The sequence below is a fragment of the uncultured Roseibium sp. genome (assembly GCF_963675095.2).
Lineage (GTDB): Bacteria > Pseudomonadota > Alphaproteobacteria > Rhizobiales > Stappiaceae > Roseibium.
Genome location: NZ_CAXXSJ010000017.1, coordinates 1 through 113,450, shown reverse-complemented (window position 1 = coordinate 113,450; position 113,450 = coordinate 1). Strand labels below are relative to the sequence as shown.

116 protein-coding genes, 1 tRNA gene and 4 pseudogenes (1 of these 121 running past the window's edge) are annotated in these 113,450 nt (G+C 61.3%); 43 read left to right on the top strand and 78 right to left on the bottom strand.

The window, feature by feature from the left end:
* On the bottom strand, positions 1-189 hold the 5' portion of the coding sequence (locus tag ABIN98_RS07130) for a helix-turn-helix transcriptional regulator (RefSeq protein ID WP_346908695.1). It extends 90 nt beyond the left edge of the window; the window shows 189 of its 279 coding nt (coding positions 1-189); the start codon lies at positions 187-189; its stop codon lies off the left edge, out of view.
* Between the two features lie 187 nt (positions 190-376).
* Between ABIN98_RS07130 and ABIN98_RS07125 the strand changes: the two genes are divergently transcribed.
* Positions 377-856, top strand: coding sequence for a HEAT repeat domain-containing protein (locus ABIN98_RS07125; protein WP_346908693.1), 480 nt, complete (start codon positions 377-379; stop codon positions 854-856).
* Positions 857-890: 34 nt separating this feature from the next.
* Here the strand turns inward: ABIN98_RS07125 and ABIN98_RS07120 are convergent, their stop codons facing one another.
* Entirely contained in the window at positions 891-1,550 is a 660-nt protein-coding gene (locus tag ABIN98_RS07120) for a pyridoxamine 5'-phosphate oxidase family protein (protein WP_346908691.1), read from the bottom strand.
* A gap of 76 nt (positions 1,551-1,626) precedes the next feature.
* On the opposite strand from ABIN98_RS07120, the gene ABIN98_RS07115 reads away from it, so the two are divergent.
* Positions 1,627-3,054, top strand: coding sequence for a PLP-dependent aminotransferase family protein (locus tag ABIN98_RS07115; RefSeq protein WP_346908689.1), 1,428 nt, complete (start codon positions 1,627-1,629; stop codon positions 3,052-3,054).
* On the opposite strand, the gene ABIN98_RS07110 is transcribed toward ABIN98_RS07115, so the two are convergent.
* The gene (locus ABIN98_RS07110) at positions 3,051-3,533 is read right to left on the bottom strand and encodes a helix-turn-helix transcriptional regulator (protein ID WP_346908687.1); all 483 of its coding nucleotides are present in this window, start codon (positions 3,531-3,533) and stop codon (positions 3,051-3,053) included. The genes ABIN98_RS07115 and ABIN98_RS07110 overlap by 4 nt on opposite strands.
* 47 nt (positions 3,534-3,580) lie before the next feature.
* A complete protein-coding gene (locus ABIN98_RS07105; RefSeq protein WP_346908685.1) occupies positions 3,581-4,072 on the bottom strand; it encodes an AraC family transcriptional regulator ligand-binding domain-containing protein in 492 nt (163 codons plus the stop codon).
* 239 nt (positions 4,073-4,311) lie between these two features.
* Here ABIN98_RS07105 and ABIN98_RS07100 point away from each other — a divergent pair, with 239 nt between their 5' ends.
* The 8 genes from ABIN98_RS07100 to ABIN98_RS07065 all read left to right on the top strand — a co-directional run bounded on the left by ABIN98_RS07100 (position 4,312) and on the right by ABIN98_RS07065 (position 13,117).
* Positions 4,312-5,640: a lycopene cyclase family protein gene (locus tag ABIN98_RS07100; RefSeq protein ID WP_346908683.1), complete on the top strand. Its 1,329-nt coding sequence runs from the start codon at positions 4,312-4,314 to the stop codon at positions 5,638-5,640.
* Positions 5,637-7,202, top strand: a complete 1,566-nt coding sequence (peaA, locus tag ABIN98_RS07095; protein ID WP_346908681.1) for a quinohemoprotein amine dehydrogenase subunit alpha — start codon at positions 5,637-5,639, stop codon at positions 7,200-7,202. The genes ABIN98_RS07100 and peaA overlap by 4 nt, the downstream gene beginning before the upstream one ends.
* Positions 7,203-7,217: 15 nt before the next feature.
* The gene (gene peaB, locus ABIN98_RS07090) at positions 7,218-8,654 is read left to right on the top strand and encodes a quinohemoprotein amine dehydrogenase maturation protein (RefSeq protein ID WP_346908679.1); all 1,437 of its coding nucleotides are present in this window, start codon (positions 7,218-7,220) and stop codon (positions 8,652-8,654) included.
* Positions 8,651-8,983 (top strand): quinohemoprotein amine dehydrogenase subunit gamma, encoded by a 333-nt coding sequence (gene qhpC / locus ABIN98_RS07085; protein WP_346908678.1) that lies wholly within the window; start codon positions 8,651-8,653, stop codon positions 8,981-8,983. Before peaB ends, qhpC begins: the two co-directional genes overlap by 4 nt.
* Positions 8,984-9,028: 45 nt before the next feature.
* Positions 9,029-10,117, top strand: a complete 1,089-nt coding sequence (gene peaD / locus ABIN98_RS07080) for a quinohemoprotein amine dehydrogenase subunit beta (RefSeq protein WP_346908676.1) — start codon at positions 9,029-9,031, stop codon at positions 10,115-10,117.
* 378 nt (positions 10,118-10,495) lie between these two features.
* Positions 10,496-12,319, top strand: a complete 1,824-nt coding sequence (locus tag ABIN98_RS07075; RefSeq protein ID WP_346908675.1) for an ABC transporter ATP-binding protein — start codon at positions 10,496-10,498, stop codon at positions 12,317-12,319.
* The gene (locus ABIN98_RS07070; protein WP_346908673.1) at positions 12,306-12,488 is read left to right on the top strand and encodes a hypothetical protein; all 183 of its coding nucleotides are present in this window, start codon (positions 12,306-12,308) and stop codon (positions 12,486-12,488) included. The genes ABIN98_RS07075 and ABIN98_RS07070 overlap by 14 nt, the downstream gene beginning before the upstream one ends.
* A complete protein-coding gene (locus ABIN98_RS07065; protein WP_346908671.1) occupies positions 12,485-13,117 on the top strand; it encodes a hypothetical protein in 633 nt (210 codons plus the stop codon). The genes ABIN98_RS07070 and ABIN98_RS07065 overlap by 4 nt, the downstream gene beginning before the upstream one ends.
* An 83-nt stretch (positions 13,118-13,200) precedes the next feature.
* On the opposite strand, the gene ABIN98_RS07060 is transcribed toward ABIN98_RS07065, so the two are convergent.
* Genes ABIN98_RS07060 through ABIN98_RS07030 form a run of 7 tightly spaced genes read right to left on the bottom strand, consistent with a single transcriptional unit; the run spans position 13,201 to position 20,505 of the window.
* Positions 13,201-14,178, bottom strand: coding sequence for an ornithine cyclodeaminase family protein (locus tag ABIN98_RS07060; protein WP_346908669.1), 978 nt, complete (start codon positions 14,176-14,178; stop codon positions 13,201-13,203).
* Positions 14,175-15,029 (bottom strand): alpha/beta hydrolase, encoded by an 855-nt coding sequence (locus ABIN98_RS07055; protein WP_346908667.1) that lies wholly within the window; start codon positions 15,027-15,029, stop codon positions 14,175-14,177. The genes ABIN98_RS07060 and ABIN98_RS07055 overlap by 4 nt, the downstream gene beginning before the upstream one ends.
* Positions 15,026-16,480: a M81 family metallopeptidase gene (locus ABIN98_RS07050; RefSeq protein WP_346908665.1), complete on the bottom strand. Its 1,455-nt coding sequence runs from the start codon at positions 16,478-16,480 to the stop codon at positions 15,026-15,028. The genes ABIN98_RS07055 and ABIN98_RS07050 overlap by 4 nt, the downstream gene beginning before the upstream one ends.
* 12 nt (positions 16,481-16,492) lie before the next feature.
* The gene (locus ABIN98_RS07045) at positions 16,493-17,035 is read right to left on the bottom strand and encodes a TRAP transporter small permease subunit (protein WP_346908664.1); all 543 of its coding nucleotides are present in this window, start codon (positions 17,033-17,035) and stop codon (positions 16,493-16,495) included.
* A 3-nt stretch (positions 17,036-17,038) separates the two neighbouring features.
* On the bottom strand, positions 17,039-18,016 hold the full coding sequence (locus ABIN98_RS07040; protein WP_346908662.1) for a TRAP transporter substrate-binding protein: 978 nt from the start codon (positions 18,014-18,016) through the stop codon (positions 17,039-17,041).
* A 60-nt stretch (positions 18,017-18,076) separates the two neighbouring features.
* Positions 18,077-19,363: a TRAP transporter large permease gene (locus ABIN98_RS07035; RefSeq protein WP_346908660.1), complete on the bottom strand. Its 1,287-nt coding sequence runs from the start codon at positions 19,361-19,363 to the stop codon at positions 18,077-18,079.
* Positions 19,360-20,505, bottom strand: a complete 1,146-nt coding sequence (locus ABIN98_RS07030) for an FAD-dependent oxidoreductase (RefSeq protein ID WP_346908658.1) — start codon at positions 20,503-20,505, stop codon at positions 19,360-19,362. The genes ABIN98_RS07035 and ABIN98_RS07030 overlap by 4 nt, the downstream gene beginning before the upstream one ends.
* Positions 20,506-20,614: 109 nt before the next feature.
* Between ABIN98_RS07030 and ABIN98_RS07025 the strand changes: the two genes are divergently transcribed.
* On the top strand, positions 20,615-21,202 hold the full coding sequence (locus tag ABIN98_RS07025) for an XRE family transcriptional regulator (RefSeq protein ID WP_346908656.1): 588 nt from the start codon (positions 20,615-20,617) through the stop codon (positions 21,200-21,202).
* An 82-nt stretch (positions 21,203-21,284) separates the two neighbouring features.
* Here the strand turns inward: ABIN98_RS07025 and ABIN98_RS07020 are convergent, their stop codons facing one another.
* The 7 genes and pseudogenes from ABIN98_RS07020 to ABIN98_RS06990 all read right to left on the bottom strand — a co-directional run bounded on the left by ABIN98_RS07020 (position 21,285) and on the right by ABIN98_RS06990 (position 31,335).
* Positions 21,285-24,392 carry a peptidoglycan-binding protein gene (locus tag ABIN98_RS07020; protein ID WP_394701461.1) on the bottom strand — a complete coding sequence of 1,036 codons (3,108 nt, stop codon included), beginning with the start codon at positions 24,390-24,392 and terminating at the stop codon, positions 21,285-21,287.
* Positions 24,332-24,829, bottom strand: coding sequence for a hypothetical protein (locus ABIN98_RS07015; RefSeq protein ID WP_394701460.1), 498 nt, complete (start codon positions 24,827-24,829; stop codon positions 24,332-24,334). The genes ABIN98_RS07020 and ABIN98_RS07015 overlap by 61 nt, the downstream gene beginning before the upstream one ends.
* Positions 24,830-26,833: 2,004 nt before the next feature.
* Positions 26,834-27,139, bottom strand: a complete 306-nt coding sequence (locus ABIN98_RS07010) for a hypothetical protein (RefSeq protein ID WP_346908654.1) — start codon at positions 27,137-27,139, stop codon at positions 26,834-26,836.
* 3 nt (positions 27,140-27,142) lie between these two features.
* A pseudogene (locus tag ABIN98_RS07005) lies at positions 27,143-28,482 on the bottom strand (acyclic terpene utilization AtuA family protein).
* Positions 28,482-28,712, bottom strand: coding sequence for a hypothetical protein (locus ABIN98_RS07000; protein ID WP_346908652.1), 231 nt, complete (start codon positions 28,710-28,712; stop codon positions 28,482-28,484). The pseudogene ABIN98_RS07005 and the gene ABIN98_RS07000 overlap by 1 nt, the downstream one beginning before the upstream one ends.
* Positions 28,699-30,345, bottom strand: a complete 1,647-nt coding sequence (locus tag ABIN98_RS06995) for a TRAP transporter fused permease subunit (protein ID WP_346908650.1) — start codon at positions 30,343-30,345, stop codon at positions 28,699-28,701. The genes ABIN98_RS07000 and ABIN98_RS06995 overlap by 14 nt, the downstream gene beginning before the upstream one ends.
* A gap of 24 nt (positions 30,346-30,369) precedes the next feature.
* Positions 30,370-31,335, bottom strand: coding sequence for a TAXI family TRAP transporter solute-binding subunit (locus ABIN98_RS06990; protein ID WP_346908648.1), 966 nt, complete (start codon positions 31,333-31,335; stop codon positions 30,370-30,372).
* A gap of 177 nt (positions 31,336-31,512) precedes the next feature.
* On the opposite strand from ABIN98_RS06990, the gene ABIN98_RS06985 reads away from it, so the two are divergent.
* Both ABIN98_RS06985 and ABIN98_RS06980 read left to right on the top strand, forming a co-directional pair.
* Positions 31,513-32,448: a LysR substrate-binding domain-containing protein gene (locus ABIN98_RS06985; protein ID WP_346908646.1), complete on the top strand. Its 936-nt coding sequence runs from the start codon at positions 31,513-31,515 to the stop codon at positions 32,446-32,448.
* A 258-nt stretch (positions 32,449-32,706) separates the two neighbouring features.
* Positions 32,707-33,732: an MBL fold metallo-hydrolase gene (locus tag ABIN98_RS06980; protein WP_346908644.1), complete on the top strand. Its 1,026-nt coding sequence runs from the start codon at positions 32,707-32,709 to the stop codon at positions 33,730-33,732.
* 9 nt (positions 33,733-33,741) lie between these two features.
* On the opposite strand, the gene ABIN98_RS06975 is transcribed toward ABIN98_RS06980, so the two are convergent.
* Positions 33,742-35,079 carry an MFS transporter gene (locus ABIN98_RS06975; RefSeq protein ID WP_346908753.1) on the bottom strand — a complete coding sequence of 446 codons (1,338 nt, stop codon included), beginning with the start codon at positions 35,077-35,079 and terminating at the stop codon, positions 33,742-33,744.
* A gap of 327 nt (positions 35,080-35,406) precedes the next feature.
* Here ABIN98_RS06975 and cyoA point away from each other — a divergent pair, with 327 nt between their 5' ends.
* The 8 genes from cyoA (at position 35,407) to ABIN98_RS06935 (ending at position 43,525) form a co-directional block, all read left to right on the top strand.
* Entirely contained in the window at positions 35,407-36,555 is a 1,149-nt protein-coding gene (gene cyoA / locus ABIN98_RS06970; RefSeq protein ID WP_346908642.1) for a ubiquinol oxidase subunit II, read from the top strand.
* A gap of 33 nt (positions 36,556-36,588) precedes the next feature.
* Positions 36,589-38,601 carry a cytochrome o ubiquinol oxidase subunit I gene (gene cyoB / locus ABIN98_RS06965; RefSeq protein WP_346908640.1) on the top strand — a complete coding sequence of 671 codons (2,013 nt, stop codon included), beginning with the start codon at positions 36,589-36,591 and terminating at the stop codon, positions 38,599-38,601.
* Entirely contained in the window at positions 38,598-39,218 is a 621-nt protein-coding gene (cyoC, locus tag ABIN98_RS06960) for a cytochrome o ubiquinol oxidase subunit III (protein ID WP_346908638.1), read from the top strand. Before cyoB ends, cyoC begins: the two co-directional genes overlap by 4 nt.
* Entirely contained in the window at positions 39,215-39,613 is a 399-nt protein-coding gene (cyoD, locus tag ABIN98_RS06955) for a cytochrome o ubiquinol oxidase subunit IV (RefSeq protein ID WP_346908636.1), read from the top strand. The genes cyoC and cyoD overlap by 4 nt, the downstream gene beginning before the upstream one ends.
* A gap of 27 nt (positions 39,614-39,640) precedes the next feature.
* The gene (locus ABIN98_RS06950) at positions 39,641-40,375 is read left to right on the top strand and encodes an SURF1 family protein (protein ID WP_394701457.1); all 735 of its coding nucleotides are present in this window, start codon (positions 39,641-39,643) and stop codon (positions 40,373-40,375) included.
* Positions 40,376-40,475: 100 nt separating this feature from the next.
* Positions 40,476-41,306, top strand: a complete 831-nt coding sequence (locus ABIN98_RS06945; protein WP_346908634.1) for a DUF3883 domain-containing protein — start codon at positions 40,476-40,478, stop codon at positions 41,304-41,306.
* A 115-nt stretch (positions 41,307-41,421) separates the two neighbouring features.
* Positions 41,422-41,838: a universal stress protein gene (locus ABIN98_RS06940; protein WP_346908632.1), complete on the top strand. Its 417-nt coding sequence runs from the start codon at positions 41,422-41,424 to the stop codon at positions 41,836-41,838.
* Between the two features lie 46 nt (positions 41,839-41,884).
* Positions 41,885-43,525, top strand: a complete 1,641-nt coding sequence (locus ABIN98_RS06935) for a BCCT family transporter (RefSeq protein WP_346908630.1) — start codon at positions 41,885-41,887, stop codon at positions 43,523-43,525.
* Positions 43,526-43,604: 79 nt separating this feature from the next.
* Here ABIN98_RS06935 and ABIN98_RS06930 read toward each other — a convergent pair whose 3' ends face one another.
* Together ABIN98_RS06930 and ABIN98_RS06925 are read right to left on the bottom strand one after the other, a co-directional pair.
* Positions 43,605-44,915 (bottom strand): NADP-dependent malic enzyme, encoded by a 1,311-nt coding sequence (locus ABIN98_RS06930; RefSeq protein WP_346908628.1) that lies wholly within the window; start codon positions 44,913-44,915, stop codon positions 43,605-43,607.
* Positions 44,916-44,978: 63 nt separating this feature from the next.
* A complete protein-coding gene (locus tag ABIN98_RS06925) occupies positions 44,979-45,842 on the bottom strand; it encodes a helix-hairpin-helix domain-containing protein (protein WP_346908626.1) in 864 nt (287 codons plus the stop codon).
* 238 nt (positions 45,843-46,080) lie between these two features.
* Here ABIN98_RS06925 and ABIN98_RS06920 point away from each other — a divergent pair, with 238 nt between their 5' ends.
* On the top strand, positions 46,081-47,451 hold the full coding sequence (locus tag ABIN98_RS06920) for a hypothetical protein (protein WP_346908624.1): 1,371 nt from the start codon (positions 46,081-46,083) through the stop codon (positions 47,449-47,451).
* A 99-nt stretch (positions 47,452-47,550) separates the two neighbouring features.
* Here the strand turns inward: ABIN98_RS06920 and ABIN98_RS06915 are convergent, their stop codons facing one another.
* From ABIN98_RS06915 to ABIN98_RS06855, 13 genes and pseudogenes are all read right to left on the bottom strand, one after another.
* Entirely contained in the window at positions 47,551-48,303 is a 753-nt protein-coding gene (locus ABIN98_RS06915; RefSeq protein WP_346908622.1) for an FCD domain-containing protein, read from the bottom strand.
* Positions 48,304-48,353: 50 nt separating this feature from the next.
* Positions 48,354-48,989: a phosphotransferase family protein gene (locus ABIN98_RS06910; protein ID WP_346908621.1), complete on the bottom strand. Its 636-nt coding sequence runs from the start codon at positions 48,987-48,989 to the stop codon at positions 48,354-48,356.
* A gap of 118 nt (positions 48,990-49,107) precedes the next feature.
* Positions 49,108-49,260 (bottom strand): annotated as a pseudogene (locus ABIN98_RS06905) (phosphotransferase family protein); the annotation flags it as partial.
* A 115-nt stretch (positions 49,261-49,375) separates the two neighbouring features.
* Complete coding sequence (locus ABIN98_RS06900) at positions 49,376-50,584, bottom strand: acyl-CoA dehydrogenase family protein (RefSeq protein ID WP_346908619.1); 1,209 nt, start codon at positions 50,582-50,584, stop codon at positions 49,376-49,378.
* 58 nt (positions 50,585-50,642) lie between these two features.
* Positions 50,643-51,107 carry an SDR family oxidoreductase gene (locus ABIN98_RS06895; RefSeq protein WP_346908750.1) on the bottom strand — a complete coding sequence of 155 codons (465 nt, stop codon included), beginning with the start codon at positions 51,105-51,107 and terminating at the stop codon, positions 50,643-50,645.
* A 35-nt stretch (positions 51,108-51,142) separates the two neighbouring features.
* Entirely contained in the window at positions 51,143-51,334 is a 192-nt protein-coding gene (locus ABIN98_RS06890; RefSeq protein ID WP_346908617.1) for an SDR family NAD(P)-dependent oxidoreductase, read from the bottom strand.
* Positions 51,335-51,569: 235 nt separating this feature from the next.
* Positions 51,570-52,874, bottom strand: a complete 1,305-nt coding sequence (locus tag ABIN98_RS06885) for a TRAP transporter large permease subunit (protein ID WP_346908615.1) — start codon at positions 52,872-52,874, stop codon at positions 51,570-51,572.
* Between the two features lie 2 nt (positions 52,875-52,876).
* Positions 52,877-53,170, bottom strand: a complete 294-nt coding sequence (locus ABIN98_RS06880) for a TRAP transporter small permease subunit (protein ID WP_346908614.1) — start codon at positions 53,168-53,170, stop codon at positions 52,877-52,879.
* A 306-nt stretch (positions 53,171-53,476) separates the two neighbouring features.
* A complete protein-coding gene (locus ABIN98_RS06875; protein WP_346908612.1) occupies positions 53,477-53,776 on the bottom strand; it encodes a hypothetical protein in 300 nt (99 codons plus the stop codon).
* Positions 53,679-54,596, bottom strand: a complete 918-nt coding sequence (locus ABIN98_RS06870) for a hypothetical protein (protein ID WP_346908610.1) — start codon at positions 54,594-54,596, stop codon at positions 53,679-53,681. Before ABIN98_RS06870 ends, ABIN98_RS06875 begins: the two co-directional genes overlap by 98 nt.
* A 443-nt stretch (positions 54,597-55,039) precedes the next feature.
* A complete protein-coding gene (locus tag ABIN98_RS06865; RefSeq protein ID WP_346908608.1) occupies positions 55,040-55,600 on the bottom strand; it encodes a CoA transferase in 561 nt (186 codons plus the stop codon).
* 71 nt (positions 55,601-55,671) lie between these two features.
* A pseudogene (locus ABIN98_RS06860) lies at positions 55,672-55,830 on the bottom strand (hypothetical protein); the annotation flags it as partial.
* A complete protein-coding gene (locus ABIN98_RS06855) occupies positions 55,766-56,233 on the bottom strand; it encodes a CaiB/BaiF CoA-transferase family protein (protein WP_346908606.1) in 468 nt (155 codons plus the stop codon). The pseudogene ABIN98_RS06860 and the gene ABIN98_RS06855, both read right to left, overlap by 65 nt.
* Positions 56,234-56,414: 181 nt before the next feature.
* Here ABIN98_RS06855 and ABIN98_RS06850 point away from each other — a divergent pair, with 181 nt between their 5' ends.
* The 11 genes from ABIN98_RS06850 (at position 56,415) to ABIN98_RS06800 (ending at position 69,589) form a co-directional block, all read left to right on the top strand.
* Positions 56,415-57,272: a MaoC/PaaZ C-terminal domain-containing protein gene (locus ABIN98_RS06850; protein ID WP_346908604.1), complete on the top strand. Its 858-nt coding sequence runs from the start codon at positions 56,415-56,417 to the stop codon at positions 57,270-57,272.
* A gap of 2 nt (positions 57,273-57,274) precedes the next feature.
* On the top strand, positions 57,275-57,700 hold the full coding sequence (locus ABIN98_RS06845) for a Zn-ribbon domain-containing OB-fold protein (RefSeq protein ID WP_346908602.1): 426 nt from the start codon (positions 57,275-57,277) through the stop codon (positions 57,698-57,700).
* Positions 57,697-58,878, top strand: a complete 1,182-nt coding sequence (locus ABIN98_RS06840; RefSeq protein ID WP_346908600.1) for a thiolase — start codon at positions 57,697-57,699, stop codon at positions 58,876-58,878. Before ABIN98_RS06845 ends, ABIN98_RS06840 begins: the two co-directional genes overlap by 4 nt.
* Positions 58,871-60,328 (top strand): NAD-dependent succinate-semialdehyde dehydrogenase, encoded by a 1,458-nt coding sequence (locus ABIN98_RS06835; RefSeq protein WP_346908598.1) that lies wholly within the window; start codon positions 58,871-58,873, stop codon positions 60,326-60,328. The genes ABIN98_RS06840 and ABIN98_RS06835 overlap by 8 nt, the downstream gene beginning before the upstream one ends.
* Positions 60,329-60,359: 31 nt before the next feature.
* On the top strand, positions 60,360-61,289 hold the full coding sequence (locus ABIN98_RS06830; protein WP_346908596.1) for an SDR family oxidoreductase: 930 nt from the start codon (positions 60,360-60,362) through the stop codon (positions 61,287-61,289).
* A 23-nt stretch (positions 61,290-61,312) separates the two neighbouring features.
* Complete coding sequence (locus ABIN98_RS06825) at positions 61,313-62,452, top strand: acyl-CoA dehydrogenase family protein (protein WP_346908594.1); 1,140 nt, start codon at positions 61,313-61,315, stop codon at positions 62,450-62,452.
* A gap of 27 nt (positions 62,453-62,479) precedes the next feature.
* Positions 62,480-64,957 (top strand): CaiB/BaiF CoA-transferase family protein, encoded by a 2,478-nt coding sequence (locus tag ABIN98_RS06820; protein ID WP_346908592.1) that lies wholly within the window; start codon positions 62,480-62,482, stop codon positions 64,955-64,957.
* Positions 64,958-65,101: 144 nt separating this feature from the next.
* Positions 65,102-65,734, top strand: a complete 633-nt coding sequence (locus tag ABIN98_RS06815) for a TetR/AcrR family transcriptional regulator (RefSeq protein WP_346908590.1) — start codon at positions 65,102-65,104, stop codon at positions 65,732-65,734.
* Positions 65,735-65,736: 2 nt separating this feature from the next.
* Entirely contained in the window at positions 65,737-67,302 is a 1,566-nt protein-coding gene (locus tag ABIN98_RS06810) for a long-chain-fatty-acid--CoA ligase (protein WP_346908588.1), read from the top strand.
* A 74-nt stretch (positions 67,303-67,376) separates the two neighbouring features.
* Positions 67,377-68,375, top strand: a complete 999-nt coding sequence (locus ABIN98_RS06805; protein ID WP_346908586.1) for an SDR family NAD(P)-dependent oxidoreductase — start codon at positions 67,377-67,379, stop codon at positions 68,373-68,375.
* A 191-nt stretch (positions 68,376-68,566) separates the two neighbouring features.
* Positions 68,567-69,589: an MBL fold metallo-hydrolase gene (locus ABIN98_RS06800; RefSeq protein ID WP_346908584.1), complete on the top strand. Its 1,023-nt coding sequence runs from the start codon at positions 68,567-68,569 to the stop codon at positions 69,587-69,589.
* A gap of 46 nt (positions 69,590-69,635) precedes the next feature.
* Here the strand turns inward: ABIN98_RS06800 and ABIN98_RS06795 are convergent, their stop codons facing one another.
* The gene (locus ABIN98_RS06795; protein ID WP_346908582.1) at positions 69,636-70,451 is read right to left on the bottom strand and encodes a cyclase family protein; all 816 of its coding nucleotides are present in this window, start codon (positions 70,449-70,451) and stop codon (positions 69,636-69,638) included.
* A 217-nt stretch (positions 70,452-70,668) separates the two neighbouring features.
* Here ABIN98_RS06795 and ABIN98_RS06790 point away from each other — a divergent pair, with 217 nt between their 5' ends.
* Complete coding sequence (locus tag ABIN98_RS06790) at positions 70,669-71,667, top strand: hypothetical protein (RefSeq protein WP_346908580.1); 999 nt, start codon at positions 70,669-70,671, stop codon at positions 71,665-71,667.
* Between the two features lie 88 nt (positions 71,668-71,755).
* On the opposite strand, the gene ABIN98_RS06785 is transcribed toward ABIN98_RS06790, so the two are convergent.
* Positions 71,756-72,058, bottom strand: a complete 303-nt coding sequence (locus tag ABIN98_RS06785) for a helix-turn-helix transcriptional regulator (protein ID WP_346908578.1) — start codon at positions 72,056-72,058, stop codon at positions 71,756-71,758.
* 147 nt (positions 72,059-72,205) lie between these two features.
* Here ABIN98_RS06785 and ABIN98_RS06780 point away from each other — a divergent pair, with 147 nt between their 5' ends.
* Entirely contained in the window at positions 72,206-73,651 is a 1,446-nt protein-coding gene (locus ABIN98_RS06780; protein ID WP_346908576.1) for a short-chain fatty acyl-CoA regulator family protein, read from the top strand.
* Between the two features lie 142 nt (positions 73,652-73,793).
* Positions 73,794-74,162, top strand: coding sequence for a hypothetical protein (locus ABIN98_RS06775; RefSeq protein ID WP_346908574.1), 369 nt, complete (start codon positions 73,794-73,796; stop codon positions 74,160-74,162).
* 34 nt (positions 74,163-74,196) lie between these two features.
* On the opposite strand, the gene ABIN98_RS06770 is transcribed toward ABIN98_RS06775, so the two are convergent.
* Positions 74,197-74,382, bottom strand: a complete 186-nt coding sequence (locus ABIN98_RS06770; protein WP_346908572.1) for a hypothetical protein — start codon at positions 74,380-74,382, stop codon at positions 74,197-74,199.
* A 117-nt stretch (positions 74,383-74,499) separates the two neighbouring features.
* Positions 74,500-75,267 carry a class I SAM-dependent methyltransferase gene (locus ABIN98_RS06765; protein ID WP_346908570.1) on the bottom strand — a complete coding sequence of 256 codons (768 nt, stop codon included), beginning with the start codon at positions 75,265-75,267 and terminating at the stop codon, positions 74,500-74,502.
* Between the two features lie 133 nt (positions 75,268-75,400).
* Between ABIN98_RS06765 and ABIN98_RS06760 the strand changes: the two are divergent.
* Both ABIN98_RS06760 and ABIN98_RS06755 read left to right on the top strand, forming a co-directional pair.
* Positions 75,401-75,489 (top strand): annotated as a pseudogene (locus ABIN98_RS06760) (transposase); the annotation flags it as partial.
* A 227-nt stretch (positions 75,490-75,716) separates the two neighbouring features.
* The gene (locus tag ABIN98_RS06755) at positions 75,717-75,863 is read left to right on the top strand and encodes a hypothetical protein (RefSeq protein WP_346908568.1); all 147 of its coding nucleotides are present in this window, start codon (positions 75,717-75,719) and stop codon (positions 75,861-75,863) included.
* A gap of 13 nt (positions 75,864-75,876) precedes the next feature.
* On the opposite strand, the gene ABIN98_RS06750 is transcribed toward ABIN98_RS06755, so the two are convergent.
* From ABIN98_RS06750 to ABIN98_RS06725, 6 genes are all read right to left on the bottom strand, one after another.
* Positions 75,877-75,966: transfer RNA gene (locus tag ABIN98_RS06750), tRNA-Ser, on the bottom strand.
* 173 nt (positions 75,967-76,139) lie between these two features.
* Positions 76,140-76,382 (bottom strand): DUF6127 family protein, encoded by a 243-nt coding sequence (locus ABIN98_RS06745; RefSeq protein ID WP_346908566.1) that lies wholly within the window; start codon positions 76,380-76,382, stop codon positions 76,140-76,142.
* On the bottom strand, positions 76,379-76,588 hold the full coding sequence (locus ABIN98_RS06740; protein WP_346908564.1) for a hypothetical protein: 210 nt from the start codon (positions 76,586-76,588) through the stop codon (positions 76,379-76,381). The genes ABIN98_RS06745 and ABIN98_RS06740 overlap by 4 nt, the downstream gene beginning before the upstream one ends.
* 25 nt (positions 76,589-76,613) lie before the next feature.
* Positions 76,614-76,973, bottom strand: a complete 360-nt coding sequence (locus tag ABIN98_RS06735; protein WP_346908562.1) for a hypothetical protein — start codon at positions 76,971-76,973, stop codon at positions 76,614-76,616.
* Positions 76,970-77,437, bottom strand: coding sequence for a lysozyme (locus ABIN98_RS06730; protein ID WP_346908560.1), 468 nt, complete (start codon positions 77,435-77,437; stop codon positions 76,970-76,972). The genes ABIN98_RS06735 and ABIN98_RS06730 overlap by 4 nt, the downstream gene beginning before the upstream one ends.
* Positions 77,424-77,642, bottom strand: a complete 219-nt coding sequence (locus ABIN98_RS06725) for a hypothetical protein (RefSeq protein ID WP_346908558.1) — start codon at positions 77,640-77,642, stop codon at positions 77,424-77,426. Before ABIN98_RS06725 ends, ABIN98_RS06730 begins: the two co-directional genes overlap by 14 nt.
* 92 nt (positions 77,643-77,734) lie before the next feature.
* On the opposite strand from ABIN98_RS06725, the gene ABIN98_RS06720 reads away from it, so the two are divergent.
* A complete protein-coding gene (locus ABIN98_RS06720) occupies positions 77,735-78,502 on the top strand; it encodes an FkbM family methyltransferase (RefSeq protein ID WP_346908556.1) in 768 nt (255 codons plus the stop codon).
* Positions 78,503-78,516: 14 nt separating this feature from the next.
* On the opposite strand, the gene ABIN98_RS06715 is transcribed toward ABIN98_RS06720, so the two are convergent.
* The 25 genes from ABIN98_RS06715 to ABIN98_RS06595 form a co-directional block, all read right to left on the bottom strand.
* Complete coding sequence (locus ABIN98_RS06715) at positions 78,517-79,623, bottom strand: hypothetical protein (RefSeq protein ID WP_346908554.1); 1,107 nt, start codon at positions 79,621-79,623, stop codon at positions 78,517-78,519.
* Positions 79,620-80,363 carry a hypothetical protein gene (locus ABIN98_RS06710; RefSeq protein ID WP_346908552.1) on the bottom strand — a complete coding sequence of 248 codons (744 nt, stop codon included), beginning with the start codon at positions 80,361-80,363 and terminating at the stop codon, positions 79,620-79,622. Before ABIN98_RS06710 ends, ABIN98_RS06715 begins: the two co-directional genes overlap by 4 nt.
* Positions 80,364-80,467: 104 nt before the next feature.
* Entirely contained in the window at positions 80,468-81,040 is a 573-nt protein-coding gene (locus ABIN98_RS06705) for a hypothetical protein (RefSeq protein ID WP_346908550.1), read from the bottom strand.
* The gene (locus ABIN98_RS06700; protein WP_346908548.1) at positions 81,027-81,500 is read right to left on the bottom strand and encodes a hypothetical protein; all 474 of its coding nucleotides are present in this window, start codon (positions 81,498-81,500) and stop codon (positions 81,027-81,029) included. Before ABIN98_RS06700 ends, ABIN98_RS06705 begins: the two co-directional genes overlap by 14 nt.
* Positions 81,497-81,934, bottom strand: a complete 438-nt coding sequence (locus ABIN98_RS06695; protein ID WP_346908546.1) for a hypothetical protein — start codon at positions 81,932-81,934, stop codon at positions 81,497-81,499. Before ABIN98_RS06695 ends, ABIN98_RS06700 begins: the two co-directional genes overlap by 4 nt.
* Positions 81,935-82,139: 205 nt before the next feature.
* Positions 82,140-82,547 (bottom strand): hypothetical protein, encoded by a 408-nt coding sequence (locus ABIN98_RS06690; RefSeq protein ID WP_346908545.1) that lies wholly within the window; start codon positions 82,545-82,547, stop codon positions 82,140-82,142.
* A 110-nt stretch (positions 82,548-82,657) separates the two neighbouring features.
* Entirely contained in the window at positions 82,658-83,014 is a 357-nt protein-coding gene (locus ABIN98_RS06685; RefSeq protein ID WP_346908544.1) for a hypothetical protein, read from the bottom strand.
* 575 nt (positions 83,015-83,589) lie between these two features.
* Entirely contained in the window at positions 83,590-85,209 is a 1,620-nt protein-coding gene (locus ABIN98_RS06680; protein ID WP_346908542.1) for a hypothetical protein, read from the bottom strand.
* Positions 85,210-85,708: 499 nt separating this feature from the next.
* Positions 85,709-88,492, bottom strand: a complete 2,784-nt coding sequence (locus ABIN98_RS06675; RefSeq protein WP_346908540.1) for a hypothetical protein — start codon at positions 88,490-88,492, stop codon at positions 85,709-85,711.
* Entirely contained in the window at positions 88,492-90,741 is a 2,250-nt protein-coding gene (locus tag ABIN98_RS06670) for a hypothetical protein (protein WP_394701453.1), read from the bottom strand. The genes ABIN98_RS06675 and ABIN98_RS06670 overlap by 1 nt, the downstream gene beginning before the upstream one ends.
* A 141-nt stretch (positions 90,742-90,882) precedes the next feature.
* Positions 90,883-91,314: a hypothetical protein gene (locus tag ABIN98_RS06665; protein WP_346908536.1), complete on the bottom strand. Its 432-nt coding sequence runs from the start codon at positions 91,312-91,314 to the stop codon at positions 90,883-90,885.
* A 40-nt stretch (positions 91,315-91,354) separates the two neighbouring features.
* A complete protein-coding gene (locus tag ABIN98_RS06660; RefSeq protein ID WP_346908534.1) occupies positions 91,355-93,790 on the bottom strand; it encodes a hypothetical protein in 2,436 nt (811 codons plus the stop codon).
* Positions 93,787-94,203 carry a hypothetical protein gene (locus ABIN98_RS06655; RefSeq protein WP_346908532.1) on the bottom strand — a complete coding sequence of 139 codons (417 nt, stop codon included), beginning with the start codon at positions 94,201-94,203 and terminating at the stop codon, positions 93,787-93,789. Before ABIN98_RS06655 ends, ABIN98_RS06660 begins: the two co-directional genes overlap by 4 nt.
* 207 nt (positions 94,204-94,410) lie before the next feature.
* Positions 94,411-94,728, bottom strand: a complete 318-nt coding sequence (locus ABIN98_RS06650) for a hypothetical protein (RefSeq protein ID WP_346908530.1) — start codon at positions 94,726-94,728, stop codon at positions 94,411-94,413.
* A gap of 279 nt (positions 94,729-95,007) precedes the next feature.
* Positions 95,008-95,265, bottom strand: coding sequence for a hypothetical protein (locus ABIN98_RS06645; protein WP_394701452.1), 258 nt, complete (start codon positions 95,263-95,265; stop codon positions 95,008-95,010).
* A gap of 1 nt (position 95,266) precedes the next feature.
* Positions 95,267-96,049, bottom strand: coding sequence for a hypothetical protein (locus ABIN98_RS06640; protein WP_346908526.1), 783 nt, complete (start codon positions 96,047-96,049; stop codon positions 95,267-95,269).
* 10 nt (positions 96,050-96,059) lie between these two features.
* The gene (locus ABIN98_RS06635) at positions 96,060-96,659 is read right to left on the bottom strand and encodes a hypothetical protein (protein WP_346908525.1); all 600 of its coding nucleotides are present in this window, start codon (positions 96,657-96,659) and stop codon (positions 96,060-96,062) included.
* Between the two features lie 224 nt (positions 96,660-96,883).
* Complete coding sequence (locus ABIN98_RS06630) at positions 96,884-97,186, bottom strand: hypothetical protein (protein WP_346908523.1); 303 nt, start codon at positions 97,184-97,186, stop codon at positions 96,884-96,886.
* Entirely contained in the window at positions 97,176-98,954 is a 1,779-nt protein-coding gene (locus ABIN98_RS06625) for a portal protein (RefSeq protein WP_346908521.1), read from the bottom strand. The genes ABIN98_RS06630 and ABIN98_RS06625 overlap by 11 nt, the downstream gene beginning before the upstream one ends.
* Positions 98,951-99,175 carry a hypothetical protein gene (locus ABIN98_RS06620; RefSeq protein ID WP_346908519.1) on the bottom strand — a complete coding sequence of 75 codons (225 nt, stop codon included), beginning with the start codon at positions 99,173-99,175 and terminating at the stop codon, positions 98,951-98,953. Before ABIN98_RS06620 ends, ABIN98_RS06625 begins: the two co-directional genes overlap by 4 nt.
* Before the next feature lie 143 nt (positions 99,176-99,318).
* On the bottom strand, positions 99,319-99,864 hold the full coding sequence (locus ABIN98_RS06615) for a hypothetical protein (protein ID WP_346908517.1): 546 nt from the start codon (positions 99,862-99,864) through the stop codon (positions 99,319-99,321).
* Positions 99,861-101,441, bottom strand: coding sequence for a hypothetical protein (locus ABIN98_RS06610; protein ID WP_346908515.1), 1,581 nt, complete (start codon positions 101,439-101,441; stop codon positions 99,861-99,863). Before ABIN98_RS06610 ends, ABIN98_RS06615 begins: the two co-directional genes overlap by 4 nt.
* Complete coding sequence (locus tag ABIN98_RS06605) at positions 101,425-101,907, bottom strand: hypothetical protein (RefSeq protein WP_346908514.1); 483 nt, start codon at positions 101,905-101,907, stop codon at positions 101,425-101,427. The genes ABIN98_RS06610 and ABIN98_RS06605 overlap by 17 nt, the downstream gene beginning before the upstream one ends.
* Before the next feature lie 15 nt (positions 101,908-101,922).
* A complete protein-coding gene (locus ABIN98_RS06600) occupies positions 101,923-102,180 on the bottom strand; it encodes a hypothetical protein (protein ID WP_346908512.1) in 258 nt (85 codons plus the stop codon).
* Positions 102,177-102,428, bottom strand: a complete 252-nt coding sequence (locus tag ABIN98_RS06595; protein WP_346908511.1) for a Gp49 family protein — start codon at positions 102,426-102,428, stop codon at positions 102,177-102,179. The genes ABIN98_RS06600 and ABIN98_RS06595 overlap by 4 nt, the downstream gene beginning before the upstream one ends.
* 544 nt (positions 102,429-102,972) lie before the next feature.
* Here ABIN98_RS06595 and ABIN98_RS06590 point away from each other — a divergent pair.
* Entirely contained in the window at positions 102,973-103,311 is a 339-nt protein-coding gene (locus tag ABIN98_RS06590; protein WP_346908509.1) for a hypothetical protein, read from the top strand.
* 66 nt (positions 103,312-103,377) lie between these two features.
* Here the strand turns inward: ABIN98_RS06590 and ABIN98_RS06585 are convergent, their stop codons facing one another.
* The 3 genes from ABIN98_RS06585 to ABIN98_RS06575 are packed head-to-tail and all read right to left on the bottom strand — an operon-like array spanning position 103,378 to position 104,739.
* Complete coding sequence (locus ABIN98_RS06585; protein ID WP_346908507.1) at positions 103,378-103,980, bottom strand: DUF6362 family protein; 603 nt, start codon at positions 103,978-103,980, stop codon at positions 103,378-103,380.
* A 46-nt stretch (positions 103,981-104,026) separates the two neighbouring features.
* Entirely contained in the window at positions 104,027-104,437 is a 411-nt protein-coding gene (locus ABIN98_RS06580) for a hypothetical protein (RefSeq protein ID WP_346908505.1), read from the bottom strand.
* Complete coding sequence (locus ABIN98_RS06575; protein WP_346908503.1) at positions 104,437-104,739, bottom strand: hypothetical protein; 303 nt, start codon at positions 104,737-104,739, stop codon at positions 104,437-104,439. Before ABIN98_RS06575 ends, ABIN98_RS06580 begins: the two co-directional genes overlap by 1 nt.
* A gap of 320 nt (positions 104,740-105,059) precedes the next feature.
* Between ABIN98_RS06575 and ABIN98_RS06570 the strand changes: the two genes are divergently transcribed.
* On the top strand, positions 105,060-105,788 hold the full coding sequence (locus ABIN98_RS06570; protein WP_346908501.1) for a S24 family peptidase: 729 nt from the start codon (positions 105,060-105,062) through the stop codon (positions 105,786-105,788).
* Between the two features lie 62 nt (positions 105,789-105,850).
* On the opposite strand, the gene ABIN98_RS06565 is transcribed toward ABIN98_RS06570, so the two are convergent.
* Complete coding sequence (locus ABIN98_RS06565) at positions 105,851-106,555, bottom strand: DUF1287 domain-containing protein (RefSeq protein WP_346908499.1); 705 nt, start codon at positions 106,553-106,555, stop codon at positions 105,851-105,853.
* A gap of 160 nt (positions 106,556-106,715) precedes the next feature.
* A complete protein-coding gene (locus ABIN98_RS06560) occupies positions 106,716-108,077 on the bottom strand; it encodes a cytochrome c peroxidase (protein WP_346908497.1) in 1,362 nt (453 codons plus the stop codon).
* 241 nt (positions 108,078-108,318) lie between these two features.
* Here ABIN98_RS06560 and ABIN98_RS06555 point away from each other — a divergent pair, with 241 nt between their 5' ends.
* Positions 108,319-109,005, top strand: a complete 687-nt coding sequence (locus ABIN98_RS06555) for a Crp/Fnr family transcriptional regulator (protein WP_346908495.1) — start codon at positions 108,319-108,321, stop codon at positions 109,003-109,005.
* A gap of 81 nt (positions 109,006-109,086) precedes the next feature.
* Here ABIN98_RS06555 and ABIN98_RS06550 read toward each other — a convergent pair whose 3' ends face one another.
* Entirely contained in the window at positions 109,087-109,803 is a 717-nt protein-coding gene (locus tag ABIN98_RS06550) for a cysteine hydrolase (RefSeq protein WP_346908493.1), read from the bottom strand.
* 238 nt (positions 109,804-110,041) lie between these two features.
* Here ABIN98_RS06550 and ABIN98_RS06545 point away from each other — a divergent pair, with 238 nt between their 5' ends.
* Positions 110,042-110,956, top strand: a complete 915-nt coding sequence (locus ABIN98_RS06545) for a diguanylate cyclase (RefSeq protein WP_346908491.1) — start codon at positions 110,042-110,044, stop codon at positions 110,954-110,956.
* 21 nt (positions 110,957-110,977) lie between these two features.
* Here the strand turns inward: ABIN98_RS06545 and ABIN98_RS06540 are convergent, their stop codons facing one another.
* From ABIN98_RS06540 to ABIN98_RS06530, 3 genes are all read right to left on the bottom strand, one after another.
* The gene (locus tag ABIN98_RS06540) at positions 110,978-111,460 is read right to left on the bottom strand and encodes a GNAT family N-acetyltransferase (RefSeq protein ID WP_346908489.1); all 483 of its coding nucleotides are present in this window, start codon (positions 111,458-111,460) and stop codon (positions 110,978-110,980) included.
* Positions 111,461-111,708: 248 nt separating this feature from the next.
* Entirely contained in the window at positions 111,709-113,301 is a 1,593-nt protein-coding gene (locus ABIN98_RS06535; protein ID WP_346908487.1) for a HAMP domain-containing sensor histidine kinase, read from the bottom strand.
* A partial coding sequence (locus tag ABIN98_RS06530) for a winged helix-turn-helix domain-containing protein (protein ID WP_346908749.1) occupies positions 113,302-113,450 on the bottom strand: 149 nt, incomplete at its 5' end.

Genomic DNA, 113,450 nt, shown 5'->3' with positions numbered 1-113,450 from the left:
CAGCTCAATGCCGGCCTTTTCGAGACCCGCAATCAGCTTCATCAGCGAATCCACGTTGCCGCGGATCACCGACTCGCTTGCTTCCATGCGCTGAATGGTCGGAACCGACAGATTCGACAATTCCGCAAGCCTGCGCTGGTCGATGCCGAGCAGCGCCCGTGCGGCACGCAATTGAGAAGACGTGATCACCTGTTGCCTCTAATCGGTTCTGAAGCCTGATTATTAAGGCAGACACTATATCTTTAAATGGATATTGGTCAATAAGTGATGTTTAAAACATCAATATCGATGCACGGGCATCTGGGTGAAACACTCTCTAACCGCTACCCGGATACACCCGATTGATCAAAACGCCTGCGGTGTGTAACCAGTAAAGATGAGCGAACGATACGAACCGAAATCGGATTTTCTGCGTGCCGTCATCGCCGAAGAGGCGCCGCTTTCCGGTGGGGAGCTGGCCGAAGCCAATCTGCGTCTGCTTGTCAAAATGACTTCAGATCCGGATCTGTCCAACCGCGACTGGGCAACATTCCTGCTTGCCCAGGAAGACACCGATACCGATGCCATTCGCACCGCGTTGATCCGTGCTTCCGAGGATGAGAATGAATTCGTCCGGGCCGAAGCTGTGCTCGGCTTGGCCAAACGCGATCCGTCTCTCGCCCTTCCGCTTGTGCAAAAAGCCTTAAAAGCCGACAGCGTGGTATTTGCGATGTTTCAAGCGGCCGAGTACTGCGCGCACCCCTCACTTATTGAAGACCTTCGTAGGTGGACCGAACCCTCCGGCGAGCCGTTTTTGGACAGCCGGGCAACCGATGCTCTGACAGCCTGCGAGAGCGGCGTTCGCCCCGAATGCTGACAAGGGCGCTGGTTAGACGGCGCCCCGGCCTCGTTCAGGCGAATTTCCGGCGCGCAGCGGCGATCGATGCGGGCTCAGCGACACCTTCCGGCGTGTAGGCGTCCTGAACGCCGGTGCCGAGCGCCGTCGTGACCGGCACGACCCCGGCCCACAGGCCGAGTGCATGGTCTTCCTCGTCGTCGACCGGCGGCCCGGTGCGGACCTTGGCGCTGGCGTGGTCTATGTCAAGCGCCACGACCCCGGTCGCCTTGCGCTCCTGCACATTCATCGGACGAATTTCGGCGGTGCGACCCGGCAGCAGGTGATCGGTGATCGCCTCCAGCGCCGCATCCAGTTCCTCTCCGTCCACATGACGCGCGGTGCCATGGATCACGGCAGACCGGTAGTTGACAGAATGGTGGAACCCGGAGCGTGCCGCTACGATGCCGGTCAGCTGGGTGACGGTCATGCACATCGGTATGCCGTCCAGGCGTGCGATCCTAGTCTTGGACGCACCGTGCAGGTAGAGCGTGCTTCCAACCCTTGCATAGGCCATCGGGATCACCATCGGTCGCCCGTCGGCGACAAAACCCACATGGCCGACAAGACCGGTATCGAGGATGCCGTGGATCGTCTCCTCGTCGTAGCGGGCGCGTTTCGGCTGCCGGGCACGGGCGTAGGCGGGAAGTGTCTTGGTTTCGGTTTCAGGCGGCATGGAGAGCTCCATCGGGTTGACTTTTCCTCCTGATAGCCGCCTTACTGGTCCGCTCCGATATCCAGTTTATTCAAAAATGAACAGACCAGTTACGCTCGCCGCCCTCACCTCTCCCGACCCGACCCGGCCCGATCCCATGCCGGTGCAGATCCACCGCGACCTGCTCGCAGCGATCCGCGACGGACGGCTGCCGGAGGGCGTGCGCCTGCCGTCCAGCCGGGCCGCTGCGGAAGGGCTCGGGGTGTCGCGCGCCACGGTGAACACCGCCTACGATTTGTTACGATCCGAAGGCGTTCTGACGATCCGCCCGGGAGCAGCCCCGGAGGTGATCGCCCCGCGGGTGCTCAGCACCCGCCCGCAGCCGGCCGCCGCTCCCGCCTTGTCGAAACGTGGCAGGAACCTGTCCACCGACCCACGCGCGGCAAGCTACATCGTCGAGCGCGGCGTGATGCATCCCGGTGCGCCGGCGGAAAGCCTGTTTCCCGCCGACGAATGGGCCCAGGCCCTGCGCCGGGCCGCGCGCCAGCGTCATGGCGACCTTGCCAATTACAATGCCCCCTTCGGTCTGCCCGCCCTGCGCGAAGTCCTCGCCGAGCGGCTGGCAACCGACCGGGGGCTTTGGGTCGATCCGGAACAGATCCTGATCACCACCGGCGCGCAAGGATCGCTGGCGCTGGTCGCCCAGGTGATGACTGATCCGGGCGAGACGGTCGCGATGGAAGACCCCGGCTTCATGGGCGCACGCGCCGCCTTTCTCGGCGCCGGGCTTGAGATCGCCCCGGTTCCCGTCGATGAGCATGGCTTAAAGCCTGGCCTTGTTCCCGGCGATGCACGCCTGATCTACGCTACTCCGTCCAACCAGTATCCGCTCGGCCACCGCCTGTCCCTGCCCCGGCGGCTGGAGCTTCTGGACCGCGCGCGGGCTCAGGACGCACTGGTGATCGAGGATGACTATGACAGCGAATTCCTCTGGCGCGGCCGGGAGATCGCAGCCCTTGCCGCCCATGGTGAGAGCGGCGGTGTCGTCTACCTGGGCACGGCCGCAAAGGTGCTGATGCCCGCGCTCAGGATCGGCTGGATGGTGGTGCCCGAAGCCCTGATCGGCCCCATGCTCGCCGCCCACAGGAACCTCGGCCTCATGGCCAATCTCCATGCCCAACTCGCCCTGGCCGAGATGATGCGCTCCGGCCGCTACCGCGCTCACCTGCGCCGTATCGCCCGCGCCTATGAGGCCCGGGGCAACGCGCTTACCGCGGCGCTCAGCGATATCAAAGGCATCGAAGTCCACGCGCCCGATGGCGGTGTGCAACTGACGGTCCGTTTCCGCGACGGCTGCGACGAGGTCCCGGTCCTGACCGCGCTCGCCGAAGCCGGCTTTCGTCCCGCCCGCCTGTCCGCCTATTGCCTTGCCGAGCCGATGTACGGGCTGATTGTCGGCTTCGCCGATGCCACGCCGGACCGGATCGACCGCTTCGCGCAGGTGCTTGGCAAAGCTCTAACCTAACTGTGAACCAATCGAAACGCCTGGCGATACTGCCTTGGCGTCATGCCGGTACGGCGTTTGAAGGCGCGCTCGAAGGCGGTCTGATCGGAATAGCTGAGCTCGAAGGCAATCTGGGCCAGCGGGTGCGAGGTGTCGGCGAGCGCGTGGCGGGCGACGCGAAAGCGGCAATCGTTCAGCAGAGCGGAAAACCGTACCCCCTCCTCGCTCAGGTGCCGGTGCAGGCTGCGCCGGGACAGACCAAGGTCGCGGGCAATGGTTTCCTGATCGACGATCCCGGTTTCCAAGCCGGTGTAAATGGCGGTCCGGGTCCGGTCGGCCAGGGAATTGGAGCGATAGGCCTCCGCCAGCCAGCGGGTCAGCGTGTCCAGAGCCCGCTTGTGGCGCGAGGCGTCATCGCGCGGCATCGGCAGATTCAGGACGGCTTCGGGGAAACTCAGCGCATTGGTTTCGCAATCGAACTGGCAGGCGCTTCCCGTCACCTCGCCCCAGCTCGACAGGCTGCGCGCGGCCTCATGCTCGAAACAGATCAGGTCCGGGCTCCAGTTTTCCCCGCGCCCCTGCGGATCAACTGGGTGAGCACCGACAGGGTGAATTCCGCGTCCTGACGGCGCGGCCAGATATCCGGATTGAGAATACGGTAGGTAAGCGTAACCACGCCGTCCTCGACCGTTAGCCGCAGGTCGGTCTCGCTCTGGATCACGCGTAAAAAGCGCTCGAACGTGCGTAGCGCGCTGCCAACGGTCGGTGCCGACAGGATCGCATTGCCCAGTTCGCCGAGATCCGTCAGATCCAGAAGCGGTCCGGACTGCCAGCCGATGCCGGGTACGCCCAGCGCCGAAGCCCCTTGTTCGTAGATACGGACGAAGGCGGTCAACGGAATTTCAACCTGCGGGCTCATCCAGGCACCGGAAGGAACGCCGTACTGGTGGCCCAAAACGGCCGGTTCCAGCCCTTTTTCCACCAGCATGTTCTGAAGCCCGCGAAGGGCTCCGGATATTATGGTCGCGTCCGTAGACATGGCTTCCGTCCACCCCGAAATCCCGATTTCTCCGGCCTGCCGAAGAAAAGTTCATGCCTAAAGAATAAGTAGATCAAATCTTTCCGAGGCACGCAATCAAGCAGACCCAGTTTTGAAGCCCGACGTGAAATTTGGCCGAAATTGTCGAGAACGGCCCGAAACACCCCTTCTTTAATGACAGAGCAGAGAGATCCGGAATCACACCGTGAAAACATGGGGGTCCGGACGAGGGGAAAATTTTGGCAGCCTGCTTTGATGTGGCAGTTGCCGGCGGAGGACCTGCCGGCGCGTTCGCAGCGCGTGAACTGGCGCGTGCCGGGATCGATGTCGTTCTGATCGACCCCGCCACCACCCGCCCGCGCCTTGAGGGCCTGGGCGAACGGGTTGCTCATATCCTGAAACAAAAGGGACTTGAGGACGCGTTACAGGCCGCAAGCGCGCCCATGCGCCGCTCGGTCCGCTGGGCCGGCCTAAATGAAACGGCCAACGGCGAACGCCTGGTCCGCCGCCACGACTTCGACGCCACCCTGCGCCAGTCAGCCCTTGAAACCGGTGTGACAGTCCGCACGACGCGTCTGCGCCGGATTGAGAAGGCCGATCCTGAAACCGGCGTCACCCTGACCCTTGCCGACGGCGAGACGATCACCGCCAAACTGATGATCGACGCCCGCGGCCGTCAGGCTCCTTCCACGACCCGCCAGAAAGGCCCGCAGACACTGGCCATTGCCGGTCGTCTGTCAGGACCGGCACTCCCTTCTGGAACCCGTGTGGAAGCGACACCGCAAGGGTGGGTCTGGTCGGCAGCCGAGCCGGAGTTCGGTCCCTGGCTGCAGATCTGCATTGATGCGGACGATCTGTCTGGTGCCGGTCAAACCGCCCTCAAAGAGCGCATGCGCACGTTCCTCGCCCAACCACACTTCGCCGGCCGCTTTGACGCCTGTGGCTTCGAAGGAGACCTGCTCGCCCGCTCGGCCGGCCTTGTCCTGTCGGCGCCGGAATTGTCCTTACCAGTCCTGCCGATCGGCGATGCCGCCGTTGCCATTGATCCGCTTTCAGGCCACGGCCTGTTCTGGGCGATTTCATCCGCGCTCGCCGCCGTTCCGAGCGTCCTGACACTTCTTGAGGGCGGAGACCCGGTTCTCGCCGCCCGGTTCTACCGCCACCGGGTGGTCGGCACATTCTGGCGTCAGGCTCGCATCGGCCGGGACTTCTACCGGCTGGAGACGGATCTCGCCGTTCATCCCTTCTGGGCTGCCCGCGCCGCCTGGCCTGACAACAAGCCCGCCCATGCCGTAGCCGACGACATCCGCCTGGAACGGCGCGTGATCGTGGACGGCAACCGCCTCAGGGACCGCGAAGTGCTGATCACACCGCAGGATCCGGAAGGCGTCGCCTTCGTCTGCGGCCTGCCCGTTCGCGACCTTCTCGACCTTTCCCGGACCGGTGCCAAAGAAACGGCTCCAGCCGAGGCCCTTCGCTGGCTTGAAAGCCGCGGTCTTCCGTCCGGCCTGCCGGACCAATCACTAAAAACAAACCAGACACACACCAGAATGAGGGAAACAGCATGATGAAACGACTGCGAAAGGGGCATCTCGCCGGCCTGGCCGGGGTGTTGCTTCTGATGTCGGTCCCGGCACAAGCGCAGGATGGCGCCAAGCTGCTGGAGGAAAATTGCAGCGGCTGCCACGCCGCCGATGATAGCGGTGCGCTCAGCCGCATCAACGGCCAGCGCAAGACGCCGGAAGGCTGGCTGATGACCATCGTCCGCATGCGCCTGTTCCACGGCATGGAAATCGAGCCGCAGGTGCAAAGCGAACTTGTCCATTATCTTTCCGATACCCAAGGGCTCGCTCCGTCCGAAGCGGAGGACTTCCGCTATATCCTCGAGCGTCAGCCGAATGCGGTCGAGACGACCGAAGCGCCGCTTGCCGAGATGTGCGCCCGCTGTCATTCCGCCGCCCGCGTCGGCCTGCAGCGCCGCACGAAGGACGAATGGGACCTCCATATCGACTTCCACGTCGGCCAGTGGCCGACCCTGGAATATCAGGCGCTGGCCCGCGACCGGGAATGGCTGAAAATCGCCCGTGAGGAAGTCGTGCCGTTGCTGGCGGAAAAATATCCGTTTGAAACCGAAGCCTGGACCGCCTGGGAAAAGGCGGAAAAGCAGGCTGCGACCGGATCCTGGGTCTTCACCACCAGCCTGCCGGCCAAGGGCGAGGCCTATGGCACCCTTGAGGTTTCCGGCGATGCCCAGCCCTATACGGTCTCCGGCACGCTCATGACCGCGGGCGGCGAGGAACTGGCCGTTTCCGGCAAGCTCAACGTCTATACCGGCTATGAATGGCGCGCCAACCTGACAATCGGCGACACCGCATACCGCCAGGTGCTGGCAATGTCCGAAGACGGCGCAAGCCTCTCCGGCCGTCAGTTCCTGCATGCCGAAGACAGTCTCGGCGGCACCTTCAAGGCGGTGAAGGCCGGCGGCGAACCGGCCATTGCCGGCGTGGTCCCCTCCACGCTTCCGGCAGGCGGCAGCGGCACGGTCCAGGTGGTCGGCACCGGGCTTGACAGCGTGGCCCTTTCCGGCGCGCTCGACGCCTCCGGCGGCACGGCCAATGCTTTTGGTGCAACGATCGATGTCAGCCCGGCAGCCGGCACCGACGGCGCGGTCAGCATCGCTTCACGCGATGCCAAGGCAGAAGACGCTCTCGCCGTCTACAGCCACATCGACAGCCTCAAGGTCGAGCCGGCCTTCGCCGTTGCCCGTGTCGGCGGTGGCGGCGGTTCCGCCGGCAAGGTGCCGGCCCGTTTCGATGCGGTCGGCTACTGGAACGGCGCGGACGGCGAGCCAGGTACGGACGACGATGTGCGCATCGGCGTGGTTCCCGCCTCCTGGTCGGTCGCTCCCTTCAACGAGGAAGCCGAAACCCTGAAGGACGTGGAATTCGCGGGCGAGATGGACGAAAGCCTCGGCATCTTCATGCCGGCCGTCGCCGGGCCCAACGAGAAACGCCCCTTCTCCACCAACAACGCCGGCAATCTGAAGGTTCTGGCCAAGAGCGGTGACGCGTCCGGCGAAGGACAGCTCATCATCACGGTCCAGCGCTGGAACGATCCGCCGATCCGCTAAGGGAGGGACTGCACAATGGGTTATCTCTTCTACCAGCCGCAGAACGCGCATCGGGTCGAGGTCGACGGACGGCACCTGCTGTTCCACATTCCAACCACCTCGCTGTTCGAGATCGACCGTCTCGACAATGATGTGATCGACCTCTTCGCCGACCGCACCAGGGTGAGCGAACAGGATGTGCGCGAACGTTTCGAGGGCCGGGCCGACCCGGACCTCGTCACCGAGCGCATCCGATCCCTGCTCGACCTCGACATCGTCACCGACGGCCGCCCGCCCCGGGCGGAACGGCCGCCGGTCCACATCGAAAACTTCCCGCTGACGACGATCGTTCTGAACGTCAACACGGGCTGCAACCTGTCCTGCACCTACTGTTACAAGGAGGACCTGGACACGCCGTCCAAGGGCCGGCGCATGGGGTTCGAAACGGCGAAACGCTCCATCGAGCTTCTCTTGGCCGAAAGCCCGGACCGGGACAGCTACAACGTGGTGTTCTTCGGCGGCGAGCCGTTGAGCAACATCGCGTTGATCCGTGATGTGGTCGCCTATGCCGAGGAGCGTTTCGGCGCGCTTGGCAAGCGGGTCGACTTCACGCTGACCACCAACGCGACCCTGCTCACCGAGGAGATCGTCGACTGGCTGAACGCCCACCGCTTCGGCCTGACGGTCTCCATGGACGGGCCGAAGGCGCTGCATGATCTCAACCGCAAGACCGTCGGCGGCAAGGGCACCTACGAAGTGGTCGCGGCCAAAACGAGGATGCTTCTGGAACGCTACACCTCCCGCCCCGTGGGTGGACGGGTAACGCTGACCCGTGGCGTCACGCAGGTCTACGAGATCTGGGATCACCTGAAAAACGAGATCGGCTTCCACGAAGTCGGTTTCTCACCGGTGACTTCGGGTCCGGTCGCCCCGTTCAACCTGACCGGCGACGAACTGGTGACCGTGTTCGACGAGATGAAGCGGCTCGGGCGACATTACCGCGACGAGGCGCTGAAAGGCCGCAACATCGGCTTTTCCAACATGCACCAGCTCATGACCGACCTCTATGAGGGCCGGTCGAAGGCCCTGCCCTGCGGGGCGGGAGTGGGCATGCTGGCCGTCGACCACGAAGGCAGCCTCAATCTCTGCCACCGTTTCACGGGCTCCGACATGGACACCTACGGCACCGTGGATGACGGCATCGAAAAGCAGAAGCTCGCCCGTTTCATCGAGGATCGGGCGGACCGCACCGACAAGGGCTGCTCCACCTGCCGCATCCGCAACATCTGCGCGGGCGGCTGCTATCACGAGAGCTACGCCCACTTTTCCGATCCGCTGAAGCCGACCTACCATTACTGCGATCTGATGCGCGACTGGGTCGACTTCGGCATCGGCGTCTACGGCGACCTGATCGCCGGCGCGCCTGTCTTTTTCACCGATCACATCATGCCGCGGAGGGCATACGGCAAATGAAAAACTTGAAGCCCCTGAACCAGAAAGCCGAACGGGTCGTCAAGGCGGCCGAAACCGACAATATGGACGAGGTCCGCGCCATGCAGACAATCGTGGCCGGCTGCGCCTCGACCCTCGATCCGGGCTGGGAGGTTGACCCGTTCGGCGGCGTCGCCGCCCTGTGCCAGCCGATGGAAGCGGACCTTTACGGCTGCTCCGACCCGTGCTGGTGGCCGGCCCAGGTGCCGGACACGATCAACTCCTATCCGGACTGGAACGCGAAAGCCGACGGCGCGCCCGCGGACTGGCGCAACCTCGGTACGGTCTTTCCGTCCGACAGCGAAACCTGACAGCGAAACCAGATCGGCGTGAGCCTGAATATTCGGAGAACCCTGATGCGAAACCTGATCGCAACCACGGCGGCGCTTTGCCTGGGCCTGACGGCCCTGCCCGCGCTCGCCAAGGACCTCATCGTCACGGTCGCCAAACCCGACCGTCTCTATGTCATCGATGCCAAGGCCCGGTCCGTCGAGACCGACTGCAAGCTCGATTTCAACCTGATCCCCGGCGTCATCGCCATGTCGCCGGACAATACAATTGCCTATGTGCTCGCCGACCGCTGGGAAAACGTCTACGGCATCGAACTTGCCAGCTGTAAGACGGTGTTCGCGGCCCATCAGTCTGAAGGCGACATTCGCCGCAAGACCGTTGCCTCGCTCGCCATCTCCAAGGACGGCAAGGAACTTTACACCGTGCGTAACCCGGTGAAGCTCCTTGCGGACCGATACGAGATCATGGAGCCGGAATTGGCCGTCTACGACACCTCCTCCGGCATGGCAGCCAAGCCGGTGCGCACCTTTCCCGCGCCGCGCCGGATGACGGTAATGGCGACCGATCGCAAGGGCACGCTCTATGCCGCCGGTCACGAGATCTACGCCATCGACCCGAAGACCGGCGAAACCACGGTCAAGATCCCCAACGCCTCGTGGGACCGCCCGACCTATTCTCCGCCGGACGTACTTGCCTTCTGGCCGATCGGCACCCAGGCTGACGAATTCCTGCTGCTCTATTCGGCGGCGAAATTCACCGACGAAACCCAGAACGAACTGGCCGATTTCGTCTGGGGCTACGAAAGCGTCGACCTGACCACGGGCGAGAGCAAGATCGAGGACTTCGCCAGCTTCGAGGTGATCATGTTCTCCGCCGTGCGCGACCCCAACGACAAGAACAATCTCTACGGGGTCTACACCCAGCTTTCCAAGCATGACCTTGCCACGAAGGAACTGGTCAAGCGGGTCGACCTGCCACACACCTATTACTGCATCAACATCTCATCCGACGGGAAGGAGCTCTACGTGGGCGGCACCAACGACGACATCGGCGTTTACGATGCCGAGACGCTGGAACGCATCGGTGAAATCCTGCTGCCGTCCGGCGGCGATATGGCCGCCGGCACGATGCACGTGATCAGCACGGGGAGTTAACATCCCAGTCCCCTACTTATCATCCCGGGCCAACGAATGTTCAGGCCCGGGATGATTGCAAAATTGAGGTAAGGCCTAAAACTCAGTTGTCGTCCCGGACGGAGCGCAGCGAAGATCCGGGACCCAGTACGCCGTGTCCTCCCGGTTCAAGCAAACGGCCTCACGGAGTACTAGATCCCCGCCTTCGCGGGGATGACAACCGAGGAAGAGGCGGCGCCGACAAAATTTGATGGAGACTGAATGAGGCCGGCCTCGCGAAAGGCCGACGTTCTGTGAACGACCGCGTGAGACTTGAGGCCTTGCGCCTTGCTCCCGTCTCCCCCCTTGAGGGGGAGATGTCCGCACCAGCGGACAGAGGGGGGTGCCCGGCCTCACAACATGAAACAACGCCGGAGCATGAAGCAAACGCCGCTACCCCCCTCTGTCACCTTCGGTGACATCTCCCCCTCAAGGGGGGAGACCGATCCGGTCCCGCCCCGGCATCCGCTTCTGCGCGTCGTGCTGGAACGTCTGTTCGGCGTGCGCGAAGCGCGGTGGCTTGCGCCCCTCGTCCAGCCCTATCGAGGACCGTTGGCGGCCCTCTTCGGCTTATCGCTAGTCGCAGCCGGCACCGCTCTGATCCCGCCATGGCTGACCAAGCTCGTCATCGACCGGGGTCTGATGGCCCATGACAAGCAGGCGCTGGTCACCTTTGCGCTTGCTCTTTTCGTGGTCGGGCTTGCCGCCCTGGCGCTCGGCGCCGTCAATTCCCTGCTTCACTTACGTTTTTCCGCAAGGCTTCTGGCCGATCTGCGCCGGGCGGCCGTCGCCCGCATCCTGACGCAATCGCCACGCTGGCAGGCACAACAGAAGATCGGCGAGCTGATGAGCCGGCTCGACGGCGATGCCGGCGAGGTCCAGCAGTTCACCTTTGCAGCCCTGGTCAACGGCGGCGGCAGCCTGCTGAGGTTGATCGGTGGACTGGCAATGCTGTTCGTGCTGGCACCCAAGCTCGCCGTACTGGCGCTGGTTCTGGCACCGATCGAACTGATCTTCTTCGCGAGGGCCCGTCCGGTCACGCACGCGAAGGCCCGCGACGTACGCAAGGCGCGCGGCGAGCTTGCTTCAGGTCTGGCGGAAACCATCACCGGCCTCGGCGCGCTGCGTGCTCTCAATGCGACGCAGGCCGCCTCAGACAAGATCGAGCAGCGCCAGCAGGGCCTGATATCGGCGCTTCTGTCTGCACAGGTCTGGAACGAGGTCACCCGCGCCGTGCCCATGGTCCTGACCGCGGTCCTGCGCGGCACTGTGTTTCTGGTCGGCGGCCTGGCCGTCATCGACGGCACCATGCCGCTCGGCTCGCTGATCGCCTTTACCGCCTATCTCGGCTTCCTGATCGGGCCAATGCAGTCGCTGATCTCGCTCTGGCACGGCCAGGCGCGCATGAAGGCCGCCCTCGACCGGCTCGACGAAATCATGAGCGCCAATCCGGACGTCTGCGATCCGCCCTCGCCCCTGCCTCTCCCGGGTGGCGGTGGAGATCTGGTTTTGACCGGCGTCTCCTATGCGCCCGCAGGCAAGGAAGCGCTATTCGAAGACTTCAGTCTCGCCATCCCCGCTAGCAGCAAGCTCCGCCTGTCCGGCCCCTCCGGGATCGGCAAGTCGTCCCTCCTGAGCCTGCTGCAACGCCACGACGATCCGCGCACCGGTGCGATCCTACTCAACGGCATAGATCTACGCCATCTAAGCCTTGCCGACATCCGTACCGCCGTCGCCCTGGTCCCACAGAAAGGCCATGTCTTTTCCGGCACCCTCGCCGACAATCTCCGCCTTGGCTACCCTGAAGCCACTGAAGATGAGATGCTGGACGTTCTCCGCCTCGTCGAACTGGACGAGCGCTTCGAAATCAACGGCAAAGCAGTTCCGCAAACACCCTTCTCCCCCCTTGAGGGGGAGATGTCACCAAAGGTGACAGAGGGGGGTGAGCCGCACGTTCGGGCGACCGCCGCATACCCCCCTCTGTCGGCTGCGCCGACATCTCCCCCTCAAGGGGGGAGACTGAAACAAGCGGCACCTGTCCCGCATTCGTCTAACCATGAGGAAACCGGTGCTGGCCTCAACACCCGGCTCGGCGAAGGCGGCCTGAATCTTTCGGGTGGCGAGCGTCAGCGGCTTGTGCCTTGCCCGCGCCCTGTTGCAGCCATTCAAGGTGCTGGTTCTTGATGAAAGTCTGTCGGAGGTTGATGCCAGCCGGGTCACCCGGATCATGGCAGCCATCGACACGCGCTTTGCCGACCGCACCCGAATCGTCGTCACCCATGGCGAAGCGGACCGTTATGGCGACTTTGACATGGAAATTGACCTTGCCATCTTTGGAGGGCTGAAATCGTGATCCGCGTAGGCCTGATTGACGGACCTTTGCCGGAAGCGTCCCCGGACCTGGCCGTACAGGCCCGCTTCAGCGAAGCCGACGGGTTCCCGGCCGCCGGAAACCACGCCAGTGCCATGGCAGACACGATCCGGGCGCAGGCCGGCGAGGTTCACTTCGTCAATGCGGTGGTGTTTCCGGGGCGTCTGGCGACCTCGGCCGGGACCGTTTGCGCCGCTCTCGACTGGCTAGCCGAAAACCCGCCGGAAATCGTGCTTTGCTCCTTCGGCATGGCCCGGCCATCGGTCGAACTCACCGGAAAGACGCAAACGCTCCTGCAAGCGGGCTGCCTGATCGTCGCCTCGGCACCAGCCCGCGGCGAGCCGGTCTATCCGGCTGCAATCGAAGGGGTCATCTCGGTTCAGGGCGATGCCCGTTGTCTGCCGGGAGAGCTGTCCCGCCTCGATCTGCCCCAGGCCACTTATGGCGCTTGTCCAGCCGCGACCTGCAATCCCGATATCCGCGGTGCCAGTGTCGCCGCTGCCCAAATGGCGGGACTTCTGGCGAGGCACTGGCGGGGAACGGCGGATGACACGCTGACAGCGCTTGAGACCGCCATCCGTTACCACGGCCGCGAACGGCGTACCGGTTGAGGCTTCAGACGCCTTAAAAGGACAAACAGCGGACCCCAATCAGCCGATGTAGGGCCTGCTTGTAAGTATCGGCAAAGCCGGCCTTACAGTGTCACCACCTGTCCCCGACCGGCGGCCGCCGCCTGACGGTAGACATGCTCGGCCGCCGCCAGGTCCTGGGCGGTAATGCCCAGTGAACGGTATGCGGTGATCTGACTGGAAGCACTACGGCCTTCCACAGTGCCTTCGAGCACTGCGCCGATCTCGCCTTTCAGCTTGTCCTCGCTGAACTTTCCGGCCTTGATCATGTCGACGATTTCGCCGGCCTGGGCGAGTGTGGAAGGTGTGTAATCCACCCAGATATCCGCCCGTTCGACCACCCGGTCGTCCACTTCCCGTTTGGACGGCAGGGACGCGCCGACGATGTTCACATGCGCGCCTTCCGGCAGCCAGTCTCCCATCAGCACCGGCGTCGGCGATGCGGTCACCGTGCAGATGATATCCGCCGCCTCAACCGCGGCCCGGATATCCGTGCCATGAACGATGGACAGCTGCGGGTAGTGCTCCGCAGCCCGTTTCGCGAAAGCTTCGGCGCGGGTCTCAGAACGTCCTACAACGTGAAGCCGGGTGATCGGGCGGACCGCCATCATGGCGTCCAGATGATGTTCTGCCTGCTCGCCGTAGCCGATCAGCGCCAGCGATGTCGCATCCTCCCGCACCAGGGCCCGGGTCGCGACGGCACTTGCCGCAGCTGTGCGGATCGCGGTCAGGAGACCCGCATCCATCATGGCCACCGCTCCGCCGGTCTCCGCCTCGAACAGAACCACGGCGCCACGATGCGACGACAGGCCTTTTTCCGGGTTGCCGGGAAACAGGCTGACCAGCTTGACGCCGTAGCAGTGCGGCGCGTCGAGGGCGCCGGACATGACACCCATCATGTTGCCGCCGCCAACCGGTACCACATGGCGCAGCGGCAACTCCGCCCCGCCCCGCGAAACCGTGCGCATCACCCGGTCGATCACCTCGACCGCTTCTGCCATGGGCAGGAGATCGGCCACGTCTTCGTGTGTCAGAACGATCATCGGCTGCGCTCCGCTGCTTCACCCCAATCGGGGCCGGTCACCTCCAGGCCCATTACCTGTTCCAGAAGGGCCGTATAGTCCGCCGGCCGCGCCACATAGGGGAAATGCCCGCCCGACAGGAAACGATAGGCCACTGCCGGTTTCAGCCGGTCGCGCACGGCGCTCCGCATCTCCGGCGGTATCAGCGGATCGTCGTCCGCCTCGATGGTGACGATCCTTTCCGGAGGCAGCTTCACAGGCGGCAGCTCCGGCGCCGTCTTCAGCGCCTTCAACCGCATCCGGAGTTCCGGTTCCGGAATTCGCCCATTGACCTCGCCCAGAAGCAGCTCGACCAGATCCACCTGGTCCGGATGTGTTTCGGCCCAGGCGCCCAGCCCCTTGGCAAATCCGGCCCTGAGATCCGCCACCGGCACGTTGTCGAGATCGAGCACGTAAGGCGGCCGTTCGGTAATACCGGCAACCGAGTGCAGCGTATTGGCCGCGATCAGCCGCGTGACCCGATCAGGTGCCTCGGCCGCAAGATATTGCGCCAGGTATCCGCCGAGAGACGAGCCGAGCACGGTCGCCTCGCTGATTTCCAGCCTGTCGAACAGCGTCAGGAGATCCCTACTCCAGTCCGCGACGCTACCGGTCTCCGGATAGCTGACGGTAACGATGCGCAGGTGGTCCGAGAGGGCTTCGACCTGGCGCCAGAAAATGTCGCCGCGCCCGAGCGTTCCAGGAATGAGCAACAATACCGGACCAGTGACGCCCGAAACACGGACACCCCATCTCCGGCCATTCAGGTCCACCAGTTCTTCGGGCAGGCGCGCGGCGAAAGCGTCACGCGCGTCAATCAGGGTATTGCTCATGCGAACGGGTCCTCCACGGCGGGCCAGTAATTCCGTTTCCGGTTACGATAGGGAATATTGGCGAAATCCGGAGTAATCGATCCGGGCGTGGCAACACCGATCACCCGCGCTGCGATCGGGTTGAACCCGGCCTGGTAATGGTTTGAAGATTTGACGCAAACATAGCGGCGCTTCGACAGGTCGATGCCCAGCTTCTCGAACGCATCCGGGTGAAATGTCTGGCAACGGAGGTCGTTGAGCACGATGTCGATGCCGTCGCTTTCCACCCAGACCGCCGTTCCGATCGGGGCCGACAGCTTGCCGAAGCGCTGGGTCATTCCCGGCACGATCCGGCGCACCGTCACCTTGAGGTCGAGCGGATCGCCGGACATCGGTCCGCATTTGCCGCCCAGGCGCAGATCAAAGCTCGCCCCCTCGCCTGCCTCGGTACAGAAACGCACCGCGACCGGGTCCCAGAACAGGCCCGTCGCGATGGAGGTCATCCCCCGCTCGATCATGGCACGCAGCAGGAACGTCGCATCAGATGGCGCGCCGCCGCCCGGATTATCGGACATATCCGCCAGCACCACCGGTCCCTTCGGCTCAGCCGCCGCGATATCGAGCGCCTCGTCCATCGGAGGTATCCGGGTATGAAGCTCTTCGCGCAGCGCATAAAGCGATTGCCCCAGTCGTTCCGCCTCTGCGGAAGCGGCGGCGGCATCGCCGTCGCAGATCGCCAGTGCGCGCGTTCCCACACGGGGATGATCGCCCCAGGGAAACCCGTGGGCGATCGACAGAGACAACACGCCGTCCTGGCCCTCCCGCGCGCTCATCGCGTCAACGAACCCGCGCATGGGATCCTTGGTCGTCGGCATGGCGATAATCATGCGGCAATCGTAGTCGCGCATGACCGGCGTAATCTCGTCAGCAACGGTCCGCACCGCCAGTGAAAACAGATCCTCCGCCCGTTCCGGCACGTCCACATGAGGATATTCCTTGTAGGCCACCAGCAGGCTTGCCTTGTCGAGCATCAGCTCCGTCAGGTGAAGATGAGGATCGAGCAGCCCGCCGATCACAGCGTCCGGTGCAATTGCCCGGCAGCCGGCGATCAGATCGCCTTCGCAGTCGTCATAGCCATCGGCGATCATCGCCCCGTGCAGCGTCAGCAGGATCACATCCGCACCGCCGGCCGCCTTCAGATCCGCCAGGATCTCGTCGCGAAAGCCCTCGTAGACGGGTTTCACGGTTAGCCCGGAAGGCTGCGCATGGGCAGACAGGGATTCAACCACCTCCCAGCCCAGTTCCTCCGCGCGCCTGCGCCAGATATGAAGCGGCGCGGTCCAGTATTGCTCGGTATCCTGCGTCGCGTCGCCGTGGTGGATCGAGCCTTCCTCGAAACTCGTCATGCCGGTCGGCATGGGCGAAAAGGAATTGGTTTCGGTGCTTAGCCCGGCAATGAAAAGCCGTGTCATATCGGTTCCCGGTTATGATGTCGTATCTGTTTCACCCGCGACCAGCTGGCCGGTCGCGCGCATCAGGAGCCCTGCCGTCAGATGAAGGACAATCAGGGCAAAGGCGAGAGGAACGGCGGACGTGAACCAGATCATGGACACATCCAGCATGTCCGCCTGACGGGCCAGGCTGCGGCCCAGAAAGCCGCGGGCCATGTCGAGCCGGCCGTTGAAGACGGAAAACCAGATCACCGGCCCGGCAAAGGCCAGTACGCCACAGGCCCGAATGAGTGCCAGTCCCATGCCGCCGGCCCCTGTCATCTTGCGGGCCACGGGAAAGAGAACCGGATCGGCACCGGCCTTGAACGCACAGGACGCTCCGAGCATTCCGGCCCAGACCATGGACCGGCGGGCCAGTTCCTCAGTCCAGATCGGTGGGGCGTCGAGGACATAGCGTGCCAGCACCTGCCAGCCCGCGGCGGCCACCATGACCGCCACGGCCAGCACCGCCCCCCAGAGGGCGATGCTGTTAAGACCGGCGGACAGCCTGTCCAGTGCTTTCGCCAGTGCGCGCACGGCTCAGTTCCCCTTTGCCGCTTCCCATTCCGCGATCTGTTCCGGCGTCAGCAGGCCGCTGTCATAGGCCGGTCCGGACGCTGCGCGGAACTCGTCGCGGGCCGCCTGGTCCAGCGTGACCACTTCGACGCCAGCCTCACGCAGCTTGTCGAGGATCGCGGTGCGGCCTTCCAGCCATTTGCGGTTGGCCGCCGTCGCCTCGGCGACCGCCGCATCCACCGTGGCGCGGTCCTCATCCCTCAGTCCCTGGTACCAGTCTTCCGAAATGATGGTGATCCGCAGCGCCGGAGAGATCCGCGCATCGGTGAAGTACTTGATGAAATCCGTATGACCGAACAGGAGCGGCACGAAGGGCGGGTTAAGATAGCCATCGGCCACCCCCGTCTGCAGCGCATTCGGCACCTCTGCCCAGCTCACGATCGTTCCGGTTGCACCCCAGGCCTTGTAAAGGTCGATCTGGCTTTCATCCAGCGCGCGCATCCGCAGGCCCGCCATGTCGGCGACCGAGTTCACGGTCTTCTTGGTGTTGAAGATGCCCGACGCCTGGCCGACGGTATTCACCGACACCACCCGGACGCCGTCCTTCGTGGTGGCTTCGTTGATCTTGGCCATCATGCCGCCTTCGTTCAAGGCGCGGTCGACCTCGGCCATGTCCTTGAAGAAATACGGCAGGCGCATGCCATAGATCAGCTTGTCGATCGAACCGACGATGTTGAGCGGCGACATGGAGACTTCCAGAACGCCCTGGCTGACCTGGTCGAACAGTTCATCGTCCCCGCCCAGCGCGCCGCGCTGAAACTCTTCGGCTTTCATGCCGTGGCTGTTGAGATATTCAGAGAACGTATGCGCCCAGACATAGCTGCCGGAATTTTCCATATCCTGCGGACTGTCCAGTGCGATCTTGACCTGCGCCTGGGATGCTCCTCCCACCAGAAGGGCTGCTGAAAAGACGGCAATGCCGATTTTCCGTATGTGTTTCATGCTACCTACTCCGTTTTATAGTTCACCCTCTTTGCAAAACAATTTGCCCCGGACCGGCCGCTAATTCGCGCCCAGTCCGAAGGCCCGCGGCAGCATCAGACTGATGTCCGGTACCGCGATCAGAAGCCCCAGCACGGCAATTTCCACCAGAACGAACGGGATGATCGCCCGCGCCAGTTTCCAGTAATTGATGCCGGTCACCGCCGAAATCACCAGAAGACAGCCGCCCATCGGCGGCGAAATCAGCCCGATGCACAGGTTGAAGCAGATCACGATGCCGAGATGGACGGGATCCGCGCCCTGCTGCAACGCCACCGGCGCCAGCAAGGGCACCAGAAGCGCGAGCGCCACGGGAATATCGAGCACCATTCCGGCCAAGATGAAGATCAGGTTCATGACCAGCATATAGCCGACCGGTCCGAGCCCGAGGCCGGTCACCGCCTCCAGGATCGCCTCGGGAATGCGCTCCAGCGCGCCGAGATAGCCAAGCGCGGAAACAGAACAGATGATCAGGAAGATCGATCCCGACAACAAGGCGGTGCGGCGGAGCGCTTCCAGGACGGTTTTGGCAGTGATCCCTGCATAGAACCAGCCTGCGCCCAATGCCACGACGACGGCCACCGCAGCCGCTTCGGTAGGCGTCATCCAGCCGAACACGATGCCGCCGAGGATGATCACCGGCAGCGAGAGCGCGGGAAGCGAATGCGCAATGGTCCGGAAGAAAGGCGGCATCTCCTCCTTTTCCAGGCGGGGGTGACCCTGCCGCCAAGCATAGAAGGCATTGACCGCAATCAGCACCGCCGCCAGCAGCAGTCCCGGCAGGATGCCTGCCAGAAACAGCGCCGTCACCGACGTCCCCATGAGTGCGCCGTAAAAGATCAGGATGATAGACGGCGGGACGATCGGTCCGATGATGGAGGAGGCGCCGGTCACCGCGCTGGCATAGGTCAGCGAATAGCCGCGCCGAGTCATTTCCGGCACGAGCGTATTGGACAAGGCCGCCGCATCGGCGACCGCGGACCCGCTGATACCAGCGAAAAAGACCGAGGTCAGAATGTTTACGTGCCCCAGCCCGCCGCGCAGGCGCCCGACCAGCGCCATCGACAGGTTGATCAGCGTCCCGGTCACCCCGCCCCGGTTCATGAGTTCGCCCGCCAGAATGAACAGCGGCATGGCCATCAGCGCGAAGACGTCGATCTTGGAAAAGATCTGCTGCGGCAGGATCGCCAGGTAGCGGGCGTTATCGGTGGCGAAGAAGGCGAGAACCGCCGCGCCTCCAATCACATAGGCGATCGCCGCACCGGAGACGAGCAGCACCGCTGCGAACAGGAGGACCACGAAAATCATGCGGCCACCTTCCCTAGCCGAGGCGCCAGGACCGAAGCCTCCACGCCCTCATCCGCAATATCCGACGGGATCGGCATTTCAAGAACGAGGGCCGCGGCAGCGCGCGCCAGAGCAGGTGCCGACTGGATGCCGTAGCCTCCCTGCCCCGCCAGCCAGAAGAAACCGGCCGCGCGGGGGTCATAACCGGCCGCCGGACAGCCATCGGGAAGAAAACTCCTCAAGCCCGCCCATTTATGCTCGATCCGGCGCACCGAGAGATCGAAGGCGGTCTCGATCCGGTCGACACAGATCGCCACGTCCATCTCGTCGGGCTGCGCGTCGCAGGGCGGCGACGGGGTGGCATCCGCGGGCGAAATCAGAAGCTTGCCTGCGTCGGGTTTCAGATAGAACTTTTCCTCGACGTCGACGGTCATCGGCCAAGGATCCGGCACGCAGTTTTCCGGTGGCGATACGAGGAGCGCCGTGCGGCGTTTCGGGACGAGGCCCAACGACCCCACACCCGCAAGCTCTGCGACTTCGTCCGCCCAAGCTCCGGCCGCATTGACGACGACAGCCGCCCTGATGACGCCGGAACGGGTCTCCACCTCCCAGCCGCTGCCGGATGCGGTCAGGCCGAGAAGCTCATCGCCCGTCTGCAGCTCTCCGCCCAGGGATTTGAATTTCTTGAGATAATACTGATGAACACCGTGAACCTCGATGTCCGCGGCCGTGGCATCATAAAGCCCCGCGGCCGCGTAGCCGTCCCGCAGGATCGGCATCATCTCCCGCACCTGGCTCCCGCTGAGGGCCTCGACCGTATCGCCAAGTTCCTCCGCCATGCGATCCAGCTTGTCCATCTGGTCGGACCGGGCGGGGAAGAGAACGCCGCGAGGACGCAATTGGCTTTCGGCCGGTCCGGCCAAACCGTCCTTTCCGCGCAGGAAGGATTCCGATGCCCGGGTCAGCGCCCGGATCACCGGCGGTCCGTAGGCGCGGGTGAACACCGCAGCCGAGCGGCCGGTGGTGTGGTAACCCGGCTGGCTTTCACGCTCCAGGAGGATGACGTTGCGGGACTCGGCCAGTTCCGCGGCGACGGACGCCCCGGCGATCCCCGCCCCGACAACGACCACATCGCACTGCTTCACATCTGCCGCCACAGCCATCCCCTTCATCCGAATGGAAAAACGCTAGCATCGATTTTCCGATTGGAAAAGAGAAAATTTCCAATAGGAAAATCTTGGCAGAAAGAGAGCGTAGCCCTAGATTGCGGCCATGAAGATTGAATCCGCGAATGAAGAATCGTCCAGGCAAGCCTTCGGCCGCCGGCTGCGCGAGCTGAGGCAGGACAACGGCTGGACCCTGGCCCAGGTGGCGGAACGCTCCGGCCTTGCGATCTCGACGATTTCCAAGGCCGAACGAGGTCTCATCGCCCTCACCTACGACCGGCTGGAGCAGCTTGCCAAGGGCGTCGGCGTAGACATGGCCGCCTTCTTCAATGCTGAAGGCGAGAATTTCGAAACCGGCAGCTTCACCGTCGCCCGCAAAGGCGAGTTCGAGCGCCAGGACACGGAAAATTACGTCTACGAGATGCTGTTTCCGGAAATCTGGAACAAGGCCATGCAGCCGATGATGGGCTCGCTCAAGGCCCGGGAGTTGAAGGACTTCAAGCAGTTCGTCCGCCATCCCGGCCAGGAGTTCCTGACCGTTCTGGAAGGCTCGATCACCGTTTTCCTGGAGGGTCGCGATCCCGTCCACCTGGAACAGGGCGACAGCATCTATTTCGACAGCTCCCTCGGCCACCTCTACGCCTCGGCGGGCGACGAGGACGCCCGTATCCTGGTGGTCTGCGTGGCCACCTAAGGATAGAAGTCCGTAAAATTCCACTTTACGGCAAATGCCTGCGGGTTCTGACGCCCGCAGGCCTAGTGTGTTTTTCCGCCTATTACTGCACCCGTGGCACGATCAGCTGCAGTTGGGGATTGATGACCTGCGGCTGCCTTTGCGGCCTTTGAACCTGAGGCTGCTGCACCTGGGGCCGCAGCACCTGAGGCTGGAGGCAGCGATTCCTCTTCGGATCCCAGCGGGTGTTTCCGGGACAGACACATGCATTGCGGCGCGGATCCCAGGTTCGACCACCACTGCAGTTTGGCCTTGTGGGCTCGGTCGGCGTGGTCTGCTTGCCCGGGCGGGCGCACATCAGGCTGCCGACCTGCCGGATCTCCCAGCCCTGCCGGACCAGATCCTTTGCCCTCTGGCGGCTCACCTGCTGGAACCCGCGTGGACAGGCCTCAGCCTGCGGCCTCGGCCGGGCACAGTAGAGAACCTGGCCATTGCCGCGCACGGTCCGGACTTCATAACCGCGCGGGATCCGGTTCCGGCTCGGATAGGGCTTGTACCCACCCGGGCACTGCAGCGCGGGACGTTCGACCGGCCGGGCGCACATCAGGTTGCCGACCTGCCGGACTTCCCAGCCCTGCCCAGCCAGGTCCTTGGCCCGCTGACGGCTGACCTGCCGGAAACCTGGCGGGCATGTTTCCGCCTGCGGCAGAGGCCGGGCGCAGTAGAGGACCACGTTGCCGCGTGCACGGCGGAGCACTTCCGAATTGCGCGGGATCTGGTTCCTGTTGCGATAGGCCGCATAGCCCGGCGGACAGGCAAGCGGTGGTTCGACGACCGGTGGAGGCTGCACCGGCTGGTCCAGCCCGATCGTGACGCAACTGTTGTCGTTGGCGGCATTCCCGTCGCCGGCGCCCCACGAAGCAAACAGATGGCGCAGCAATGCCTCGTCGATCCGTCCGGTGGCCGGCAGCCCGGCACTTTCCTGGAACTGGCGAACGGCACCGCGCGTATTCGGACCGACGCGGCCGTCCGGCCGCCCGGCGGGGAAGCCGAGCCGGTTCAGGGCGATCTGGACCGCCCGGACCTGGTCCGCAGTGTTCCAGACCAGGCTCGCGCAATTCCTGAGGCTGCGCGCGCCGCTACCTCGGCCGGCGGCGATGGTCAGGGACAGATCAACCGACTCGCCCGGGGCCAGCGTCGTTGCAGGATGGGTACAGTCATACCCGCCCCCTCCGCCGCGGCACCGCCACGGTCTGGGTCCCGAAGACGTCAGCCGGCCCGGAGGATCGGTCACATCGCTCACCTGCAGTGGCCCGACATAGCTGGCCGAGCCGTTGTTGGTGATCCGCACCCGGAAGTCGCAGGGCCGTCCCGCCTCGCAACGTCCTTGCGCGGCGCTCTTTTCGACCGACAGATCCGGGGCATCTGCTGTTGACACCGGCGGAGGCGTCGGCTCAACCGGTCGCGGTGTTTCCTCCTGCGGCTCGTCAGGTTGTCGCGCCTCTTCCTGAGGTTCTTCAGGCTGAATGATCATGATCGTGCTGGTGTGACGATCGTTTTCCGGCTTCTCGTCCTTCACCTTCTGGTCCGGCCAGATCATTTCCTTGCGGTGAATGATCCGCCTGTGGGGGAAGCCCGCCGGGATTTCCAGCACCATGCGGATCTTGGCCGAGGCTCCAGGTTTCAGCGTAAGGTTGTCGCCCTCGCACTCGTATTGCCCGGTGCCGGTCACCTTGCAGGCAAAGCCTTGTGTCTGGCTCTCGATACTGCTGATGGTCACGCCGGGATCGAGCATCCCGTGCAGGCCTGCGGCCCCCTGGAACTGCCGTCCGCCGCGGTTGTCCACCTGAACTTCGATCGGACAGGAAGACCCGAGCTGACAGGTCGTCGCGCCCCACGGTGCCAGATCGGCGGCCAACACGTGCACCGTGGCACAGGCCGGTCCGTCGTTTGCCGCGTTGTCATCACCGGTATAATGCATGGGGACGATCCAAGCTGGCGGCGGCGCGTTCCAGTCGATAGACGCGCAATTTTCTACCGTATCCCCCGCGACCGGATCCGGCAGACGCGTATGGACCGTCAGGTCGTGGGTACTGCCTGGAGGGATTGCGAGCCCTTGCAGGAAGCAGGAGACCGTGCCCGCAGCCGCGCTGTTGCAGCCGAGAGCTCCGTCAACACCTTCCAGCGTTGCGCCTGCAGGCAACGTGTCGGTCACGGCCATGATCCCTTCGATCACGCCCGGTCCGTGGTTCGTTACGCTGACCGTAAAGTCGCATCCGGCCCCTTCGTAACAGACCGCCGGACCGGTTTTGGTAATCTCCGTGTCAAAACCTGTGTCGACCAAAGTGACAGTGCAATTGTGGTCATTGGCTTCGCCAGCGCCCGGCGGCGGATTGTCGTCCAGTGGCATACCCGGCGCGCCCCAGCGGATATCCACGCAATTGTACACCGGTTGGATCGGGACGGGATTGGGGAAGTGGAGGGTCAGTTGCAGCGTTCGGGTATCGCCCGGATGCAGGGTATGAGGTCCGCCAGCCTGATTACAATTGACCGGAACGGCAGCACCACAGCCCCAGCCAGGCCCGGCTACGCCCACATAGGTGAGACCCGGTGTCGCCGGAGTGTCCTGAATATGCAGTTCGCCCGTGTAATCATCGGGACCGATGTTTGAGATCTCGATCTCATATTCGCAGTCACCGCCCGCATAGCAGTGGGCCGGCCCGCGCTTCGTAATCTGCAGATCGAAGAAACCCGCCTTGTTAATGACATTGACCGTATGACAATCGGAATCGGCATGGAGATCTGCCGCCCCGTCATTGGAAGTCATGGCTGACCAGTTGATTTCGGCACAGTTCGTAACTGTACCACCCGCGATGCCGTCGGGCAGCTGAAGCCGGACCATAAAATGAGTCGTCGCTCCCGATGGCAGCGTAATATCCCCGGTAAGGCAATTCACATCCCCACCTGAAGGCGTGCAGCTCGCCGCACCGATGGCATAGGTCGCGCCTGCGGGCATGATATCGCGCACAGCCAGAGGGCCGTTGAACTCTCCGGGGCCGTGATTCGTAACGACAAGATCGAATCTGCACTCGGCATTTTCTGAACATTGGGCAGGCCCGGTTTTCTCGATGCCGAGGTCAAAGCCCTGGGTTACCGGCGTCGTGACGCAGTCGTCATCGTTGCCGTCGCCGGGACCGTCATCGGTGCCCATCTCGAACCAGTCGATACTCGTGCAGTTTTGCACGCTCGGCCGGGTACCGCGGCAGGAAGCAGAATGTTGACCTCGATCGCCGCGGTCGCGCCCGGCACCAGAATTGCCGGCGCATTTGTGATGCAGCGGAAGGTCGCTCCGCCGGGCACGCAGTGCCAGCCCGGTGATGTCGAGGCAAGGGTCGCCCCGGCCGGCATGGTGTCGGTAATCGCAAGAGGACCTGTATAGGCGACGGACCCCACATTCCGGATCCGGATCACATAGGTGCATTCCACGCCCTCCTGGCATTGTGCCGGGCCGGTCTTGCGGATCGCGAGATCGGTATCGAGCGGGAACGGAGGCGGCAGGAACCAGCCGTCGTCGGGCGGAGGCGCAGGAATCCAGCCCTCCTCGGGCAGACCGTCCGGCCATTCGGCAACGACAGGGCCTTCGTCCATGGGCATCAGCTCGCCCCGCAGCCGGGAGCGGCTGGAACACGGCGACATCGCCCACCCGGGTGGCGTCGTTCCGCGTCCGGCTTTCTTCCGAATAATCCCCGTTGGCATCCGTATTGACGTCCACGTCGATCATGAAGGCACTATCCGGCCCGGTTGACGGGGTGACCGGCCCCGGAGCGGGATAGGGCTGGAAGGCGGTAATCGGCTCGAACGCCTCGAAGGGCCGTGCCGCCCGGCCCTGCAGGCCGGAGACCTCAGAGCCGTCATCGTGCGTGTTGGCGCTGGAATCGAAACATTGTCCCTGCGGAGAGCAGAGCCCGTCGCCTGAAATCCAGACGAACCCATCCGGATGGTCGGGATCGGCGTCGCCGTTCTCCCGATATCCCATGCCGAACGAAACGCCGCCGGCAGCACCCGCCCGGATATAGGGCGGACCGGATTCGCCCCGGTCGTAATAACCGACATCGTAGCGCCCTACTCCCTGCCAGGAGTCGGTTTCGCCCAGTTCGTATCGCAGGACACGAGCTTCGTCGGGATAGGAAAAGGCATTTTCCGCAGCCAGGCCGAGATTGCGAACGCCGCCCCGTTCGGCGACCAGCATCACGTTCTGTTCGCTCACTGCCGGGAACGCGATATCCGCGACCGGATGGCTCCGCCCGGCGCGGGCGATAGCTTCAGGGGACCGGAAGAAATCGGGTAGAAAGAACTCGCGGCGTACGGAGCCCGAATTGAAGTTTCCTTCCCTGTCGATCCCCACCGACCAGACAGAATTCCGCTTCTCATCGTCACCGGCGGCCGCATAATCGGGATTGCCGAACCCCTGACTGCTCCAGACGGCATAGTAGAGGCGCACCTCGCCCGTCGCCGTTTCCTGGCGCACACCGACGCCCCAGACACGGCGGCGGAAATCGGCGAAATTCCAGCAGGACGGCGTCCGGGAAAAATCACCGCTCGGACAATCTCCGATCTGCGCACTGCCGGCCGGATCGAACGCGACCGGTTCCAGTGAATGAAACTGTCCGTCGGACGCATCCATGAACGTGATCCGGCCACCGGTTCCGTGGTCGAAGGTGCCGAGATCCGCGCCATCGTCAAGCGAGAGCCGATGGATCAGGCCGGTTTCAAGATCCGAAACGTAAAGCTGCCTGTTCCAGCGGTCGAAGGCGATATTGCCCAGCGCCGCGCCGCTGTTTTCCCGCCCGTCCGTCGTAATGTCTGCAAAGACTTCCGGCCGGTAGTCGTTGGCCGCATCGAGCTTCCAGACAGTGCCGGGGCTACCGCCCTCGCCCCACATGCCGTCCATCCAGCCGGAATTGTCACCATTGCGGTGCAGCCCGAAGGCCGAGGTCGCCGTCACATAGATGTTCGGCGGCGTCGCATCGTCGAGAGCGACACCGAATACCTGACCGATTTCCGCGGCCGTCACCGCTCCGCTCTGAATTTCATCGAACCAGTGCTCGCCCCGCGGCGGGCCTCCCGCCTGGCGCAGGTCAAGAATGCTGGCAACGGCGCCGTCCGGATCGATGACCCGGCGTCCGTCCTGCTCGACCGTCCCGGAGAAGCGCGTAACGACCGCATCGCCCGGTTGCATGTCCTGGGCTTTTGCCTGGGGCGGCAACGACACGGACGTACCGGCCAAAATGCAGGAAACGACTGCCAGTCCCTTCCATGCGAAACGCCAGCTTACAGGCATGACGGACGAACTGAGCCGGAAACACGCGCGACCCAGAAACGAGGCAGAACAAGTGGAATTATCTTCAGGAACGATCGGACTCGCAGTCATGGACAGGTCCCCTCCCGTGTCGCGGAAACGGCCCCCGCTTCAAGGAGCCTCCGGTTTCACTGGCATGCCAATGTAACGTCACCTTGGCATGACGTTGGGGAATGGTACTCGAGTTGCCGCCTCGTACCTTTGACAAGGGTCAAACAGGGTTAGGAAAGGCTATAAGAAGTCATTCAAACTGTTTCTACAGTATCCCCCGTCAGGTACCGTAAGATGGTCCGCTATCTCGGAACCTCCATCTCGAGAACTGCCGAACTCAGGCACTTGCCGTGAGCGTCAAGGGCCAGCGAGCGGGTCACCCCTCCACTGAGCGCGCCGTAGAGAACGAAGTTCAGCGCACCGAGTTGAGGCAGGACATAACGCTCGATCCTGGTGATCTCCAGCCAGTCCAGATGCGCCTGCAGTCTCTCCCGCGTCACCTCGGCTTCGAGCAGCGGCCAGTGCGCCATGTCATAGGCGATGACCGAAATGTTGGAGATGTTACCCTTGTCTCCAGTCCGGGAATGGGCGATGTCGCGCAGCAGCATGGCTCAGCTCTCCAGAAGTTCGATGTGCGGAGACACCAGGTCCTCCGGAATCAGGGTGGAGACGATCGCAACGATCTCGCGCACCGACTTGGTAGCGCCGCCACCGGCGGCAGGACCATTGAGATAGAGGCTCTCGACTTCGTCGCCGATCAGACGTGCATCGGCTAGGCTGTCCGCGCGCGCGGCAAAACGCAGCCGTACGTCCCGCGCCGTGTTGTCGCCTGGCACCCCTCCGCTCAGGATGGCATTCACGCCGATAAGCTCGCCCCGGGTTTCGGAATAACGCTGACTGGCCTGTACCAGACGCGTCTCAAGGATCTCGAGCGCCAGCCGGCCACGCGCCTCGGCTCCTGGCCCGGCATAGGAAATCTGCCCCTCACCGACATAGGAATCCACATAACCGAGCGATACTTTCAAGGATCCTGTTCTGGGATTCCCCGTCCCTCCCGTTACCCGAACCCGATCCCGCCCGATCTGGGTCAAGCATACGCGGGAGAAATCCGCGATCACGTCCGGCTGCAAATAAGCCGACGGATCGTGGACCTCGTAAAGAAGCTGTTCCTTGCAGGTTGCCTCGGTAACCGCGCCGCCGGTTCCGGCGAGCTTGGTAATGACTGCATCGCCATCCTGCGCCACCTCGGCGATTGGAAAGCCGAGATTGGCGAGGTCGGGGACCTCCTTGTAGCCGGGATCGGCAAAATAGCCTCCGGTTACCTGTCCACCGCATTCCATCAAGTGGCCGACAAGCGTACCGCGGCCGAGCCTCTGCCAATCGTCCATGCTCCAGCCGAATTCATGGATTTGCGGAGCGAGAAACATGGCAGGATCGGCAGCCCGGCCCGTCAGGATCACATCCGCCCCGGCAGCAAGAGCGGACACGATGGGTCCGGCCCCGGTATAGGCGTTAGCGGAGAGAAACGGCCGGCCAAACCCGCTGGCCGGCTGACCCGTCTCCAGAATGGGAAAGTCGGAACCGGACACCGCAGCCAGCACGTCATCGCCGGTCACGGCTGCGATCTTCAGTCCGCTGATCCCGAGCTCCCGGGCGATCTCAAGACACTTGCGGGCGGCGGCAAGCCGGATTGGCCGCCCCCATGTTGGAAATGATCTTGAACCCTTTGCGCGCCTGGACCGGCAGCACCGCGCGCAAGCGCCGTTCCAGCATCGGATCATAACCTGCTTCCGGATCGGCCCGGCGGGCCTGCTGGGCAAGCGCGATGGTCCGTTCGGCCAAACATTCGAACACGAGATAATCGAGCGCGCCGTTTTCGGCGAGATCGACCGCAGGTTCGATCCGGTCTCCGGAAAAAGCCCGCTCCGGTACCAATTCTGAGCAGATCCATCATGCGGTTTCCAGGGCCAGCCGACGCGGCTTGCCGAAGTGCCAGGAAAGAGCGAGCAACAGCCCCGCGATCAACGGTGCGGCTGGCTGCGGCCAGATTGCAAGTGCGATACAGATGCCGAGCACAGCAAGATCCAGACTGCGGATGGCAAACAGCCTCTGGCCGCTCAGGATGGCCGGAATGGCGATCACCAGCACCAGGCCGGAGAGCAGCGCATCACCCAGATCCAACAGTCCGCCTTGCCCCGTCATGCCCGGATAGAGCAGCAGCAGGAACGGCACCACATACGTGACCGCGCCGAGCCGGACGGCCTCGAAGGATGCAGGCAACCAGTTCGTCTGGGCGATACCCCGCACCAACGAAAACCGCGACACAGACCGGCGGCGTGATCACCGAGATCGTGGCAAAATAGAATACGAAGAGATGGGCCGCGAGCGGATCGATACCGACCGCGGTCATGGCCGGGGCCAAAACGGCAGCAACCAACACATAGGCTGCGGTGGTCGGCAGACCCATCCCCATGATCAGACAGACCCCACCCACGATCAAGGCGACCAGCGGGACGGAATCTCCTGCCAGCGACACGATCATGGAACTGAGCGTGACGCCGATGCCGGTCATGTTGATCATGGAAACGAGGATCTGCGCACCCGCCAGCAGCACACCGATAATCACCATGCCCTTGCCCGCATCGGATACCCCGTTCAGAACCAGTTTGAACATCTGCCGAACCGGCATCTTGCCGGCGGATGTAGCGACAAAGGCAATCAGCAGGCCAACGACGCCGTAGAAGGCGGCCGTGGCAACCGAACGGCCGAGAAACACACCAATTCCCAGACCGCCCAGCGCGGCCAGGATCGGCAGCACCCTCCGAGGAGCCAGAATCGCCGACCAGGCGGGCAACTCTTCGGTAGGCACAAGTTTCAGGTTCTTGCGCACCGAGACGATATGAACCGTGACAAAGACCGAGAGATAGAAAAGCAGCGCCGGTACGACCGCTGCAGCGATGATCTTGAGGTAGGAGACGCCGAGGATTTCGGCCATGACGAAGGCGGCCGCCCCCATGATCGGGGGAGCGATCTGTCCGCCGGTGGAGGCAACGGCTTCGACCGCAGCCGCAAAGGCCGGCGGATAGCCGAGACGCTTCATCATCGGAATGGTGAAATTGCCGGTGGTAGCCACATTGGCGACCGCCGAACCGGAAATCATGCCGAACAGTCCGCTGGCGATGGTCGCGATCTTGGCGGCTCCGCCCGCCTGGCGCCCGCCGATGCGCATGGCAAGGTCCATGAAGCTCTGGCCGCCACCGGTGTGCAATAACAACGAGCCGAACAGGACGAAGGACGCGATGACGGTGGCCGCCACACCGGTCAGCATGCCCCAGATGCCCAGATCACCGAGGAAGATGGTCTCGGTGACGAAGGCGCCGTCGAAACCCCGATGGGCGAGAGCACCGGGGAGATGGTTGCCAAAGAGCGCATAAGCCAGGCCGATGACCACGAGAGCCGGAAAGATAATACCGACCGCCCGCCGGCTGACTTCCAGCACCGAGATGACCAGCCCCGCCGTCAGCGCCATATCGAGGGATGTCGCCCAGGGCAGGTTGGTCATGATCTCATCGTAGTTGATGACGATGTAACCGCAGGCGACAAGCGAAATTCCGGCAGCGGCGAGATCGACAGCAAGGCCGAGCGGCCGCCACCGCCGGCCATGGCCGAGCGGATAAACCGCAAGGCCCAGGCAGACGACGAGCGCCAGGAAGATCGCCCGCTGGATCAGGCTTTCGAACGGACCTGTCGCGGCAGTGTAGAAGACAAAGGCGCCTGTCAGCAGGGCCAGTCCGTCGCGAATGCGGCTCAGCACGGCGATACTCCTGGAACCAGCGATTTAGTTGGCCGGCTGCAAGCGGGCGGGAATGTCGATGCCCTGCTCGCGATACCACCGGGCAGCTCCTGGATGGAGAGGGATGGTGGCATATTGCAGTGTCAGCTTGGCCAGGTCCGCGCCCTTGACCGACGCCATGGCCGCGCCCTGGACATCCTTGTCTTCCATGACCGCCTTGACGATCTTGTAGGCGGCATCCTCTGAAAGTTCCGGCCCCGCGGCCACACCGACACCGAAGCTCCAGGTGGAATAGGCCGGAACGCCTTCCGCAGCTCCGGCAGGTACGTCGACCAGGGAGACATCCGGCATCTTTTCCGCGAGCGTTCCCTTCTGTGCATCCGTCAGACTGAGAACCCGGATCGGAGTGAAGGTGGCAATGTCGAGCGTCGAGCCGTCGAGCTTCAGCCCAGCCCCGGACTTAACGTAGCCGGCAACCCTGTTGTCCTTGATCATGCCCACGATATCCGTCGTGGAGCCGCGCACAAAGTCAGCAGACAGGTCGAGCGCCTTGAACACGGCTTCGGTTGTACTCTCCGTGGCCGAGCCCTTGATGCCCGGATTGAAGCGCACGCCCTTCAGTCCGTCGAGACCGGTCACTTCGGAATCCGCTCGCACAATGACATTCTGCGGCGCACCGGTATAGACCCACAACAGGCCCAGCTTCATCGGCTTGCCTTCGAACTTGTTGGTACCTGCCACTGCATGCTGGGCAACGTTCGTGGTGACCAGGCCGAGATCGATCTGGCCGCGCTCAATACGGCGAAGGTTATCGAGCGTGGCACCGGTTTCGACGACCGAGGCCTCCAGGCCATCGGCCTTCTCGTTCACCAGTTTGGCGACCGCTACGAAATAACCGTAATGGCTCGACGACGCAGAGGTTGAGCCGATGAGTAGCTTTTCCTGGGCAGCAGCCGGCAGGCTGAGACCCAGCGCAAGTGCGCCCGCAAGCGCCAGATGTGACAAACGCATATATGAATTCCTCCCAAGGAGCCCGCGAAACGGGCATTCATCTGCAAGCGCAAACAACAGGGATCGAGATCACTCCTCTCCCCCGATCCTCCTGCAGCTCCCAATGGGGCCTGCGCTATTGCTAGACTGGTACAAGTCTTTTGTTGCGTGAAGTGATTTATTGGAAATAATTGTTGCATGGAACGCAACAAATTTGATCTCGATGAACTACGGATCTTTTGCGCGCTTGCCAGAGGCGGCGGTTTTCGGGCTGTGGCCGACGACATCGGCCTGTCCGCCTCCGCTCTGAGCCGGCAGATCGCCCGGCTGGAGGAACGACTCGGGACGCGGCTCTTCAATCGGGACACGCGGAACGTGTCGCTGACACCGCAAGGGGAAACTCTGTTGCGCCTCGCCGAACGGGTCCTCAACACCGCAACCGGCGCAGGCGCGGAATTCGATGCCTATCTCGCTGCCCGGCGGGGGCGATTGACCATCGCAGGCCTTCCCTCCGTGACTGCCGGCCTGCTGCCCTCCATCGTCTCCCGCTTCCTGGCGGAACATCCGGATGTGGATGTCCAGATCAATGACGCCTTGTCGGACAGCGTCATCCGCAGCATTGAACAGGGCGAAGCGGATCTGGGCTTTACCGCAGGCGCAGTGGAGACCTCCGACCGAATTTCCTTCCGCAATCTTCTGTCCGACCGGTTCGTTGCGGTGGGCGCGGCCGGCGGCACGCTTTCGGAGCGGCGGAGCTACACATGGTCCGAACTTGTTGGTCAACCTTTCGTGGCCATGGCCCGTGGAACAAGTGTCCGCAATCTCACTGACGCCGCCTGCTCCCAGCTCAACCTCCTGTTCCGTCCGCGGTTCGAAGTCGCCCATCTGGCCACCGCCGGCGCATTCGTCGCGCAAGGGCTCGGTGTCACGGCCCTACCCGTGCTGACCCTGCCGGTGCTGCGCTCAGAAAGGCTCGTCTACCGCCCCCTGACGGAACCGGACCTCGTCCGTCAGGTCGGCATCATCTGGCGCGCCGGTCACGTACTTTCTCCCGCCGCCATGGCATTCCTGGATCTCGTCCGCGGCACGGACCTTTCAAAGGAAGTACCCGAACCCTTTACGCAACAAGGCTAAAGCACAGAAGATTACTCTGCTCGGCCATTCTGACGAAGGACATCGACGCGTTTTCACGCCTGGCCACCAGCGTGTGGTCGCTCGCGTATCATATATGCCCCTATCTCGCTGGCGGCTGCCGGCCTCTGATGCTCAGGGGTCGTAAGCTGGAAAAGGCCTGTTGCATTCAGCCAGGGGTGGTACTCGTCAGCATGTCGGCGCCAGTGGAAATCACCATCGCTGAAGCCGTGTAACGAACCTAAGCCGTGGAACATCCGTATGTTTCCGGTCTATGTTTCACCCATGCGGCCCAAGTTTCATCCATCGCTCGTCAACGACCGCTTCGGCGATCCGGCGCTCTATATTGACTTCCGACAGGAACGACGGGCAATCCTGTTCGATCTGGGGGATATTCACACCCTTTCGCCCCGGCAGATCCTGCGCCTGAGCGACGTGTTCGTCTCCCACACCCATATCGACCATTTCATCGGCTTCGACCACTTTCTGCGCGTGCTGGTCGGGCGCGACAAGGAGGTGCGGCTTTACGGTCCGTCCAACTTCATCGACCGGGTCGAGGCGAAGCTTGCCTCTTATACCTGGGACCTGGTGGAACGGTTTCAGACGGAACTGGTCTTCACTGCCACCGAAGTTGGCGCCGGACTTGAGACCCGCACATCAAGGTTCCGCTTTTCCCATCGCTTCATTCGCGAGGATCTGGCGAAAGGCCGGGCGGAAAACGGCGTTCTTCTGGCCGAACCGGCGCTGACTGTCACCTGCGCCGAACTTGAACACCACTCCACCTGCCTCGGCTTCGCCCTGCAGGAAAGCACCCATGTCAATGTCTGGAAAAACCGGATTCAGGAACAAGGCCTTACGACAGGGCCTTGGCTCGCCACATTAAAAGCCGCTATTCACGAAGGCCAGCCTGACGACACCCCGATCTCCGCGGAACGGGACGATGGGACACGGGAGGACCTGCCGCTCGGCTTTCTGCGTGAGGAGATCATCTCCATCGAGCCCGGCCAGAAGATCGCCTATGTCACAGACGCGGTCTTCTCGCCCGCAAACCAGACAGCCATCGTAAACCTGGCCCGCAATGCGGATATCCTGTTCATCGACGCAGCCTTCGCCGAAGGCGATGTCGAGCTCGCCGCGCACCATGGCCACCTGACCACCGCCCAGGCAGGCTCCCTGGCGCGCCGGGCCGGGGCCGCGCGCGCAGAACCGTTTCACTTCTCGCCTCGTTATGAGGATTATGAAGACCGGATGATCGCGGAGGTCGACGCGGCGTTCAACGGAGATTGAGCCCCGCCCTCAACGGCTGTCACCATGCTGGTCCAGCGCGCGGCTGACGGTCAGGGCGAGCAGCGTACAGATCGCTCCGGAAATCAGGTAGCCGCCGATGAAGATGATGCCGAACTCGCTCGCAAGGCCGAGGGCGACCAGTGGGGCGAAACCGGCGCCGACCAGCCAGGCCAGATCGGAAGTGAAGGCCGCACCCGTGTAGCGGAATCTTCTGGCGAACCGGAACGAGACGGCCCCGGATGCCTGACCAAAGGACAGGCCTAGGATACCGAAGCCGACGATGATGAAGGCATCCTGAGCGGCGGCACCGGCTTCCAGCCAGAACGGAGCGGCGAAGCTGAAGATCGCGATGGCGATGGCGCCGATCAGCAGTTGCCCGCGCCGTCCGATCCGGTCCGCCAGCAATCCGGACAGCACGATGGTCACCGCGCCGACCGCGGCACCTGCGATCTGCACGAGCAGGAAGTCGCCCGCCGACTGGCCGTGGTTCAGATAGACCCAGCTCAGCGGGAAAATCGTCACCAGGTGGAACATGGCAAAACTTGCCAGCGGGACAAAGGCACCCAGCAGAACATCGCGTCCATGAACGCGTAGCGTTTCCAGGACCGGCGCGGCCTGCAATTCGTCACGATCCAGCGCCGAGCCGAATTCCCCCGAAGCGACCAGCCGCAGACGGGCAAACAGCGCCACCACGTTGACGGCAAAGGCGACGAAGAACGGATAACGCCAGCCCCAGGAAAGAAAATCCGCTTCCGACAGGTTGACGTAGAAATATCCGAACAATCCGCTAGCAAGCGCGAAGCCCAGCGGAGCCCCGAGCTGCGGGATCATGGCATACCAGCCGCGGCGGTTCGCCGGTGCGTTCAGGGCCAGCAGGGACGCCAGCCCGTCCCAGACGCCGCCCAGCGCAAAGCCCTGCCCCAGCCGGAACAGCGCCAGCAGAAGCACCGACCAGACCCCGACCGTCTCATATCCGGGAAGAAAGGCGATGGAGGCGGTCGAGCCTCCCAGGAGGAACAGCGCGATCGTCAGTTTCGTGCCGCGCCCGTAGGTGTGATCGACCCACATGAACACGACGGATCCCACCGGACGTGCCAGGAAAGCCAGCGCGAACACCGCGAAGGAATAGAAGGTCGCAGTCAGGGGATCCGCGGCAAATCCGAAAACGAGCCGGGGAAAAACAAGTACGGAAGCAATGCCGTAGACGAAGAATCCGAAGAACTCCGAAGTCCTTCCGATGATTACTCCCATGGCGATGTTGCCTGCCGAAACCTGCGTATCGTCATGCATCCGGCGGGCGTCCCGCTCGAAATCCGCCGATGTTGGATATGCCGACATAGTCACGATTGGCCTCCTCCTTGCCGCTCGGTCCGTCACTCCCAATGCCAATGTTTGGACGAAGCCGACGGCAACGCAAGCGCGTTTTGCTCAAGCCCCCGATTTTTCTTTGATCAAAATCAAGGCCATATCGCGACATCCGGTCGCGGCCCTCGACATTATCGCGGACATCGGTCCATCCCGCCGATTTCTGCCCTTTTGTCACCATTGCCTCACCCAAGGTAACGTATTTGCACTGCACCAATTTTGCTGCGCCGCGACAAAACACCCCATCGGCGAGGCTCGAATCCTTCTTTAGTCGAATACGGGAACCTACCTACTTATCTGGACTTCACCATGCCAAGGCTGTTCAAGCTCCTGCGACCCCTCAGCGTGTTCGCAGTGCCCTTCGTTCTGTCGGGCTGCAATATGGTGGTCATGTCACCCTCAGGCGACATTGCCCTTCAGCAGCGCGACCTCATTCTTATTGCCACCGTCCTGATGCTGCTGATCATCATCCCTGTCATGGGCCTGACGATCTTCTTCGCCTGGCGATACCGCCACTCGAACAAGGCAGCCACCTACGAACCGGAATGGCACCACTCCACCCGCCTGGAAGTCATCATCTGGTCGGCGCCGCTCGCGATTATCATCATCCTCGGCGCCGTAACCTGGATCAGCACCCACAAGCTCGACCCTTACCGGCCGCTCGACCGTATCGCGGCAGACAGGCCGGTTCCCGAGGACGTCAAGCCGCTGACCGTCGAGGTCGTGGCCCTGGACTGGAAATGGCTGTTCTTCTATCCCGAATACGGCATTGCCACGGTGAACGAGATGGCCGCCCCCGTGGACCGGCCGATCGAATTCAAGATCACTGCCTCGTCGGTCATGAATTCCTTCTACATCCCGGCGCTCGCAGGCCAGATCTACGCCATGCCCGGAATGGAGACCAAGCTCCATGCCGTCATCAACGAGCCGGGCGACTTCGAGGGCATTTCGGCCAATTACAGCGGCGCGGGCTTCTCCCATATGCGGTTCCGCTTTCACGGGCTCGACAAGGCAGGCTTTGAAAGCTGGCTCGAACGGGTGAAGCAAAACGGCACCGCGCTCAACCGCGACGCCTATCTGAAGCTGGAAAAGCCCAGCGAACGGGAACCGGTGCGCTACTACGCCTCGGTGGCTGACGGGCTTTATTCCTCCATCCTCAACATGTGCACCCGTGAAGGCACCATGTGCATGAACGAGATGATGCACATCGACGAGATGGGTGGCGGCGGCCTCGAAAGCGAGGAAAACCGCAAGCGCCTCGAATATGACAACCGTTTCGACGAGGAAGCCAACAGGGAACTGGCCGAGCTCGGCCCCTACACGCCCTGGAGCGGCCTGAACCCGGATATTTTCGGCCGTTGCACGCTGCCTTCCAGAGACCCTCCCCGTGCAGAAGCCCGTAACGAGTCTCCTGCCGGCACGGCAGCCCTTCTCCTGAGCCGCCCCAACCGCATCTGACGGCGGTCGCGGCCGCAGAAACTGGACAACGTCATGTTTTCTGACACAACCCTGATGAATTTCATCTTCGGGAGGCTCTCACTCGAGTCCATCCCGTATCACGAGCCGATCCTGGTGGTCACTTTCGCGGTCGTCGCGACCGGCGGCCTGATCGTGCTTGGCCTCATCACCTACTTCCGCCTCTGGGGCTATCTCTGGAAGGAATGGTTCACCAGCGTGGACCACAAGAAGATCGGCATCATGTATGTGGTGCTGGCCCTGATCATGCTGCTGCGCGGCTTCGCCGACGCCATCATGATGCGCATCCAGCAGGCCTGGGCGTTCGGCGGCAGCGACGGCTACCTTCCCCCGCACCACTACGACCAGATCTTCACCGCCCACGGCGTGATCATGATCTTCTTCATGGCCATGCCGTTCGTGACCGGCCTGATGAACTACGTGGTGCCGCTGCAGATCGGCGCGCGCGACGTCTCCTTCCCGTTCCTGAACAACTTCTCGTTCTGGATGACGGTGGGAGGCGCCGTCATCGTCATGATGTCACTGTTCGTCGGCGAATTCGCCAAGACAGGGTGGCTCGCCTATCCGCCGCTTTCAGGCATCGACTACAGTCCGGACGTCGGTGTCGATTATTACATATGGGGACTGCAGGTCGCCGGTGTCGGCACGACCCTGTCGGGCATCAACCTGATCGCAACCATCGTCAAGATGCGCGCACCGGGCATGTCCCTGATGAAAATGCCGGTCTTCACCTGGACCGCGCTGTGCACCAACGTGCTGATCGTTGCCACCTTCCCGATCCTGACCGCGACCCTGGCGCTCCTGACGCTCGACCGTTACGCCGGCATGAACTTCTTCACCAACGATCTCGGCGGCAACCCGATGATGTATGTGAACCTGATCTGGATCTGGGGTCACCCGGAGGTCTACATCCTCATCCTGCCGTGCTTCGGCATCTTCTCCGAAGTGGTCGCCACCTTCTGCGGCAAGCGCCTGTTCGGTTACACCTCGATGGTCTACGCCACCGTGGTGATCACCATCCTGTCCTACCTGGTGTGGCTGCACCACTTCTTCACCATGGGATCGGGCGCGAGCGTCAACGCCTTCTTCGGCATCACCACGATGATCATTTCGATCCCGACGGGTGCGAAGATGTTCAACTGGCTCTTCACCATGTACCGGGGCCGGATCCGTTACGAACCGCCGATGCTGTGGACCATCGGTTTCATGATCACCTTCGTGATCGGCGGCATGACGGGTGTCCTGCTTGCCGTCCCGCCGGCGGACTTCGTGCTGCACAACTCGCTGTTCCTGATCGCCCACTTCCACAACGTGATCATCGGCGGCGTGGTGTTCGGCGTGCTGGCCGGTGTCAGCTACTGGTTCCCCAAGGCCTTCGGCTACAAGCTCGACCCATTCTGGGGCAAGATGAGCTTCTGGTTCTGGCAGATCGGCTTCTTCTTCGCCTTCATGCCGCTTTACGTGCTCGGCCTGATGGGCGTGACCCGCCGTGTCAGCCAGTTCGAGGACCCGTCCCTGCAGATCTGGTTCATCATCGCCGCCTTCGGCGCCTTCCTGATCGCGCTCGGTATCGGCTCCTTCATCATCCAGCTTGTTGTCAGCTACCTGAAGCGGGACGAGCTGCGCGACGAGACGGGCGATCCCTGGAACGCCCGGACCCTGGAATGGTCTACGTCCTCGCCGCCGCCGGACTACAACTTTGCCTTCACGCCGGTGGTGCATGACCATGACAGCTGGCACGACATGAAGGCGCGCGGCTACCAGCGTCCGCTGGAAGGCTTCATCCCGATCCACATGCCGAAGAACACCGGTACCGGCGTCATCCTGGGGATGATCAGCGTTGCCTTCGCCTTCGGCATGATCTGGTACATGTGGTGGCTTGCGGCCCTCTCCGCGTTTGCCATGTTCGTGATCGCGATCGGCCACACCTTCAACTACAAGCGCGATTTCTACATTCCGGCCGAAACGGTCCGGGAGACGGAAGACGCGCGGACGTCCCTGCTCGCAGCACAGGGAGCGACGTCATGAGCGACGCAACACTCAACGAATACAAGGCAGACCAGTTCTACCTGACCGAGGAGCACCATCCCGAAGGCAGCACCATGCTGGGCTTCTGGATCTATCTGATGAGCGACTGCCTCATCTTCGCGGTGCTCTTTGCTACCTACGGCGTGCTCGGCCACAACTACGCCGCCGGCCCCACCCCGGCGGACCTGTTCGACCTGCCGCTGGTGGCGATCAACACGGCCATGCTGCTGTTCTCCTCCATCACCTACGGCTTTGCCATGCTGGAGATGGACCGCAACCGCAAGAACACCATGCTTGCATGGCTGGTCGTCACCGGCCTGTTCGGGCTTACCTTCCTCGGACTGGAACTTTACGAGTTCCATCACCTGATCAAGGAAGGCGCCGGACCGGACCGCAGCGCTTTCCTGTCGGCCTTCTTCACGCTGGTGGGCACACATGGACTGCATGTCACCTTCGGCATCATCTGGCTGGTGACGCTGATGGTTCAGGTGTCGGTCAAGGGCCTGATCCCGGAGAACCGCCGCCGGCTCCTGTGCCTGTCCATGTTCTGGCACTTCCTCGACGTCGTCTGGATCGGCGTCTTTTCCCTGGTTTACCTGTTGGGAGTCCTCGGATGACCTCGCTTTCCTCCGCACACACCGACGATACTCACGGGCATCACGGCCATGACGACGATGGCGGCCACGGCACGTTCAAGGGCTATCTGACCGGTTTCATCCTCTCCGTCATTCTCACCGCCATCCCCTTCTGGCTGGTAATGGGCGACGTTCTGGACAGCAGGCTCTTCGCCGCCGTCCTGATCCTCGTCCTGGCGGCCGTGCAGGTCGTGGTTCACATGATCTATTTCCTGCATATGAACACACGGGTCGAAGGCGGCTGGTCCATGACCGCGCTGATCTTCACCTTGATCCTGGTCGGGATCATGCTCTGCGGCTCGTTCTGGGTGATGTATCATCTCAACACCAACATGATGCCCCAGATGTCGCCGGAGATGATCAAGGCCCTGCCCTGAGAAAGCCTTCCGGAGAAAGGCTGTCACGTGAACGCTGAAGACAACAAAGACGAAAGGCCCGCCGGATCCCGGCGGGCCCGTTTTGTGTTTGCCGCCGGCATGCTGGTCCTGACGGCTACCTTTACTGCGCTCGGCATCTGGCAGGCTCAGCGGCTCTTCTGGAAACTGGACCTGATCGCCAGGGTCGAAAGCCGCGTCCACGCCGCTCCGGTCCCCGCTCCTACCGAATTCGAATGGCCGGCCGTCACGGCGAAGGACGACGAATACCGCCACGTAACCGCAAGCGGCACCTATCTCGACACAGAAACCCTGGTGCAGGCGGTGACCGAATACGGTGCAGGTTTCTGGGTGATGAAGCCGCTCCGGCAGGACGACGGAACCATCATTCTGGTCAACCGCGGGTTCGTTCCGACCGACAGAAAAGCCCCCGCCGACCACTCCCGTCCGACCGGCCCCGTCCAGGTGACCGGCTTGCTGCGCATGAGCCAACCCGGCGGCGCCTTCCTGCGCTCCAACGAACCGGCGGCCGGACGCTGGTACTCCCGCGACGTTGCCGCCATCGCCGCAACGGACGACCTGACAAAGGTCGCCCCCTATTTCATCGACGCACAAGCAGGACCATCAGACGGATCCCTGCCCATGGGCGGCCTCACCGTCATCAAATTCCGCAACAGCCACCTCACCTACGCGCTCACCTGGGGCGTGCTGGCGCTGATGTCTCTCGCGGGGTTTGTTTATGGGGTGTGGTCCGGGAAGCGGTAACATGACCATTCGGGCAACACCCAAGAATTCCATCAGCCAGCAATTTTGAAATGCATTTTCCGGCATGACACGGGTCGAGTGTCAGAATAACCTGGCAAACATGAGCTCAGACGATTGGTCAGATACGGAAAACGACGCCGTTGTGGCGTCCTATTTTTCGATGCTCAATGATGAGCTCTCGGGACGTTCCTACAACAAGGCTGCGCAGAACCGATTGGTCCAAGAACAGATCGGGCGCAGCCGCGGCGCGATTGAATTCAAACACTGCAACGTTTCCGCAGCAGCCAAGGGTTTTGGACTGCCCATCGTCAAAGGCTACCAACCCCGTTTCAACTTTCAGATGGCTCTTGCGGAAGCAATCTCACGCTGGCTTGCGCTGCATCCGGATTGGGAAACAGCTGTCTATCGCCCCCATCAAAGCGGGATGGCGGAAACTTCGTCCTTGTTCGTCGGTGTCGCCCCAACACTCCGGAACACGCCTCCTCCGGAGGAACTCGAAAAAATGCAAGCCGTCGCCCGACGTTTCGACGTTGCCGGTCGGGATGAACGCAACAGAGTACTCGGCCGAGCTGGTGAGGAACTCGTATTTCACCATGAGCGTTTCCAGCTTCACCAGCAGGGGCGCGGCGATCTCGCAAAACGCGTTCGCTGGGTTTCCCAAGAAGACGGCGATGGTGCAGGCTACGATATCTTCAGCTACACGCCCGAAGGCCGCGAGCGCCTGATCGAAGTGAAGACCACAAACGGTTGGGAACGTACTCCATTCCATATCTCGCGAAACGAACTGGAGGTCGCCGAGGCCCGGCGAGAGGACTGGCACCTCTTCCGTCTCTACGAATTTGCTCGATCCCCAAAGGCCTTCGAATTGCGCCCCCCGCTTGACGCCCATGTGACACTGACTGCCACCAGCTTTCAGGCAAGCTTCCAATAAACAAGCAGCAAACGAGCGACGGAACCCAGCGTTTCCACACCTCCAACGTCCCCCTCATGGACATCGCCCTGCCCCTCGCGTAGGCTCCCCATACGGAAACGTGAGGATAGAGACGATGTTCGACACGATCATGGTTCCGGTGGATTTGCGTCACGCGCCCGCACTGGGCAAGGCGTTGACCATCGCGGCCGATATGGCAAAGGCTTATGGCGCGGAGGTGATCTATGTCGGCATCACCAGCCCCGAGCCAGGCGAATTGGGACACAACCCCGCCGAATACGACCAGAAGCTGCAAGCGTTTGCACAAGAACAGGCGCAGTCCCGCCAGCTCAAGGCGCGGGCACATACGATTGTCGCCAACGACCCGGCCATCGACATCGACCGAAAGCTGAGCGAGGCGGCCGAGGAACTCGGCGCCGACCTGGTGGTGATGGCGACCCATGTGCCGAACCTGACCGACTACATCTGGGCCTCACACGGCGGCCACCTCGCCAGCCACTCGAAGGCATCGGTCTTTCTGGTCCGCGGCTGAACGCCGCATTAAAAGCACAGACCCACACGAATGACAGGAGCTGCACATGTCCGATTCTGAAGAGGTCGCAGGCATTCCCGTCCCGGAAGGACAGACGGAACTGATCGACACCGATTACGAAATCGGACAGGACAATATCGAAGGCCAACTCGGCCCCTTTGGCTTCGACGTCCACAATCCCGTATTCATGGTTTCGGGGCTGACAATCGTAGCCTTCGTTTTCTACGCCCTGGCGCTGCCCGAACAGGCGGGCGCGCTTTTCGGCTGGCTCAGACCGTGGCTGACGTCCACCTTCGACTGGTTCTTCCTGGGCGCGGCCAATATCTTCGTGCTCTTCTGCCTGTTCCTGATTGTCAGCCCCTGGGGCAAGGTCCGTCTGGGCGGCAAGGACGCGACGCCCGACTTCACCTACACCGGCTGGTTCGCCATGCTGTTCGCCGCCGGGATGGGCATTGGCCTGATGTTCTTCGGCGTTCTTGAACCCGTCTATCACATGGCGATTTCCAGCCCGCTCGGCACACCCTCTCCCTTCGATGCAGACGGCAACCTGATCGCCGAAAACGTGGATCGTGCGAAGGAGATGGGGCTGGCCGCGACGATCTATCACTGGGGCCTTCACCCTTGGGCAATTTACGCCGTCGTTGCCTTGGCGCTCGCGCTGTTTTCCTTCAACAAAGGCCTGCCGCTAACGATCCGGTCCGCCTTCTATCCGATATTCGGAGACCGTATCTGGGGCTGGACCGGCCATGTGATCGACATCCTTGCGGTCTTTGCCACGCTCTTTGGTCTGGCAACCTCTCTCGGCTTCGGCGCGCAGCAGGCCAATGCGGGCTTGAATCACGTGTTCGGCGTACCGATCAGCGTCCCGGTGCAGGTTATTCTGATTACGGTTATCACCGGCGTCGCCCTGTTCTCGGTGCTCCGCGGTCTCGACGGCGGGGTGAAACTGCTGTCGGAAATCAACATGGGCATCGCCGCCCTGCTCCTGCTCTTTGTCCTGTTTGCCGGGCCGACGTTGCTGATCCTGACCGATTTCGGACAAGGACTTCTTGCTTACGGCCGCGAACTGCTGCCTCTTTCCAACCCGGTAGGCCGGACGGATGATGCCTACCGTGCCGGCTGGACCGCCTTCTACTGGGCCTGGTGGATCAGCTGGTCGCCCTTCGTGGGCATGTTTATCGCCCGGGTGTCGCGCGGGCGCACGGTGCGCGAATTCATCGTCTGCGTGCTGCTGATCCCCTCCCTCGTCTGCGTATTGTGGATGGCCGTCTTCGGCGGCGTGGCGCTGGACCAGGTCATCTCAGACCCGGCAACCTCGGCGGTAAAGGCACAGGTGATCGACAACTACAATCCCCCGCTGTCGCTGTTCGCCATGCTGGAGGGACTTCCGCTCTCGTCGATCACTTCGGTGATCGCGATCATTCTCGTGATTGTGTTCTTCGTCACCTCGTCGGATTCCGGCTCTCTGGTGATCGATACGATCACGGCAGGCGGCAAGGTCGACGCCCCCGTCCCCCAGCGCGTGTTCTGGGCTTCCTTTGAAGGCGCAGTCGCCATCGTTCTTCTGGTCGGAGGCGGCTTGAGCGCGCTGCAGGCCATGGTGATCTCCACCGGTCTGCCCTTCACACTCGTGCTGCTCCTGATGTGTTGGGCAATCTTGAAGGGTCTGCGCGCCGAGCCGATCTGAAACGATGGGTCGACCGCCACGGATTCCGGACAGGGCCGGCGCTCTGCAGCACACTGATACCGCTCGTGTTCCGCAGGCGTTACTCCACCGCCGCCAGCGCATTGAGCCGCCGCGCCGCCTGTATCCGCTCCAGAGCGCTGTCCTTGAGTGACTGAAAGTCCCTTGCCCGCCGGGCGATGCCGGCACGGACTGCCTCTGAGCCCACGGCTGCCGCAATCTCCACCGCGGCATCCAGATCATCTGTCGAGCAAAGGATTGCCTGTTCGCTCAGGCCTTTTCTCCGGGCGACTTCGGACAGGGTCACGGCCGCGGCGATCTGCATATCCTCGGTGATCGTTCCGGCGCGGACGTCAAGTACGCCCCTGAACAGCCCCGGAAACACCAGCGAGTTGTTGACCTGGTTGGGAAAGTCGCCGCGCCCGGTGGCAACGATCCGTGCGCCGGCCTCCTTCGCCGCATCCGGCCAGATTTCGGGAACCGGGTTTGCGCAGGCGAACACGATGGCATCCTGAGCCATGGTTGCGATGGCAGCGGCCGGGAGGGTGTCAGGCCCAGGCGCGGAAAACGCGATGCAGACGTCCGCACCCCGCAGTGCTTCGGTGATGCCCCCTTCCAGCCCGGTCCCGTTGGTCTCGCAGCACACCTGCCACTTTTCCCGCATATCCACCTGCCGATCCTCGATATCGTGCCGTTTGCCCGAAAGAATGCCCTTGCTGTCGACGGCGATCAGTCCATCCAGATCCGCGCCTTTTGCCTTCAGCAACCGAAACAGGGCCATATTCGCAGCACCGATACCGACCAGCACGATCCGCGTCGTTGCGATGTCCTTGCCGACGATCTCCAGCGCATTGAGAAGCCCGGCAAGCGCGACCGTGGCCGTGCCCTGCTGATCGTCGTGCCAAACCGGTATGCTCAGTTCCCGGCGCAAACGCTCAAGAATGCGAAAGCACTTCGGTGTGGAGATGTCTTCAAGGTTGATGCCCCCGAAGGACGGGGCAATCGCCTTCACCGCAGCGACAATTCCGTCTTCGTCGTGAACGTCGAGGCAGATTGGCACGGCATCGACGCCGCCGAAATGCTTGAACAAGAGCGCCTTGCCCTCCATCACCGGAAGGGCGGCTTCAGGACCAATGTTGCCGAGACCGAGCACGCGCGAACCGTCGGAGACCACGGCAACGGTATTCCCCTTGTTGGTGTAGTCAAAAACCGTTTCCGGTTCGACCGCGATTACCCGGCTTGGCTCGGCCACGCCCGGTGTGTACCAGATCAAGAGATCCTCATGAGAGGCAATACGCCCTTTCGCCGCGATCTGGATTTTGCCGCCGCAGGCCTTATGCCGCTCCAACGACCGGCTATTGATGTCACGATCCGGCTGCTTATTCGCACTCATGCTGCACTCCTCCAATGCAGGAAACAGGCTACCCGCTGCTCTCCTGCGCGGAATTGAGGAATGTCAACCGGGGTCAGCCCCGTCGAAATAATGCTGCCGGCATTCGGCCTCACGGCCGCGGACGACCCGTCTACCTTCCAGTGGGCCGCGGGTCTCGGTGACGACCGTGCGCTGGTGCTCCGGCCCGTCGGAGCGGCTGAAATAGATCACGACCCAGTCATGGGTCCGCCCGAGATCATGGGCCAGTGCCGAGTTTGAATAAAGAGCGGTAAACGACCACTCGTCCCGATCGGCATGCAGGATCGGCAACCAGGCTTCGCCGGTCGGGTTGAAACGACGCGGCGCGATCTGCCGGAGGTCTCCAGCCGCTGCCCTGTCGCGATAAAGCGCGTCGACCTCAAGCAGCGACGCGACCGTAGGCTCTTCGTGGTCCTCCGGGCTGCGCCGCCGGCGGCGGGCCAGCATGGAGCCAAGCATGGCGCGGATCGAGGCCGCCCGCCGGGCGCCGATCCCCGGGACCTTTTCCAGACGGCCGTCATGGGCTGCAATTTCCAGGGCTTCCAGCGTATCGATATGGAGTTCGTCGTGGATCGCACGGGCGGTCGACGGGCCAATTCCCGGGATGGTCTGGAACACCGCTTCAGGTTCGGCCTCCCCGCGCATCCGCTCCAACTGGATCCAGCGTCCGGTGGCAACCATTTCATCGATGGCGCGTGCCAGGCGGGTTCCGATATGCGGCAGCCTGATCAGACCTTCGAGCCCCTCCCGCTCCAGAATACCCGCCGGATCCTCGGTCAGGTTGCGAACGGTTTCCGCGCCCATCCGGTAGGCGCGTACGCGAAACCGGTCCGCGGCCTGGGCTTCGAGAAGATCCGCCGCTTCGAGCAGACGGTCGACTATCTGGTCACGCGCCAACTGGTTTTGCATGATCTCTGTCCCGTTCCGACAACATCGAACATCAAATTCGAGGATGGGCTTTTCAGTTCCGTATTTCCAGAGCCTGTGACCAGTTACACCGCACACAAGACAATATTGACCACGGTCAAAGGAAAAGCGCATTCATTGCGCTATCATTGTTTTAGGAATTGCAGACTATTTTGCGCAGCCAGCTTCCAATTTGCGCCAGGAGAGTTTGGAACGGCGCCTGAATCAGAGGAAATCCAAGATGGCCAAAAAAGCGGTGAAAGAAAAGAAGAAGTCGCCTTCAGCAAAAAAGGCGAATGAGAAAAAGAAACCCGCAGCCAAGGCTAGGGATCTTGAGAAGGAAACCGTCAAGTTCCTGAAAACCATTGAAAAAAAGGAAGCGCAGATCTCCGACTCCGTCAGAACGGCGGTTGCGGAAAAGATGCGCGCAGGCGGCGAGATTGCCGGCGATCTTCCGAAGAAGGTCCAGGACATCGTCTCCGGCGTCCTTGCCGGTGGGCCGAAAGCCGGCAGCAGTGTTCTGATCGCCGCGAAGGCGGCGGCAAAAGGCGTTGTGCTTGGTGTGGCCGATGTCGGCGAGGACGTCTACAAGGCCGCTTCGGCGACCGTAACGTCGATCGTCTCCAAAACCTCCGCGGCCGGAGGCGATACCGGATCAGCGGTTTGGCACGCCCTGTCAGGACTTGCCGAAGCCGGTAGCGAGATCGGCGCCAATGCCGGCAAGCTGGTCGAATCCGGCGCGGCCGGCGCCATGCATGCGGCAACCGACTTCACTGCCTCCACGGCAAAGGTCGTCGAGGAAGGTGCAGCCCGTCTTTCCGAAGACATGAAGAAAGTCGTCGGCTCTCTTGTGACCATCTCCGAGCCGGAAAAGACCGGGACGACAACAGCGGCCAAACCGGCGGCTGCCCCGAAGGCGAAAACCGCCTCGACCGCCCGCCGCGCACCGGCTGCCCGCAGAACCACGGCCGCAAGAAAGCCTGCGGCAACAACCCGGAAGCCCGCAGCGACGAAGGCAGCCGCGAAACCGGCAACGGCCAAGCCTGCAACCGTGAAAGCGGCGACCAAGCCAGCGACTGCCAAACCTGTTACGGCGAAAACGCCTTCCAGGGCAGCGACTGCCAAGGCGCCCGCAGCAAAGCCCACGGCAGCGAAAGCGCCGACGAGGACAGCAAGGGGCAAGCCTGCAGCTGCGAAACCGGCTGCTACCAAACCTACCGCTGCAAAGGCACCCGCAAAGCCTGCGGCAACCAAACCTGCAACGACAAAGGCTGCTGCCAAACCGGCCGCTGCCAAGCCCGCGGCGGCGAAAGCGCCGGCCCGGACCACAAGGGCTAAGCCTGCTGCCTCAAGAGCGGCAGCCAAACCTGCGGCAACAAAGGCAGCGGCAAAGCCGGCTGCAGCCAAGACCGCTGCGGCGAAAGCGCCGGCACGGACCACAAGGGCCAAGCCCGCTGTAACGAAGGCGGCGGCCAAGCCGACGACCGCGAAACCGGCAACTGCGAAAGCGCCTGCAAAAGCAGCGGCATCCAAGCCAGCTGCCACAAAGGCACGCCCCGCATCAAGACGAGCCAAGCCGGCCGCCGGTTCGACATCGGCACAAAAGAAATAGAAGGGAAATTGTTCCCTAATCCAGCGAAAGCACGGACAACGATAAAAGGCAGTCTCGTCCACCGGGCGAGGCTGCCTTTTCATCTTACCTTCGGCGATATCAACCGCGCATGGGGAGCGGCGCAGTCATGTCGAAGCCGCCAACTTCGTAGCCGCGTTTGAAATCCTCGATATGCCTCGCCGCCCAGCTTTCGCTGTCATCCGCATTGCCGTCGGTAATCGCATGGGCAATTGCCTCGTGGGCCGCCAAAAGACGATGGCGCGCCTGGGGAACCCTGGCGTAGAGATCGACGGTTGCAGAATAGAGAAGCTGTCCGATCGGTGCAGTGGCGAGAGACAGGACCGGGTTGCCGCCGGCTTCCGCGATCAGCCCGTGGAATTCCACATCCGAACGAATGATGAAGGCGTCGTCGTCCAGATTGGCCTTCAGCTCCGCCACGTTGACTTGAAGGGCATCCGCCTGTTCGGGCGTTCTGTGTTCGGCGGCAAGCCGTGCAGCGAACGGCTCCAGCTTCATCTGCACGTCCCACAGCTCCAGAAAGCTTACCCGCATCATCCGCATGGCGCGGGTGTTCACCTTGGTGATGACCTCGGGCTCGGGCGTGGAAATGACCAGGCGTTTGCCCTCACCCCTGCGAACCAGTGCCGCATTTTCAAGGGCTCGGATCCCTTCGCGGACGGTCGACCGGTTGACGCCGAGCATTCCGGAAAGCTCCGCTTCGGTCGGCAACAATTCGCCGACCTTCAGCCGGCCGGCTACGATTTCCGTCTCGATGGCCTTGGCGACCCGGACATAACCCGGATCCTTGTCGATCTGCCGCAGTATCGCTCGTCCCTCCTTTTGATCCCGCACCGTCCATTCCTCCAGGAAAGCTTGTGACTATGATCCGGAGCCAGCTGCCGTCAAGCAGCTGTGGGCGGCGTCTCACCCAGCGCCTCCCAGGCACGGATGGCAAACCGGCGGGCGAGCGGACCGAAGCGCGCGGCTTCCGGGTCCGATGCGGTTCCCGCAGCTGCCCGGTCCGCGATGCCGACAAAGATCACCGCAAAACGGAAGAGCGCGAAAGCCACATGGAACGGCTCCGGTGCCGGAACGTTTGGCAGCACCTCGCGATAGCGCGCGACGAATTCCGCTTCCGTCGGAATGCCTTCGCTCTCTTCACCCAGGATCCCGCCATATTCGTCCGGCGCCGTGTGCCACGGCATGCAGCAGAATCCCAAATCCGCCAACGGGTGCCCCAGGGTAGAGAGTTCCCAGTCAAGAACCGAGATCACCCGCGGCTCGCTCGGATGAACCAGCATGTTGCCCAGCCGGAAGTCGCCATGGGCAATCGAGACGAGACCGTCGTCCTCCGGCATTGCCTCGGCAATACGAGCGGCCAGTTTGCTCAGCACCGGCTCCGGCTTGGAGGGTGACGCTTCGAGTTGGGAGGTCCAGCGGTGGATCTGACGGGCGAAGTAATTGCCCGGCCGGCCGTAGTCGCCCAGACCGATATCGGCGGGGACAAGCCGGTGCAGCTTTGCCAGCGTCTCCGCCATGGAGAGATAGAGCGCGCGCCGGTCTTCTGGCGAAAAAATCCGGCAGGCGGCAATCGTTGAACACCCGCCCCTCGACGAAATCCATCAGGTAGAACGGCGTCCCGAGGATCGCCGCATCGTCTTCGTAGAGCACCGGCGCGGGAACGGGCACATCAGTAGCGCCAAGCGCCGTCAGCACCCGGAACTCCCGGTCGATGGCGTGGGCGCCGCGCAGGATCTCGCCATTGGGCTGTTTACGCAGGACCATTTTGCGCCCGCCGTAGTCAACCATATAGGTCGGGTTCGACTGGCCGCCGCCGATGCGGGTCAGCGAAAGCTCCCCCGCACCGAAACGGTTCTGCAGATAGCCATAGAGCGCAGCGGGATCAAAATCGGTCTCGCTCACTCTAAGCCTCCGCGACAGGCCACTGGAAGAAGCCGCGTCCTTCGCTTGCCAGATAGCGGTTGAGGACCATCTGATGCACCTCATCCGCGCCGTCGACCAGACGCGCCTGGCGGGCATAACGGTAGATCCATTCCAGGACGGTGTCCTTGGAGTAACCGCGCGCGCCGTTGATCTGGATGGCGGTGTCTGCGGCCCGGTACAACAGGTTGGCAACATGGACCTTGGCCATGGACACTTCCTTCTGGGCGTAGCTGCCCTGGTCCAGTCCCCAGGCGGCCTTCATCACCAGCAGACGGCCCACCTCGATATCGGCGCACAGGGTGCCCAGCATGATCTGGACGCTTTCCCGGTCCGCCAGCTTGATCCCGAAGCCTTCGCGGCGGGAGGCGTATTCCGTGGCGATCTCGACGCAGCGCCGGGCAAGACCGAGCCAGCGCATGCAGTGGGTCAGACGCGCGACACCGAGCCGGGTCTGCACGACCTTGAGCCCCCGCCCCTCCTCCAGAACCACATTGCGGCTTGGAATGCGCAGCCCGTCGAAGGTCATCTCGCAATGGCCGCCATGTTCTTCCGGCCCCATGATCGGAATGCGCCGGGTGATCTCCCAGCCCGGATCGTCTTTGTGGAACAGGAAACAGGTGTGGCCCCGCCGCGCATCGTCGGAGGTGCGGGCGACCAGAATGAAATGCTCCGCCTCGTCCGCGCCGGTGATGAACCACTTGTGGCCGTGGACCACATAGTCATCGCCGTCTTTCCTGGCCACGGTCTGCATCATGCCCGGATCGGAACCGCCGCCCGGATGGGGTTCGGTCATGGCGAAGGCAGATCGGACCTTGCCATCCACGACCGGCTTCAACCACCAATCCTTCTGCTCATCGGTCCCGAGCGCCTCGATGACCATCATGTTGCCGTCGTCGGGGGCGGCCGAGTTGAAGGTCACCGGCCCGAAGATCGAGCGGTTCATTTCCTCATAGCAAACGGCCATGCCGACACGGCCGACGCCCCGGCCGCCGGTTTCGGGCGCAAGCTGCAGGCACCACAGGCCCTGTTCGCGGGCCTTGGCCCGCTTGGCGGCAAGGACATCCAGGCGGATGTTTTCATGCGGGTCGAAGTTGGCGCGGTCGGCTTCGACCGGCAGCAATTCGGTTTCGACGAACCGGGCGATCTGTTCGCGAAGGCTTTCGATATGCGCAGGAATCGTGAAATCCATGGTGGTCCTCACAGGCTGGAGACAAGATGGCCGCCGTCGACGGCGATTACTGAACCGGTCATGTAGGCCGCCCGTCCGAGCACAGCAGCCGGAGCGGCGCATCGAGATCGGAGAGTTGGCCGAGACGGCGCTGGGGAATGCGGCGGATCAGGTTCTGCCCGGCTTCCGTCGCGAAGAAATCGGCATTGAGCGGCGTTTCGATATAGCCGGGGCAAAGTGCGTTGACCCGAATGCCGTAGCGCGCCCATTCCAGGGCGAGCGCCTTGGTCAGTTGAACCACAGCTGCCTTGGAGGCTGTGTAAGCGGCAACCCCGCCCGCCACGCGCAGCCCCAGGATCGAGGCGATATTGACGATCGCTCCTCCGGTGTCCTGCATACGCAGGGTCGCCTGCCGGGCAACGTGGAACACGCCCTTGAGATTGGTATCGACAACACTGTCGAATTCCGCAGGCGGAGTACGCAAGGCCGGTCCGCCGCCGCTGATGCCGGCGTTGTTGATCACAACGTCGATCCGCCCCTCGATGGCCGCAAAGCCCTCTTCAACGGAGGATGCATCGGTTACGTCCCATCTCCACCGACTGGGGCTTTACCGCCCGCCGCGATGATTTCATTTGCTATTCCGTCGAGCTTAGACCGGCGGCGGGCAGTCAGCACAACGCGCGCGCCATCGGCGGCCAGGGTCCGGGCGAAATGCTCGCCCAGCCCGCTCGACGCGCCGGTCACCACGATGGTTTTGTCCGAAAACTCCACCCAGTTCCTCCCTGCCCGCGTTCGATGCAAGCATCACATTTTTATCTCAAATATCCGATTGTCCGACAATCGTACTTTCAAAGAAGCGAGTCAAGCCTTCGATCATGCGGGCGAGGCAAGTGAAAGGGAGAGAGCAATGGGAAGGATAGGGGCCGAAACGGCTTCACCCGAGCGCACCAACGGTGCGGGGAGGAAGATCGCCGGTGGAATGCTTAATCCCCACCGGCGAAAGCCTTTACATGAAGCCCGGAAGGAACAGCGAGATGCTCGGAAAGCCGATCAGCAGCACCATGACCACCGCCTCGCAGGCGAGAAACCACAGAAGACCGCGGAAGATGGTCCCCAGCCCAACCGCGTCGCCGATCACGCTTTTCACCACGTAGGCATTCAACCCCACTGGCGGCGTCAGCAGGCCGATCTCGATGTATTTCACGATGATCACACCCATCCAGATCAGATCGATCCCCAGCGCCTTGAAGGTCGGCAGGAAGATCGGAAGCGTGATCAGCATCAGCCCCATCGGGTCGAGGAACATGCCCAGGATCAAGTAGACCACCGACAGCAGGATGATGATGCTGATGACACTTGTGTTCCAGCTCGAAACCAGTTCCGACATGAAGATCGGAACACCTGCCAGAGCGAGAAACCGGGTCAGCATCACCGCACCGATAGCAATGAACAGGATCGAGGCCGTCGTCGCGACCGCTTCGGCAATACTGTTGAAGATCACCTTTTTCGAAAGGCGCCCCTGCACGCCGGCGATGACGAAGGCAAGAAAGGCGCCGAAGGCACCGGCCTCGGAAGCCGTCGTCAATCCGCCGTACATGCCTCCGATCACGCCACCGATCAGCAGAAGCGTCGGCCAGACCGAATTGAGTTTCCGCCAGCGTTCCCCGCGGCTCACCTCGAGGTTGATCCTCGGCGCGAGCTTCGGTTTCAGCATGCAGCGGAGAACGATCATCACGGCATAGGCGACCGCGGTCAGCAATCCCGGCAGGATGCCGGCAATCAGAAGCTTGGGCACCGACTGTTCGGTGTACCAGCCGTAGATCACGAAGGCGATCGAGGGCGGGATCAGCGCGCCGAGCGTGCCCGAGGCCGCGACGGTGGCCGTTGCCAGTCCCCGATCATACCCGAACTTGAGCATCTCGGGCACAGCGACCTTGCTCATCGCTGCCGAGGTAGCAAGAGACGAACCGGAGGCCGCCGCGAAACCGGCCGAGGCGAAGTTGCTGGCCACCGCAAGGCCGCCCGGCACCCGGTAAAGCCAGACTCGGGCTGCATCGTAGAGTTTCGACGTCAGACCCGAATGATAGGTCACCGCTCCCATCAAAACGAACATGGGCACAGCCGACAGGGACCAGCTTGCGGCAAAATCAAAGGGAAGCGTGCCGAAAGCTTCAAGCGCGGCCTTGGGACTGCGCAGCAAGGCGATACCGCCGAACGACACCAGACCAAGGGCAACCCCGATCGGCACACGCATCGCCAGCAGGATCATTGCCAGCACAATGCCGCCGCCAGCGACATAAAGATCGGTCATTGTTAATCCTTGTAGTGCGATGCGGAGCTGTCGAATTCCACCGCCTTGGGATCGCTCAGGTAGCGAAGGGCCACGAGCAGGAACACGACGGCCGCGAGCGCCGCCCCCGCGGGAAAGAACCAGCGGGTGGGCCAGACCGGGATATCGACCAGGGCCGCGGCCCAGACCTCACCCACCTGGGTCGCACGGATGGCATTGACTGCCCCGCGCCACGCCAGCAGCGCGCAGTAGATGGCGGATGCGAAATTGGCGAAAACCATCGTGAACCGCTTCATCCGCGGCCCCATGGTCTGCACGACGATATCCACCGAGACGTGGCGTTCGTGCAGAGCCAGATAGCCGAGCGGCAAAAAAGGCGATCGCCACCATGTAATAGGTCGCGACGAGTTCGATCGTTCCCTGAATGGGGCTGTTGAACAGATACTTCAGCAGCACGTCGGCCGTGACCTGAAGCATCATGATCGTCATGGCAATCCCGGCAAGTAAGTGCAGGCCATTGGCAAGCCGGGAAAAGAGCCGTGTCATGAGGGGCATTCCTTCCAAGATTTTCACAACGATAACCGTCTGCGGGCGGATTGCGCCACCCGCAGACGGAGCCGACCTCAGTCGTCGGCAACGCTGATCTTGGAATAGATCTCTTCCCGGAGCTTTTCTTCGTACTTGTCCGGGTCGTGGCCGATCTCGTCGAGGATCTTGGTCCACTTGTCCACGTTCTTCATCAGGGCATCGACAACGCCCTTCAGCTCAAGCTTTTCCGCACGCGGATCGCCGAGGACGCGCGCGACCTCCTTGCCTTTCTGCTCATCATAGCTGGCGATAAGAGCCTGCCCCGGTTCCGCCAGTTTGACGCCGTGATCCAGGCCTTCCTTCAGGGCCGCGTCGTCTTCTTCCCGATAAGCCATGACCCATACGGCGGGTAATGCCGGGAAGGTTCTTGACGATGGCCTTGCGCTCATCGACCGACAGACCATTCCACGTATCGGTGTTCATGTCGAAGGCCAGAGCGCCGAAATAGGTTCCAACCTTCAGGTCGGTCACATATGTGATGACGTCCTTGAGATTGTAGTTCTTCAGCCATGCCGCCGAACCGATGGTGCAATCCGCCTGGCCGCGCTGCAGTGCTTCGTAGACTTCCGACGAGGGTACGGAGACGGGCACTGCACCGATATCCTTCAGCCAGATCGCCCAGGGGCCGATGGCACGCACCTTGAGCCCCTGAAGCTCTTCCAGCGTGCTGACTGGCTTGGTGCACATCAGGATGTAGGGTGCAGGACGCATAATAGGCGAGCGGCTTGATGTGATTGCGGGTGCTTTCCTCGGCGCACTGCTGGGCCAATCCAGAAGGAAGGTTTCCGCCGCTGCCGCGGCCATCACCATGCTGTCTCCCCCCAGCATGCCCAGATCGGTGATCATGTAAGACGCCGGCAGGTCGGCCTTGTAGTAGACGTTCACGATAAGGGAGGAATCCACGATCCCGTCCCGCACGATCGCCAGCAGCGACTTTGCATCCCCCATCGCGCCGCCCGGAAATTCCTTGAACGTGATCTCGCCGTTCGTATCCGCCTCGACCTGCTTATAGAACGGCGCCATGCCTTCCGTATGCAGAATATGGGTCGACGGCACGTGGCTCGCGTAGGAGAGCGTATCAACCTGGCGAGAGCCGGCACGGATCCGACCGCGAGCGCCAGGATGGAAGCGGCGGTAACGCGCAAATGTTTTCATGTCTATCCTCCCGTTAAACAGCCGGTCATACCGACCGGTGAATGTCAGACTGATAACCTACTTCTGAGTAGAATTCAATGCCCAACCACCCTACCCACGCACAATCACACAGAAACGGACACACCTACTTTTCTCCACGATAAATAAAGGAATTCCGGAGATTTTCGCCATTCAACCGTTACGCCACACATCTGATAAAGCAGATAAAAACATACCCATAGGTAGACAGTGATTGAGCGACACATGGAACGCGATGGCCGGACAGCTTTCTCAAAACACCCTTGATTGGCCAAAGAACAACTCTCCCCGCATTCGCCCCTGAGCCGCCAGAACAGAGACAAGCCCAGCCACCAACCACCTGGAGCAATCTACCTCCAGGTACCAAACGCTTCGACGCCAATCAGTCGAAAACGGAACCGCCTTGCAGATACCCGCACTCCACCTCAACCAAGGGGACCTCGGCTCTGCGGAGAATCGCCACCATCCTCATGGCGCACGACACCCTGGCTTTCCAGATCCTCGATTTCAGCGGCGAAAAACCCCCATCCGCCGAGAATTTCCCTCGTATGCTCACCCACAAAGGGCGACGGCAAACCGACACCGCCAGGCGTCCGGCCGAACCGGGGCGCCGGCGCCGGCTGCACCACCCCGGCCAGCTGGACATAGGCCTCGCGCGCCACTGCATGCGGATCGCGCGATGCTTCATCGAAGTCCAGAACAAGGGAAAGACAGGCATCACTTCCGTCTGTCAGCGCACACCACTCGGAGCTGTCACGGGTCAGGAAGATCTCCTCCAGCCGGGCGCATAATTCCGGCCACTTCGCGCGATCTCCGCGCAGGCGCAACACCTCTTCGCCCTCAAGACCGCAAAGCTCAAGAAACCGCTCCCAGAACTGCCCCTCGATTGCCCCGAGAGCCACATACCGCCCATCGCGACACTTGTAGCAGCGATAGTACGGCGCACCGCCATCGAAGATGTTCGACTCGCGCTCCGGGCTCCACAAGCCCTTTGTTGTGATAGGACCAGATCATGCTGAGAGAGAAGACTCGCCCCCTCAGCCATGGCCGCATCAACCACCTGCCCCCGGCCGGAGACGGATCGCTCGACCAACGCAGCCAAAACCCCGGAAACCAGCAACAGACCACCCCCGCCGAAATCACCGATCAGATTAAGAGGCGGAACCGGTCCGCTTTCCCTGGTCCCCGATCGTCCCGAGAAGGCCCGTCGCCGCAATGTAATTGATGTCGTGACCAGCAAGATTCCGATTTGGACCATCCTGCCCCCAGCCGGTGATACGCCCATAGACAAGACGAGGATTGCGCTCCAGGCAGACATCCGGCCCGAGGCCAAGACGTTCCATCACGCCGGGTCGAAACCCTTCGAGCAGCACGTCCGCCGATTCGACCATCCGCAGAGCCACCTCAGCCGCGCCGTCTTTTTTGAGGTCGAGCGCCATCGAGCGGCGCCCTCGGTTCAGGATATCGCCGCGCGTCTGGTTCCACCGCTGGCCCGGCCTGTCGATCCGGACGACCTCCGCCCCCATATCCGCCAACCACATGGCCGCAAACGGCCCGGGCCCCACGCCGACGAATTCCACGACACGCACACCGGCAAGCGGCCCCCGACTTTCAGACATTCCCATCTCCAGACTACTTTTGAGTAGATTCCCACAGGGAGAAAACGCGTCCCACTCCCCATATTCTGCAATTTTACAGATGCTTATCGCTTCTTTCCATCATCACATTGACAGTAATCCTACCCGATGGTAGGAAACTTTCCAAGCCGTCAGACGGCACTTCGATCACTCGGGAGGCAACGTGCTCGACTACGATACCGTAATGAACTGGTCCTTCGAGGACATAAGGCAGACCTACACGGCCCGGGACACGATCCTCTACGCGCTTGGTCTGGGTTATGGCCATGACCCCATGGACGAAGGCGAACTCCAGTTCCTGCTCGAAGACCGCCTCGTTGCCGTTCCCACCATGGCTGTCGTACTCGGCGGCCCGGGCCAGTGGATGGCCGATCCGCGGACCGGTATCGAATGGGTCAAGAGCCTGCACGGAGAACAGGGTCTCAAGATCTTCAAGCCCCTGCCGGTGTCCGGCACCGTGATCGGGAAAAACCGTGTCGTGGACATCATCGACAAGGGTGAAGGCCGCGGCGCGCTGCTGATGCTGGAGCGCGATATCGTCGACGAGGGGACTGGTGATATCATCGCCACACGCACCTCGACGTCGTTCCTGCGCGGAGACGGCGGCTGCGGCGCGCCGGCCAAAGCCCAACCGGTCCCCCACGCGGTCCCCGACCGTGCTCCGGATATGAATCATTCTATGAACACGCGTCCGGAAGCCGCTCTGATCTATCGTCTTTCCGGCGACTGGAACCCGATCCATGCCGATCCCGCAAAGGCGGCCAAGGCAGGTTTTGAGCGTCCGATCCTGCACGGCCTGTGCACTTACGGCATGATCGCCCGCGCCATAATTGCCGAGACCTGCGGACAGGACGTATCCCGCCTGAAGGAAATCGGCGGCCGTTTCAGCGCACCCGCCTATCCGGGTGAGACGATCCAGGTGGATATCTGGGACGAAGGCGGCGGAAGCTTTGGCTTCGAGGCCCGGATCCCGGAGCGAAACACCGTCATCTTCAAGAACGGCTTGGCCAAGGTGAACTGAACATGGCTGATGCTGCAAAATCCGATGAGGGCGCCCTGCCCCGCCCCACCCCGGAAACAAAGCCCTTCTGGGACGGAACCCGCGCCCACAAGCTGCTTCTGCCCTGGTGCGACGACTGCGGCGAGCCTCATTTCTATCCGCGCTCGATCTGCCCGCATTGCCTGTCGTCCAACCTGGAATGGCGGCCGGCCAGCGGGCGGGGCAAGCTGCACACCTACGTCATCAACCACAAGCCGGCCAAAGGCCGGACAGCGCCTTACGTCATCGCGGTGATCGAACTGGCGGAAGGTCCGCGGATGCTGAGCAACGTGGAAACGGACGGCGATCCGACACCCGAGAAGCTGATCATCGACATAGATGTCGAGGTCTATTTCGACGATGTCACTGACGAGATCACCCTTCCCAAGTTCAAGGTGGTTGAACAATGACCGGCAAACTCAGCAGAACCGCCGCAATCGTAGGCGCGGCCGAAACCGATCGGATCGGCAAGCTTCCGGGCATGTCGCGCCTGGCGATCCACGCGGAAGCGGCGAAGAATGCACTGGCGGACGCCGGCCTGAAGCTATCGGATGTCGATGGGCTGTTCACCACCGTCGCCGGACCGAACGAGCTGTCGGAATATCTCAACATGGTGCCGCGCTATGTGGACAGCACCGGCGTTGGCGGCTGTTCCTACATGATCTTCGTCCGCCATGCGGTTGCAGCCATTGCAGCCGGCTATTGCGACGTGGCGCTGGTCGTCCACGGCGAAAGCGGACGCAGCTGGATCGACATGGAGGCGGCCGGCACGCCTGCCAGCCCCGCCGGACAGTTCGAAAGCCCGTTCGGCACCGCGGGTGCACCGACCACCTATTCGCTGCCGGTGCTGCGCCACTTCCATCAATACGGCACGACCAAGCGCCAGATGAGCCATGTGCCCGCCGCCACCCGTGAATGGGCTCTGTTGAACCCGCGCGCGCTGATGCATCAAGCCGGATCGATCACCCCGGAGGATGTCGAGGCCTCTCCCCTGATCTGCTACCCGTTCAATCGTCTCGATTGCTGCCTGGTTGCCGATGGCGGCGGTGCGCTTGTGATCACCTCTGCCGAGCGCGCCCGGGATATGAAGAACAAGCCGATCCATATTCTGGGCACCGGCGAAGGCGCAGCCCACCGTCAGGTGGCCATGATGCGCGACTTCACCACGTCGGATTCCACGGTCGTCTCCGGCCGCCAGGCCTTCGCGGAGGCCGGCCTGACGCCCGCCGACATCGACCACCTGATGCTCTATGACGCCTTCAGCTTCACGCCGATGATGTTCCTGGAAGACCTCGGTTTCGTGCCCAAGGGCGAGTCCGGACCTTTCCTGGCCGAAACCCGCAAAGGCGCAGACGGCAGACCCATCTACAAGACCGGCCCCGGCGGAGACCTGCCGATGAACACCAATGGCGGTGGCCTGTCCTATTGCCATTCGGGGCGCTACGGCATGTTCGCACTCCTGGAGGCGGTCGCGCAATTGCGCGGCACAGCTGGCGACCGACAGGTCAGCGGCCTCAGGACGAGCCTTGTCCACGGTCCGGGCCGGCAGTTTGCCGCCGCAGGCACGGTGATCCTGTCCAATGACTGATACGCCCCAGCCTTCCTATCCTGAACTCCGGCTCTTGATCGACGGCGAATGGACCGATGGCACCGGCGAAGACCGGATCCCGGTTGAGAACCCCTCGACTGGCGCAATACTCGGCCTCCTGCCTGCGGCTTCGGAAGCCGATATCAACCGCGCCATTGTGGCCGCCAACCGGGCCTTCCCGCTCTGGCGGGCTACCCATCCGCGCAAGCGCGCCGCGATCCTGCGCAAGGCGGCCGAGCTTATCCGGAGCCGGTCCGACGACCTGTCCCGCCTGATGGCCCTGGAACTCGGCAAGCCGGTAAAGGATGGGCCCGCCGAAGTCGGCCGCGCCGGCGAGTTGCTGGAATGGCATGCGGAACAAAGCCTGCGCACCTTCGGCGAGGTCATCCCCGGTCCCGCCGGAGTGACCCAGAGGGCGCTCAGGTTCCCGGTCGGCCCGGTGGCCGCCTTCACGCCCTGGAACGGACCCGGCGCCTCGCCGGCGCGAAAGATCAGCGCAGCGCTCGCCTCCGGCTGTACCATCGTCATCAAGCCAGCCGAGGAAACGCCCGCCACGGCGATTGTTCTGGCGGAATGCTTCCAGGAAGCCGGCGTGCCTGCAGGCGTCCTGAACATGGTCTTCGGCAAGCCGGCGATGATTTCGGAAAAGCTGATTTCCTCGCCCGCCATGCGGCTGGTGACCTTCACCGGGTCGGTGCCTGTGGGCCGCAGCCTCGCCGTTCTGGCCGGCAAGCACCTGAAGCCCCAGATCCTGGAGCTCGGCGGCCACGCGCCCTGCATCGTCTGCGCCGATGCGGATCCGGTCCAGGCGGCCGAAATGTCTGTGATCTCGAAGTTCCGCAACTCCGGCCAGATCTGTATCTCGCCGACCCGGTTCTTCCTGCACGAGGATATTCACGACACCTTCGTCAACGCGTTCGTCGCGGCGGCCGAACGGCTGGTGGTCGGCGATCCCATGGACCCGGACACCGGAATGGGCCCGATGATCCATAACCGCCGTCTCCAGGCGGTGGACGACCTGATCCGGGATGCGATTGCTTGCGGCGCGGTGCGGCGCACCGGTGGGAAGCGGATCGGCGAGACGGGCGCCTTCTATGCCCCGACCGTTCTGACCGATGTTCCGGACAGTGCCCGCATCCTGAGTGAAGAGCCGTTCGGCCCGGTGGCCGTCGTGCAGAAGTTCTCCGATCTCGAGGAGGTTTGCGACCGGGCGAACGCCACCGACTTCGGCCTGGCGGCCTACGCCTTTACCCAATCGGCCGAAACGGCCGCGAAAATCACGGACCGGATCGATACCGGAATCCTGTCGATCAATCACTTCGGCGGCGCCTCGCCCGAGATCCCCTTCGGCGGGGTCAAGGACAGCGGCTACGGCCGCGAGGGCGGCGCCCAGTGTTTCGACGGCTACCTCACCTGGAAATCCGTTTCACACAAGACTTCGACGCGCTGAGCGCCATTCCCATCATGCGAGGAGACGACAGATGAAATTCGAGAACAGGGCAGCGATCGTCACCGGCGGCGCCCGCGGCATCGGCCGCGCCATCGCCGAAGAGCTGGCCCGCGAAGGCGCGAAGGTCGTGATCATGGATCCGGGCCTCGCCAAGGACGGCATTGAGACCGAAGGCGCCTCCCCGGCCGAGGAAGCGGCAGAAGCGATCCGCGAAGCCGGCGGAACCGCGATCGTCGCAGCCGAAAGCGTCGACGATCATGAGGCCTGCGGCCGCACCGTCGAGCTGTGCAAGTCCGAATTCGGCTCCGTCGACATCCTCGTCAACAATGCCGGCGTCCTGCGCCCGAAGATGATCTGGAACATGCCGGTGGAATCCTGGGACCTGGTGGTCGGCATTCACCTGCGCGGCCAGTATTCCATGATCCACCATTCCGCCGGCTACATGCGCGAGCAGCGCTGGGGCCGGATCATCAACATGGGCTCGGAAGCCTGGCGCGGTACCGTGGGCGGAGCCAATTACGGCGCGGCCAAGGGCGGTGTGTTCTCGCTGACCCGCGCTATGGCCCGTGAACTGGGCAAATACGGTGTCACCGCCAACACGATCTGCCCGGCAGCCGCCACCCGACTAACCCTGGACGAAGCCGTGAAGGAAGGCTTCCGCAAGCGCCTGGAGGCCGGACTGGTAACACAGGAGCGCTACGACGCCGTGGTCAACATGGGCGGTCCCGAACATGTCGCCCCCTTCGTCAGCTATCTGTGTTCCGACGATGCCGCCAACATCAACGGTCAGGCCTTCCGTGTCGAGGAGCGCAAGGTCGCCATCTACAACGACCCGGAAATGAAGGCGAGCCTGGTGAAGGCGGACGACGCCCCGTTCACCACGGAAGAATTGCGCAAGCTGGTGCCCTCCGCCCTGCTCCAGGGCTACACCAATCCCGCCCCGGCGGAAGCCGAATCCTGAGGGGAAGACGGGAGATCACCGCCATGATGGAAAATCGCGCGATTTACGAACCGGAACATGAGGAGCTGCGCCGCGCAGTCCGCAAGTTCTTCCAGGCCGAACTCATGCCCAACATCGCCAAGTGGGAAGAAGACGGCATCATCCCCAAGGAGCTGTGGCGCAAGGCCGGCGAAATGGGCATCCTCTGCCCCACCGTGAGCGAGGAATACGGCGGTGCCGGCGGTGGTTTCCTGCATCTCAGCATCATCGACGAGGAACTGGGCTACACCGGCCAGTCGAGCTTCACGATCCAGACCCACACCGACATCGTCGCCTCCTATATCGAGGCGCTCGGCACGGACGAGCAAAAGCAGCGCTGGCTGCCGAGAATGGTGACCGGCGAGATGATCGGCGCGATCGCCATGACGGAGCCGCACGCCGGCAGCGATCTCAAGAACATCAACACCACCGCCAAGCGCGACGGCGATGACTTCGTGATCAAGGGTCAGAAGACCTACATCACCAACGGCATCAATGCCGATCTTGTGATCGTGGTCTGCAAGACGGCGCCGGAACTCGGGCGCAACGGCGTCAGCCTGATCGTGGTCGACGGTACGCGCCCGGGTTTCGACCGCGGCAAGCGTCTGAAGAAGATCGGCATGAAGGCGTCCGATACCGCCGAACTGTTCTTCGACGACGTGCGCGTGCCCGTCTCGAACCTGCTCGGCACGGAGAATGCCGGTTTCAAGCAGGTGATGCACGAGATCCCGAAAGAACGCCTGTCGATCGCAACCATCGCCATGTCCTCGGCTCAAAAGGCCTTCGACACGACGGTTGAGTTCGTCAAGGACCGCATTGTCTTCGGTAAGCCCCTGATCGAGTTCCAGAACACCCAGTTCAAGCTGGCCGAACTGAAGGCGCACCTGACCGTGGGTTGGGCCCATCTGGATCACTGCATCGCCAGGCACATCAAGGGTGAGCTGACCAGCGACGAGGCGGCAATCGCCAAGCTGTTCAACACCGAGCTGCAATGCCGCGTAGTGGACGAGTGCCTGCAGCTGCATGGCGGCTGGGGCTACATGGCCGAAACGCCGATCGCCCGCATGTACACCGACGCCCGCGTGCGCCGGATTGCCGGCGGCAGCTCCGAAATCATGAAGATGCTGATTGCCCGTACGCTTTAACGGGCATCTCCGAGGAATACACCACCCGTGACCAACTCCGATAACCGTCCTCTGTTCGGCATCCGCATTCTGGACCTGTCCACCGTGGTGGCCGGCCCATTCGGCTCCGATATCCTCGCCTCTCTCGGGGCCGAGGTCATACGGATCTGCCCGCCCGACAAGGCACAGCCGCTGAAAGCCCGCAAGGCGGAGGATCCGGTCAGCGACGCGGACGGTTTCCTGTTCGCCCTGCAGCGGAACAAGAAGAGCGTCTGTCTCAATCTCAAGGACGCTTCAGATAAGGCGGATTTCCTCAAGCTCGTTGCCGGGGCTGATATCGTCTACGACAACTTCCGTCCGTCGGTGACCAAACGCCTGGGCATTGATTACGACACCCTAAGACACATCAACCCGCGCATCGTCACCTGTTCGATCAGCGGGTACGGCTCGGAAGGTCCCTGGGCGAATGTGGGTGCCTACGATGTCACCGTTCAGGCGCTGAGCGGCGGCATGAGCATCACCGGATCCAACGACAGCGAGGGCATGCCCTGCCGCTGGGGCGTTCCTGTCGGCGACATCACCGGATCGTTCTACGGCGTCATCGGCATCCTGGCAGCCCTGGAGGAACGCACCCGCACCGGCAAGGGACAGGCGGTCGAGATTTCACTGCTCGATGGCCAGCTCGCGCTCAACACCTACCGCGTGCCCCAGGCCTTCGGCGCGGGCGTCGAATTCGGAGCACCGGAACCCCGGCGCGGTGGGGCCGGTACCGTGCCTTACGGCCCGTTCCTGTGCCGGGACGACAAGTGGATCGTGATTGGTGTTGCCTCCAATTTCTGGCGCCGCTTCTGCGAGACGATCGGACTGCCAGAGCTTATCGCCGACCCGCGTTTCGACACGCTCGCCAAACGGCAGGAAAACCAGGCCATCCTGGAACCGTTGATCGAAGAACGGCTCTTAAGCGAAACCGCAGAAACATGGCAAGACAGGCTGATTGAAGCCGGTGTGCCCGTCGGCAAGGTCAACTCGATCCGCGAAGCCTTTGAACAGCCGCAGGCCCGCGCCCGCAATATGGCGGTGAAGATGGAGGGACCAGGCGCCGAGGGCGTCATCACAGCCGGCACCCCGGTACGTTTCATCGGAGAAACCGCAGCAGCCTTGACTGCCCCCGTCGCTGACGGAACCGATACCGCAAGTGAACTGGCTGCCCAGCGCCCCTACGCTCCGAACGATACCGACCCCGCTCCTGTCCGGGACGCCGTGGCCCGCCTTGCCGCGCAGGACGGCCCGCTGAAAGGGCGTCTGATCCTGGAACTGTGCGGCGACGAGCCCAGCGGCACCTTCGGCACCCAGATGCTCGCCGACCTCGGCGCTACGGTCATCAAGATCGAACGTCCGCCGGTCAAATCGGCAGAGGCAGTCGACCCCGCATCCCTGCCGGTCACGCCCGCGCTTGCCTATTACTTCGGACTGAACCGCAACAAGCGGTCAGTCTGCCTGGACCTCAAGACCGATGCCGGTCGGGAGACTTTGCTGAAGCTCGTGGGCCAGGCGGACGTGATCTACGACAATTATAAGGCGGGCGTGATGCAGCGCCTCGGCCTCGACCTTGAAAGCCTGCGGGCGGCAAACCCGGAGATCATCGTCTGCTCGGTGTCCGGTTTCGGCAAGACCGGACCATGGTCTCACCTGCCCGCCTATGACGCCACCATCCAGGCCCTGGGCGGCGGCATGAGCATTACCGGCACCGGTGAGCCCGGCACCATGCCGGTGCGCTGGGGCAATCCCATCGGCGGGATCGGCGGCGCCTTCTATGCTGTCATTGGCATCCTGTCCGCTCTTCATCGCCGTAGCGGCACAGGCCGCACGGCCGCCATCGACATCGCCCTTTTAGATGCACAGCTGGCCATGCACGGCTACCGCGTCGCGCCGGCCATGTCCGGCCGCGTCTATCCGGCCGTGCAGCGGCGCGGCGGCAGCGGCGCCCTGCCCTACGGCCCGTTCAAATGCAGTGACGGCAAATGGTTCGTGCTCGGCATCACCGGCCAGTTCTGGCCTGCCGCCGCACGCGCCTTCGGCCACCCGGAATGGATCGACGACCCGCGTTTCGCCACCGAGAAAGACCGGCAGGACAATGAGAACGACCTCAACGTCCTGGTCGCCGACGTCATGGCGACGGCGCCTGCGGACGAATGGCAACGCCGCTATGTGGATCTCGGAATACCGGGTGCGAAGGTTGAGACCATAAAGGACGCCTACAGCCACCCGCATGTTGGCCAGCGCGACATGCTGGTGAGTTTCGACCATCCGATCGGCAGCCGCCTGAAGGTGGCAGGTTCGCCGGTCAAACTGTCGGGCCATGCCAGCCAAGGTTTCCGTCATGCGCCCGCCCTTGGCGAGGACACGCTCGAGATCCTTTCGGCTCTGGCGGCATTGCCGCGAGAGGTCCTGGAAGAGTTGCGCTCAAAGGGTGCGGTTTGGTGGTCCGATGGCAACCTCTGTTACGACCGCCCCAGTGTCGTCTGAGAAACGGAAGAGGCACTCATGGCACGGGATTCAGGCAGAAGTATCAAGGGTAAGCCGGCGGCGGTCACCGCCGAAGACCCTGTAGCGGCGAATCCTACTCGGAAGTATGCTACTCGCAGAGCGAACAAGAAAAGCGAGAGCAAGATGACCGCAAAATCGAAGACCGGCAGTGGGCAGACCACCGCCGAAGACGATCGTGAAGCCAAGCGGCTTTCCATTCTCAAGGCGGCGGCGGCGTTCTTCAACAGCCGCGGATTCCACAACACGTCCATGTCCGATGTGGCCAAGGCGCTCGGGGTAAGCAAGCCGTTTCTGTACTACTACCTGAACGACAAGGAAGACCTGATCTTCCAGTGTTCGCGCATCGCCACCCAGGAACTTCACGAATTGCTGGATGAAGTCCGCTCCGCCGATGTCAACGGCTGGGAACGGCTTGAAATGCTGTTCCGCCGCTACGCGCGTGTCATGACCTCCGATTTCGGCATCTGCCTGATCCGGTCCACCGCGCCCGGAAGCCTGACCGACAACAGCCGGGAAGTCCTTTGGACAGGCCGCCGCCGCCTTAATCACGAGGTCGAGCGCATGGTGGCCGAAGGCATCGCCGACGGCTCGATCAAGAGCTGCGATCCGCGAATGCTGTCGTTCGCCATGTTCGGTGCGTTCAACTGGATCAGCTACTGGTTCGACGAAAAGGGACGCAAATCGCCTGAAATGATCGCCGAGGACTTCCTCGAATTTTTCTCGCGAGGTGTCCAGAAAAATGACGGAGCTTCTTGATAATGCGGGTTCATGACTGGTTCGAATATCACGCCAGAAGTCGACCGGATATTCCCTTCCTCGTCCAGGACGGCGTCACGCTGACCTACAGGGATGCGGATATCCGCGCGAACAAGTGGGCGAATGCGATGATCGACGCGGGCCTCAAGGTCGGCGACCGCATTGCCTACCTGTCGACGAATGACATCGACATGGGCGTGATGTTCATGGCCTGCGCCAAGGCTGGCGTGGCCCCGGTCATGCTGAACTACCGCCTTGCACCGCGCGAATGGCTCTGGATCCTGCAGGATGCCGATGTCAGCATGGTGTTCGTGCGCGGTGAGGACTATCTCGACCAGATCGACGGCATTCGCCCTGACCTGTCCGGCATCGAGAGCTTCATCCGTGTCGGAGGACAACCGCGCGACGGCTGGCAATCCCTGGACGCGTTCATTGAGAGCGCATCGACGGACACCCCACGCCCGGCGCTGACCAAGGACGACATGCTTTACCTGATCTACACCAGCGGGACGACCGGACATCCCAAGGGCATCATGATCAGCCACCAGAACGTCATCGCCCATGTCGAGCAATCCATGTGCGCCTCGATCGCCGGCCGTTCGCCCGGCCAGAGAGCGCTGGTGGCGACCCCGCTCTACCATGCCGCCGGTGTGCTGCGGATCATGACCGCCGCCATCAACGGCGGAACCGTCGTCCTGATGGAGCTTTTCGACTCGGACATCTTCCTGAAGACCATCTCGGAAGAGAAGATCAACACGGTCAACATGGTCCCTTCGATCGTGCAGACCCTGCTGGAATTGCCGCAGATCGCCGAAATGGATTTCAGCCACCTGGAGGTCATCTATTACGGAGCCGCGCCGATTGCCGAACCGGTCCTGCGCCGCGCGCTGGCAACCTTCCAGTGCCCCCTGATCCAGGGTTACGGTCTCAGCGAATCCTGTGGCGGCATCGCCTATCTCAACGAGGTCGATCACCTCAAGGCACTTCAGGGCCGTCCCGAACTGCTCAAATCCACCGGCCGCGCCGTGGTCCTGGCCGAACTGCGCATCGTCGATCCGGACGGCAAGGAAGTTCCTCCTGGAACTGTGGGCGAAATCGTGATCCGTGGTCCGAACGTCATGAAGGGCTACTGGCGCAATCCGGAAAAGACCGCCGAAACCATCCGGGACGGCTGGCTGCATTCCGGCGATGCCGCCTATATCGACGCGGAGGGCTATGTCTTTCTCCAGGACCGGATCAAGGACATGATCGTCTCCGGCGGGACCAACATCTATCCCAACGAAATCGAAAGTGCGCTGCTGGAACACGACGACATCCGTGACGTGGCCGTGATCGGCGTTCCCGACGACAAGTGGGGCGAGGCCGCTCTCGCCGTCTGCGTCACCCGGTCTGGAAAGCCGATCGGCACTGAGGACCTGATTGCCTTCTGCCGGGAACGGCTCGGCGGCTACAAGATCCCGCGCCAGTATGAATTCGTTTCCGAACTGCCGCGCAATGCCAGCGGCAAGATCCTCAAACGCGTGTTGCGCGAGCCCTACTGGAAAGGCCAGGCGCGCGCCATCGCCTGACAGTGCAGCCGGTTCGAACACCGGCATCCGCACGCAGTCCTGAATTGACAACAAACTGGTTTGGAGGAGCGTCGATGACCAGCACGACAAAGGAAGAAGTCCGCCTGAACTGGGCCGGACAGGAACTGATCTCGTCGGAATTCGACGCCGAAACCACCGCCGAACAAGCCCTTGAAGGACGCGACCTCACCGGCAAGACCGCCATCGTTACCGGCGGCGGCAACGGCATCGGCTTCGAGATCAGCCGCGCCCTGGCCAAGGCGGGTGCCGCCATCACCATCGCCGATGTGGACGTGGCGAGCGCGGAGGCATCGGCGGCGAAAATCAACGCCGAAACCGGGCGCGAAACCGTCGAAACGCGGGAGATCGATCTTGCCTCCCTCGCCTCGGCTCAAGCGTTCGCCGATGCTTACGTCGCCTCGGGAAAGCCGCTGGACATTCTGATCAACAATGCCGGTGTCATGGCGCCGCCCTTGAAGCGAACAGCGGAAGGACACGAGCTTCAGCTTGGCATCAACCATCTCGGCCACTACCGGATGACCATGGGCCTGCTGCCCGCGCTCCGCGCCGGGAACGGCGCCCGCGTCGTCACGGTGTCTTCCATCGGCCATCGCCGGTCGGACATCCTCTATGACGACCCGGACTACCTCACCCGTCCCTATGACCGCTGGGAGGCCTATGGCCAATCGAAGACCGCCTGCGCCCTGTTCGCTCTCGGCCTGACGAAACGGTATTCGGGCGACGGCATCTTCGCCAACACCATGAACCCGGGTGGCTCGATGACCGGGCTGCAGCGTTTCCTGACCGATCAGGAGCAGCGGGATCTCGGCTGGGTCGACGATCAGGGCAACGTGACGACGCGCTGGCGCTCTCCCGAACAATGCGCGGCAACCGCGGTCTGGATCGCCACGGCCCCTGAGACAGAGGGCGTCGGCGGCCGCTATTTCGAGGAATGCAACGAATCCGGCCCCTGGCACGAGGACCGGCCGATGAACGGCGTCCATGCCTACGCCGCCTCACCCGAAAACGCCGATCGCCTGTGGGAATTGACCGAACGGCTGCTGGCCCGGTAAGCCGAACCGGCTTCGGACGGACGCGGGTCCATCAAACTCTGCGGGCCCTGACGCATCAGGGCCATTTATTGAAAGGGATGACTGGTCTCGACATTGTATTCGGGTACGATGGTCAGACTTCCGCCACACCACCACGCCGTGGACGGAATGTTCCCGCCGCTGTTGCATCTTCCCCGCCAGAGGAGCCCTGAATGATCCGCTTTCCGTTCGAAACGCCGCCCGCGCCCGGCGAGGTGATCGAGGTTTCGGCCGGAGTGCTCTGGGCACGTTTTGCGCTGCCCTTTCGGCTGGATCACGTGAACGTCTACTTCCTGCGCGACGACGATGGCTGGGTCGTGGTCGACACCGGCATATCCAATCCGGAAACGAAAGCCGCCTGGGAGGCTCTGCTCGCCGGGCCCTTGCAGGGCGAGAAGATCGCGGCGGTGCTGGCCACCCATCATCATCCCGACCACATCGGACTTGCCGGCTGGCTGTGCGAAAAGCTCGAAGCGCCTTTGCTGACCAGCACAACCAGCTTCCTGTCCTGCATGAATTTCTACAATTCGCCGGAGTTTCTGGCAGCAACCGAATACATGCGCTTCTATGCCAGCCACGGCATGCCTGACGAGGTGGCCGCCCTCGTCAGCACCCAGGGCCACCAGTACATGCGGATGCTGTCGCAACCGCCCGCGTCCTATCGCAGGCTTTATGACGGCATGGTCCTCAAGATCGGCGGACGGGATTTCCATGTTCTGACAGGCGATGGCCACAGTGCAGAACAGGCGATGCTCTACCAGCCGGAAGCCGGTCTGTTCCTCGCCGCCGATCAGGTGATTGAGAAGATCTCCCCGAACATCTCCGTGCCCGCCTATGAGCCACAGGGCAATCCGCTCGGAGCCTTCCTGAGTTCACTCGGCCGGATCGCCCGGGATGTCCCCGACGAAGTTCTGGTCCTTGCCGGCCACCGCCTCCCCTTTCACGGACTGCATGAGCGCACGAAGGCCCTGATAGACCATCACGACGAGCGTTGCGAACTGATCGTCGAAGCCTGCCGGACCCAGGCGGTTTCCGCCACGGATCTCGTCCCCGTTCTCTTTCACCGGGAACTCTCTCCCCACGAAATGAGCTTCGCCTTTTCCGAAACGCTGGCCCATCTGAATTATCTGGTCGCGGAGGGAAAAGTGATGTGGGAGCAGGATGCGACCGGCCACCTGCGCGCCCGGACGCTCTGACGACAGCCGATTTCCAGTTTTCCGGCTTTTCCCGCCCGGTCGCCGCTCAGCAGACGGCAACTGGCCTCAGTGGCGATGCGGTCCCGCCGCGCACGCGCAACGGTAGCGCCATGAAGAAGAACGCATAGACCTTCGCTGACGAAAGGGCCTCCAGATCGAGGTTCTCCATGATCCGGATCCGGCGCTCCAGCAACAGCAACCGGTGGACGGGTGCCGCCTCGGTAACCGGCCCCTTCTCGAATACGGCGGTGTCGCTGCCGACCAGTTCGACGCCTCTATCGGCCAACCACAGCGCGGCCTCGTATCCCGGTCCTGGCGTTTCGTGGCCAATATAGGTATCGCTGCCCCAGTGCCGACCCCAGCCCGTGCGGATCAGGGCCACGTCGCCTTCCTGCACGTCGATCCCCTGCGCATCCGAGGCCTTTTCCAGATCCTCAGGCGTGATCAGGCGGTCGCCGGAAAGGCTTTCCACGCCATCGAGAGCAGCAATATCAAACAGGATACCCCGGCGAAGATAGGCCGAAAAATCCGCCGCATCGCCCGCAGCTTTGCCACTTTCAATCAGGTCATTGTCCACCGGCGTGTCATCAAACATGACCCCACACTGGGAGACGTGACACAGCGCGTCGATATGCGTGCCCGTATGCCCGCCGAACGACCAGTGACAGCTGGCAGAACTTGCGCCGTCTGCGCGAACCCGGTCTCCGTGTCTGCGAAACAGGGAAATCTCGAAATCCGGATGGGTCGGATAATGGGGCATGCCGGAATGGAACTCCCGACCAAGCTCGATGACCTGGCCCCGAGAGACGGTGTCGACCGCGCGGCGCCAGTCATCCAGGTTCAGATCCTGATTGGCCGTCATTCCCTGGGCCCTTTCCCCAAAATCGTTCATGCAGGCGACCTCTCAGCACCAAAACCTACTTATAAGTAGAATAATTATTGAATATCAGCGCCAATTAGCGCCGTCAACCAACTGATTCCGCACGTATCGTTGCCATTAAAGGGCTTTCTGGTTGATAATGCCTACCCATGGGTATATTCATCGTAGCGAAATTCAAACAACGAAAAGCCGAGAGATCATGAGTGAAACCGAAGCGGAAAAGGTGACGCGCCTCGCAAACATCGTCGTCGACACACTTCTGGCAACGAAAAAGGGAGAGAAGGTCCTGATCGTCACGGACGTGGCTGGTGTGGCTGAGAACAGCGATATCGTATCAGCTATCACCGCCCGTAGCCGCAAGGCCGGCGCGGAGACCCTGCTCGTCGAGATGAACGACAATCCAACCCCCGGCAGCGAATATCTTCCCGAAGCGGTTCAGAAGATGATGCCGGGCCAGGACATCATCATTAGCCTGACGCGCACCACGTCAGCACCCCTGCCCCACCACAAGGTACCGATCGGCCTGGTTCGGTCCAATCAGGTCCGCGGTGTCTTCATGGTCAAACGCAGCCGTAAGGACCTGCTGCACGAATCCGTACTCGAAGCCGATTATCCGGCCATGTCCAAGGTCGCCAACGATTGGCAGGCGGCCTTCGAGGCTGGGGAAACCGTCCGCGTCACCACGCCGGCCGGCACGGATTTCACCGCCAACATCAAGGGCCAGCCCTCGCATCGTTCCAACTTCGCCCACGAGCCGGGCCGCATGGCACCGGTGAACTGGGGCGAAGTCTATCAGGGGCCGGTCGTCGGTACGACAAACGGCCGCGCGGTCATCGACGGCCCGGTGCTAGGCTTCGACTGGCCCAAGGAACCTGTCGTGGTGGAAATGAAGAATGGTCTTGCGACAAGCATCACCGGTGACCCGACGGTCGCAGACGCCTTGTGGAAGCTGGTCGAAAAAACCGAGAACGGCGCCAACATCGCTGAGATCGCGCTCGGCATCAACGCCAAGGCCAACGACCACAGCTGCAACACCTATAAGAAGGGTCTCGGACGCCTGCACATCGCCGTCGGCAACGGCCTAGTCTACAATCAGGATGTGAATTCCGACATCCACATCGATCTGGTGATGCACGAACCCACGGTCGAGATCGACGGCAAGGTCATCGTGAAGGACGGCGTGTCCACGCAGGACTGATTTCTGCAGAAAGCCGAAGGCAGGCTCGCATCACATTCGGGCCTGCCCACCCTCCCGGAAATCGATAGTCAAAGCCAATCCTGCCCGGTCAGCGCTCCTGCTCACGCTCGACTTTCCCCCGCACGTAAAGCGCCACCGCGTGAATACGGTTCTTCGCCTCCATGCGTTGAACGGCCGCCCTGGAATGGCATTTGACTGTCGCGGTGCTGATACCAAGCTCATAGGCGATCTGTTTGTCGGTCAGTCCGGTCGAAAGCATTTCCAGAACTTCTCTCTGGCGGGTCGTCAGTCCGGGAAACACATCCGGCAAACTCACGCGGCGAAGTGATACCGTCCCGCCGGTATAGGCGCTGAAATCGCCCACAATCAGATTGCCTTCGAACCGTCCCATTGCTCTCTCCCTTCGCTGCCCGTCCCAGGCTCGTCCGAACCCTCTGCCGCAAGATTTAGCGTGGATTTTCGGCCTTTTTCCAGAGAAAGAAAAGTGTGAAATTGTTACAGTCAATTTTGCAAATTCTTCGCAAACGAGCTGACAATCATGACCAAGAAACTGTTCGCCGGGCACATCCTGAGGAAAATCCGGGAAAGCGCTGACCTGTCCCAGGTTGATTTTGCCCGACGGCTCAACCTGTCGCCGTCCTATGTCAACCAGCTTGAAAGCAATGTCCGGCCGATTTCCGCTAGCGTTCTGATCGCGGTCAGCCGCGAATTCGGTGCAGACCTTTCCAGTTTCGAGACGAATGATCTCGACCGCCTCGTCTCCGATCTATCGGAAGCCTTTGCCGACACGCGGTTTCACTCCGGCTCGATCGGACTGCAGGAATTGAAAAGCGTGGCCATTCACACGCCGGATTTCGCCCGCACCGTTCTCGATCTCTACAGCGCCCTGCGCCACATGAGCGAGCAACAGGCCTTCATCGACGACGCCATCGTTATGCACGGCCAGCAGACCGAACCTGCAAAACGCTTGACCTCACCGTATGAAGAAGTCAGGGACTATTTCCACTATACCGACAACTATGTCGACGACCTCGACACAGCGGCAGAAAGCCTCGCGAACGAACTGGGCCTTGCATGGCACGCCGACCGGTTTTCCGTCCTGGCGAACTGGCTGACGGCGAAGCACAATGTCATCGTTGAAATTTCCGACGGTGCCCGGGCTGAAGAGGAAGCGATCATGCGCTTCGATCCGGCACGCAAGATCGTCGTTCTCAATCGCGCGGTGCCCCGATCCACACAGGCCTTTCTCCTTGGCAATGTAATCGCGGAATTGACCGCGGAACCGTTGATCGCCGCGCATCTGGATGCGGCCAGTTTTGCGACCGCCCCGGCGAGCGATATTTGCCGACTGGCGCTGCGCAATTATTTCGCCGGCGCCTTGCTTCTGCCCTATCGCAAGTTTGCGGCCCTTGCCCGGGACTACCGCCACGATCTGGACCGCCTCGCCACCACGAGTGGCGCTAGCCTGGAACAGATCTGTCATCGCCTCTCGACCCTGCAGCGCAGCGGCGAAAAGGGTGTGCCCTTTTATTTCCTCAAGGTGGACCGGGCGGGCAACATCATCAAGCGCCACAGCGCGACCCGGTTCCAGTTCGCCCGTTACGGCGGCTCCTGCCCCTTGTGGAACGTGCACGAAGCCTTCGAAAAGCCGGAAGGCCGGTTTTCCGTCCAGCTCGGCGAAATGCCCGACAGCACGTCCTATGTCTGCCTTGCGACCTGCGTCACCAAGCAGGCTACCTCCTACACCGGACGTCAGCGCCGCTACGCCCTGGGCCTCGGCTGCGAGGCGAAATACGCCGACCTGCTGGTCTACGCGGATCGGCTGATCCCGAGCGACAAGGCCAAGGCCTTCCCCGACAGGATCGGCATCAACTGCCGGATCTGCCCGAGAAACAATTGCGCCGACCGGGCGTTTCCGGCCCTGGACAAGGAACTCCTTGTCGATCCGACGACCCGCCGTGTCGTTCCCTTCTCCATGCGATGAAGAGGCGGCAGACGCACTGATCGCAAGAAGGCCGCATCGAAACCGGAATTGCAGGCCGAGAGAAATTGAATCCTGTGCTTGCTTGCAGTTTTTCAGACAGTTCTTTAGCCTTAGGTCTTTCGAACGGATTTTCGAGGCCGTCATGTCGCAAAAACACCGGGACGAACTCAAAGCCCTGTTTCAGACGCCCTGCATCAATGTGATCGGGTTTTATCAATTGCTGGAACAGCCGGAACCAGGAAAATTCGATCCGGTCAAGCAGATGCAGCACCGTGCCTATATGGTCGGCAGCGGCCTGAAGGTGGCGGAGATGATCCTGCGTTACGACGACGTGTTCATCGAATTGTTTCCCCACAAGCGCGAACAGATCGACCGTCTGAGACGTCACGCCGACGAAATCCAGCGCATGGCGGTCATGCTCGACGGCGACAGCACGTCACGCTGGTGCAACCGGCTTTACCGGTTTGCAGGTGATTGCATCGCGATCTTCGACGGGGAGAAGAAGAAGTGAACGACCGGCAGATGCAGCGGCTGATGGACATGATTCACTCCTCATCCGGAGCCGTCATCAATGCCATGCCATCCTCCAAGATCTGGACAGTGCCGACGATCAGGAACTGCGGGACATGGCGCTGAAGCTGCATGAAGAGAGCGCGTTCCGCCTTGCCCTCGTTGTCGATGCCTTCATTCAGGAAACAATCGATCGCCGGCACAAGACCGGGAACTTCCAATATCCGTTCCCGCCATTCGATGAATGGGGCCGAGCTTCCCGGAAGTAGGAAGCACCTGCAAATTGCGTCTCAAATCCTACCAGTGGCCACTTTTGCGCTGCGATATGGGGCTAGTGCCTAGCCATCGAGGGAATCTAGAAGTTCTTTCACTCTGTCCTTTATTTGATCCAAGCGATAAACTGCAAGTTCTCTGTTTTTATGCTTACCAGCCATAAGGCCATCGGGATTGATCTCATTGTCCTGAATTCTGAATATGGGATCCGGCAGCAAAAATGGCTCTTTTGAATAGTCAACCCGTCTGTATTTTCCGATGCGCACCTGACCGTTTAGCCGCTCATAAAATTTGCTAGTTTCGGGCTCGTTGGGGAAGTTCGTCGTAATGAGATATTTGGATCCGGATGCAACGAAATTTGAAAAGCTTTTAATAATGAGCTCGTTAGGCAAATGAATCGCAACGTCTCTGAAGAGAATTGCATCTGCTTTTTTGGGTGTTTCGTGAACTGGATTCAATACGCTGTAGGACACCCCGCGTAGGCCTCGCTCTTTCGCGCGAATCTTGTTTTTCTCTATAAGTTCCGCAACGACGTCATGTCCTTGATATCGCTTCAGAAGAGGAATGATTTTAAGGATCCATAATCCGTCGCCGCACCCGACATCCACCAAAGTCCGGATTCGGTAATCAGAAATAAACTTCTGCAGTAACGGCACCGTATTCTGGGTGGAGTTCAGCGTAGACCCGCTTCCGCTGCGCGTCTCTTCACCACCAGCCCATGAATGATTGTCGTAAATTTCTGTAAACTTTATCTCCTCTTCTGTTGGATCTGTGATTTTTGCTGTTTTTCTCGCCTTTATAAGCGTTATTATTTTATCATACAGTCCTAGCATACAATATATTCCTAGCCTCAACGCTATAATTCTTATAATCAAGATTTCTCCAGCTGTAAACTGAAGACATTAAGGAAAGTAGATACAACGGTTAAACGTTGTGGGTGAAATCCTAGCAGATGGAAGCTAGGAGAACGCCGGCACGGTGCTCGCCGGTCAGAGTTCGGCATAAAGGAGGTTGAGGAGGGAATTTGGCTCATCAGCTTCATGAGCTATGATCTGTGATATATCGACCTGGAGCAGAGAACATTACAGACCGAGGCCTGTTCGGATACAAGAGCCGGCACTCAGTCTATCCAAGTTGGCGTCGTGCGTGCGAGCGCGCCGGAATTGCCCACGCGCCACCGCATTTATCCGACCGCACGACCTACGCGACGGAGTGGCTCGTGCGTCATAAGCGGGACACTATATCCGGCGCCGAACAGGGCGGCTGGGCGTCGCCTAGGTTGATGATGGACACCTACTCCAAGGCCGAAAAGGTCGAGCAGACGGTCGAGGAAGTGTTTGGCGCAAAGAAAAAAGTTGGTACACATCTGACACTGGCCGGTTCTGACGCCCTCTGCACGGCACAACGCAAGAAGAAAAAAGATAAATGATTTCAGTGAGTTATGGCGGAGAGGAAGGGATTCGAACCCTCGAGACGGTTGCCCGTCTACTCCCTTAGCAGGGGAGCGCCTTCGACCACTCGGCCACCTCTCCGGTATGGTTCGTGTACGCGGCAAAGCCTCGCAGATCAAGGCGTATTTTTCAGTCTTCGGGCATTTTCCACCAAGCGGTTTCAGGCATTTTCGCTTCCAAAAGAACGAAGACCGAAGCGGCCCAAGGTTCGAATTAGCCGCCAGCCTTGCGCATTCCGAAGCACCCCAACCAGTTCAAGGCCCCCACCGGAACCCGTCGAAGATCTTGTAAAGACCGGCCAGCGCGAAGGCCCCTACGATCGTGTTGACGGCTTTGCCCTTGATGCTTTTGGTACCTTTGCGCAGATCCCGCAGAAAATGCATGTCTTTCTGGGCCTCCAGCGGATTGTCCATGTCAACGCCAAGGGCGCGCAGGGCTTCCTTTGCCCCTTCCCGGCCGGCGTTACGGGCAAAATCGTACAGGTCTTCTTCAGTCATTCGGTCCCCTCATCAAGTCCCGCGCCAACCCGGTCATGCCAGTCGGCACAGCGCCTCACCCGTGCATTGGCCCGGCCGAGCGCCCTGTCGGTGCGGATCAGGGCCGTGTCCAGCGGTTCACCCGTGCGCACTCCGGAGCGTTCCTGTCTGCGGCAGTCGTCCGGAAGATCAGACCAGGATTTCCGGGCGGTGACGGTGCCAAGCATGGCACCGGCTTGTCCTGCGCGCTCTTTATTGGTTACGCAGGCGCTCAAGAAGAGCGCCGTCAACAGCGCAATCGTCAGCGACAGTCGAGACATAATGCTCTAGCTCCTGGTTGGCGGCGTCCGCATCTGCGTTGGCCCGGGCGACCTGATCGAGAAGGTTTTTATTGGCGGATGCAAACACGGCCGAACGCCGCTTCAACTCGGCCAGCTCCGCGTTCTTTGCTGCGAGTTCGACGTCGGCCACATAACCGGCCACGGCACGGCGGACCGCACTCGTCTTGTCGACCTCGTGCCAGGAGAACAGAACTGTCGCTATCAGAATGACAAGACCGGTCCGGCTGGTGAGGAAGCGCCAGAGCAAGCGCAGGATAGCCCAGGCCGTCATTCCACCCCCTCCAGGCACAGATCATGCTCGGCCGCGCGCCGGTTCACCAGTCCCCTTACCTTGCGACCACCCGCCTTGTTGAACCATGTCGCCGCCTCGCAGGCGCCACGCACATCCCCGGCATTCAGTCGCCTTGCTGCCGTCGAACGGCAGAACGCACCCACGCCGATGTTGTAAGTCAGCGACACGAAGGCAATGTAGCTCTTTACCGGGATGCGGTCTGGCGCCCTCAAGCACTTCCGCATCCCCGCCTCGTGGCGCTTGAGAGAGGCAAGCAGCATCGCATCGCAGTCCGCCTTGCTATGCCGGTCACCCAGGCGCACGCCCCGGGTCTCGCCGTAACAGACCGTCGACACCCCAACGATATCTCTGTATGCGGTCATCCGAAGCCCTTCCCAGGCCCCGACAAGGGAAATGGCGCCAGCCGCCGCGGCACCGGCCAGGCGGGTTCTAGTCTTCATCATGAAAATCCTTCTGTGCAAGCAGCCGGGCCACAAACGCACCGCCGACCGTCAGGCCGGACAGCACGGCAAACAGGCCGGGCGGAATGAAAAAAAAGCCGCCCAGCAACGGCAGGGCGGCCTCGACACCGGACAGAAGTCCGGCAAGCAGCATCAGGCGGACGCTCCAGGCACGCCGGAGCACCTTCCGCCAATTGGGGATCAGCATAGTTTTACCTTGGATTGTTTCCGGACGTTATTGTAAGTCCAGGTTTCGGAGGATTTTTACCCTGGTAGAGAAGTTAACTTGGAGACCGAATTTTGAGCATTAAAAAGGTATCTGTTTCAACAAGCACTTCAGTCTTTGGCGTTGTGCTTGACCATCTTTTTCGCCGAAAAAATCTCCGATACATTTCCCGTATCAATGATTTCTGGGTTCCGTTTTCAGAAGTGCGCCGTTACCAAAAATACGACTGGATTGACGGAATCCCAGATCAGGACACAAGCAAGTTAGCGAAGGTTGTCGATCTGGTGGAAAGGCGATCATGTGCTCTTGATATTGGCGCCAATATTGGAACAACCGCTACATATCTTTCACGGCATTTTGATACGGTCCACGCCTTTGAGCCCGCGCCGGACCTTTACGAAGCCCTCCGAAGAAACCTAGAGAAATACCCCCAAGCTGTCGCGCACAAATGCGCGGTCGGCGGCAAGCTCGGAAGCACAAATCTGACCCTATACACCAAACATGGGCAAACCTCCCATGTTGAAAGCGAGAAAACCATTGATGCCGAACACATCACAGTTGGCCCGATCACAGTGCGAACAATAGACAGCCTCAAAATACCACAAGTCGATTTCATAAAGATTGATGTCGAAGGGTTTGAATCTCCGGTGGTCGAGGGAGCTCTCGAGACAATCAAACACCATAAGCCACTTATAATGATTGAACAGGCTGCCAATGATGAAAACACATTTGGCTTCCGAAAGGATCAGGCGTCCGAAATACTTAGATCCCTCGGCATGGTGGAACACCCGAATGCTCCAGCCAATATGCGGAAAGACCGACTGTTTATTTTCCCCACATAAGCGCCAACAACTACCTATAATTCGGCATCAAATGCAAAAACGTCATTGGCTTGACGAATATATGCTCCGTAACCACCCGTCATTCCCGTGAAGCCATTGATTCTTGAATAGAACCCCTTGGCCGAAGTGCTACTGTCATCAATCGCCGATCCACTGCCGGTAAATGTTGCACCAGGAACAGCGATTGTCGGCGAGGTGTCCAACAGCGAAATTGTCGGTGCAGAACGCATTTCGTGCTCAAACTCACCAAACAAAAATGCCTGCAACTCTGTATCGATAACTGCAGAAATCCCGATGCCACGTCGCCGATAATACCTCTGGCAAAACGCAAGTTCCTGTTGCTTGTGCCTCGCTTCGAAAGGGTCGTCCTCCGGGGTCGCATCCCCCCTGATGAGAGACACATGGGTCAAGCGCACTGTGAAAATCACGGTCGGGTCGAAATTGAACCGAAGCGCCACGTAGTCATTGCCGTCCGAGCCGAGCGTTTTTCCAGAAATGGAAGGTAACGTGAACCTGGCCTGGACCTTCGACCACCCGGTCGAGGGATAAGATGCAACGGGCATGACCTCGGTATAGACCTGCCCAGATGGTGTTCCGCCGGTCCCAAAAGACTGAACCAGGCCCAAGGAAATCTCTGTTGTCGCATCGGGCTTCACATAGGCCGTGACCGTAACCTCCTGCCCCGCCAAAGTCTCCACGCCTTCGATCCGCTGCTCCAGATAACAGCTCTCCGTTCCTGCGACGGACTGATTGATATAGGCGTAGCATCTCGGAGAGCCGGGTATTTCGGCGATACCGCCTAGACTTACACCTGACTTTATAACCGTTCCGGTTCCGCCTGTTGACGGCCGCCAGTACCACCGGTCAGCGCAGTAGCCAGCAGAGGCAAACCCGGACTCTCCCCGCTGCCAGATCTCGAAATTGCCATTGATGATCTTGTTCCTGTAACCGCCCAGTTCCCCCGCATCCCGCTTCATGACTACGGGGTGCCCGCCGGCGGTTGTGCCATCGTGCAAGCGAAGGGTATTGTTGGTGGTATCCACCGTGATTTCGCGCGGAGCGCCGATGAAGGTCTCGTGTTCCGCTGCCGTGCCGCCTCGTCTTTGAATGCGCGTGCTCATGTCGTGATGTCTCCATAGTCAAGAATGTCGCCAGGGGCTTCCGTGATCGTCCCCCAGTCCGCCAGATATCCGTAGCTCTGAAACGCGTCCCGAAAAGCGTCCATGCCTGCAGCCAGGGTCGCAGCGCGATCCGCTTCCGTTTTCGCCGCCGCAGCCTCGTCCGTTGCGTCGGACAGGGCGGTGTCTGCCAGAGCGGCATAGCTTGCCGCCTCCGAAGCACTGGCGACCGCACTCGCCGCGAGGCCATCGAGAACCGGTGTCACCGCATCGAGCGTTCGCTTGTTGACCGCGTCTTCCGGATCGCCCGGATCCGGGAGCCCGGTCACAGGCGTGCCCGCCAAGTTATAGACACCGTCCTTTTCGAACAGAGCCCGGTTCGCAACCGACTGCATGTCGATCGCGCTGCGGTCCAGTGCCTTTTCGATCACCGCCGGATCGATCTCGCCACCGTCGAACGCGTAAGGCTGGCTGTAGCTGCTGGTGAGCGAGACGATCAGCTGCTCCCCGCTCTGAAGATCCGCCGCGGTGAAATACACCGTACCCGTCGCGAAGTTACCCCCGGTATAGGACCACGCCCCGGGCGACAGGCCGTAGATCCATTCGGTCCGGTTGCCGCTCCCATCCACGTGGATGACTTCAAGGTTGTTCTGGTCGATGAACTGGAAATCCAGGTCGACACGATCCGTCACGCCGTCGCCCGCGATCTGCGCGCGCCCGGCCGTCAAAACGCCAATTGTCATGAGGGTCCTGTCCCATAAGAAAACCCCGCCGAAGCGGGGTCACAGATGATTGCGGGCTGGCCGCAGTGGATGTGATTGGAAAGCCGGCCGGTCAAGGCCGGATATTACAGCCCGTCCTGCAGCTCCGGCTTGGTTTCCGGCACGAGGATGGCGCTATCGGGTGCCATATCGCGCGGGTTCGTATTACCTCGTGACGCGAACTTGGAGGCAACATACCGGGCACTGTCCGCTGGAGCCCCATAAGCTTCGCCATCGGTCAAATCATCATAGGCCAGCCGGCTCTCCCGCCGATTCCGCTCCAATGCCGCGGAGGTCATGGCCGTGAGATCGCTGAACAGATTGAAGGTCGACCGGGAGATGAGAAGGGGCCTGTCCAAGACAGTCCCATGTGTGGCAGTCGCCACCTGCCCACCATCGTCAGCCGCAGCGGGCACAACCGCCCGGCTTTCCCGGCGTTTCGCCTCATTCGGTGTTCGCGTTCCATCTACCGGAGGCATCTTCGTGTCGGGTGTGAAGCTGGTATTGAAACCCGAATCCGTTGCATAGCGTGATGCACCGCCAAGCAAGAAGTCGCCTTGAGGGCCCCCAATAACAAATCCGCCCTTGTTGGCAATCAGTTCGGCCATTGCCGAAGATGGAACGTTGTCAGAAAGCCAGAAACCATCAAACCAATCCACCCATGAGCCCCCCCGCGGCAGCCACTGCTTTGGCAAACGAATAGCAATGATTGTCATTCCACCAACTATATTCTCCGAGGGTTCCGGCCTCATCTTCTTGGGCTTGCAAGGCATACGACAATGCAGCGTCATACCCACCTGAATCCAGGGGAAGAAGAGCGCCGGTAGCTGGCGTTCCTTTGCCGGCCGAAGCATTCAGACTGGCCACCATATTCCGTAAACTTCTCCCATCAATAATGTCATTGGCGATGGCAAGATTTGGAACAGATCTCGTTTTCACCATTCCGATAGGGTCGCCATCGGCATCATGATCATAGCGCCCGTATTCAAAATATCTGGTATGCCCGGTAGAGCCGTTCACGATAACGACACCGGCATGTCCTAACCCACCAATGGCAGGTCCAGAGGGTGTCGTGATCGGATAATTTACCCAGACGATCGGGATAGCAAAATCCGTCATCTCGCCCCCTCTTCCAAATCATACAGGTATTCGCTCTTGTGCCCGCGCCACCCCAGGTCGACGGTCAGGTCTCTGCCGCCGACACCCCAGTCGTAAATGCCGTAGCTTTCTACCGCTCCACATTCCACCTTGGATTGATCGCCTGCATCACAAGCCCGCACTCGGTAGGAAAGCAAACCGGAATCTACAAACTGCCGCTCCATGATGCAGCAGTTTGGCAGCTCTGACGCCTTGCTGGAAATTCTCACATGGCCGTCATCATAATACCGTTGCTCGCAAAACAACTCCTGATCGGTCTTATCCGGACATTCTGTAGCCGGTTGATGTATTATATTAAAACTATCAAAAATATACGGAATAAAAACAGATGGACCAAATATAAATAAAATAAAACCTATCGGCATTATAATACGTCTCAATCTATAGATGGTCATGGAATCCACTTTTCGATAGGAATGAAGGGTTTGCAGCTTCTTTCATAAACACCATTAAGCTACTGCCGGCTGGAGAAACAACATGGCTCTCAGACGGCGTTTTTATGTCTCGAATCGAGAACAGCGGATAACCTCTTACCGGAAGTCGATACAACCAACGGATAGCCATATCCCACAGCCGGCATCATCGTTCGGCGAAATCTGGTCAAGATCCCCAATATGCCTTGGGCCTACTGCGCGCGGAACTGGTCGGATTTGGCAGATTACGCGTGAAGCCGGGCACCGGCCGCAGAAAATGAAATTTCGATGAGTTCAGCAATTGTTGTGGGGTAATTCCGAAGGACCTCAGAATTGTCCCTGCAACACTGTTGCTGTTTTGGTCCAAAACCAGATAGCCGAGATCAAGCCTGTTGATCTGTTTGATGACGCGATCACCCCTTTCGCGAAATTCGGCGATTTCTTCCGGCGTTCCAATGACGATCACAGTTTGGTTGACCAAACGACCGCCGAACGACGGAAAACCTTCGCTGTACCCCTTGATCTCGTCCGTCGTATCCCATGGCATACCCATATCAATCCTGATGCCATCCCTGTCGGTGGAAAGCCCGTTCATCTACCAGATCTGATGACCGAATTCGTCATGGCCGGTAATGACGATATGAGACGCCTGCGTTTTGGGTATTTTGAATTCGCCGATGCGAATTGTGTGTTTCGGTTCGTCAGTCATCTGTCAGCCCCGGAAATAGTATCCACCCAACCGATTTTCTCGCAGTACCATTTGGCCTTATTCCGATAGGAATCCCACTCTGCGCCGGATCTGGTGACACATAACCTTCCCGAGCGCGTCTTTTCCAATCGATAGGGAATAGGCGGGAGGTCAGGATATCCAAACCAATTGGATACCCATCGTTCGGAAACAGGAAACTCGGCGGTTTCCGCCCGTCCGCAGGCTCTCAACGCAATAAAATACTCATCATATAATTGCGCCATTTTTTCTGCAGGTGATCCAGCCACACCGATTTTCCTGCCGTCCGACAATTCGGACAGCAGAAGTCCCTGCTCGCATTTACTGTCCGCCATGATCTTGTCCAGGCTTACATCAGGGACGTTCCATCGTTCGGCACATCCGGCCGGGACCGCAAATAGCGCCGAGATGAGAACCACGAAGGTCTTTGTCCGGGAAAAGAAATGAACGTTCTTACATACAGCGTGATGTTTATACATCACCGTCTCACCCGGCCTTTCCCGCATATGCTCTCAACACCGCTCCAGACGACAGCTGACAACCCTCCCATTGAACCTGCCAACGCAAATCGGTTCACTGGAAGAAGATACAACCCTAGGGAGAGGTAAAAAACTACCCCCATGGCCTGAAGCGGGAACGGCGCGTACGGAACAGCGAATGATTTTCCGCATATTCCGGGACATCTTGCCTGCTAACTTGTCGGCGACGCGACGGGAACCGGCTGGACGCCGATTCTGACTAGCCCATCCGCGACCCAGACGTTCGGTCGCATCATCAGCCGCCCCCTTGAAGTCTCCTTCTGCGACGTGATCCAGATAGACGGTCAGCATCCCACCAAGTCACCTGTCGTCACAAATTCCGCCAGATGCATCGGCCGGCCGGAAAGCCGCCCGTCCGAACGCAGTCGGTCTTACTGCCCGCGCCCGCCCGGCAGGAGCGGCTTGGCTCGCAGAACGGGATTGGCTCCACCAGGCGGCAAGCCGTAAAGGTCGGGTTTGGCAGCCGGTACGGGGATGCTCTGGTCAGGCAACATGCGATAAACGTCAGGTTTGACCCGAGGTTCGGGGATGGCTCTCTCGGGCACCTCATCGCGCTGCTCTGAACTGCCCCGAGGCACGAACCTGCCGCCACCGTGTAGCGTAAAGTCGTCGCCGGTCTGCGCCACGTCCAGGTCCGGCCGGTTCCGGGGCTTGAACCTGGAGGCAGCTTGCCCGGCGCCGTCCGTCAGAACGCGATAAGCCTCACCATCCGTCAGGTCATCATAAGCCAGCCGGTTCTCGCGCTGCTCCCGTTCCAGCGCCGCAGTGGTCATCGTCGTAAGATCGCTGAACAGATTGAACGTCGATCGGGGAATCGTAATCGGTTTGCGCTGAATGGGTGCAAGCGGCGCATCGGCACCTTGCTCATTTGCTTTTACTGCCGTCCCGGTGTCGACCACACTTTCCTGGCGGGCTGGCCCAACAGGCTCATCAGAGGCCTGGGAAGACGTAACTACTGTTCCGCCGAAGTCATTTGTAACGTCCTTGGCACCTTGATCAGCTGGAAAGCTGTCGACCGCAATATCGGCACCAAAGCCGTCACCCGACCTCTTGGATGGCATCACAATGTTCAGTTCGTGCCCAGACGCAGCGGTGGCAGCCCGGAAAACAGCTTTCATTTCGGTCGGTGAAACGCTTATTCCGAGGTTCCGGATACCGGTTCGAACGTCGGCATATTCTCCCGTTTCCGGATCGTAATAATATTCTCCACGATCCCTCGTTCGGAGATAGAAGACAGCCCTTCCATCTTTTTCAAATGCAATCGCTGTATTGAAGCGTTTAAACAAGTTCGCAACTTCGTCGAACACGCCGCGCGAACCTTCTACAGCGTTGAGAATGAAGAATTGATGGACAGATTCACGCATCCCCGGCGATGCGCCATCAGACGGAATTTCTTTTAGGAAATCGGCGTTATTGACATAAATAAATGGAAAAAGTTTTTCTTTTTCAACTTTCCTCGTAATTTCTTCTACTAAGGCGTCGGATCCGAATACCCTTACATCCCCCTTGCCAAGGCCGAACGAAGCGGTATCTGTGAGCAAACCGGAAACGACATCCTTTTCTCGTGAGATCCCGATTGCGTATTTTCCGAGCGGAATTCGTGCGCCTACACCTGCAGTCGTACCTGCGGCGTCGCGGACGGATGTCCCATTGTGAACAATACCGACCTCGACAATTGCACTCGCGGGCTTACCGGATTTGCTGACACCTTTGGGATTTTTTCCGGAATCTCCACCATCACTACTGATCTCGTAGTAAATTCCCAATTCAGATAGTTTATCCAGACCGGTTACAATTATGCTTCCGCTTCTGGTCTCAAAAACAGACCAGTTTAGACCGTGATATTCTACGCCCCCGATAGAAAAATCGATCATATTTTGGAGCTTTTTTCCAAGAGAAATTGAAGCTCCAACTTTCTGGGGGCCACCATAAAGGGGAGTATCTATCGACGACTTGGCGCCGGTCCGCAGAGCTAGCTCCTTCCACTCCATTTAGTCGTCCTCCTGTTTTGCAAATCTGATAAGACCTACTATGACCGCAATGACGACTATGGACTTGAAAATCCAAGGCATCAGAGCTTGCAGATAGTATGTAAAGGCATTCGTCTCGACCCAGGAGGAAGGACTGTCACGAAGTAAAAATAGATACTTTCCATATTCATATTTTTGATCAACAACAACACCAACACTTGTATGAAAAAAAGAAGAAATCACAAAGACAGAAAGTAAAATTATAATTGATATAGCTTTTATTATATTAATATAATTCATGTATTTTCAGACTTCTATCGTTACAGCATCAGAGGGCGCCACATCGAGTAAACAACTGCGACGCCACTGTTCAAAACTTTCATGAGGTCATCATGAATAGCCGGAAGAGTTAACCATTGCCCCGGCCGACCTAACAACCTGTGATATCAACTCCAGAATCAATTCAACAATATCGGGATGACACGATCCTCCCAAGGCTGCGCCGTTAAAGTGATGGCGATCACCGAGATATTGCCTCCGGCAACTCCGCAGTGGGCGAAATAACCACCGGCAGAATACCGCATCTACCAAGCCCCGCCGAAATCCAGTCATCCGGCTGCTCCGTAAGCCGCTCCGCCCCCTCGAAGTCTCCCTCTGCGACATTGTCCAGATAGACGGTCAGCATCCCCATCGAGGCTCCTGTCGTTAGAAAATCTGCTAGATGCTTCGGTCGCCCGGAGAGACGGGAGTACAAAATACCTTGATGGGCACCAAGCACATGGGATTTGAACCGCAAGATCAGTTGCCCCAGGTTCGACTGCGCCCACAGCGGCATGTGCACGCCCCTGCCCCTTGTGGAGCCCCGATCGACCTCTTCCGCGATGGCGTCAAGCATAACCCGTCGGGCACCGGCATCCTCCCATCCCGCCAGATTGAGCCCCCAGATCCCGTATTCCTGCACGCCGTGTTTGCGGGTCTGTCCCCCGATCCGAACCGCCATCTGCTCGTCAATGCCGAGCCTTTCCATATAGCCACGCTGGCGTCTGGAAAGCGTTCCATAGTTGGTGGGGGTTTCGTCCTGGCCGGCACCGTCAGTGGCCCCTTCTCTGGTAACCAAGACGGTCTTCGCGATCCGGTTCATGGTGTAAACGGAAAGCGCGTCCTTCATCGTGGGGTTCCACCAGTTGATCGCGCCCCCGCGCGAGAACCGGTCGTCCAGGCCGTTGGCCAGGGTCTCCGCGGCGCTTTTCGTCGCGAACGGATTTGTAAGACCGGTCAGGCTCGCCATGCGCGCCTTCGTGACCGTCTCCAAGATTGTCGAGAAATCGCGCGCGTCCTGCCTGGTGATCCGGGCGGCCCTGGTGCCGGACACCAGGTCCGGCAGGGCGTCTTTCATGAAACCCGTCACGCCCCGCCCGGCAACCTTATGCGCCACATCGGCAAGAGGGACGGACATCCCGCTGCCGCGGGACTCGGCGTAGCTCCACGCACGGGCCGCCCGCATCGCACTGCTCCAGACCGACGCCGTCTGCTCCACGCGGGTGTTGCCCCGCAATCCGTCCCTGAAATCGGCCAGCGTTTTCGACATGCGCTCGTATTCGTCTTGAAGGCTCTGCCGCTCCTCGTCCGATCCGGCCTGGGCAACCTTAAGATCATAATCTGCCTTGAGGTCGGCAAAGGCCGTCTCCATGCCGGCGCTGCCGAAGGCCCGTGTCAGCTCGATCTCCGGCGCGGTCTTGCGGGTGAACGTATCCGCGATCACCTCCACGTCGTGTTCCAGAAAATCGTCGATCAGCGCATCGGGAATATCGAACAACCGTCCCTTCAACGGACCATGCGCCACCGGCACCATCCAGTCCGGCCCGTCAAAGGGCGCACGTCCCGTCACATTGCCGACGATGCGATCGACGACTTCGTCCACATAAGCCGCCCTGTCTGCAGTGTTATGAAAGCCCGACGCTTCATCCCGGTTCCAGGAGTGCGAAGGCAAGGCTTCGTCCGATTGAGGGTCGATGACGTTCTGGATCAGATTGCTGATCTCATTGCTGGCCCATTCCGCAACGATGTCCCGGAACACACCCGTTCGGCCAATCACTTTGGAACCGCTGATAATCCGGGAAATGAGGCTTTCCGGCACATCTTTCGGAACCATGCCGAGCTTGACCATCTGCTTGACGGCCGGACCGACCACATTGTCGTTCAGGGTCTTGACGGCCCGTTCCACGAATTCGTTGCCGTCCGGGTCCACCCCATCGTTACGATACGCTCTGGCGACAGCCTCCTTGAACGCGCCCCACCCGGTACCGGAGCCCGCTTGCCGCGCCTCCCTGTAGGTTTCCCCCAGATCCCGGGCGAAATTCGCTCGCCGCGCCTGATGGCCTTCCAGGGCGGTTTCGACACTCGGCCCCAGGATACGCCCTGCCGGTTCGTCTTGAGCAGATAACCGGTGCGCAGACAGTTTGCGCTGGATTGTCTTCGCCACCTCTGACCGGGTGGGTAATTCTTCCGGAACCGGAAATTGCTTTGGTGCAGCGGTCGCGCCTGACGGAGGCAGCACCGGCTTCGAGCCGCCGGGATCCGGGTTCGACCGCATCGTCCCATCCGCCATCGGATGACTGCTATGCCCCCTGCCCGCCTCGAGCGCCTTCGACGCCTCGGTGAACTGTTTGCGGGACAATATCTTCGCCCCGCCCACCCCGATCAGGCCGTAGAGCAGCCCCGAACCGGCAATATCATAGGCGCTCTCCTCCAGGTCATGCGTCTGCTGAAGCGTATAAAGGGCGCCCTCTTGCCCGACAGTCCCGACCATCGCCCCCGCTGCCATCGACCCGGCCGAACGCAATGCGCTGTAGCCGGCGTTGCCCGCCCGCACGAACCCGCCCCCAGGCAATAAAGTCGGCCAATCCGCGGTGCCCGAGATGGTATCCGTCACGATGGTCCAGTCGGACGCCGCCCGAATTCTCCGGTCCCGCCTTTCCCGGTCGATATCGGCCTTGATCGCCTCGAAAGCGACAAGGTTGCGGGCTTTCAGAAGCCGGTCCATGTCATCGGGATTATCTTCATAGTCGTCCAGCAATCCCGATTGAAACGGGTTGAAATCCGTATCCACGCGCCGGAGTGCCGCGCCACCGATCTGCTGCACCCTGGACGCCTCATAGGCGCCGAAGGTGTTTTTCAAACGCCAGCTCGCGCCAAGGGTTTCCGCAAAGCCCGGCTTGTCTTCGGGAACATTGATGTCCCCGGTCAGATCCCATTGAGCAGCGCTGCTGTCTTGCGAGGGAGGGCTGGTATGATCGAGCGGCATTATCGTTTCCCCCTTCCGCGCCCGGCGCGCTTCGACCGGGGATCCCCACCGGTGGGTCTATCAGGCAACACATCCCGAATTGCATCCACTGCCTTTTCAGCGCCCTGCACGACAGCTCCGGAAGCTGCCTCGTAAACTCCATCAGCAGTCTTTGCTTTGGGAGGATGATGCTTCCGTTCGTAACGGCTCGGCAGGTTCTTCAGTCTCTCGCTCTCGGCCATGAATTCAGCCTCACGCTCCGCCAGAGCCTGCTCCCGCTTCTCGTATTCCTCGGATGCTGCACCGAAAATATCGACGTAGAACGAACCTTGAAGAGTGTGCCATTTGTTGTCCTTGCCCTTGTATTTCAAGGTCATACGCGGTCCGAAACCACGCTCGTCGATCGGCCCCTTGCGCCAATCGTCAAAAGTATCTTCGTTGAAGACAATCGCGTAGCTCTGATAGTCAACCCCTTCTTCAGAAAGGATTTTTTCCGCCTCGCGCGCCACATAGTCGTAACCGCCCTCTTTCGAGAGCTTCGGATAGAATGTTTCGACGGGAAAGTTGGCGACGACACCGTCACCGAACGTTGAGAACCTGGATGGGGCCCAGGTCCTTTTGAAGCGCTCTTGAGCCAGGTCTTCGGCTGCATTCAGGTCGCCGCCCATCTCGATAATGGCGTCCTGAAACATCTTCTTGTACTCGTCGACGGCGATTGCCCGCTCCGCCGCCGTCCGGCCAAGCTTCGGTCCCCGGGAAAAGATCCCCGGATCGAACGATCGTTCGACGTAGAGCGCATCGATGTATTTCAGCCGTGTTTGGACCGGGCGGGACTGGAGCAGAACTTCCCATTTTTGGGCAATGTCGGTATCGTTGGCGGCAGCCAGACGCTGCGCGGCCTTCTCCGGCGAAAACCCCGACTTGACCGTATAAAACTGCCACTTGCTTTTCGCCTCTTTCAACGTCTCCGCATAGCCGCTGCCGGTTAGGGCCACCTCGTCGAGATCGACGAGCATCGATGCCCGTCCATAGGCTGCAAGAACCTGTTGCCAATCGCGGCCCTCCAGTCCGGCCTCGATTTCCTTGATAGCCAGCTCCGGGATCACGCCCTTGTTCCGCACGAGTTCGGCAAGCGAGGCCTCCGGATTAGGAGAATTCGGGCCGATAACTTTCCAGGCACGGTCTACTTGCCCTCGCGCTTCGGGATCGACCGGGTTTAGCCGACCTTTCGTGGAAACCAGCGCGACCGCGTCAATCTCCTTGTCCCTCTCCTCCATGGCCGCCGCATGTCGTTGCAACACCCGGTCTTTCTGGGTCTCGTTGAGATCCGGATCGTTGCGGATCTGGTCGGGATCGACGTCCTGAAGGTTGGTGTCTATCTGCTGGGCATACCTGTCCTGCTTATCCGCCGCGGCGCTGATGAGGTCGCGCTGCCCCTTTTTGCCGATTTCGGCCATGTCTTTCGGGGTCAGTGCATCGGTGCGCTCCAGGATGTCCGGCGCCAGCCCCTGATCAGGCTGATCTTCGCTATTGCCATTTGCGTCCTCCACTACCGCCGAATATTTCGCCCTTTCCTTCGCCGGCTGGCCTTCCGCGAATTTCAACTGCATTTCCCGCTTCACGGACCCAAGCAGCACTTCCTTTTCAGTCGGCGCCAGTCCGCTCTCGGAAATCGCCTGCGCGCAAACGCCGAAGGCAGCGTCATAGGTCGCAGGATCGGCCGTGATCGATGCTCCGGTGGTAGCGGCCACCTCGGCAACACCGTCCCGGTAATGCTGAACCCGTTGAAGACGTTCGCTCTTCTCGGCGCGCGCAATCACTTGAGGCCGTTGCGCTACCAGGCCTCGTTGGATTATCGGCCTCGCCGATGGCGGCGTATTGGCGATAACCTGCTTCGCCTCGTTGTCGTAGGCCTCCGCGACACCGGCTACATAACCTGCACCACCTGGCTTCGTGTTTTTCCGAGCCTCCGCTTCGATCTGGGGTACGGACGCGTTGAATGCGACCAACCGCTTGGTGCCTTCAAAATGATCGATCTGATACTGATGGGCCGCCTGGATTTTCTTTTGGTGACGTTCTTCCGCCTCGCTGCGGGCTCGCGCCAGTTCCCCGACCTGCGCAGCCGACTGCTGGATCTGCCGGCCCAGCGCCGCCGTTGCCTCGCCTACCGCCGTGTCGGCGATTACCTGCGGGCGGCGCACGCCTGGCAGTTGCCGCGTCCCGCTGTATCGAGCAAGAGTTGCCATCGATAACCTCAATTCGGTGCCCATGAGGGCATTTGGATAATGCTGGACTCAAACAGCCTGAATTGAGCGCAACCTTGCTTGCGCGCAGAGTTGCCACCCTTTCGGCGTTTGTTATTTCGTGGTCATACTGACTGTTGGACGCGGACCATCGTTTACCGACGGCCGCTAGTAATACGCCTTGCCGAGCCTCGTCGCGGCACTGGTCACCCCGCCGAGGATCGCCCCGAAAGCGCCGATGCTTCCCGCCAGCCGGGCCGAGCTTGCCCGCGCACGGGCGGCTTGGGCCTCATAGGTCAGATTGTCCCGCTCGCCCTCCGCTTTGAACCGGATCGCCTCCAGGTCCTGGGCCGCCTCAAAGGCGTTGTCGTCCATCACATCGACCAGGGATCCGGCCTGCGACAGTCCGCGCTCCGCCCCCGCCGCGCGGTTGTTGCCGAGAATGCGCATCAGCTGCTGCTGGGTGCGTTTGCGGTCGAACGAGGCCTGGGTCTGATTGACTTCCTGCTGCCTCTCGGCGAACTTCGCGCGGCGCTCTTCTGCGTCTGCCTGGGCATTCGCCTGGGCCTGAACGCCCGCGGCCCTGAACGACACCGCCAAGAAGCGTGCCGGCGATGGCTATAGCCGGTGTGCACATGGATCAGGGCTCCATTGAAAGATTGTAGTTCACCGCAAGAACGGTGCAGGGCTTGCCGCCGCCGCTGGCCTCGAACACCAGCTGACCGCCGTCTTCCCAGCGCAGGTCCACATCCGCTTCGACGATACCGGTGCGCAGCGAGGCAGGTTCGCCATAGGTGTCCCCGGCACGATAGAAAATCTGCGCATCGACATGGGTCGTTTCCGACCCGACCCGCAGGACCCCGGTCTCAAATACCGATATCTTCGCCTCGTCGGCCGTCATCTTCCGGCCGACGGAGGCTCCGTCCTGGGCATTGACCGGTGGTGGCAGGGTTTTCGCACGTGCCGTCACGTCCAGGCCGATCAGGATCTTCGAAGCGGTCCGCCCGTTCGGCAGGCTGACGGCCCCGCCCGACACCGTGGACGCATAGTCAGACCCATCCGCGTAAAGGATCACATCCATACCCTCAAGATGATCCAGGCCGGACACCGTATTGACGGGGATATCGTGATAACGCAGCGCGCAATCCAGATGCCAGGCATCCTCGATCTCCCCGCCGACAAAGGGCTTCTGCATCACCTCGATGTAACGCTTTGTCTGACCGTTGATCACGCGCCGGACGATCATCCAGACCTCATCGAACCCGTCGCCCGGCATGACGGCCATGCATTCGACCACCCCGCCGAAACCGTGACGATGCATGCCGAACACCTGCTGTTCGCGCTCGTAGGTGAAACCGATCGCATTGCCGTCCCCGACCCAGGGCCAGATGATCGAATCCGGATATTGCTGGTAGCAGGCCCCTGATATCCCGGGTCGGAACAAATGCGACTGGGTCTCGCTGACCGACTGGGACACCCGGCCATCCGCCTGCAGATCGTAGGCTAGTTCGCGCATGTCCGTCCCGTAGCGACCGAAATAAAGCAGCACGGATCCGACCTTGATCGGCTGGATACCGTTGGCGCCGAAGTTGGTTTCCGGTCTCTGATCCACGTTCTCCGGACCGTAAGGATCCTGGGAAGTCGCCTTGCCGATGGCACGCACCGCCTTGGAGGTCCCTGCCAGAAGGTCGTCATCGTCGTTCAGCCAGTGGATCCGGTTCACCTGGCCGGACAGGATGCCGACAGAAACCGCATCCGAGGCGACCAGCGGCTGGGAGATGGCAAAATTGGTAAAGTCGTCCGTCTGGCTTTCCCAGACGGTCTGCGGTTCCGTGTCTGTACTGGCGAAGGCCAGCCGGTTCTTGTGCCAGCCGACAGCACCCGGCCATCCGGTCCTGTTCGACCACGACCCGAGTTTCCAGATACCTATGGCGAATGTGTCGAGGAGCGATTGTCCGTAAAGGCGCACCTTGACCACGGTCGATGACGAAACGCTGTCGATTTTGGCCCAACGCCAAAAGCCGTCACTGCTGCGCAGCCTTATGTGCCGTCCTTCATCGAGAGAACCGAAACCGGCTCCGCCGTTGATGCCCGCAGTATTCGAGGCCGTCAGATTGAAAGGCGCCTGATCGCTCGCGGCCTGGTGAAACACGAGCTGGGCGATCGCCGCATCGTCGGAGGACGCCCCTCCACCCTTGTTGAAGCGGAAACGATAGAAATTGTAGGCAGACTCGTTGGGGAAGGAATAATGCCGCCACTCCGACGATGCCCAGGCGGATTCCCCGTCCTGGGTATCCAGAACCGACCATGCGTTGCCATCGGACGACGCGTCGATGGACCATTGCGACGGCATGTCGTCGTTTTTGCCGTTGTCCGATGGCGCCTGCAGCATGTATCCGTCGATGACGACATTGGCCGGAAACTGGTACGCGACCCAACCGGTCCCGCCGGTGGACAGGATGACCTTGTCCGGATCCCCGTTGAAGACCTTGTAGGCGTCGACGAGTGCGTCCGAACTTGTGACAACACCGGACGGCGTGGTGTTGCTGGTCATGCCCGGCACCGGGTTGCCCGTGACCGCCGGGGTCAGGTTGGTGGAACTGACGTTGACGTCGAGATAAGGACCATCGTGAAAATCCATAGGCTCAATTGCCCAGGAGGTCTCCCCGTAACGCTTGATCGCCTGGGGCCTGATGCCTCCGCCGGTTACGAACAGCGTATCGGTCGACTGCACGAACTTCAGATCCGGCAACACCGAAAGGCTGTATGGCGTCGAGACTTCGACCGATGCGACCGGGCCAACGCTGGTATAGACGCGAAAATAGTAGTTTCCCGCTTCCAGCATGTAGTTCTGGCCGCTGCCGAACTCGAACGGAATCAGCCAGGCGCCGGCACCGCTGTCCTTCACCGCGCCCACATACCGGGTGCCGCCGCGCCGGCGGAAACCCCCGCGCTTCAGGGTGATGAAGTTTTCGCATTCGGCAAGGGCCGCCCGGAACATTTCAAGGTCGGGCCGGGTGACCAGCTCCGGGTCCAGTTCTCCCCGACTGAATGTCGCTTGAAGGTAATAGCTCATCGGATCGTCACAATCCCGGTCTCGGCCGCGGGCTGCACGCTGCTTTGCAGCGTATCGCTCAGGCTCGCGTCATCCAGCGCGATGTCCGCCTGACGCAGAAGAGTTTGGGCAAAGCTGTTCTTGCCGGTGATCACATGGGCGAGACTGCCTGCCAGGAAAAAGGCGAAGGCGTCGACGAACAGCGGCGAAAATTCCGCTTCGCTTTCCACCCGGCGCACGTAGCGCAGGTAGAACGGCGCTTCGACATCGCTCATCAGCTTGCGGCCGATCACCTCATATTCCAGAAACCGGCCGTTACGCCCGCCGTCTTCCGTCTGCTGCGGCACCCGCAAACAGTCCGCCGGCAGGGAATACTGATAGTCCCAACGAAACGGCGGGGCCTGCGTATCCGCCGCCAGCGCGGTCAGCTTCATGGCAAAATCCCAGTCGTGCTTTGCCAAGAATACATCACGCTTGGCCGTATAGTTTGCCTTGAACCAGCGTCCCGCCTTGCTGGAGTAATCGAAGGCCTGGATGCCGGCTCCTTCAGGTGCGCCAGGGCAAGGTTCGCCATATCGACATCGGTATTGACCGTGCCTGCCATTCTGTCTCGCCTTTTCTTGAAGATTGTCCGGTTGGGCTCAACGCGTCTGACCGGCCTGGTAGGCCTCCAAGATCGCCATCGCCTCGGCTTTGGTCTCGGACTTCTGCCCGGTCAGGTCTTCGGCCAGCTTCTGCAATGTTTTCCAATGCTCGCTGCGCCAGCCTTCCGGCAGGCCGTTGACCTCGACGGCCGCGCGATGTCGTTTCTGCCGCCGGTTCCAGGCGGAAGACACCGCATCCCTCACCGCCTCACGCTTCTTCTCCCGCGCGGTCTTCTCCGGCATCAGCGCCGCCAGATCCGCATGCACGTTCCGCCGCAGCCGCTCCATGTGCCGCTCATGCTGAGTCTTGATCATCTCAGGTATTCCTGTTGTTCGAGAGAGGGCGAAAACCACCATCGGTACAGTTGGCGAGGAACCTCCCATTGGAAGGGATTGTTTGAGGCGGCGCCCCACCCACAGACCGTCATCCCGGACCCCGATCCGGGATCCATGCCGTTCCAGTGCCACAATGCAAAGCGTCCGTTTGAGCCGCCGGAACGGCATGGATGCCATGATCAAGTCATGGCATGACGGACGGAGACAATTGCTCTGACTCCGCATTCCGCCAATGCCACGCCCGCACCACCAGAACGCCTAGACGTTCACTTCCAGCGCGGAAATCGGGATGTTCTTGCGCATGTATTTGCGGCTCCAGTTGGCCGCGGTCGCAAGCTCCGAAAAGGTCGCTCCGTTGGCGTCCGCCATGGAGGCGGACGTCCAGGACATGCCGGCCGGATGCAGCAGTTCGTAGCGGCGGGTGATCAGCTGGTCCTCGCCGCCGCCGTTACCGGTGTTCGGATCACGGGTGATTTCCGTGCCCATGTTGCCGTAGATGGTCGGCTCGCTCGGCACCTCATCGATATGCTTGAAGGCGCCGGCCCCGTAGAGGAAGCAGGTGTACTTGTCCGAATTGGTTCCCGTGGTGACCGGGAAGAAGTCGGAATAGAACACCGTCATTTCCATGTAGGTCGGGATCTGGAACGGCAGGTCGGAAGGCTGCACGAAGTCGATCTTCTCGTCGTCCAGCAGCGTGGCATAGACATGGGGTATGCATGCCGATGGCGCGCAGGTTCTCCATGGCGTCGCCCATGGTCAGCCGGGCACGGTTCACCGCGGCCGACGAGATCCGGTTGGACGCCGCCGGCGACGCCACGTCCTGGTAGACGTCGAACACCATGTCGCCGCTGTGGTTCGCCACGCTGTCGGCGATCACGCCGGTGGCGATGTTCATGATGTGCATTTCCTTGACCCAGGACCAGTAGGAATTGACCCGGCTGGCGACCTGTTCCATCGGCGAGCGCGCGTCGCCGGTTGCAACCATGCCGGTGATGCTCTTGGACGCCCAGGCCTTGGCCATGCGGTGCTTGTAGGCGATCAGGTCGTCGGCAGTGATCTTTTCCGGCGTGATGGCCGTGTCGCCATCGTTGATGATCGACGGCTCGTTGCGGTCCAGGTCATTCCAGTAGGGAACCTCGATCTTGCGGCCGCCGGACATGAAGCGCGAGGCGAGCGCCTCGTCGGGCGCCGACAGGATGCCGGAGCGCTCCATCATGACCAGCTTTTCCGGCCGGTTTTCCTGCATATAGGGAGTAAAGACACGCGGCTCGATGATGTCCGCGATGGTAGTCGATGCCATGGTTCAGGCCTCACAGATTGAATTTCTTGGGATCCCGGCCGGCGGCGATGATCAGCGCCTTGGCGCGTTCCGGGGTTGACCGGATGATCTCGGTCTGCCGGCCGATGTCGGTGGTTTTGAGATCGAACGGGTTGCCTCTGGCGTTGCCGCTGCCTTCCGTGGTCAGGCCGTCTTCCCTGAAAGCCTTGTCGTGGAGGAAGGCCAGCAGCCGGACCGCGACCGGGTCCGCCACCTGTTGAAGCCCGTGTTCATCCGCGTCCGACAGAATGCCTTTTTCAGCAAACCAGCCGGTCACGTCGATGCCCTCGGCCTTCAGCCCGTTCATGGCCCGGTCGGCCTTGGCCACAGCATTCCTGTAGCCGTCGCTGCCGGGGTCGCCGTACTCCCTCACAAGCGCCCGGTGAGCTTGGTCCACCGCTTCTGCCTGCTCTTGTGCACGCTCACTGGCGGTCTGCACCTCGTGCTGGTGCAGCTCCGCCATCTTGCCGACCCACCTGTCGTGCAGCGCCTGCGCCGCACTCGGGTGAAGGCCGGCCTCCCTGAACCAGCTCCCCGCCTCGCGGGCGAAGTCCTGGTCATAGGGAAAACTCTCCGGAAGTCCGTCCGGCATGGCGAACCTGTAGCCGTCGGCCGGCGTCCAGGTGCCTGAAATCTCCTTGTAGAACTCGGCGCGTTCCTCCGCCGTAGCGTTTTCCCCCGGCAGGGGAAATCATCCCTTCCGCGCCGGTCTCCGCGACCCGGTCCTCAACAATGTCGCCACTATGAGCGGACACCTCGCCGCTCCCGGCACATGCGCCCATGATCTCCGGTTCGCCGCCTGTGGTTCTGTCCATTTCAATCGTCCTCGTTCAGTGGGAGAGTTTCCAGCCGCGCCGCTTCCTGCAGGGCGGCATGTTCTTCCAACGGCAGGCGGATGCAGGCGAGAATGCGGGCGAACAGCGCCTTGCGGCCGTCCATGTAGGCCCGCTGTTCCGGCGACACGTCGCCCGGTGGCGCCAGGTACATGCCGCAGTCCGCGGCCAGATCCGCCAGCACCGTTTCGCCGTCCGGGCATAAAAAAACGGCCCGATAGGACCGTTCCAATTGCCGTGCCTGTGCCTGCCGCCCGCGCGCGCGCCGCTTCAGACTATGCCACATTGCCGCCTCCCGAGCCTCCCGCTGGTGCGCCACCGCCCGCCGCCTGAGCGGCTGCGAGCGCCTCTTCCAGACCGGCACCCGAACCACCGCCCTGCTCCGCGATCAGCTTGGCCATGGGCGCACCGTCCTTGGCCATGCGGGCAAGGCTTTCGCCGGCGGCAAGCTGTTGTTGCTGCGCCTGTTGCTGGGCGCGCTGCGCCCGGATATCCTCCACCTCTTCCGGCCGGCGCAGCAATTTCTGCGGCAGGCCGAGCGAGCGTTGCGCCAGCTTGCGCTCCTCGTCCTCGTCCAGCCAGTCGGCCGCTTCCGGATTGGTCTGAAGCGCCCCGTTGAGATACTGGCGGAAACTTGCCAGCCCCTCGAAATGCCCCGCCTCGCGCATCTGATCGATGGGCGCGGTGGAACGCACCGAGATTTCGGTCTCCGCCACACTTTGAGGCGGTGCCAACGGCGAGCCTTGCTCAAACGCACCCCTCCGGCCGAGGATGCCGATCTCCCGGTCGAACAACACCCCGTGCCCGGCCTGAATGTTGGTGGTGAACGGGCCGATCATGTCCGCCTTTTCCTGGGCGCGGATCGTCGCTTCCGTCGCCGTTCGGCCGTTACCGTCCAGCAGGGTCTGCCAGAGGTCACCGTACAACCCGAGCCTCAAGGCCTCCCGGATGCGATCGATCTCACCGAAGGCCGCCCCCGGATTCACCGTGTCGATCATCGCCCCGTAAAGCCTGCGCCCCTGTTCGTCGATCAGCCCCGGATTGACCCGGCCCGGATTGAGGTCCAACGGCCGCTCGTTCTTGTGGGTGGCGAGCGGCGGCCGCACTGCCTGGGCGCTGGCAACCAGACTGTCCTTCACCAGGCTCTGCAGCGATTTGATATCGCCCATCATCTTCGCCTGCGGTGGCGACCCGTAGGGCGACAGCCCGTCCCGGTCCCACCGGCGTACCACCAGCGGATACTCGAAGAACCCGCCCTGGCGGCAGATATGACCGCTGTCCTGTTCGAAATGAATGCTTTCGTAGAGCGACCGCCTGACATCCACCGCCCCCGGATAGCCCCCTTCCCGCCGCACGCAGGCATGGACGAACACGTGGTCGTTGTTCCGGCGGCTCGCGTCCTCCGCGTCCGCCATCACCTTCTCCGACAACTTGCCGTCATATTCCTTTGCCGCCTGCCAGGCCTTCAGCGAGCGCACCCGGAAGAACCCACAGTCGTTTCCTTGCGCATCGACAATCAGATAGACCTCGTGCAGCGGCACATAGCGGTAGAAGACCGGCGTGCGGATGCTGGCAAGCTGCTCCTCGTTTTCCGCTGGAAACAGCACGCCCGTTCCGAGCTTCACCGTCGACACCAGCGAAGACCTGTTCGCCAGTGCGAAGCCGGACTTGTCCGAATAGCGGATGCGGAACAGGTGATCCCGGAGCAGCTCGAAATATTCCTGCTCCTCCGGTGTCGGCTCGGCCGCAAACGGATCGTCGAAGCCGATGCCGTGCCAGTTGAAACCTTTCGGCATGGTCAGGCTTTCGATGCCCGACACCAGCCGGTCCAGCAGCCAGACGGCGGTACCGTCGTAAAGCCTGCGCGATCGCTCCCGTGCCGCCGACCGCTTCCACGCCGCCATGCCCGAGACCTGCACACCCGCAACGCTGTTGAAGGCCCGGTCCAGGTCCGGCGCGGTATAGTCCACATAGTCGCGCCAGTCGTTCTCGTAGCCCTGACGCTCGCTGCGGGCCGCAGCAAGTTCCCGTTTCAGATCGTCGACGATGCTCATAGAGCACCACCCAACAACGTGACGCCGTGGGAATAATGCCCGTAATTGGACACGCCCGTCGGACTGGTCAGTGTGGTCTTCTTCCGGTTATAGGCGATCGCCCTGCGCCGGGCCTCGTTCTTCTGCACATTCGCCGCCTGCCGCTCCGGATCCGGCTCCCGCGGCGCCGGCGTTTCCTCCACCGGATCCGCCGACTTCTTGCTGCCACCAAACAGGCACATGGTTCACCTCGTCGTTTGAAAGGGTTGAAAGGGCAGTCTGATCAGGGATGGGCACAGTCCCACCCCATCCTCAGTTGTCATCCCCGCGAAAGCGGGGACCCAGCACTCCCTGAAGTCAGTTGTTGAAACCGATTGGCTCCGGGTTACCGGTTCCCCGATCGCGCTTCGCTTGGCGGGAATGACGACCGAGAGTGGGACGCAGCCTTGCCGCACTCCTTCTCGTCCGTCCTTACCCACGCATAGACAACGAAATCCTCGCCATTCCGCCCATACGCCCTGAGCACCCCTTCCCGTTCCGCCCCGAGGCTCTCCAGCCAGCGGTGCGAAAGGTCATGCTCCGTATGGGTGACGACCTGCAGCCGCCGGCACTCCGCCGCAATCAGGTCCCGGATGGAATTCACGTGCCGAGTCATGACCGGCACGGCCCGCCTGAAGCACTCCGTTCCAAACGCCCAGGCCTGCCAATGGTCCGGATCGAACGGCGAGACGTAGCTGAAGCCATAGGCCGCCACTGGCTGCCCCTTCAGCCACACCGACCAGGCCATGCCCGGCACCGAATGCTCCACCGCGCATATCGCCAACTTCCGTGTGTCCCAATGCTTCCAAAGGCAGGAAATCTCCGCCAAGTCCGCGTCGCGCATATTGGCCGCGATATAAGAGGCATCGCGCACGCACAGATCGCGGATCACCAGTCGGCCAGCGGATCCTCTATAGGCGCGCTCCGGCTTTTCGCCTGTGATCTCACCGCCCGTTTCAGCGCCGCCCTGTCCCGCCATCCCCATGCCATCACCATCGCGTCGGCCTCGTCCGGAGACGCACCGGTCCGCTTTCTGATGTCCTCTTTGCTTTCGATCAGGATCTTGTTGCCGCGCGCCACCCAGCGCGGCGCTGTCAGCTGCGCCTTGACCACGCTCGACCTCCGGATCGCGATCCCTGCTCCGCTGGTCGGATGCAACGCCTCGCGAAAACGCCAGTAAAGCTGCGCCCGAAGATTATAAAACGGCATCCGACTGTCCGCTGCCGCTTCCCCGGAATGTTCCGAGAACACGCATTTTTCTACCGGCACACCGTTTTCGCGGGACAGAAACCCGACCGTGTCGCCGCCCCAGCCGCCGGTGCAGTCAACCACGATCAGCGCCCCGTCGCGCCGTTCCTTGATTACCAGCGCACCGACCTCCGCGCCGTCGCGGGTGTCCGCGCCCCGGCGCACGATATTCTCCTCGAACCGGCGCCCGTGAAGCGGCGCCAACACGGTCTTGTCCTTGCCGCCCTGAGCCACATCGACGCCGATCACGTCCATGGGCAGACCTGCATCGGCGCCCTGGTCGTAACGCTGAAAGGCAAGCTCCACCCATTCCGACGGGATCACCTGCCAGTCATGGTCCTGGCGGGCGGCGACGAAATCTCCGGTCTTGAGCGCGGTGCGCATCGGTTCCGGCATCTGGTCGATCTGGGCCTCGTAATCCTTGCCCAGGTATTTGTTGTCGCCCATGCGTGCGGGAATGAAGGTCCGGCTCTTCGGCGTCCGGAGTTCGCCCTCGATCTCCACCGGCTCCGGTCCATCGACCCAGACGGTGCGGATCGCATCGCCATCGTCAATGAACACCGACCACAGCAGCTCGCCGGGCTGAGCCGCACCGTAAAGCGGGTGCAGAGGGTCGAGCCACGGCCCGAACCAGTCCAGCAGATAATCCCCTTCCCCGCCAAGAGGCGGGTTGCTGGCAATCAGCCCACGGCAACGCTGCCCTGGCCGTGTGGTCCGGTTCCAGCCAAGCACGAAGATAATCTTGCGCGGATCGAGCTGCGCGCCTTCATCGAAAGCTTTCAGGTCGTGATCCACGCCTTGCCAGTCTTCCTCCGACCCCGGCATGCCCAGATGACCGAATTCGATGATCCGGTCGTCCGGGCCGATCCATCGCGGCGGCGTACCGGTAATCCGGCCGAGCCCCGCCGCGCGCATGATCGCGTTCATCCGCAGGATCAGGCCTTTCAGCGAGGTCAGGTTGCGCCGGAAGATCGCCGCCTTGTGATGGGCGAACAGCGCCAGCCCTGCAATCAAGTCCGTCTTGCCGCCCCCGGCCGCTCCGCCGTAAAGCGTCAGGTCGGCAAGCGAGAAATACCCTTCCGTCTGCGGCCCCTCCTGCGGCTGCCAATGGGCGAACTGATCCAGCACGCCCGCTTCATCCAGGCCCGTCTGCAACGCCAGCCGATCGCCCGGGGCCATAGCATCAATCTTCGAAATCAGCGCCTCAAGTGTCGTCACCATCCGTCCACCGTTCGTATTCGGCTTGCGCCATCAGCGCCATCATCGACAGAGCGATCTCACCGGTTGGCCGTGGCTTCACAGTCTGTTTTGCCGGCGTCTGGTCGGCAATTACGGGCTCCGCACGCGTTTCCTGCCGGTCCCGCCAGCCCGCCCGGTTCTTCATGTTGAACATCCAGGCGGTGGCACTGAACTTCGCGATCTCCCCCTTCGCTCCCTGAAGCCCGAGCTGTTCCCAAACCAGCAGGCCTTCCCGCGCCGCCGCCTCAAGATTCTCCGCTGGAAAGTCCTCGGGGTAGGCCTTGGCATAGTGACGGATCGTCCGGGCACTCGCCTCCGGGAAGCAGTCCATGGAAAACCCCTGGCGGATATGATCGCAAAACCGGTCGCAAGCTGCTTTTCGCGCCCTGGATGTCTTCCATCTGACCGCGTCGCCGTTGGTCTCAGGCTCTGACATCTCCTCACTCATTCACGAGACGCCCGGTCAGCTCGACAGCACCACGACACTTGCCGGATTGACGGTCGCCCGCACATAGACTTTGTCGGAAGCGCCCAGCCCCATCAGCTTCACCGGCTCGCCCGGAGCCCCTTCCAGAAACGCCGCCGTCAGTGCCGGCGCGACCGTCCCCGCATGCACTGCGAACCGCTCCCGGCCGTGGGTCGCCACCGTCACATAGGCCGCCCCGCTCGCCACCTCGGTCCAGGCGTCACGGGTCACGCTGAAATCAATCGTCTCGCTCATCGGATCTCCACCTTTTCTTTCAGCCGGCAATAGGCCTCAAGCCCGTTGAGGCGGCAGCGCGCGTTCCTGCGGGCAATCTCCATGCCCCGCTCCAGATCGAACCCGTCCGGGTCGCCCGCGATGGAAAACCCGTGCGCCTGGTAGCCGAAGCCGGTCACCAGCACACAACCGACCACCGTCGACCCCGGATAATGATGAAAAATCTCCCGCTCGATCATCTGATCGACTTCACCTTCATTGGCTCGCATGACCTGTTTCCTTTTTCCAATAAAAAAGGACCGCCGAAGCGATCCTTCAGATTGCGATTGCTGCTTCTCTCCCGAAGAGAAGAATACCGAGGCCCCACCCTCGGCCGTCACCCCGGCCCGGAGCCGGGGCCACCTCATTTCCAGAGCATTGCGCGGTCAGGCACAGCCCTGCCCCACATCCCCTTGTCGTCCCAGCGCAGGCTGGGACCCAGTATTCCGTGAGCCTGGTCGCTTGAGCGATAAGTATGCCGCGTACTAAGGCCTGCCGCTAAGCTCGCCCGGAGAGCGGCGCAGTTCTCCAGAATACCGTTTATGAGTGCGGTTCTGCCCCCTTTTGACGAAGGTGTCGAGGGGTTGCGGAATGCATGAAAATGCAATCTAGACAGAGCCTTTGCAAAAACCGTTTCCGTTTAACGACGTTGCGACCGATCACCGTTGTGCGCTTCCGGCCGAAATTGTTGCAGGCCTTGGAAATTGTAGCCATATATCGCTGCAAAGCTGAGTTGATGCTTCAATCGGTTCCAGACGCACAGGCTATGAACAGATGAGAATAGGCGAAGCCTTCAAGATCGCGTTTCTTCCGCGCACGGGAACGGCGATCTATTTGGGGGTCATCGCGATCATGTTCCTGACCGAATACTTGTTCATCGAGCCATTTATGCCTCTGAACGTCTTCGCCCTCACGCTCGGGTTCATGACGGCAGCGCTCGGCTTGAAGCTCTTCGCCGGTGCGATGTTCGGTATTTTCGTTGGCTCCGCAGGCGAGGATCTGCCGCGCGGATCGATGTTGCTGCTTGGAATACTATTCCATGTTTGCGCGCTGTTTTTGATGGCCCCAATGTTGATCGAAGCTGGCCGGATGTACGCCATTCCGCTCGAATGAGATCGACTTCTAAATAAGTATCGATCTCAAACATGCAGACAGTTTGAAGCGTCCGGCGTCCCTCGCTTACCCCGCCCCCGCCTCCCCCTCAATCTCCACCCCAAGCAACTTGCGCCGGCGCTTCTCCGCCTGTGCCTTCGCCCACGACGGATCGAAGTTTTCCGGGTCGAATGTCCCCGGCTCGAAGTTGCGCCAGTGCGTGGCGCATTTCTCCAAGGTACCGTTGATAGGTGCGGGTTTTGCCCCCTTTTGACGAACATGTCGAGGGTCCGAGGGATGCATGGGAACGCGGTCTAGACGCAGCCTTTCCGAAAGCCGTTTCAGTTCAACCGAGTTGCGGCTGATCACCGTTGTGCGTTTCCAACCGAATTTGTTGCAGACCTTGGAAAAGCTCACGCCTGTGGCCGCACTCAGCACCTGAAACTGCAGCGCGCAACGGCTGTTATCGTCCTCAATCAGCTCATACCAGGTGATCGCCTCTTCCGCCCGCGCTACCTCCGCCGGACTTGCTACCCGACGCGGCTTGCGCATCTTGCCCGCATAATCGCGCTGCCACTCCGGCCACAGCGTCCGCAACCGCTTGTGCCCGTCGCGGCGCGTGGTGATCGCAATCACCTCCGCCGCCTCGATCAGCCGGGCCAAAACGGTTTCAGGGGTCCATGTGGTCAAATCGCTCTCTCCATTATCGTGTTTATCAAATGCCGGTAGCCTGCCCTCACGCAGCCAGCGCGCCTCCCGCCACCAGCCGGTCCATCTCGTAGGAAAGCAGCACCGTCATCGCCTTGGTCGGCGCCTTCGGGTCGGTCTTCCTCGCACTGAGCTGCAAGGCGTCCAGGTCGATCCGGTCGAACAGGGAGACGAAATCGGCACGGTCCACCAGGTCCGGCCGGTTGAGCACCAGCCAGGAGACAGCGGTGAAACAGCGGGCCGACCAGTTGCCCCGGTTTCTGCCCGCATTGATCAGGCCGAACACCAAGCGCAAATGATCCTCGCCGTTCTTCTTTAGAAGCGTCTGGCAGGTCCGGCGCGCCTTGGACTGGTGCGCCCCGGTGATCCGCCGCTCAAAACTGATGAAATGGACGCCGAATTCCCCGGCGATCCGGTCCACATGTCCACCTGAAGCCATCAGGCACCTCCTTTTTGAAGTTTCGCGAAAGCGGCTTCGGCCCGTTCCCGGGCGCTCATCCGCCTGTGTTTTTGAGGTCTTGCCGGTTCCGGCACCGCCATCGGTCCGCCCGGCCCCTTGCCGAGTTTCCTCTGCAACGCCACCACCCGCCGCAGCACATGCAATTCCAGCGTCAGCAGCCGGTTGCGCGCACTCTGCAGGGTAAGCTCGTCCTCGATCCCAGCCCCGGGTCTTTCCGCCCGGCGTTGGCAGATCTCCACCCGCCGTCGGGCGTCCTCGATCTGGTCCTGGATTTCAGTCATTCGCACCATCGTCGTTGCTCAGGTGTCATGAGATTGCTCCTTCACGAGCGATATTTGTACGTATTTACGTATGACCCAATTTGGAATTGCTCGAACATCAGACGCAAAGACGTCTAAACTTGAACGAAGGCATGGCGATTTCATTCCTGCACACGTTTCGGCTGGATCTTACTGTTAGGCTGAAATTCCTGCCGGTACTCTCACAAACTTCAAATGAATGTACGTTTTTTCGTACATTTATTCCGATGACCGGTCAACGTAGACGGCATACGTTTTTTCTGTTAATTACGTACATTGTTTGAAAAAGGTGCACGCATGTCATGGACGCAGACACGGATATTCCGGCCCGTCTGACCGCGCTCAAGGATCAGAGCGGCTTCTCGCTGCGGGAAATCGCGCGACGGATGGGCTATCGTAATGCCTCGTCCATACAGCGCTATTTCAGCACCGATTTCGTCAAGCCTTCCCTGCCGGCGGATTTCGTCGCCAAACTTCTGCCCGTGCTGGAAGGCCAGGGCGATCCGCCGATCACCCGCGAACAGATCCTGGACCTTGCCCCCACCCTCGTCACCGAATTCGATATCGCGCCCAGCGGTAGCAGGCCGAAAGCCCTGGAAATCAAGGGGGAAGTCGCTGCAGGGCTGTGGATGGAAGCCGGACTGTTCGAGACCGAGCAATCGGAAGAATCCACCCTCGCCGGCGGAGACAGGCGGTTTCCGCCCAACGCCCAGTATCTTCTGCGGATCCGCGGCGAGAGCATGAACCGGATCGCCCGGGACGGCGACCTTATCCTCTGCCTCGACTTCATGCAGGCGGGCATTGAGCTCAAGTCGGGCGACGTCGCCGTCGTCGAGCGCTCAAGAGACGGCGGCCATACGATAGAGCGTACGGCCAAGCGTGTCGTCCGTCATAACGACCGGATCGAACTGAGACCGGAATCCAATGATCCGCGCTTTCAGGATCCGATCATCTTCAATGATCACAGCGAGGAAGCGGCCGAAGTCCGCATCATCGCCAAGGTCCTGAGCGTCATTCGCCCCGTCGAATAAGCCGAAACCTGGCAGGCAGAGCGAATGAAGCGGACCTTCCGGCATCCAAACGCCAGGTTCCCTCAGACAACAGGCTTGAACCGGTAGTGCCCGGAGATCTCGAACTCGAACAGCCGGTCCTCGAGCCGCGTGCCGGCACCGATATTGTGAACCAGCAACGGCCTTGCTGCGTCCTGCGACCTGCGGTGGGTGACAATCGCGATATGAGGCAGATTACCGGGGAGCATCTGTGAGACGACATCGCCCGGTTGATAGTCTTCCGGATTGCCGCTGACCGCCAGCGCCGCACCCTGTCGTTTGAAGAAGGCCTGGAGGTTCGGCACCCGCCGATGGTCGATGTTCCTGTCAGGACGCTTGAGACCCCAGATCTTCGGATAGGCGACAAAATGCGCCTTCATGTCCCTGTTGACTTCCCTTTGAAGGTCAAAGCCGAAAGCATCGCGATAGGCACGTATGACCACGTCGGTACAAACGCCCCGCTCACGCGGGATATCGCCATTCGGAAACGGGAGGGAGACATAGGCGGGATCATAGGTCACCGTTTCTCCGATCTGGCTCTCAGCCGCGGCAATAAGCTTCTCCGCCCAGGGCACCGGTTTCTGCCAGACGGTTTCAGCGGCAGCAGGTTCCGGCGAAGCCTCAGGCCCGGCAAGCGTCGATTGTGCGACCTGAACCACCGCCTGTATCCGATAGGAAGGCACCGCTGCAGCCAGCAGTCCACCGCCCGCAAGAACACCGGATCCGATCAGAAATGCACGCCGCTTCATCCCGTTCCTCCCGAAAACACGATCAGAGATAGAGACGGATTGGGACCTCATTGTGGTGAACTATATCCAGAATCCCGGTTTTCGGGCTGGGTGGCTCTACTCCAAATGACTGCGTTCTTCGGAGGTCGCAAAACTCCACCCATCGCACCAGCTTCCTTTTTCAATACAGCGGGTTAGCAGATATCCTTGAATCAGTTTCCGAGAACACCGCAACGCGTGGACGCAGCTTGTCTCCGGCCACCTTGCCCATATCGTCCCGCTCGATCGACAGGCTGCGCAGAAATGCGACGATTGCGTCGATATCCGCAGCCGTCAGCACCTTCGGACGGTAGGGTGTGAGCTTCCGCGTGGCCGGGTCCCAGATGATTGACGGCACCTCGTCCTCCGCCCCCGTCACCGGTCTCCTGTTGAGCTGCGTCGCCGCCATCACACGGACAGCCTCTTCCAGGGTCGCGACCGAGCCATTGTGAAAGTAGGGCGCTGTATTGGCCACGTTGCGCAAGGACGGAACCCGCCACAGGCCCGGCCCATCGCCGCCATGCCGGGGCGATGCCCCCCTGTCGGCGAGCAGATCGTATCTGGCCACATAATCGGCATTGGTGAAGATCGGAAACGGCTTGCGTACACCCGCTGGCCGGATCCTGCCGGCAGCGCTGAAAGTCGGATCGCGGTGACATCTTCGGCAGCCGAGCCCGGCAAACAGCGCCATGCCCCTCACCTGTTGCGTCGTGAGTGCGCCGGTCACTCCGCGCACGAACCGGTCATAGGCGGTTTCCGGCGAGATCAACGTGCGTTCATAGCTGCCGATGGCCGAAACGATCCTTTCGATTGTCGCATCGCCTCCAAAGAGCTGCTGAAACGCGTCTCTGTAGGTCGGATCCGCGCGTACGGCCGCCTCCACAGCTCCATGCGAGGCCATGCCCATTTCCACCGGATTGAGCAGCGGTCCTTCCGCCTGCTCCTCCAGCGACGCCGCCCGCCCGTCCCAGAACAGGCGCGACAGGAAGGCTGCGTTCCAGACGGTCGGCACGTTCCGTGTCCCCTGCAACCCGTCGATGCCAGCGGCAACCGAACGGCCATCATCGCCGCCAGCCCCGATATCGTGGCAGGAAGCGCAGGCAACCTTGCCGTCCGCCGACAGTCGGCGGTCGTTGAAAAGCCGCCGCCCCAATGAAACGACATCATCCCTCAATCGCACGCCATCGGGCGTCGGCGCGGCCTTCGGGAGAGCGTACCATCTGCCCGTATAGGACGCGCCGTCAAAACCACCTGGAACTCCTTCAAGTCCGGACCGCTCGACGTCCGCGAACTCCGGATGATGGTCCTTTGTCGTTTCCATCAGGACGCCGACAAGGAGAACCTTGATGGAAATGGCGATCACGCCCATGCCCAGGCCTGCGGAAAGCAGGATACGAGCCGGCCTGCCAAGACCTCCCCGCTTCGCGAGATCTCCGGTGATCAGGAACAACGCCAGAAAACCGATGCAGGTGCAGGTGGCCATGACGAACAAGGTGAAGAACATGGCGATTTTCTCCGAACAAGAGGTTTCCGCCGAGAACCGGCAGCTCCGATCGGAATCCTGCCCGAAAACGCTCAACCACGATGGAGCAATTGTTCCAGTGTTCGTCCCATGCAGATGGAATGTAACCGCACGGCCGGATGCGGCAGTATTTCACGCAACAGCCAGCTCGAACCGAATTAAGCTGGTGCGATCTCAGGATCGGAGCGAACACCAGGGTATCGATCAGGAACGGGAGCAGCACATGACGATTTCGGACGAGGCCATCGATGCATTTGCCTTCGCTCGTGCTTTCGAGCCGGATGCCCGTGCGAAACTGTGCCAAGGCTTGGCCCGCAAAAAGATCGAGCCCGGACATGACATCCTGCATCCCGGTGACCGGGTCAACGGCGTCTACCTTGTCCGTTCCGGGGACATCCGCGTTTATTATGTCGACCCGTCCGGGCGCGAGGGCACGCTTTACTGGATCGAGCCGGGGCAAAGCTGCATCCTGGCGCTGAACAGCCTGTTTTCGGAAATTCCCTATCCGGCATGGGCTGCTGCCGGCGACAGCGGTGTCGACGTACTCACAATTCCAGGCGCCGTCTTCCGCGATCTCTTCGCCACAGAACCAACTGCCCAGAAATTCCTGTTCGAACAGCTATCGACCCGCGTCTTTTCCCTGCTTCAACTGCTGGAAACGACCATGCGCCTGCCTCAGGAGGAACGCCTGATCCTGCTGCTTCTGGGACAGGCGGACGAAGCCGGTATCGTTCGCCTGTCCCAGGAAAAGCTCGCCCGCCACCTCGGTACCATCCGCGAGGTCGTCTCCCGTCTCCTGCGCAACCTTGCCGCCCAGGGTCTGATCGCTCTCGCCCCCCGCAAGATCTCCCTCCTTGACCGCGACCGCCTGCAACAGATGGTCCCCGGCGGCGATCCGGAACACCCTTGAATTCAGGAGGCCCGGTGCAAGCCAAAGGCATGGCTGCACCGGGCCTCCTGCTCCTGTGCCCCCGTCCGGCATCGGCAGCTCTTATTGGCTCAGAGCCTGCGTCGCTTCAGCGGTCGTCAGCACGCCATTCGCGATCATGGAGAAATTGACCAGCGCGGCGTTATAGGCATCTTCGCCGGGTGCTGCGACCGCGTCCTTGACCACATAGACCTTGAAACCGTTTTCCATCAATGCGCGCATGTGGGAATCCACGCACAGGTTGGCGACGAGACCGGCGAGAACGACCGTGTCGATCCCGCGCGCCCTGAGCTGATAGACCAGGTCGTTGCTTTCCGGCCCGTACATCTTGTGCGGAGCAACCACAATAGTCTGCCCGTCATGGATATACGGCTTGTAGGGTGCGTAGAAATCGGCTCCCGAGCCTTCAAAGGCCTCGGCCGAAACCCGCTGCAACGCGCCCATATCCAGAAGCTGGCGCTGCAAGACGCCGGCCCGGCTCCACTCCGCGTCGCCCGGGGTGTAGACCAGCGGATCTACTGCCATCGTAATCTTCGAGCCTTTCGCCGCCTTCATCAGGGCTTCGATATTCGCGATCGTGTTCAGTTCCTTCAGATTGTCGGCAAGCAGCCCGTAAAGCTTGCCGTCTTCGGCAAGAAAGTCGTTCTGCGGATCGGTGATCACCACCGCCGTGCGGGCCTTGTCGAAGCTCGGCAGGGCTTCTGCCGCAACCGCCGGTGCTGCAACAGAGGCCAGGGCCAACGGAAGGCTCAGGACAAGCGAGGTCAAAAGAGAATTCATGACAGTCAACCTTTTCAGTTCGGGTTCCACTTCAACCCGCCGACAGGCACCAAACCCCGCCGGCGACCCGACCTGTCTAGGCTTCCGGCTCATCGGCCGATGCAGCAATTGCTCCACCTTTCAGGAAATTCGCCTTTCCGCCATGCAGAACATACCGGACGGCACAGAGCCATTTTTAAGACTTCAGAGAGATCGCAATGCCATGATGTCGGCCTGATAATCACGTCAGGGGACGGTCATGGCGATCGACAGTCTAAGCCTCGAAGATCTACGTGCCGCGGCGGCTGAAATCGACCGCTGCGCCTACAATCACGAGCAATGGTTCGACGCATTGATCGGAACCCTGGTCTGCGGTCTGCCCCCGGACGAGGGAGACCTTTGCAAGGACGCTCATCACCACTGCCGCCTTGGCCAGTGGTACTTTTCCGGAAACAACGTCACGGCGGCACTTGCCAAACGGCCGGGCTTCCGCGAATTGGGCGTCGAGCACGAGCGAATGCACACCCATGCCCGGCACATGCTGAACGCATTGGCCACTGATAACGGAGTTCCCCATAAGGAATACCAGCAGTTCATCATCGCTCTGAAGAAGCTCCGTATGGAAATCGCCACGCTCCGCCAGGACATTGACGACACTCTCTATGCCATCGACCCCCTGACCGGCATACCCGGCCGCACTCACATGCTGTCCCAACTGCGCGAACACCAGGCACTTGTGGACCGTGGCATCCAGACCTGCTGTTTGGCCATGATGGACCTGGACAATTTCAAGGTCGTCAACGACCGCTTCGGCCACCCTGCCGGAGACAGGGTGCTGGCCTCGTTCGCCCACCATATCGGCCAGAACCTGCGCCCCTATGATGCCGTCTACCGCTATGGCGGCGAGGAATTCCTGATCGTCCTCCCCGACACACCCTGCAGCGACGGGCTTGCGGTGATCACACGACTACGCGCGGCATTGTCAAAGCTGCCGCAGCTTGTGGGTGCAGATGATCCTGTTTTCGTCACAGCGTCTTTCGGGCTCGCAGGCCTTCAGGCAGGCGTGCCGGTCGAAGGAGCGATTGATCGGGCGGATACAGCCCTTTACGCCGCAAAGGCCGCCGGCAAGAACCGCTGCCTTGCGTGGGACCTTTCTATGGATACGGATGCCTGATTGCACGACACCTGCACGCGGCTATGGTGTATCCAGACGGTATTTCAGAAAGGAACTGCCGTCATAGTCCACATCTCCGACGAAGACGGCACCGAGCCGATCCAACCAACGCAAGTGCCTTCTTGACGGTGGCAGCAGGAAGGTCACGAAAGGTATGCGCTCGTCATCCCGGGCAAAGGCAAGTGCCTTGGCCGTAATGCGTGCCCCGAGCCCGAAGCTGCCGGGGGGCAGCACCAGTCCGAAATCCCATTCGTCGCCTTCTCTTTGAAACCCGCCCCAGCCCGCATAGACGCCATTGCACAGAATTGCCCAATGGCCGAGGCCATCGCGTTGCCAGCACGCTTCCTTGGCCAGAATGAAGGCATCGCAAGCCTGCCGGTCCCATGCGCCTTTCAAAAGCGGCATGTGCTCGCCGACCCGAGGATCCGACATATGAGCGATAATCTCGTCCGGAGAGACGTCGGTCAGCCGGACAAAATCGATTTCGGCAACGGAATTTGGCATTCGAAAATTGATCCGGGATGGAAACAGGCAAGACGTAGGATGTTCATATGGGAGGCCGACTTTGGATCGAAAGATTTCACCCTCCCGGCGCCCGTCACAATTGCGCGAGACAGTACCGCGTGCGTACTGGATTCGGTTCAGGACGATCCCTGAATGGCCTGAAAACGGGAAAGTCAGATTCCAGAGACTATACCGCCCCAGCCGCTCGCCTCAACCGTTCACCCGGGAACAAGGCGGTTGTCACTGCGCTATTCGCCCCGCCCCGGCAATACGATCCGGAAACATGCCCCCTCGTCCGAAGGCTCGAGCTCGATTGTCCCGCCGTGGGCCTTGAGCAGCGTGCGGGCAATGCCAAGGCCCATGCCGGTGCCGCCCGCCTCACGCCTTGTTGTGAAAAACAGGTCGAAGATCTGGTCCCGGTTGCCTTCCGAGATACCGGTACCGTTGTCGCAAATGAGGATCGAAATCTCCTCCCCCTGATTAGCTTCAAATGTTATCCGATCCGCGCCGTGGCGAGCGGAGTTGTCGATCAGGTTTTCAAAGACAATCTTTGCGTTCTCCTCCGACAGCAGCAGGACGCCGTCCGCCGGACAAGCAATCTCAAGCCCCTCGAACCGGCAGCCAACGTCCTTCAGCACCTCCGCCAGCCGGCAGCTGCCGCCGATCTCCACGCTGTCGGCCCGCGCCAGCGCCCGCAGCCGGGTGAGCAGCAGCGAAGCGCGCTCCGTGTCCTCCAGAATGTTTTTCAGAAACCGCGCCCGCTCTGGCTCCGACATGGTGTCTCCACCGTCGAGCAACAGTTCCGCGGCGCCCTGTATCGATGTCAGCGGCGACTTGAGCTCGTGTGACACATGGGTGGCGAAGGTATTGATGTAGTCATTGCGCTCAAACAGCTTGCGCGACATGTCCAGCAAGCTGGTCGACAGCGCATGGATTTCCCGGCTGCCGTGGATGGCGAGCGGCCGGATCGCGTCCCGGTCACCGTTACCGATCCTGAGAGAGCGGGCCGTCAGCGCCCGAATTGGCCCGGCAATGCCGCGCAGGAAGATGAATCCCACGAGAAAGGTGGAGCCGAGCGCGAAGGCCAGCACCCCGAAAACCGCCTCCCGTTTCAGATACATCTCCCGCAAGATGTTGCTCGGCGTACGCGAAGCATAAACGACGCCGGCAACCCGGCCGTTGATCTCGATCGGCAGAGCCGTGAACACGCGCACAGAACTGCCCCGGCTGATGGAATAGATCGGCTGTGGATTGTTGACGACACGCTCGCGCAACGCACTGCCATAGCGGCCGGAAAGCGCGGCCTTTACTTCCGGCACCTCGGCAAAGGAAAGTCCGATATCACCACGCCCGGCAATCACAGTGCCGTTGAAATCGAGCACCCGAAACCCGGCGAGTGTCCGCTTCTGGGTTTCTTTCAGAATCGTGTCGAGCCACAGCCCTGCAGCAATGTAAACCGGATCGGCTGGAGTTCTTGCCTTCTCTGGATCCGGGCGGTCCGGCAGTACCGTCGTCTTTGCCAGGTCCAATTGCGGGCGCAGCAGGAACCAGGGATCGTCCGGATCAGCATATTCATAAGACCAGGCATAGTGGATGCTCTCAGGCACCACCGCACCGGTCTTCAGCTCCGCCCCGCCCAGTTCGAGAAGCCGTTCCGAAGCGGCAGCCGCAATCGCAGCACTCTGGGAAATCAGCTCGGCTTCGGTCGCCTGGATCAGTTCCGTCTCGTAGACCCGGAAGAAAACGATACCTGCCAGCGGCACCACCAGCATGATGCCGAGCACCACTGCCACGATCACGCTTAGCGGAGGTCGCCACCTGTCCCGGAATGACTGGAACATCTATTCACACGCCCCGAGCCGGAAGCCGACCCCGTGGACCGTCTCGATCGCCTCGGCGCAGCCGGCCGCGCTCATCTTGCCACGGATGTTGCGGATATGACTGTCGATGGTCCGGTCGGACACGTGAATATTGTCCTTGTAGGCTCCCT

Coding starts and splice junctions, on each gene's coding strand:
- ABIN98_RS07060 (WP_346908669.1), bottom strand. CDS start 14,178: ATGATCGTTCTGACACACGAAGACGTGGCCGATCTCCTGCCCATGGCA.
- peaB (WP_346908679.1), top strand. CDS start 7,218: ATGGGTTATCTCTTCTACCAGCCGCAGAACGCGCATCGGGTCGAGGTC.
- ABIN98_RS06545 (WP_346908491.1), top strand. CDS start 110,042: ATGGCGATCGACAGTCTAAGCCTCGAAGATCTACGTGCCGCGGCGGCT.
- ABIN98_RS06945 (WP_346908634.1), top strand. CDS start 40,476: ATGAGCTCAGACGATTGGTCAGATACGGAAAACGACGCCGTTGTGGCG.
- ABIN98_RS06875 (WP_346908612.1), bottom strand. CDS start 53,776: ATGGCTTATCGGGAAGAAGACGACGCGGCCCTGAAGGAAGGCCTGGAT.
- peaD (WP_346908676.1), top strand. CDS start 9,029: ATGCGAAACCTGATCGCAACCACGGCGGCGCTTTGCCTGGGCCTGACG.
- ABIN98_RS06980 (WP_346908644.1), top strand. CDS start 32,707: ATGTTTCCGGTCTATGTTTCACCCATGCGGCCCAAGTTTCATCCATCG.
- ABIN98_RS06640 (WP_346908526.1), bottom strand. CDS start 96,049: ATGGCATCGACTACCATCGCGGACATCATCGAGCCGCGTGTCTTTACT.
- ABIN98_RS06740 (WP_346908564.1), bottom strand. CDS start 76,588: ATGCTTGGCACCGTCACCGCCCGGAAATCCTGGTCTGATCTTCCGGAC.
- ABIN98_RS06540 (WP_346908489.1), bottom strand. CDS start 111,460: ATGCCAAATTCCGTTGCCGAAATCGATTTTGTCCGGCTGACCGACGTC.
- peaA (WP_346908681.1), top strand. CDS start 5,637: ATGATGAAACGACTGCGAAAGGGGCATCTCGCCGGCCTGGCCGGGGTG.
- ABIN98_RS06610 (WP_346908515.1), bottom strand. CDS start 101,441: ATGGTGACGACACTTGAGGCGCTGATTTCGAAGATTGATGCTATGGCC.
- ABIN98_RS06695 (WP_346908546.1), bottom strand. CDS start 81,934: ATGACCATCTATAGATTGAGACGTATTATAATGCCGATAGGTTTTATT.
- ABIN98_RS06655 (WP_346908532.1), bottom strand. CDS start 94,203: ATGAAGCTGACCGCGCTGGCGGCGGATACGCAGGCCCCGCCGTTTCGT.
- ABIN98_RS06580 (WP_346908505.1), bottom strand. CDS start 104,437: ATGGCTTCAGGTGGACATGTGGACCGGATCGCCGGGGAATTCGGCGTC.
- ABIN98_RS07105 (WP_346908685.1), bottom strand. CDS start 4,072: ATGTCTACGGACGCGACCATAATATCCGGAGCCCTTCGCGGGCTTCAG.
- ABIN98_RS06795 (WP_346908582.1), bottom strand. CDS start 70,451: ATGACGGCCAATCAGGATCTGAACCTGGATGACTGGCGCCGCGCGGTC.
- ABIN98_RS06775 (WP_346908574.1), top strand. CDS start 73,794: ATGTCGCAAAAACACCGGGACGAACTCAAAGCCCTGTTTCAGACGCCC.
- cyoD (WP_346908636.1), top strand. CDS start 39,215: ATGACCTCGCTTTCCTCCGCACACACCGACGATACTCACGGGCATCAC.
- ABIN98_RS06845 (WP_346908602.1), top strand. CDS start 57,275: ATGGCTGATGCTGCAAAATCCGATGAGGGCGCCCTGCCCCGCCCCACC.
- ABIN98_RS06650 (WP_346908530.1), bottom strand. CDS start 94,728: ATGATCAAGACTCAGCATGAGCGGCACATGGAGCGGCTGCGGCGGAAC.
- ABIN98_RS06715 (WP_346908554.1), bottom strand. CDS start 79,623: ATGAGCACGCGCATTCAAAGACGAGGCGGCACGGCAGCGGAACACGAG.
- ABIN98_RS06565 (WP_346908499.1), bottom strand. CDS start 106,555: ATGAAGCGGCGTGCATTTCTGATCGGATCCGGTGTTCTTGCGGGCGGT.
- ABIN98_RS06840 (WP_346908600.1), top strand. CDS start 57,697: ATGACCGGCAAACTCAGCAGAACCGCCGCAATCGTAGGCGCGGCCGAA.
- ABIN98_RS06755 (WP_346908568.1), top strand. CDS start 75,717: ATGATGGACACCTACTCCAAGGCCGAAAAGGTCGAGCAGACGGTCGAG.
- ABIN98_RS07075 (WP_346908675.1), top strand. CDS start 10,496: ATGAAACAACGCCGGAGCATGAAGCAAACGCCGCTACCCCCCTCTGTC.
- ABIN98_RS06630 (WP_346908523.1), bottom strand. CDS start 97,186: ATGTGGCATAGTCTGAAGCGGCGCGCGCGCGGGCGGCAGGCACAGGCA.
- ABIN98_RS07010 (WP_346908654.1), bottom strand. CDS start 27,139: ATGCTGCTGCGCGACATCGCCCATTCCCGGACTGGAGACAAGGGTAAC.
- ABIN98_RS07020 (WP_394701461.1), bottom strand. CDS start 24,392: ATGGGCACCGATGACGGTCCCGGCGACGGCAACGATGACGACTGCGTC.
- ABIN98_RS07040 (WP_346908662.1), bottom strand. CDS start 18,016: ATGAAACACATACGGAAAATCGGCATTGCCGTCTTTTCAGCAGCCCTT.
- ABIN98_RS06570 (WP_346908501.1), top strand. CDS start 105,060: ATGGACGCAGACACGGATATTCCGGCCCGTCTGACCGCGCTCAAGGAT.
- ABIN98_RS06700 (WP_346908548.1), bottom strand. CDS start 81,500: ATGACGGATTTTGCTATCCCGATCGTCTGGGTAAATTATCCGATCACG.
- cyoA (WP_346908642.1), top strand. CDS start 35,407: ATGCCAAGGCTGTTCAAGCTCCTGCGACCCCTCAGCGTGTTCGCAGTG.
- ABIN98_RS06810 (WP_346908588.1), top strand. CDS start 65,737: ATGCGGGTTCATGACTGGTTCGAATATCACGCCAGAAGTCGACCGGAT.
- ABIN98_RS06800 (WP_346908584.1), top strand. CDS start 68,567: ATGATCCGCTTTCCGTTCGAAACGCCGCCCGCGCCCGGCGAGGTGATC.
- ABIN98_RS07030 (WP_346908658.1), bottom strand. CDS start 20,505: ATGGCTGTGGCGGCAGATGTGAAGCAGTGCGATGTGGTCGTTGTCGGG.
- ABIN98_RS06785 (WP_346908578.1), bottom strand. CDS start 72,058: ATGGGACGGTTCGAAGGCAATCTGATTGTGGGCGATTTCAGCGCCTAT.
- ABIN98_RS06825 (WP_346908594.1), top strand. CDS start 61,313: ATGATGGAAAATCGCGCGATTTACGAACCGGAACATGAGGAGCTGCGC.
- ABIN98_RS07120 (WP_346908691.1), bottom strand. CDS start 1,550: ATGCCGCCTGAAACCGAAACCAAGACACTTCCCGCCTACGCCCGTGCC.
- ABIN98_RS06990 (WP_346908648.1), bottom strand. CDS start 31,335: ATGCGTTTGTCACATCTGGCGCTTGCGGGCGCACTTGCGCTGGGTCTC.
- ABIN98_RS06550 (WP_346908493.1), bottom strand. CDS start 109,803: ATGAATTCTCTTTTGACCTCGCTTGTCCTGAGCCTTCCGTTGGCCCTG.
- ABIN98_RS06660 (WP_346908534.1), bottom strand. CDS start 93,790: ATGAGCTATTACCTTCAAGCGACATTCAGTCGGGGAGAACTGGACCCG.
- ABIN98_RS06670 (WP_394701453.1), bottom strand. CDS start 90,741: ATGGGCACCGAATTGAGGTTATCGATGGCAACTCTTGCTCGATACAGC.
- ABIN98_RS06725 (WP_346908558.1), bottom strand. CDS start 77,642: ATGCTGATCCCCAATTGGCGGAAGGTGCTCCGGCGTGCCTGGAGCGTC.
- ABIN98_RS07015 (WP_394701460.1), bottom strand. CDS start 24,829: ATGGACGAAGGCCCTGTCGTTGCCGAATGGCCGGACGGTCTGCCCGAG.
- ABIN98_RS06735 (WP_346908562.1), bottom strand. CDS start 76,973: ATGACGGCCTGGGCTATCCTGCGCTTGCTCTGGCGCTTCCTCACCAGC.
- ABIN98_RS06590 (WP_346908509.1), top strand. CDS start 102,973: ATGAGAATAGGCGAAGCCTTCAAGATCGCGTTTCTTCCGCGCACGGGA.
- ABIN98_RS06940 (WP_346908632.1), top strand. CDS start 41,422: ATGTTCGACACGATCATGGTTCCGGTGGATTTGCGTCACGCGCCCGCA.
- ABIN98_RS06910 (WP_346908621.1), bottom strand. CDS start 48,989: ATGGCGGAGACGCTGGCAAAGCTGCACCGGCTTGTCCCCGCCGATATC.
- ABIN98_RS06690 (WP_346908545.1), bottom strand. CDS start 82,547: ATGAACGGGCTTTCCACCGACAGGGATGGCATCAGGATTGATATGGGT.
- ABIN98_RS06920 (WP_346908624.1), top strand. CDS start 46,081: ATGGCCAAAAAAGCGGTGAAAGAAAAGAAGAAGTCGCCTTCAGCAAAA.
- qhpC (WP_346908678.1), top strand. CDS start 8,651: ATGAAAAACTTGAAGCCCCTGAACCAGAAAGCCGAACGGGTCGTCAAG.
- ABIN98_RS06600 (WP_346908512.1), bottom strand. CDS start 102,180: ATGAGCGAGACGATTGATTTCAGCGTGACCCGTGACGCCTGGACCGAG.
- ABIN98_RS06685 (WP_346908544.1), bottom strand. CDS start 83,014: ATGGCGGACAGTAAATGCGAGCAGGGACTTCTGCTGTCCGAATTGTCG.
- ABIN98_RS07055 (WP_346908667.1), bottom strand. CDS start 15,029: ATGAGCAATACCCTGATTGACGCGCGTGACGCTTTCGCCGCGCGCCTG.
- ABIN98_RS06935 (WP_346908630.1), top strand. CDS start 41,885: ATGTCCGATTCTGAAGAGGTCGCAGGCATTCCCGTCCCGGAAGGACAG.
- ABIN98_RS06985 (WP_346908646.1), top strand. CDS start 31,513: ATGGAACGCAACAAATTTGATCTCGATGAACTACGGATCTTTTGCGCG.
- ABIN98_RS06555 (WP_346908495.1), top strand. CDS start 108,319: ATGACGATTTCGGACGAGGCCATCGATGCATTTGCCTTCGCTCGTGCT.
- cyoC (WP_346908638.1), top strand. CDS start 38,598: ATGAGCGACGCAACACTCAACGAATACAAGGCAGACCAGTTCTACCTG.
- ABIN98_RS06535 (WP_346908487.1), bottom strand. CDS start 113,301: ATGTTCCAGTCATTCCGGGACAGGTGGCGACCTCCGCTAAGCGTGATC.
- ABIN98_RS06790 (WP_346908580.1), top strand. CDS start 70,669: ATGAGTGAAACCGAAGCGGAAAAGGTGACGCGCCTCGCAAACATCGTC.
- ABIN98_RS06625 (WP_346908521.1), bottom strand. CDS start 98,954: ATGAGCATCGTCGACGATCTGAAACGGGAACTTGCTGCGGCCCGCAGC.
- ABIN98_RS07050 (WP_346908665.1), bottom strand. CDS start 16,480: ATGACACGGCTTTTCATTGCCGGGCTAAGCACCGAAACCAATTCCTTT.
- ABIN98_RS06765 (WP_346908570.1), bottom strand. CDS start 75,267: ATGCTAGGACTGTATGATAAAATAATAACGCTTATAAAGGCGAGAAAA.
- ABIN98_RS06595 (WP_346908511.1), bottom strand. CDS start 102,428: ATGCGAGCCAATGAAGGTGAAGTCGATCAGATGATCGAGCGGGAGATT.
- ABIN98_RS06815 (WP_346908590.1), top strand. CDS start 65,102: ATGACCGCAAAATCGAAGACCGGCAGTGGGCAGACCACCGCCGAAGAC.
- ABIN98_RS06855 (WP_346908606.1), bottom strand. CDS start 56,233: ATGTCTGAAAGTCGGGGGCCGCTTGCCGGTGTGCGTGTCGTGGAATTC.
- ABIN98_RS06885 (WP_346908615.1), bottom strand. CDS start 52,874: ATGACCGATCTTTATGTCGCTGGCGGCGGCATTGTGCTGGCAATGATC.
- ABIN98_RS06620 (WP_346908519.1), bottom strand. CDS start 99,175: ATGTGCCTGTTTGGTGGCAGCAAGAAGTCGGCGGATCCGGTGGAGGAA.
- ABIN98_RS06680 (WP_346908542.1), bottom strand. CDS start 85,209: ATGGAGTGGAAGGAGCTAGCTCTGCGGACCGGCGCCAAGTCGTCGATA.
- ABIN98_RS06635 (WP_346908525.1), bottom strand. CDS start 96,659: ATGCCGGACGGACTTCCGGAGAGTTTTCCCTATGACCAGGACTTCGCC.
- ABIN98_RS06805 (WP_346908586.1), top strand. CDS start 67,377: ATGACCAGCACGACAAAGGAAGAAGTCCGCCTGAACTGGGCCGGACAG.
- cyoB (WP_346908640.1), top strand. CDS start 36,589: ATGTTTTCTGACACAACCCTGATGAATTTCATCTTCGGGAGGCTCTCA.
- ABIN98_RS06835 (WP_346908598.1), top strand. CDS start 58,871: ATGACTGATACGCCCCAGCCTTCCTATCCTGAACTCCGGCTCTTGATC.
- ABIN98_RS06870 (WP_346908610.1), bottom strand. CDS start 54,596: ATGAAAACATTTGCGCGTTACCGCCGCTTCCATCCTGGCGCTCGCGGT.
- ABIN98_RS06900 (WP_346908619.1), bottom strand. CDS start 50,584: ATGGATTTCACGATTCCTGCGCATATCGAAAGCCTTCGCGAACAGATC.
- ABIN98_RS06930 (WP_346908628.1), bottom strand. CDS start 44,915: ATGAGTGCGAATAAGCAGCCGGATCGTGACATCAATAGCCGGTCGTTG.
- ABIN98_RS06730 (WP_346908560.1), bottom strand. CDS start 77,437: ATGATGAAGACTAGAACCCGCCTGGCCGGTGCCGCGGCGGCTGGCGCC.
- ABIN98_RS07125 (WP_346908693.1), top strand. CDS start 377: ATGAGCGAACGATACGAACCGAAATCGGATTTTCTGCGTGCCGTCATC.
- ABIN98_RS06710 (WP_346908552.1), bottom strand. CDS start 80,363: ATGACAATTGGCGTTTTGACGGCCGGGCGCGCGCAGATCGCGGGCGAC.
- ABIN98_RS06560 (WP_346908497.1), bottom strand. CDS start 108,077: ATGTTCTTCACCTTGTTCGTCATGGCCACCTGCACCTGCATCGGTTTT.
- ABIN98_RS06925 (WP_346908626.1), bottom strand. CDS start 45,842: ATGCAAAACCAGTTGGCGCGTGACCAGATAGTCGACCGTCTGCTCGAA.
- ABIN98_RS06780 (WP_346908576.1), top strand. CDS start 72,206: ATGACCAAGAAACTGTTCGCCGGGCACATCCTGAGGAAAATCCGGGAA.
- ABIN98_RS06675 (WP_346908540.1), bottom strand. CDS start 88,492: ATGCCGCTCGATCATACCAGCCCTCCCTCGCAAGACAGCAGCGCTGCT.
- ABIN98_RS06745 (WP_346908566.1), bottom strand. CDS start 76,382: ATGACTGAAGAAGACCTGTACGATTTTGCCCGTAACGCCGGCCGGGAA.
- ABIN98_RS06575 (WP_346908503.1), bottom strand. CDS start 104,739: ATGACTGAAATCCAGGACCAGATCGAGGACGCCCGACGGCGGGTGGAG.
- ABIN98_RS07025 (WP_346908656.1), top strand. CDS start 20,615: ATGAAGATTGAATCCGCGAATGAAGAATCGTCCAGGCAAGCCTTCGGC.
- ABIN98_RS07035 (WP_346908660.1), bottom strand. CDS start 19,363: ATGATTTTCGTGGTCCTCCTGTTCGCAGCGGTGCTGCTCGTCTCCGGT.
- ABIN98_RS07115 (WP_346908689.1), top strand. CDS start 1,627: ATGAACAGACCAGTTACGCTCGCCGCCCTCACCTCTCCCGACCCGACC.
- ABIN98_RS06830 (WP_346908596.1), top strand. CDS start 60,360: ATGAAATTCGAGAACAGGGCAGCGATCGTCACCGGCGGCGCCCGCGGC.
- ABIN98_RS06605 (WP_346908514.1), bottom strand. CDS start 101,907: ATGAGTGAGGAGATGTCAGAGCCTGAGACCAACGGCGACGCGGTCAGA.